General features: G+C 32.4%; 96 protein-coding genes and 1 other RNA gene. 54 read left to right on the top strand and 43 right to left on the bottom strand.

The genetic code is table 11. From position 1 onward, the window contains the following. Positions 1 to 566 precede the first annotated feature (566 nt). Positions 567 to 1,904, top strand: a complete 1,338-nt coding sequence (locus GGR97_RS13350; RefSeq protein WP_317165754.1) for a glycoside hydrolase family 1 protein — start codon at positions 567 to 569, stop codon at positions 1,902 to 1,904. 54 nt (positions 1,905 to 1,958) lie between these two features. Here the strand turns inward: GGR97_RS13350 and GGR97_RS13345 are convergent, their stop codons facing one another. Next, positions 1,959 to 2,927: a YihY/virulence factor BrkB family protein gene (locus GGR97_RS13345; protein WP_209272387.1), complete on the bottom strand. Its 969-nt coding sequence runs from the start codon at positions 2,925 to 2,927 to the stop codon at positions 1,959 to 1,961. A 2-nt stretch (positions 2,928 to 2,929) separates the two neighbouring features. After that, on the bottom strand, positions 2,930 to 3,790 hold the full coding sequence (nadC, locus tag GGR97_RS13340) for a carboxylating nicotinate-nucleotide diphosphorylase (RefSeq protein ID WP_167899026.1): 861 nt from the start codon (positions 3,788 to 3,790) through the stop codon (positions 2,930 to 2,932). A 166-nt stretch (positions 3,791 to 3,956) separates the two neighbouring features. On the opposite strand from nadC, the gene GGR97_RS13335 reads away from it, so the two are divergent. The 5 genes from GGR97_RS13335 to GGR97_RS13315 are packed head-to-tail and all read left to right on the top strand — an operon-like array spanning position 3,957 to position 7,270. Continuing rightward, positions 3,957 to 4,337, top strand: a complete 381-nt coding sequence (locus GGR97_RS13335) for a SnoaL-like domain-containing protein (protein WP_167899025.1) — start codon at positions 3,957 to 3,959, stop codon at positions 4,335 to 4,337. Between the two features lie 44 nt (positions 4,338 to 4,381). Continuing rightward, entirely contained in the window at positions 4,382 to 4,855 is a 474-nt protein-coding gene (rlmH, locus tag GGR97_RS13330; protein WP_167899024.1) for a 23S rRNA (pseudouridine(1915)-N(3))-methyltransferase RlmH, read from the top strand. A gap of 39 nt (positions 4,856 to 4,894) precedes the next feature. Beyond that, entirely contained in the window at positions 4,895 to 5,467 is a 573-nt protein-coding gene (locus tag GGR97_RS13325; RefSeq protein WP_167899023.1) for a non-canonical purine NTP diphosphatase, read from the top strand. Between the two features lies 1 nt (position 5,468). After that, entirely contained in the window at positions 5,469 to 6,494 is a 1,026-nt protein-coding gene (locus GGR97_RS13320; protein WP_167899022.1) for a FecCD family ABC transporter permease, read from the top strand. Further along, complete coding sequence (locus tag GGR97_RS13315; protein WP_167899021.1) at positions 6,494 to 7,270, top strand: ABC transporter ATP-binding protein; 777 nt, start codon at positions 6,494 to 6,496, stop codon at positions 7,268 to 7,270. Before GGR97_RS13320 ends, GGR97_RS13315 begins: the two co-directional genes overlap by 1 nt. 79 nt (positions 7,271 to 7,349) lie before the next feature. On the opposite strand, the gene GGR97_RS13310 is transcribed toward GGR97_RS13315, so the two are convergent. From GGR97_RS13310 to holA, 6 genes are all read right to left on the bottom strand, one after another. Continuing rightward, a complete protein-coding gene (locus GGR97_RS13310; RefSeq protein WP_167899020.1) occupies positions 7,350 to 9,620 on the bottom strand; it encodes an aconitate hydratase in 2,271 nt (756 codons plus the stop codon). A gap of 202 nt (positions 9,621 to 9,822) precedes the next feature. Then, on the bottom strand, positions 9,823 to 12,600 hold the full coding sequence (locus GGR97_RS13305) for a bifunctional aconitate hydratase 2/2-methylisocitrate dehydratase (RefSeq protein ID WP_167899019.1): 2,778 nt from the start codon (positions 12,598 to 12,600) through the stop codon (positions 9,823 to 9,825). Positions 12,601 to 12,847: 247 nt separating this feature from the next. Next, positions 12,848 to 13,175, bottom strand: an RNA gene (rnpB, locus tag GGR97_RS13300) — RNase P RNA component class A. A gap of 184 nt (positions 13,176 to 13,359) precedes the next feature. After that, positions 13,360 to 14,490: a molecular chaperone DnaJ gene (dnaJ, locus tag GGR97_RS13295; RefSeq protein ID WP_167899018.1), complete on the bottom strand. Its 1,131-nt coding sequence runs from the start codon at positions 14,488 to 14,490 to the stop codon at positions 13,360 to 13,362. An 87-nt stretch (positions 14,491 to 14,577) separates the two neighbouring features. Then, positions 14,578 to 15,144 carry a nucleotide exchange factor GrpE gene (locus tag GGR97_RS13290; RefSeq protein WP_167899017.1) on the bottom strand — a complete coding sequence of 189 codons (567 nt, stop codon included), beginning with the start codon at positions 15,142 to 15,144 and terminating at the stop codon, positions 14,578 to 14,580. A gap of 152 nt (positions 15,145 to 15,296) precedes the next feature. After that, positions 15,297 to 16,301 carry a DNA polymerase III subunit delta gene (gene holA / locus GGR97_RS13285; RefSeq protein WP_167899016.1) on the bottom strand — a complete coding sequence of 335 codons (1,005 nt, stop codon included), beginning with the start codon at positions 16,299 to 16,301 and terminating at the stop codon, positions 15,297 to 15,299. Positions 16,302 to 16,352: 51 nt separating this feature from the next. Between holA and GGR97_RS13280 the strand changes: the two genes are divergently transcribed. Genes GGR97_RS13280 through rluF form a run of 3 tightly spaced genes read left to right on the top strand, consistent with a single transcriptional unit; the run spans position 16,353 to position 18,517 of the window. Continuing rightward, complete coding sequence (locus GGR97_RS13280; protein ID WP_209272385.1) at positions 16,353 to 16,802, top strand: type I restriction enzyme HsdR N-terminal domain-containing protein; 450 nt, start codon at positions 16,353 to 16,355, stop codon at positions 16,800 to 16,802. Beyond that, the gene (locus GGR97_RS13275; protein WP_167899014.1) at positions 16,799 to 17,776 is read left to right on the top strand and encodes a glycosyltransferase family 2 protein; all 978 of its coding nucleotides are present in this window, start codon (positions 16,799 to 16,801) and stop codon (positions 17,774 to 17,776) included. The genes GGR97_RS13280 and GGR97_RS13275 overlap by 4 nt, the downstream gene beginning before the upstream one ends. 12 nt (positions 17,777 to 17,788) lie before the next feature. Beyond that, a complete protein-coding gene (rluF, locus tag GGR97_RS13270; RefSeq protein ID WP_167899013.1) occupies positions 17,789 to 18,517 on the top strand; it encodes a 23S rRNA pseudouridine(2604) synthase RluF in 729 nt (242 codons plus the stop codon). A 39-nt stretch (positions 18,518 to 18,556) separates the two neighbouring features. On the opposite strand, the gene GGR97_RS13265 is transcribed toward rluF, so the two are convergent. From GGR97_RS13265 to GGR97_RS13240, 6 genes are all read right to left on the bottom strand, one after another. Continuing rightward, the gene (locus GGR97_RS13265; protein WP_167899012.1) at positions 18,557 to 19,273 is read right to left on the bottom strand and encodes a hypothetical protein; all 717 of its coding nucleotides are present in this window, start codon (positions 19,271 to 19,273) and stop codon (positions 18,557 to 18,559) included. Between the two features lie 5 nt (positions 19,274 to 19,278). Beyond that, a complete protein-coding gene (locus tag GGR97_RS13260) occupies positions 19,279 to 19,899 on the bottom strand; it encodes an L-threonylcarbamoyladenylate synthase (protein WP_167899011.1) in 621 nt (206 codons plus the stop codon). Positions 19,900 to 19,946: 47 nt separating this feature from the next. Continuing rightward, the gene (locus GGR97_RS13255) at positions 19,947 to 20,174 is read right to left on the bottom strand and encodes a hypothetical protein (protein ID WP_167899010.1); all 228 of its coding nucleotides are present in this window, start codon (positions 20,172 to 20,174) and stop codon (positions 19,947 to 19,949) included. A gap of 11 nt (positions 20,175 to 20,185) precedes the next feature. Beyond that, complete coding sequence (locus tag GGR97_RS13250) at positions 20,186 to 21,538, bottom strand: MATE family efflux transporter (RefSeq protein WP_167899009.1); 1,353 nt, start codon at positions 21,536 to 21,538, stop codon at positions 20,186 to 20,188. Positions 21,539 to 21,644: 106 nt separating this feature from the next. Further along, entirely contained in the window at positions 21,645 to 21,980 is a 336-nt protein-coding gene (locus tag GGR97_RS13245) for a tRNA-binding protein (protein ID WP_167899008.1), read from the bottom strand. A 1-nt stretch (position 21,981) separates the two neighbouring features. Then, positions 21,982 to 23,577 (bottom strand): ABC transporter substrate-binding protein, encoded by a 1,596-nt coding sequence (locus tag GGR97_RS13240; protein WP_167899007.1) that lies wholly within the window; start codon positions 23,575 to 23,577, stop codon positions 21,982 to 21,984. 117 nt (positions 23,578 to 23,694) lie between these two features. Here GGR97_RS13240 and mtaB point away from each other — a divergent pair, with 117 nt between their 5' ends. The 11 genes from mtaB to GGR97_RS13185 all read left to right on the top strand — a co-directional run bounded on the left by mtaB (position 23,695) and on the right by GGR97_RS13185 (position 34,102). Next, on the top strand, positions 23,695 to 25,053 hold the full coding sequence (gene mtaB, locus GGR97_RS13235; protein ID WP_167899006.1) for a tRNA (N(6)-L-threonylcarbamoyladenosine(37)-C(2))-methylthiotransferase MtaB: 1,359 nt from the start codon (positions 23,695 to 23,697) through the stop codon (positions 25,051 to 25,053). A 7-nt stretch (positions 25,054 to 25,060) separates the two neighbouring features. Further along, on the top strand, positions 25,061 to 25,711 hold the full coding sequence (locus GGR97_RS13230; protein ID WP_167899005.1) for a YqiA/YcfP family alpha/beta fold hydrolase: 651 nt from the start codon (positions 25,061 to 25,063) through the stop codon (positions 25,709 to 25,711). Positions 25,712 to 25,741: 30 nt separating this feature from the next. Then, on the top strand, positions 25,742 to 26,635 hold the full coding sequence (locus tag GGR97_RS13225) for a lytic transglycosylase domain-containing protein (RefSeq protein ID WP_167899004.1): 894 nt from the start codon (positions 25,742 to 25,744) through the stop codon (positions 26,633 to 26,635). Between the two features lie 87 nt (positions 26,636 to 26,722). Next, entirely contained in the window at positions 26,723 to 27,295 is a 573-nt protein-coding gene (locus GGR97_RS13220; protein WP_167899003.1) for a Crp/Fnr family transcriptional regulator, read from the top strand. 88 nt (positions 27,296 to 27,383) lie between these two features. Next, complete coding sequence (locus tag GGR97_RS13215; protein WP_167899002.1) at positions 27,384 to 27,998, top strand: hypothetical protein; 615 nt, start codon at positions 27,384 to 27,386, stop codon at positions 27,996 to 27,998. A gap of 10 nt (positions 27,999 to 28,008) precedes the next feature. Then, the gene (locus GGR97_RS13210; RefSeq protein WP_167899001.1) at positions 28,009 to 28,398 is read left to right on the top strand and encodes a DUF6326 family protein; all 390 of its coding nucleotides are present in this window, start codon (positions 28,009 to 28,011) and stop codon (positions 28,396 to 28,398) included. Between the two features lie 59 nt (positions 28,399 to 28,457). Beyond that, the gene (locus tag GGR97_RS13205) at positions 28,458 to 29,153 is read left to right on the top strand and encodes an ABC transporter ATP-binding protein (protein ID WP_167899000.1); all 696 of its coding nucleotides are present in this window, start codon (positions 28,458 to 28,460) and stop codon (positions 29,151 to 29,153) included. A gap of 4 nt (positions 29,154 to 29,157) precedes the next feature. Next, positions 29,158 to 30,387: an ABC transporter permease gene (locus GGR97_RS13200; RefSeq protein WP_167898999.1), complete on the top strand. Its 1,230-nt coding sequence runs from the start codon at positions 29,158 to 29,160 to the stop codon at positions 30,385 to 30,387. Positions 30,388 to 30,390: 3 nt separating this feature from the next. Next, on the top strand, positions 30,391 to 31,623 hold the full coding sequence (locus GGR97_RS13195; RefSeq protein WP_167898998.1) for an ABC transporter permease: 1,233 nt from the start codon (positions 30,391 to 30,393) through the stop codon (positions 31,621 to 31,623). A gap of 27 nt (positions 31,624 to 31,650) precedes the next feature. Continuing rightward, positions 31,651 to 32,775 (top strand): efflux RND transporter periplasmic adaptor subunit, encoded by a 1,125-nt coding sequence (locus GGR97_RS13190; protein ID WP_167898997.1) that lies wholly within the window; start codon positions 31,651 to 31,653, stop codon positions 32,773 to 32,775. A gap of 4 nt (positions 32,776 to 32,779) precedes the next feature. Beyond that, positions 32,780 to 34,102: a TolC family protein gene (locus GGR97_RS13185; protein WP_167898996.1), complete on the top strand. Its 1,323-nt coding sequence runs from the start codon at positions 32,780 to 32,782 to the stop codon at positions 34,100 to 34,102. Between the two features lie 71 nt (positions 34,103 to 34,173). Here GGR97_RS13185 and GGR97_RS13180 read toward each other — a convergent pair whose 3' ends face one another. The 8 genes from GGR97_RS13180 to GGR97_RS13145 all read right to left on the bottom strand — a co-directional run bounded on the left by GGR97_RS13180 (position 34,174) and on the right by GGR97_RS13145 (position 44,728). Beyond that, a complete protein-coding gene (locus GGR97_RS13180) occupies positions 34,174 to 35,328 on the bottom strand; it encodes an MFS transporter (protein WP_167898995.1) in 1,155 nt (384 codons plus the stop codon). A 144-nt stretch (positions 35,329 to 35,472) separates the two neighbouring features. Beyond that, positions 35,473 to 38,556 (bottom strand): T9SS type A sorting domain-containing protein, encoded by a 3,084-nt coding sequence (locus GGR97_RS13175; RefSeq protein WP_167898994.1) that lies wholly within the window; start codon positions 38,554 to 38,556, stop codon positions 35,473 to 35,475. 80 nt (positions 38,557 to 38,636) lie between these two features. After that, positions 38,637 to 39,149, bottom strand: coding sequence for a hypothetical protein (locus GGR97_RS13170; protein ID WP_167898993.1), 513 nt, complete (start codon positions 39,147 to 39,149; stop codon positions 38,637 to 38,639). Positions 39,150 to 39,175: 26 nt separating this feature from the next. Next, entirely contained in the window at positions 39,176 to 39,649 is a 474-nt protein-coding gene (locus GGR97_RS13165; RefSeq protein WP_167898992.1) for a YehS family protein, read from the bottom strand. A 5-nt stretch (positions 39,650 to 39,654) separates the two neighbouring features. Beyond that, positions 39,655 to 40,593, bottom strand: a complete 939-nt coding sequence (locus tag GGR97_RS13160) for an NAD(P)H-dependent flavin oxidoreductase (protein ID WP_167898991.1) — start codon at positions 40,591 to 40,593, stop codon at positions 39,655 to 39,657. Next, a complete protein-coding gene (locus GGR97_RS13155; protein WP_245229507.1) occupies positions 40,593 to 42,248 on the bottom strand; it encodes a S8 family serine peptidase in 1,656 nt (551 codons plus the stop codon). Before GGR97_RS13155 ends, GGR97_RS13160 begins: the two co-directional genes overlap by 1 nt. Positions 42,249 to 42,272: 24 nt before the next feature. Further along, a complete protein-coding gene (gene mnmA, locus GGR97_RS13150; RefSeq protein ID WP_167898989.1) occupies positions 42,273 to 43,463 on the bottom strand; it encodes a tRNA 2-thiouridine(34) synthase MnmA in 1,191 nt (396 codons plus the stop codon). Between the two features lie 110 nt (positions 43,464 to 43,573). Further along, the gene (locus GGR97_RS13145; protein ID WP_167898988.1) at positions 43,574 to 44,728 is read right to left on the bottom strand and encodes a hypothetical protein; all 1,155 of its coding nucleotides are present in this window, start codon (positions 44,726 to 44,728) and stop codon (positions 43,574 to 43,576) included. Positions 44,729 to 44,901: 173 nt separating this feature from the next. Here GGR97_RS13145 and purB point away from each other — a divergent pair, with 173 nt between their 5' ends. From purB to GGR97_RS13125, 4 genes are all read left to right on the top strand, one after another. Continuing rightward, complete coding sequence (gene purB, locus GGR97_RS13140) at positions 44,902 to 46,245, top strand: adenylosuccinate lyase (RefSeq protein WP_167898987.1); 1,344 nt, start codon at positions 44,902 to 44,904, stop codon at positions 46,243 to 46,245. Positions 46,246 to 46,249: 4 nt separating this feature from the next. Further along, entirely contained in the window at positions 46,250 to 46,618 is a 369-nt protein-coding gene (locus tag GGR97_RS13135) for a hypothetical protein (protein WP_167898986.1), read from the top strand. Positions 46,619 to 46,750: 132 nt separating this feature from the next. After that, a complete protein-coding gene (locus GGR97_RS13130) occupies positions 46,751 to 48,586 on the top strand; it encodes a sulfatase-like hydrolase/transferase (protein ID WP_167898985.1) in 1,836 nt (611 codons plus the stop codon). Positions 48,587 to 48,714: 128 nt separating this feature from the next. Continuing rightward, on the top strand, positions 48,715 to 50,331 hold the full coding sequence (locus GGR97_RS13125; RefSeq protein ID WP_167898984.1) for a M1 family metallopeptidase: 1,617 nt from the start codon (positions 48,715 to 48,717) through the stop codon (positions 50,329 to 50,331). A 61-nt stretch (positions 50,332 to 50,392) separates the two neighbouring features. Here GGR97_RS13125 and GGR97_RS13120 read toward each other — a convergent pair whose 3' ends face one another. Then, on the bottom strand, positions 50,393 to 51,187 hold the full coding sequence (locus tag GGR97_RS13120; protein WP_167898983.1) for a M48 family metallopeptidase: 795 nt from the start codon (positions 51,185 to 51,187) through the stop codon (positions 50,393 to 50,395). A 93-nt stretch (positions 51,188 to 51,280) separates the two neighbouring features. Between GGR97_RS13120 and msrB the strand changes: the two genes are divergently transcribed. The 3 genes from msrB to GGR97_RS13105 all read left to right on the top strand — a co-directional run bounded on the left by msrB (position 51,281) and on the right by GGR97_RS13105 (position 54,294). After that, on the top strand, positions 51,281 to 51,757 hold the full coding sequence (gene msrB, locus GGR97_RS13115; protein WP_167898982.1) for a peptide-methionine (R)-S-oxide reductase MsrB: 477 nt from the start codon (positions 51,281 to 51,283) through the stop codon (positions 51,755 to 51,757). 215 nt (positions 51,758 to 51,972) lie between these two features. Beyond that, positions 51,973 to 53,319 carry a signal recognition particle protein gene (ffh, locus tag GGR97_RS13110; RefSeq protein WP_167898981.1) on the top strand — a complete coding sequence of 449 codons (1,347 nt, stop codon included), beginning with the start codon at positions 51,973 to 51,975 and terminating at the stop codon, positions 53,317 to 53,319. 99 nt (positions 53,320 to 53,418) lie between these two features. Continuing rightward, entirely contained in the window at positions 53,419 to 54,294 is an 876-nt protein-coding gene (locus GGR97_RS13105) for a bifunctional 5,10-methylenetetrahydrofolate dehydrogenase/5,10-methenyltetrahydrofolate cyclohydrolase (RefSeq protein ID WP_167898980.1), read from the top strand. A 78-nt stretch (positions 54,295 to 54,372) separates the two neighbouring features. Here GGR97_RS13105 and GGR97_RS13100 read toward each other — a convergent pair whose 3' ends face one another. Then, positions 54,373 to 54,933 (bottom strand): hypothetical protein, encoded by a 561-nt coding sequence (locus GGR97_RS13100; RefSeq protein WP_167898979.1) that lies wholly within the window; start codon positions 54,931 to 54,933, stop codon positions 54,373 to 54,375. Between the two features lie 128 nt (positions 54,934 to 55,061). On the opposite strand from GGR97_RS13100, the gene GGR97_RS13095 reads away from it, so the two are divergent. Continuing rightward, on the top strand, positions 55,062 to 55,688 hold the full coding sequence (locus GGR97_RS13095; protein ID WP_167898978.1) for a 7-carboxy-7-deazaguanine synthase QueE: 627 nt from the start codon (positions 55,062 to 55,064) through the stop codon (positions 55,686 to 55,688). Here GGR97_RS13095 and cmk read toward each other — a convergent pair. The 6 genes from cmk to nusB all read right to left on the bottom strand — a co-directional run bounded on the left by cmk (position 55,685) and on the right by nusB (position 60,419). Beyond that, positions 55,685 to 56,374: a (d)CMP kinase gene (cmk, locus tag GGR97_RS13090; RefSeq protein WP_167898977.1), complete on the bottom strand. Its 690-nt coding sequence runs from the start codon at positions 56,372 to 56,374 to the stop codon at positions 55,685 to 55,687. The two genes, GGR97_RS13095 and cmk, sit on opposite strands and share 4 nt — an antisense overlap. Positions 56,375 to 56,378: 4 nt before the next feature. Beyond that, positions 56,379 to 57,386 (bottom strand): type IX secretion system protein PorQ, encoded by a 1,008-nt coding sequence (gene porQ / locus GGR97_RS13085; protein ID WP_167898976.1) that lies wholly within the window; start codon positions 57,384 to 57,386, stop codon positions 56,379 to 56,381. 76 nt (positions 57,387 to 57,462) lie between these two features. Further along, positions 57,463 to 58,047, bottom strand: a complete 585-nt coding sequence (gene coaE / locus GGR97_RS13080) for a dephospho-CoA kinase (protein WP_167898975.1) — start codon at positions 58,045 to 58,047, stop codon at positions 57,463 to 57,465. Further along, positions 58,047 to 58,997 (bottom strand): YbbR-like domain-containing protein, encoded by a 951-nt coding sequence (locus GGR97_RS13075; RefSeq protein WP_167898974.1) that lies wholly within the window; start codon positions 58,995 to 58,997, stop codon positions 58,047 to 58,049. The genes coaE and GGR97_RS13075 overlap by 1 nt, the downstream gene beginning before the upstream one ends. A gap of 102 nt (positions 58,998 to 59,099) precedes the next feature. Next, positions 59,100 to 59,393 carry a preprotein translocase subunit YajC gene (gene yajC / locus GGR97_RS13070; RefSeq protein ID WP_167898973.1) on the bottom strand — a complete coding sequence of 98 codons (294 nt, stop codon included), beginning with the start codon at positions 59,391 to 59,393 and terminating at the stop codon, positions 59,100 to 59,102. 87 nt (positions 59,394 to 59,480) lie between these two features. Next, entirely contained in the window at positions 59,481 to 60,419 is a 939-nt protein-coding gene (gene nusB / locus GGR97_RS13065; RefSeq protein WP_167898972.1) for a transcription antitermination factor NusB, read from the bottom strand. A 181-nt stretch (positions 60,420 to 60,600) separates the two neighbouring features. Between nusB and GGR97_RS13060 the strand changes: the two genes are divergently transcribed. From GGR97_RS13060 to GGR97_RS13050, 3 genes are all read left to right on the top strand, one after another. After that, the gene (locus GGR97_RS13060; protein ID WP_167898971.1) at positions 60,601 to 62,358 is read left to right on the top strand and encodes an ABC transporter ATP-binding protein; all 1,758 of its coding nucleotides are present in this window, start codon (positions 60,601 to 60,603) and stop codon (positions 62,356 to 62,358) included. Positions 62,359 to 62,415: 57 nt separating this feature from the next. Further along, positions 62,416 to 62,784, top strand: a complete 369-nt coding sequence (locus tag GGR97_RS13055; RefSeq protein ID WP_167898970.1) for a PUR family DNA/RNA-binding protein — start codon at positions 62,416 to 62,418, stop codon at positions 62,782 to 62,784. 146 nt (positions 62,785 to 62,930) lie between these two features. Beyond that, on the top strand, positions 62,931 to 63,572 hold the full coding sequence (locus GGR97_RS13050) for a peroxiredoxin-like family protein (RefSeq protein WP_167898969.1): 642 nt from the start codon (positions 62,931 to 62,933) through the stop codon (positions 63,570 to 63,572). A 58-nt stretch (positions 63,573 to 63,630) separates the two neighbouring features. On the opposite strand, the gene sucC (GGR97_RS13045) is transcribed toward GGR97_RS13050, so the two are convergent. Both sucC (GGR97_RS13045) and sucC (GGR97_RS13040) read right to left on the bottom strand, forming a co-directional pair. Continuing rightward, positions 63,631 to 64,830 (bottom strand): ADP-forming succinate--CoA ligase subunit beta, encoded by a 1,200-nt coding sequence (gene sucC / locus GGR97_RS13045; protein WP_167898968.1) that lies wholly within the window; start codon positions 64,828 to 64,830, stop codon positions 63,631 to 63,633. Between the two features lie 196 nt (positions 64,831 to 65,026). Further along, entirely contained in the window at positions 65,027 to 66,226 is a 1,200-nt protein-coding gene (sucC, locus tag GGR97_RS13040) for an ADP-forming succinate--CoA ligase subunit beta (protein ID WP_167898967.1), read from the bottom strand. Positions 66,227 to 66,385: 159 nt separating this feature from the next. On the opposite strand from sucC (GGR97_RS13040), the gene GGR97_RS13035 reads away from it, so the two are divergent. The 5 genes from GGR97_RS13035 to GGR97_RS13015 all read left to right on the top strand — a co-directional run bounded on the left by GGR97_RS13035 (position 66,386) and on the right by GGR97_RS13015 (position 73,380). Then, the gene (locus GGR97_RS13035) at positions 66,386 to 67,057 is read left to right on the top strand and encodes an ABC transporter ATP-binding protein (protein WP_167898966.1); all 672 of its coding nucleotides are present in this window, start codon (positions 66,386 to 66,388) and stop codon (positions 67,055 to 67,057) included. Next, a complete protein-coding gene (locus GGR97_RS13030; RefSeq protein ID WP_167898965.1) occupies positions 67,054 to 67,788 on the top strand; it encodes a 5'-methylthioadenosine/adenosylhomocysteine nucleosidase in 735 nt (244 codons plus the stop codon). Before GGR97_RS13035 ends, GGR97_RS13030 begins: the two co-directional genes overlap by 4 nt. 159 nt (positions 67,789 to 67,947) lie before the next feature. Then, the gene (locus GGR97_RS13025; protein WP_167898964.1) at positions 67,948 to 69,204 is read left to right on the top strand and encodes a dihydroorotase; all 1,257 of its coding nucleotides are present in this window, start codon (positions 67,948 to 67,950) and stop codon (positions 69,202 to 69,204) included. Next, positions 69,204 to 69,848, top strand: a complete 645-nt coding sequence (locus GGR97_RS13020; RefSeq protein WP_167898963.1) for an alpha/beta hydrolase — start codon at positions 69,204 to 69,206, stop codon at positions 69,846 to 69,848. Before GGR97_RS13025 ends, GGR97_RS13020 begins: the two co-directional genes overlap by 1 nt. 253 nt (positions 69,849 to 70,101) lie before the next feature. Then, positions 70,102 to 73,380 carry a TonB-dependent receptor gene (locus GGR97_RS13015; protein ID WP_167898962.1) on the top strand — a complete coding sequence of 1,093 codons (3,279 nt, stop codon included), beginning with the start codon at positions 70,102 to 70,104 and terminating at the stop codon, positions 73,378 to 73,380. A gap of 123 nt (positions 73,381 to 73,503) precedes the next feature. Here GGR97_RS13015 and GGR97_RS13010 read toward each other — a convergent pair whose 3' ends face one another. Both GGR97_RS13010 and GGR97_RS13005 read right to left on the bottom strand, forming a co-directional pair. Further along, positions 73,504 to 73,668: a YqaE/Pmp3 family membrane protein gene (locus GGR97_RS13010; protein ID WP_209272384.1), complete on the bottom strand. Its 165-nt coding sequence runs from the start codon at positions 73,666 to 73,668 to the stop codon at positions 73,504 to 73,506. Positions 73,669 to 73,711: 43 nt separating this feature from the next. Next, a complete protein-coding gene (locus tag GGR97_RS13005; RefSeq protein ID WP_167898961.1) occupies positions 73,712 to 74,473 on the bottom strand; it encodes an MBL fold metallo-hydrolase in 762 nt (253 codons plus the stop codon). A gap of 90 nt (positions 74,474 to 74,563) precedes the next feature. On the opposite strand from GGR97_RS13005, the gene GGR97_RS13000 reads away from it, so the two are divergent. From GGR97_RS13000 to GGR97_RS12985, 4 genes are read left to right on the top strand one after another with little or no spacing between them, the layout of a single operon-like run. After that, positions 74,564 to 76,009 carry a TonB-dependent receptor gene (locus GGR97_RS13000; protein ID WP_167898960.1) on the top strand — a complete coding sequence of 482 codons (1,446 nt, stop codon included), beginning with the start codon at positions 74,564 to 74,566 and terminating at the stop codon, positions 76,007 to 76,009. Positions 76,010 to 76,014: 5 nt separating this feature from the next. Next, entirely contained in the window at positions 76,015 to 76,557 is a 543-nt protein-coding gene (locus GGR97_RS12995; protein WP_167898959.1) for an RNA polymerase sigma factor, read from the top strand. A gap of 33 nt (positions 76,558 to 76,590) precedes the next feature. Beyond that, positions 76,591 to 77,067: a hypothetical protein gene (locus tag GGR97_RS12990; protein ID WP_167898958.1), complete on the top strand. Its 477-nt coding sequence runs from the start codon at positions 76,591 to 76,593 to the stop codon at positions 77,065 to 77,067. 2 nt (positions 77,068 to 77,069) lie between these two features. Next, positions 77,070 to 77,501 carry a hypothetical protein gene (locus tag GGR97_RS12985; RefSeq protein ID WP_167898957.1) on the top strand — a complete coding sequence of 144 codons (432 nt, stop codon included), beginning with the start codon at positions 77,070 to 77,072 and terminating at the stop codon, positions 77,499 to 77,501. On the opposite strand, the gene GGR97_RS12980 is transcribed toward GGR97_RS12985, so the two are convergent. Further along, on the bottom strand, positions 77,498 to 78,538 hold the full coding sequence (locus GGR97_RS12980; protein ID WP_167898956.1) for a chorismate-binding protein: 1,041 nt from the start codon (positions 78,536 to 78,538) through the stop codon (positions 77,498 to 77,500). The genes GGR97_RS12985 and GGR97_RS12980 overlap by 4 nt on opposite strands. 9 nt (positions 78,539 to 78,547) lie before the next feature. Next, positions 78,548 to 78,961 carry a PaaI family thioesterase gene (locus GGR97_RS12975; RefSeq protein ID WP_167898955.1) on the bottom strand — a complete coding sequence of 138 codons (414 nt, stop codon included), beginning with the start codon at positions 78,959 to 78,961 and terminating at the stop codon, positions 78,548 to 78,550. A 79-nt stretch (positions 78,962 to 79,040) separates the two neighbouring features. Between GGR97_RS12975 and GGR97_RS12970 the strand changes: the two genes are divergently transcribed. Continuing rightward, on the top strand, positions 79,041 to 79,556 hold the full coding sequence (locus tag GGR97_RS12970; RefSeq protein WP_209272383.1) for an IS1096 element passenger TnpR family protein: 516 nt from the start codon (positions 79,041 to 79,043) through the stop codon (positions 79,554 to 79,556). On the opposite strand, the gene GGR97_RS12965 is transcribed toward GGR97_RS12970, so the two are convergent. Together GGR97_RS12965 and GGR97_RS12960 are read right to left on the bottom strand one after the other, a co-directional pair. After that, entirely contained in the window at positions 79,553 to 80,479 is a 927-nt protein-coding gene (locus GGR97_RS12965) for a GYDIA family GHMP kinase (protein WP_167898954.1), read from the bottom strand. The genes GGR97_RS12970 and GGR97_RS12965 overlap by 4 nt on opposite strands. Next, complete coding sequence (locus GGR97_RS12960; RefSeq protein WP_167898953.1) at positions 80,479 to 81,750, bottom strand: hydroxymethylglutaryl-CoA reductase, degradative; 1,272 nt, start codon at positions 81,748 to 81,750, stop codon at positions 80,479 to 80,481. Before GGR97_RS12960 ends, GGR97_RS12965 begins: the two co-directional genes overlap by 1 nt. Before the next feature lie 135 nt (positions 81,751 to 81,885). Here GGR97_RS12960 and GGR97_RS12955 point away from each other — a divergent pair, with 135 nt between their 5' ends. The 4 genes from GGR97_RS12955 to GGR97_RS12940 all read left to right on the top strand — a co-directional run bounded on the left by GGR97_RS12955 (position 81,886) and on the right by GGR97_RS12940 (position 87,568). Beyond that, positions 81,886 to 83,754, top strand: coding sequence for a hypothetical protein (locus GGR97_RS12955; RefSeq protein ID WP_167898952.1), 1,869 nt, complete (start codon positions 81,886 to 81,888; stop codon positions 83,752 to 83,754). A gap of 9 nt (positions 83,755 to 83,763) precedes the next feature. Beyond that, the gene (locus tag GGR97_RS12950) at positions 83,764 to 85,104 is read left to right on the top strand and encodes a DUF5723 family protein (protein ID WP_167898951.1); all 1,341 of its coding nucleotides are present in this window, start codon (positions 83,764 to 83,766) and stop codon (positions 85,102 to 85,104) included. A 121-nt stretch (positions 85,105 to 85,225) separates the two neighbouring features. Beyond that, complete coding sequence (locus tag GGR97_RS12945) at positions 85,226 to 86,989, top strand: peptide MFS transporter (protein WP_167898950.1); 1,764 nt, start codon at positions 85,226 to 85,228, stop codon at positions 86,987 to 86,989. 54 nt (positions 86,990 to 87,043) lie between these two features. After that, entirely contained in the window at positions 87,044 to 87,568 is a 525-nt protein-coding gene (locus tag GGR97_RS12940; RefSeq protein WP_167898949.1) for a thioredoxin family protein, read from the top strand. Here GGR97_RS12940 and GGR97_RS12935 read toward each other — a convergent pair. The 4 genes from GGR97_RS12935 to surE are packed head-to-tail and all read right to left on the bottom strand — an operon-like array spanning position 87,565 to position 91,747. Further along, positions 87,565 to 89,553 carry a ComEC/Rec2 family competence protein gene (locus tag GGR97_RS12935; protein WP_167898948.1) on the bottom strand — a complete coding sequence of 663 codons (1,989 nt, stop codon included), beginning with the start codon at positions 89,551 to 89,553 and terminating at the stop codon, positions 87,565 to 87,567. The two genes, GGR97_RS12940 and GGR97_RS12935, sit on opposite strands and share 4 nt — an antisense overlap. Positions 89,554 to 89,577: 24 nt before the next feature. Beyond that, positions 89,578 to 90,684 carry a lipid-A-disaccharide synthase gene (gene lpxB, locus GGR97_RS12930; protein WP_167898947.1) on the bottom strand — a complete coding sequence of 369 codons (1,107 nt, stop codon included), beginning with the start codon at positions 90,682 to 90,684 and terminating at the stop codon, positions 89,578 to 89,580. After that, on the bottom strand, positions 90,685 to 90,975 hold the full coding sequence (locus tag GGR97_RS12925) for a hypothetical protein (RefSeq protein WP_167898946.1): 291 nt from the start codon (positions 90,973 to 90,975) through the stop codon (positions 90,685 to 90,687). Beyond that, positions 90,968 to 91,747: a 5'/3'-nucleotidase SurE gene (gene surE, locus GGR97_RS12920; RefSeq protein WP_167898945.1), complete on the bottom strand. Its 780-nt coding sequence runs from the start codon at positions 91,745 to 91,747 to the stop codon at positions 90,968 to 90,970. The genes GGR97_RS12925 and surE overlap by 8 nt, the downstream gene beginning before the upstream one ends. Positions 91,748 to 91,903: 156 nt before the next feature. Between surE and GGR97_RS12915 the strand changes: the two genes are divergently transcribed. The 4 genes from GGR97_RS12915 (at position 91,904) to GGR97_RS12900 (ending at position 99,718) form a co-directional block, all read left to right on the top strand. Continuing rightward, positions 91,904 to 94,006, top strand: coding sequence for a carboxy terminal-processing peptidase (locus GGR97_RS12915; protein WP_167898944.1), 2,103 nt, complete (start codon positions 91,904 to 91,906; stop codon positions 94,004 to 94,006). A gap of 28 nt (positions 94,007 to 94,034) precedes the next feature. Next, positions 94,035 to 95,063 (top strand): ABC transporter permease, encoded by a 1,029-nt coding sequence (locus GGR97_RS12910; RefSeq protein ID WP_245229506.1) that lies wholly within the window; start codon positions 94,035 to 94,037, stop codon positions 95,061 to 95,063. 96 nt (positions 95,064 to 95,159) lie between these two features. Next, positions 95,160 to 98,090 carry a glycoside hydrolase family 2 protein gene (locus tag GGR97_RS12905; RefSeq protein ID WP_167898942.1) on the top strand — a complete coding sequence of 977 codons (2,931 nt, stop codon included), beginning with the start codon at positions 95,160 to 95,162 and terminating at the stop codon, positions 98,088 to 98,090. A 296-nt stretch (positions 98,091 to 98,386) separates the two neighbouring features. Next, on the top strand, positions 98,387 to 99,718 hold the full coding sequence (locus tag GGR97_RS12900; protein WP_167898941.1) for a PhoH family protein: 1,332 nt from the start codon (positions 98,387 to 98,389) through the stop codon (positions 99,716 to 99,718). Positions 99,719 to 99,778: 60 nt separating this feature from the next. Here GGR97_RS12900 and GGR97_RS12895 read toward each other — a convergent pair whose 3' ends face one another. Further along, on the bottom strand, positions 99,779 to 100,030 hold the full coding sequence (locus GGR97_RS12895; protein ID WP_167189520.1) for a type B 50S ribosomal protein L31: 252 nt from the start codon (positions 100,028 to 100,030) through the stop codon (positions 99,779 to 99,781). A gap of 118 nt (positions 100,031 to 100,148) precedes the next feature. Between GGR97_RS12895 and GGR97_RS12890 the strand changes: the two genes are divergently transcribed. The 5 genes from GGR97_RS12890 to GGR97_RS12870 are packed head-to-tail and all read left to right on the top strand — an operon-like array spanning position 100,149 to position 105,336. Continuing rightward, positions 100,149 to 101,174 carry a glutaminyl-peptide cyclotransferase gene (locus tag GGR97_RS12890; RefSeq protein WP_167898940.1) on the top strand — a complete coding sequence of 342 codons (1,026 nt, stop codon included), beginning with the start codon at positions 100,149 to 100,151 and terminating at the stop codon, positions 101,172 to 101,174. Between the two features lie 4 nt (positions 101,175 to 101,178). Beyond that, positions 101,179 to 102,624, top strand: coding sequence for a right-handed parallel beta-helix repeat-containing protein (locus GGR97_RS12885; protein ID WP_167898939.1), 1,446 nt, complete (start codon positions 101,179 to 101,181; stop codon positions 102,622 to 102,624). Then, on the top strand, positions 102,617 to 103,300 hold the full coding sequence (locus tag GGR97_RS12880) for an SDR family NAD(P)-dependent oxidoreductase (RefSeq protein WP_167898938.1): 684 nt from the start codon (positions 102,617 to 102,619) through the stop codon (positions 103,298 to 103,300). Before GGR97_RS12885 ends, GGR97_RS12880 begins: the two co-directional genes overlap by 8 nt. A gap of 5 nt (positions 103,301 to 103,305) precedes the next feature. Then, the gene (locus tag GGR97_RS12875) at positions 103,306 to 103,896 is read left to right on the top strand and encodes a SprT-like domain-containing protein (protein ID WP_167898937.1); all 591 of its coding nucleotides are present in this window, start codon (positions 103,306 to 103,308) and stop codon (positions 103,894 to 103,896) included. 18 nt (positions 103,897 to 103,914) lie between these two features. After that, a complete protein-coding gene (locus tag GGR97_RS12870) occupies positions 103,915 to 105,336 on the top strand; it encodes a DUF389 domain-containing protein (RefSeq protein WP_167898936.1) in 1,422 nt (473 codons plus the stop codon). The last annotated feature ends 281 nt before the right edge of the window (positions 105,337 to 105,617 follow it).

Below are 105,617 nucleotides of genomic sequence, written 5' to 3'. Positions count from 1 at the left end.
AAACACTTAACTAATGCGCTAAGCGGATGCAAATATAAGAACTTTATTTCTTCTAAAACAAATAAATCTAAAATAAATTCTAAATCTTTTTTGCCTCTAATTTGTTAAACTAATAACCGAAATAAATCCCCTAAATGTATCTGAACTTTTTTGCTCCACTAACTAGTTACCTAGTTGCTGTTGCGGGTGCAAAGATACACAACCTTCACCCTTTTTCAACTATCTTTTTTAACCTTTTTTTTATCTTTTTTATCAACTTCTCTTAACTGCCTTGTTTTACGTAGGTTAAAAGTTAAATTTATGCTTTAAAAAATACTATTCCTTGTTATATACAAACGCGTTAGGGATGGAGAGGCTTGTTTGAGCTCTTTTCTATAAGCTCTAAAAGGACTTTAGAGCTTATAGAAAAAGCGAGTAACGACAGCCCGGCCTGCAAGGAAACGCTAGAAAAAATATTTTTACAGGTTATTTAACTATATAATAGGATAAAGAAAACATGATGTATACATATATAGTATAGTATAGCCTTCTTGAAGAAACCTCATGATAGATTGTTAAATATGAATATGACTAATGTAAAAGCTAAAAATTTCCCAAAAGACTTTAAGTGGGGAGTTACAATATCTGCTTATCAGAATGAGGGGAAATGGAATACTTACGGCAAAGGAAAATCTATTTGGGATACATTTACAAATGAACCAGGGTTTAAAAAAGGAAATGGCAATGTAGCTACTAATTTTTACCATCATTATAAAGAGGATATTAAAAGAGCTAAAGATTTAAATTTAGATGTATTTAGGTTCTCTATATCTTGGGCTAGAATTTTGCCAAAAGGAACGGGTAGCATTAATCCGAAAGGTGTTCGATTTTATCATGATGTTATTAATACTTGTATAGAATTAGATATTGAACCCTGGGTAACACTATATCATTGGGATTTACCACAGACATTAGAAAACAAAGGAGGATGGACAAATAGAAATATTATTGATTGGTTTAGTGAGTATGTTGAATTTTGTACGAAAGAATATGGTAACAAAGTAAAAAAATGGATTGTACTTAATGAACCTATGAGTTTTGTAGGTTTGGGTTATTTTATGGGGATGCATGCTCCTGGCAAAAAGGGTATTCTTAATTTTTTACCTGCAGCACATCACACCACACTTTGTCAAGCTATTGGCGGAAGAATTGTACGAAAAAACGTTGAAAATGCTTTTGTTGGAACTACGTTTTCTTGTTCGGTTGTAAAACCAGTAAACAGATTGGTAAAACATAAACGAGCCGCAGAGAGAATAGATGCTTTGCTAAATAGGTTTTTTATAGAACCGGCTTTAGGCTTAGGCTACCCTACCGACTCCATACCTGGACTAAAACAAATTGAAAACTACTTTAAAGAAGGAGACAAAGAATTAATGCAATTTGATTTTGATTTTATTGGGGTACAGTATTATTTTAAAATTGTTGCCAAACACAGTTTACTACCTCCTCTTTTATTTGCTACTGAAATTCCAGCGACAAAACGAAACGTAAAAACAAACAACATGGGAATGGAAATTTACCCTAAAGGATTGTTAAAAATGTTGGAAAAGTTTAGTGCCTATGAAAACGTAAAAGACATATATATAACCGAATCTGGAGTGTGTTTTGACGACAAACTGAAAGATGAAAAAATTAAAGACAAAAACCGTATTAAATATCTTAAAAAAACTTTTTACTACACATTAATGGCTCTTGAAAAAAACAGTAAAGTAAAAGGTTATTTTGCCTGGACATTGGTAGATAATTTTGAATGGGCAGAAGGTATTAGTGCTCGCTTTGGATTGTATTATACCGATTTTGTGACTCAGAAACGATTTATTAAAAAATCTGGACTTTGGTTACAAAAGTTTTTGAGCAAACGATAACAATGTAATTGCTTTGAAGATGTTTATTCTTAAAAAACAAGACTCTATATTGAATTACTTTTTTTCTTTATGCTGATTTCTTAACCTGGTAATACTCGCATTTAGTTCAAATCCCAACAAAAGGATAATTGCATTTAACCAAATAAACAACATTAAAACTAATAAGGTTCCAATAGATCCATACAGTTCGTTGTACTTAGAAAACTTTACTACATAAATTCCGAAACCATAAAAAGTTAGCAATGACAAAACTGACGTTAAAACAGATCCTGCTGAAAAAAATCGGGTTTGTCTTCCTTCTGATGTTCCAAAATAATACAACATAGAAACAGTACAAAAGATTAGAAACATAAACAATAAATAACGTAAACTACTTAGCCATATTAATTCTTCGGACACCCACCCTTTTGCCGTTAGAAAATCTAATCCAAATTCAAAAAAAATAGTGGCCGCCACCGTTACAATCAACATAAAAGACATGGTTAACGATGTTCCCAATGAGATTAAATATTGTTTTACTACGTTTCTTATTTTTTTAACATGTACAGAATATTCAAACGCTGCAAAAACAGCATTTACTCCGTTGGTCATTAAAAAAATGGATACCAAAAAACCAAAAGAAAGCAATCCTCCGTATTTGTTATTCGCAATATCTGATAAGACAGAATCTACAGCATTAAATGTTTCGGGTGGTAGTAACTCAGAAATTAACAACATAAAATTTTCCTGAAATCCATCTATGGGGATATAAGGAATTAGCGTTAACATAAAAAGCATAAAGGGAAACAAAGCCATAAAGAAACTATAGGAAATTCCTCCAGCTCTAGAAGTTAATGCTCCTTTTAATATACCAATAAAGTACATTTCTAAAAGATCATACAAACTCATTCCTTCTAAACCAGGTACAGGAATTTTTTTACCCGTTCTTACAAACCAATTTACTACTGGAACTTCTTTTAACTCTTCTTCTACCGAATCGTTTTTAGATATATCTTTCGTTTCTTGCACTTTATACTTTATCAAAATTAATCAACAGCTTTTAGGCTTAAATCTAAATTGTAAACAGAATGAGTTAACGCTCCAGATGAAATATATTGTACGCCACACTCTGCATATTTTCTAAGTGTTTCTTCATTAATTCCTCCAGAAGATTCTGTTCCCGCTTTATTACCTATTAAAGCTACGGCTTTTTTTGTGTCCTCGTAATTAAAATTATCTATTAAAATTCTATGAATTCCATCAAACTGAATAATTTCTTCAATTTCTTTTAAATCACGAGCTTCTACAATAATTTTTAAATCTTTATTATTTGCTTTTAAATACTCTTTTGTTTGCTGAATAGCTTGTGAAACTCCTCCTGCAAAATCTATATGATTATCTTTTAACATAATCATATCATACAAAGCAAAACGATGATTTTCTCCCCCTCCTATTTTAACAGCCCATTTTTCTATGGCTCTAATACCTGGTGTGGTTTTACGAGTATCTAATATTTTAGTACTAGTTCCTTTTAATAAAGTTACATAAGATGCCGTTTTGGTTGCAATAGCACTCATGCGTTGCATAGCGTTTAACACCAAACGCTCTGCTTTTAAAATAGACAACGAACTTCCTGTTACATACAAAACAATATCTCCGTGCTTAACCTTTTCACCATCGTTAATTAAAACTTCTACTTTTAAATTTGCATCTACATAAGCAAAAACTTTTAAAGCAAAATCTACTCCAGCAATTACACCTTCATCTTTTACCAATAACTTGGCTTTTCCTTGAGCTGTGTCTGGAATACATGCCAAAGAAGAATGATCACCATCTCCCACATCTTCTCTAATAGCATTCGAAATAATTAAATCAATTTCTTTATCAAACTGTTCTTGACTTATCATCTATTTTAATTTTAAGGCAAATATAAGCTTCTAGGATGAAAATAAAACTTGATTAGCCATCTAAATATTAGAACATAAAATGCGAAAAAACAGTTTTGAATACATTTTCTGTCAGTAGGAATAAAGAATAGTACTTATAATTTTATAAGAAAAAATTCAAAAATCTATGACTACTGAAGAAATTGCCGAAAGACTTGTTAGTTTATGCCGTAGAGGACAAAACGCTTTGGCACAAGTTGAGCTTTATGATGATGACATAGAGAGTATTGAATCTCAAAGTTCTAGATACCGAAAAACAAAAGGAATTAAAAAAGTACAACGCAAAACCGCTATGTTTTTTGAGTTGGCACAAAAAATTCATCATTACAGTATCTCCGATCCATTGGTTGTAGATAATTACATCTGTTTTAAAATGTCTATTGATGTTACTGTAAGGGGCTTAGGTAGAGTTCAGCTAGATGAACTTTGTGTATACCACGTAAAAGATGAAAAAATCATCAAAGAAGAATTTTATTACACACCTTCTTCCTTAGACCAAAGCACATAATCAATCGTTCTTAGTACCTTTGTGTTTTATTGAAAATAGAACACATGAAAATTCGTCTTTTAGCAATTGGTAAAACTGATGACAAAAATTTGCTTCAGTTAATTGAAAACTATCAAAACAGACTAAAACATTATATTAAGTTTGAACTGGATATTATTCCAGACATTAAGAATGTTAAAAACCTTTCTGAGAGTCAACAAAAAGAAAAAGAAGGAGAATTAATTCTAAAAAAACTACAACCTACTGATGTACTTATCCTTTTAGATGAAAAAGGAAAAGACTTTAGATCTGTGGGATTTGCTGATTATTTACAAAAAAAGATGAATGCCGGTATTAAAGAACTGGTATTTGTAATTGGAGGTCCTTATGGTTTTTCTGACACAGTATACAAAGCTGCCAAAGGAAAAATTTCTTTATCTAAAATGACTTTCTCTCACCAAATGATTCGTTTATTTATGGTAGAACAAATCTATAGAGGATTTACCATTCTTAAAAACGAACCTTATCATCACGAATAAACATAATTATTCCCTAGTTTTATCCTTAAAAAACCAATTATGAAAATAGTTTTTGCCACTCATAATCCCAACAAATTAAAAGAAGTTGCTGCCTTATTACCTAATATTGATCTTTTGTCTTTAACAGACATTGGTTGCACAGAAGAAATTCCTGAAACAGCTGATACTTTAGAAGGAAATGCCCAAATAAAAGCCAATCATGTTACCGAAAAATACGGATATCCTTGTTTTGCAGATGATACTGGTTTATTAGTAACTGCTTTAAACGGAGAACCTGGAGTATATTCTGCTAGATATGCAGGTGAAGATGGAAATGCAGAAAAAAACATGGATTTACTTTTAACAAATCTTAAAGGGAAATCTGACAGAAGTGCTTATTTTAAAACCATTATTTGCTTGAACCTAAACAATCAGCAACATTTATTTGAAGGTGTGTGTGACGGAGAAATCTTAAAAGAAAGACAAGGCTTAGAAGGTTTTGGATACGACCCTATTTTTAAACCCAAAGGATTTGATAGTTCTTTTGCAGAAATGAGTTTGGCTGCCAAAGGAAAAATTAGTCACAGAGGTTTGGCAGTTCAGAAACTAATTGAATTTTTACAAAAAATATAACGTGCATTCAACGCAAAAAAAATATTATTCTTCTTTTAGCTTTTTAGCACTGTTATTAATAACTCTTGTATTTATTAATATTAGCACAGGTAGTTTGTCTATTCCTTTTAAAGAAATTTGGAATGCTTTATTCCAGTCTTCTAAAGTTGATGAAAGCTATCAATACATTATTACCAATTACAGATTGCCCAAAAGTATTACAAGTATTTTAACAGGAATTGGTTTAGGAATTAGTGGTTTGTTAATGCAAACCTATTTTAGAAATCCTTTGGCCGGACCTTTTGTATTAGGAATTAGTTCGGGTGCTAGTCTTGGTGTAGCTTTGTTAATTATGGGAGGAAGTTTTTTAGGAATCTTACCTTATATGAATGGCTTGTCTATTCCTATAGCATCTAGTCTTGGAGCTTTTTTAGTGTTAAGCGTTGTAATGATTACTGCCCGAAATATAAGAAACACCATGTCTATTTTAATTATTGGGTTGATGTTTGGTAGTTTTACTTCGGCAATTATTAGCATTCTGTCTTACTTTAGTTCTGCTTCGGAATTACAACAATATATTTTTTGGAGTTTTGGAAGTTTAAGCAACTTACAGTGGAATGAGATTTACTTACTCTGTTCTTTAATCTTTATAAGTTGTCTAAGCTTATTAACTATAATAAAGCCTTTAGATGCTTTACTATTGGGAGAAAACTATGCAAAAAGCTTAGGGATTTCTTTAAAAAAAACACAAAACACAGTTTTTATTATTACTAGTTTGTTAACAGGAAGCATTACCGCTTTTGTAGGACCTATTGCTTTTATAGGTTTAGCAATTCCACACATTACCAAATTAGTCTTTAAAACATCTAATCACAAAACCTTATTACCTGCTGTAGCTATTATTGGTGCCATTGTAATGTTAATTTGTGACACTTTATCTCATATTTCTTTAGGAAACAAAAACTTACCTATCAACGCAATTACTTCTTTATTTGGTGCACCTGTAGTTATCTGGTTGTTGGTTTCTAAATCTAAAAAAACAGCCTAATGAATACTACTGTTTTAAGTGTAGAAAATCTATCAATAGGATATCAATCTTCCAAAAAGCAACATGTCATCTGTAAGGACATTCATTTTGATCTTTACAAAGGAGAGTTAATTTGTCTACTAGGAAGAAATGGTTCTGGAAAATCAACCCTTTTAAAAACAATAGGAAACATGCTTCCTGCTTTACAAGGAACTATCAAAATTAACAATATTGATTACTCTAAATTAAGTTCACTAGACTTTGCTAAAAATATAGCGGTAGTACTTACAGAAAGTTTACCCGAAAATTCTTTATCCGTTTTTGAAACCATTGCCCTAGGTAGACAACCTTATACTAATTGGTTAGGAAAAATTACAGAAAAAGACGAGCAAATTGTTTTAAATGCTATGGGGTTAACAGATACGATTGACTTAAAAAATCGTTTAGTCAATCAATTGAGTGATGGACAATTGCAACGAGTTATGATTGCAAGAGCTTTGGCACAGGACACCCCCATTATTTTGTTAGATGAACCTACCTCCCATTTAGACATTCATCATAAAATAAATATTTTTAAGATTTTAGGAAAGATTAGTCAAGAAACACAGAAAACTATTTTAATTTCTACACACGAAATTAACTTAGCCTTAAAAAATGCACATCGTCTTTTAATTATTAACAACGCTACTTTTGAAATAGGAAAAGCCATAGAAGATAATATTCAGAAAAACTTAGCTTGTGTATTTAATTCTGATGATATTACTTATGATACAAATAGTAATCAATTTTTGTTTTAAGAAACTAGAAATATATAATTCAAAAAAATCCCTTAAGAATTTCTTAAGGGATTTTTTATGTAATTAAAATTTCTTAAAATTAAGCCGCATTTTCTTTTTTAATTAAGTTCAATGCAGAACCTTCTTTATACCAAGCAATTTGACTTGCATTATAAGTGTGATTTAACTTAATACTATCTACAGATCCATCTGTATGCTTAATATCTAACGTTAATGGTTTTCCCGGAGTAAAATCAGCTAAATCAGTAAAAGTGAATACATCATCTTCTTGAATTAATTCATAATCTGCTTCGTTAGCAAACGTTAATCCTAACATTCCTTGTTTTTTCAAGTTTGTTTCGTGAATACGTGCAAAAGATTTTACTATTACAGCTGCAACTCCTAAGTGACGAGGCTCCATAGCAGCATGCTCTCTAGAAGAACCTTCTCCGTAATTATGATCACCAATAACAATAGAAGGAACACCCGCAGCTTTGTAGGCTCTTGCAGTAGCAGGCACAGGACCATACTCACCCGTTAATTGATTCTTAACGGTATCTGTTTTTTGGTTGAATGCATTTACAGCACCAATTAAACAGTTATTAGAAATATTATCTAAATGCCCACGGAAACGCAACCAAGGTCCAGCCATAGAAATATGGTCAGTTGTACACTTTCCAAACGCTTTGATTAATAATTTAGCCTCTTTAATATCAGAACCTAAGGGCTGAAAAGGCTCTAACAATTGTAATCTTTCAGATTCAGAAGAAACGGATATCTCAATACCTGATCCATCTGCTACCGGAGCTTGAAATCCTGCATCTTCTACAGCAAATCCTTTTGTTGGTAATTCATCTCCTGTTGGTTCATCAAACATAACCTCTTCTCCTTTATCATTTAATAAAGTATCCTTTGTAGGATCAAAATCTAAACGACCTGAAATGGCAATAGCTGCCACCAATTCTGGAGAAGTTACAAATGCATGTGTATTTGGGTTTCCATCAGCACGTTTGGCAAAATTTCTGTTAAACGAGTGAACAATAGAATTTTTAGGTGCATTTTTAGGATCGGAATAACGAGCCCACTGACCAATACAAGGACCACAAGCATTGGTAAATATAGTTGCTCCTAACTTTTCAAAAGTTTCTAATAATCCATCTCTAGCCGCTGTATAACGCACTTGCTCAGAACCTGGATTAATTCCAAACTCAGCTTTTACTTTAATTCCTTTGTCAACTGCTTGTTGTGCAATAGATGCAGCTCTAGACAAATCTTCGTAAGAAGAATTGGTACAAGAACCTATCAATCCCCATTCTACATCTAATGGCCACCCTTCTGCTTCGGCTTTTGCTCTTACGTCTGCACCTGCTTCAGAAGCTAAATCTGGTGAAAAAGGTCCGTTGATGTGTGGTTTTAATTCATCTAAATTGATTTCAATAACTTGATCAAAATATTTTTCTGGATTTGCATATACTTCATCATCTCCTGTTAAATAAGAAGCAACCTTATTTGCTGCATCTGCAACATCAGCTCTATCGGTAGCTCGTAAGTAACGATCCATAGAATCATCGTATCCAAAAGTAGATGTGGTCGCTCCAATTTCGGCACCCATATTACAAATAGTTCCTTTTCCTGTTGCTGATAAGTTTTTAGCACCTTCTCCAAAATATTCTACAATAGCACCTGTTCCACCTTTTACCGTTAAAATACCTGCTACTTTTAAAATCACATCTTTAGATGCTGTCCATCCAGATAATTTACCTGTTAATTTTACACCTATTAATTTTGGGAATTTTAGCTCCCAAGCCATCCCTGCCATTACATCTACAGCATCGGCACCTCCAACTCCAATAGCTACCATTCCTAACCCTCCTGCATTTACAGTGTGAGAATCGGTACCAATCATCATTCCTCCTGGAAACGCATAATTTTCTAAAACTACTTGGTGAATAATACCGGCTCCTGGTTTCCAAAATCCGATTCCATATTTATTAGATACAGAAGACAAAAAGTCAAACACCTCTGCACTAGTTTTATTTGCAAATTGCAAATCTTTAGCAGCTCCTTCTTTTGCCTGAATCAAGTGATCACAGTGTACTGTTGTTGGAACAGCTACTTTATTTTTACCTGCTTGCATAAATTGCAACAATGCCATTTGTGCAGTTGCATCTTGACACGCAATTCTATCGGGTGCAAAATCTACATAATCTACTCCTCTTTTAAATGCCGTAGTAGCATTTCCCTCCCAAAGATGGTTGTACAAAATTTTCTCTGCTAATGTTAACGGTTTTCCTACAATGTCTCTTGCAGTGTCTACTCGTTCGGTCATACGAGCATAAACCTCTTTAATCATCTCTATATCAAATGCCATAAGATTTATTTTTTTATTGTTTGCTTTCCTAGTAAATATACAAAATATAGACTGCTTATTAAAAATGATTTTCTCACCTTAAATTGTTTAAAATCAACAAAAAGACCGTAATTATTTAGTAAGAAATTTCTCAAACATGATAACAAAAAAAAGCCCGAGTCTCAGACTCGGGCTTTAAAATATATAACTAAGAAATAGATACTTATTTAATCAACTGCTTTAAAGAAGGGGTAAATTTAGTTAAAACAATACCTTCTACCGCAGCTTCGTATTCTGCCATTGTAGGGGTTCTACCTAAAACCGTAGACAATACAACTACCGGAGTAGATGATAATAATGATTCTCCTTTTTTCTCACCTGAATCTTTTACAACTCTACCTTGGAATAAACGAGTAGAAGTAGCCATTACCGTATCTCCTGGTTCTGCTTTTTCTTGGTTACCCATACATAAGTTACATCCTGGACGTTCTAAATACAACATGTTTTCGTATTTAGTACGAGCTGCTGCCTTAGGATCGTTATCATCAAACTCAAAACCTGAGTATTTTGTTAACACATCCCAATCACCTTCTGCCTTTAACTCATCTACAATATTATAAGTAGGAGGAGCTACCACTAATGGTGCTTTGAATTCAACTTTTCCATTTTGAGCTTCGATGTTTTTTAACATTTGAGCTAAAATTTTCATATCTCCTTTGTGAACCATACAAGAACCAATAAACCCTAAGTCTACAGTTTTTGTTCCACCATAGTAAGATAATGGTCTAATAGTATCGTGAGTATAACGTTTAGAAACATCATCATTATTTACATCTGGATCGGCAATCATTGGTTCTGCAACCTCATCTAAATCAATCACAACTTCTGCGTGATATTTAGCGTTTGCATCAGGTCTTAAAGCTGGTTTTTTTCCAGATTTAATTTCAGTAATTCTCTTATCTGCTTTTTCAATTAATCCTTGTAAAACATTTAAGTGATTGTCCATTCCTTTGTCAATCATAATTTGGATTCTACCTTTTGCAATCTCTAAAGATTCAATTAAAGTAGCATCCTCAGAAATACAGATCGAAGCTTTTGCTTTCATTTCTGCAGTCCAATCTGTAAATGTAAATGCTTGATCGGCAGTTAATGTTCCTAAGTGAACCTCTATGATTCTACCTTGGAATACGTTTTCTCCACCAAATTGCTTTAACATTTGTTGTTGTGTAGCATGTACAACATCACGGAAATCCATAAAAGATTTCATTTGTCCTTTAAAAGTAACTTTTACAGACTGAGGAATTGGCATTGTAGCCTCTCCTGTAGCCAATGCCAAAGCAACGGTTCCAGAATCTGCTCCAAAAGCAACACCTTTAGACATACGTGTGTGAGAATCTCCACCAATAATAATATCCCAATCACTTACAGTTAAATCATTTAATACCTTGTGAATAACATCTGTCATTGCAGGATATTCCCCTTTAGGATCACGAGCTGTAATTAATCCGAAGTCATTCATAAACTTCATCAATCTTGGAATGTTAGCTTTAGACTTATCATCCCAAACAGAAGCTGTATGACATCCTGATTGGTAACCTCCATCAACAATTGGAGAAATTACTTTTGCAGCCATGGCTTCTAATTCTTGAGAAGTCATTAAACCTGTAGTATCTTGAGAACCTACAATGTTTACTTCTACACGAACATCAGAACCTGCATGTAAAGTTTTCCCTGGAGTATTACCTACTGCGTTTTTATTGAATATTTTTTCTACTGCTGTTAATCCTTGTCCTTCTACAGAAATTTCTTTAGATGGAGCATAAACAAGAGGTACATCAATCCCTAAAGTTTTTGCAGCAAATGTTTGAATTTTTTTACCAAATACGATTGCATATGAACCTCCAGCTTTAATAAACTCAACTTTTTGAGGAGTTAAAGCGGCTGAAATATCCATGACAGCTTCACCGTCTTTGTATAATTTCTTTTCTTTAGTATTGATTGTTAAAACAGTACCTGTAGCAACTGAATATTTTTCTTCTAAAACAGGTTCTCCATCTGCATCACGAACTGTGTTTCCTTCTGCATCAGTTTTCTTTACCCAGTTTTTAAGATCAATTCCAATACCTCCTGTAACACCTACAGTGGTTAAGAAAATTGGAGAAATACCATTGGTTCCAGCAATTACCGGAGCAATATTAATAAACGGAACATAAGGGCTTGCTTGAATCCCTGTCCATAATGCCACATTGTTTACACCTGACATTCTAGAAGATCCAACTCCCATAGTTCCTTTTTCTGCTACTAACATTACACGCTTATCTGGGTGTTGTTCTTTTAAAGCAGAAAGTTCTTTTTGCATGTCTTTGTTGTGCTCAAAAATACATTGACCGTGTAATTCACGATCTGATCTTGAGTGAGCATCAGCACCTGGTGACAATAAATCTGTAGAAATATCTCCTACACCAGCAATGTAAGTAACAATTTCTATTTCTTCTTCTACCTCTGGTAACTTTGTAAAGAATTCAGCTTGTGCATAACTCTCTAAAAGTTCTTTAGCAATTTCGTTTCCACCTTTAAAAGCTTCCGCTAAACGGTTTGTATCAGCATCGTAAAGATATACTTGTGTTTTAAGAACCTTAGCAGCTTCTTTAGCTACAGAAATATCGTTTCCTAAAGCAAGATCTAACAATACCTCAATAGAAGGTCCACCTTTCATATGTGATAATAATTCAAAAGCAAAAGCAGGAGTAATTTCTTTTACTACCGATTTACCAAGAATAATATCTTTTAAGAATTGTGCTTTTACACCTGCTGCACTTGTAGTACCAGGTATAACATTGTAAATAAAGAAATTAAGAGAATCTTCTCTATACTCGTTATCTAAATCTTTAATTTGCTCAATAATTTGGCTTAATAATTCAGCACTTTCAATTGGCAACGGGTTTAATCCCTGATCTTTTCGTCCTTCGATTTCCTTGATGTAATCGTTATAAATATTCATACGATTTATTATAGTTTATTTAATTGTTCTATTTTGGTTGGGCAATATACAAAATAACAATACCATATTAAAAACAGTATTCACTTGTTTTAACCAAACGATTGATTTTTAACAAATTCTCGAATTCTTATATATTTTACCACACAAAACCATATGGAAGTGGGGTTTAAAACGTAAATTCTAAATATTATAAAACTTTAAGAGGTGTTTTTGTTGAATTTTTCACAACAAAAAAGAGTGAAATTAAAAAAAAAGTAGGCCGATAAGCCGAGTTCTGTACCTTAAACAAGTTTAAGGTTCTTATCATTTATCTAGAATTGCTGTTGCCAACAATCTCTATCTGTCTACCCCTTGGAATTGAGCGAACGACTCTTACCTATAAATAGGGCTCCAATATACATGACATTGCACCGCATAGAGTTTACCTGGTTTCACTACAGCCGAACTGTACTTGCTTTCTGTTGCACTTGTCCTCTCCTAAAATAAATTAAGATGACGGATGTTATCCGCTATGCTGTTCTATGGTGATCGGACTTTCCTCTCCGTTTACACGCAGCGATAAGATGGCCTACTTTTTAATGAACTTTTAATCTTTAAAATAAAAAACCCACCTAGTAAACCAGGTGGGAAAAATTGCTATGAAAAAGAAAAAGTGTGTTATAAATAACACAACGGTTCAAAGATATATAGTTTGTTTGTTATGACAAAATAAAAAATCTTTTTTTTTCATTTATTCTTCATTTCTTAACATTTGTAATGTTAAGAAAACATATCTTTAACCTTTTCAAAAAATGATTTATCTGATTTTGTTGGGTTTGGCTTAAAGTTATCGTCCTCTAAATTAGACTGAAAGAACTTAACTTGATCTTTATTTAACTCTTGTGGAGTCCAAATATTAACATGTACCATTAAATCACCAGATCCATATCTTTCTATACTAGGTAATCCTTTTCCTTTTAATCTTAATATTTTACCAGACTGTGTACCTGCTTCAATTTTAATTTTAACTTTTCCAGAAACGGTTTCTATTTCTTTACTTACTCCTAAAACTGCTTCTGGGAAGCTTACATATAGGTCGTAATGTAAATTAACACCTTCTCTTTTTAATGTTTCGTGAGGAATTTCCTCTATCAACACTAACAAATCACCAGCTACAGAATTATTTCCTGGAGCTTCGTTTCCTTTTCCTGAAACTTTTAACTGTACTCCATCTGTAACTCCAGCAGGAATATTAATAGTTACTGTTTCTTCTTCTACCACCAATCCTTGTGCATCTGCTCCAGATGGTTTGTTTTTAAGAGATTCTCCTGCACCTCCACACGTATTACAAGTAGCTGCTGTTTGCATTCTACCTAAAATAGTATTCGTTACTTGCATTACTTGTCCTGCCCCATTACAAGTTGTACAAGTAGAGTAGGTAACTCCTTTGGCTTGCTTTTTTCTACGAACTTTGATTTTTTTATCAACTCCGTTGGCAATTTCTTCTAAGGTTAGTTTTACACGTATACGCATGTTGGTACCCTTTACCATAGCTCTACGTCCACCACCACGTTGTCCGCCACCAAAACCTCCAAAGCCTCCGCCTCCAAAGATGTCTCCAAACTGGCTAAAGATATCATCCATATCCATACCACCAAATCCGCCTCTACCACCACCTTGACCTCCTTCAAAGGCTTGGTGTCCGTATTGATCGTATCTAGCTTTTTTGTTCTCATCACTAAGAACTTCGTATGCTTCTGCAGCTAGTTTAAATTTTTCTTCAGCTTCTTTATCTCCTGGATTTTTATCTGGGTGATATTTTACTGCCATTTTACGATATCCTTTCTTAATCTCTGCAGCGGTTGCTCCTTTAGAGATACCTAATACTTCGTAAAAATCTTGTTTTGCCATATTTTCTCAATTAAAAATTAGCAATGAACAACTAACTCTAAATAGCTAATTGTTCATTGTTAATTGAACATTGTTAATTATTCTTGTTTATGATTGACCGATAACTACTTTAGGGAAACGAATAATAGTATCTCCTAATTTGTATCCTTTCTCAATCACATCAATTACTTTTCCTTTTAAGTCTTCTGTTGGAGCTGGTATTTGTGTAATTGCTTCTTGTGTATCTGCATCAAAAGCATCACCTTGGTTTACTTCTACCAACGTTAATCCTTTTTGCTCTAAAGTTTTTACCAACTTGTCTTGAATTAAAGCAACTCCTTTAATCAATTCTTCATCTTCACTTTTGGCAATTTCTACCATTCCTCTGTCAAAATCGTCTACAACAGGTAATAATGACACGATAATATCTTTACCAGCAGTTTTAAACAACTCCATACGTTCTTTAGAAGTACGTTTTTTGTAGTTCTCAAACTCTGCAAATAAACGCAAATACTTATCCTTTTCTGCTTGAATTAATGCATCTGCAGATGGCTCTTCCTTTACCTCTTCTTTTGCTTCGTTTTCAGCTGTTTCAACAGTCTCTTCTACTTGCTCAGCAGTTACTTGTTCTTCTACTGCCTTTTCTTCTTGTTGAATATCTTCTTTCTTACTCATGGTAACTAATTATCAATAATGTTTGTACTTGCTATGGCAAAAGATTTGCCAATTGTATAAAAATGTCAAATTGACATCTTTTTTAAGCGTTGCAAAAGTACAACTTTATTTAAATATTAGAATAGTGAGCAAGGTTGATAACAAATCTGTTTTTAATGTAGAATTTTAAAGAGCAATTCCTTTAACAAATCTCCATCAGAAATGTGTGCTGCTCCTACCCCTTTGCTTTTTACATCGGCTTCTCGTAACAAAGCTATTACCTGAGAAACTTTACGCATTGGATAGTTTTTAGCAGCAATAACATAATCATCTACAAAGTAAGGATTGACACGCAATGCTCTAGCAACACTTCCTTTTGATTTGTCTTTTAAACCATGATACATTAACAGCTGCGTAAAATACCCGTTAATTAATGAAATAGTCATAACCAATGGATTGTTCTTTGGGTTTTCAGAAAAATAGTTGATGATTTGATTACACTTTAAAATTTCTTTTTTCCCAATAGCTTTTCGCAATTCAAAAACATTGTAATCTTTACTAATTCCAATATTTTCTTCTATATGTTTGGGTGTAATGATGCTTTGCTGTGGTAAAATTAACATCAACTTATCTAATTCATTGCTAATTTTACTCAAATTAGTTCCTAAAAACTCTACCAACATTTGAGATGCTTTAGGTTCTATCTGGTATTTTTTTCCTTTTAAAACTCCAGCAATCCAATCTCCAACCTGATTATCGTATAATTTTTTAGATTCTAAAACTACTCCTGTTTTAGTAATAGTTTTAATTAACTTTTTACGCTTGTCTAAACTTTTGTACTTGTAACAAAGCACCAAAACAGTACTTTCTAAAGGATTTTCTGCATAGGTTGCTAAATTCTCTATAGTACGAGATAAGTCTTGAGCTTCTTTAACAATTACAACCGTTTTTTCGGACATCATAGGATACTGTTTTGCTTGACCAACAATATCATCAATGGTTACATCTCTTCCGTAAACAATGGTTTGATTGAATCCTTTTTCGTCTTCTGTTAAAATAGTATCTTCTATATAATCAGCTATTTTATCAATATAATATGGCTCTTCCCCCATTAAAAAATAAATAGGTTTTATATTTCCATTTTTTATATCGGTAACCAACTGTTTTACTTCTACCATTTTTACTGTAATTGTGTCTAAATTGCTAGGAAAGTTTGTTTATTTTTGAGCATGCAAAAATTAAATCTTCCAGATGTTGAATTAAAAATCAAAAGTAAAGAAAATAAGCTGTTTATTTTTGACCCTTTTAGAAAAAAAGACATTCTGTTAACCCCAGAAGAATGGGTAAGACAACACTTTGCTAACTATTTGGTATATCACAAAAATTACCCAGCCTCTTTAACGGTTTTAGAGAGAGAACTCCTTTTAAACAACACTAAAAAAAGAACAGATATTGTAATTTACAATACTTTAGGAACTCCCGAAATTATTGTAGAATGCAAGGCTATGGATGTTAAAATTACCCAAAAGACCTTTGATCAGATTGCGAGGTATAATTTAAAATTAAATGCTACCTATTTAATTGTCACAAACGGATTAGAGCATTACTTTTGTCAAATGGATTTTGAAAAGCAACAATATGTATTTTTAAAAGACATCCCTAATTACAACCATTCATGAAGATTGCCATTGTTATTTTAAACTGGAACGGAAAAGAACTGCTAGAACAATTTTTACCCTCTGTAGTTGCTTATAGTTCTGAAGCTAAAATTTATGTTGCAGATAATGCTTCTAGCGATACTTCGGTGGCTTATGTTCAAGAAAAATTTCCTGAAGTTACTATTCTTAAAAATCCTAAAAACGAAGGTTATGCCAAAGGCTACAATCTTGCTTTACAACAAGTAGATGCTGATGTGATAGGATTGTTAAATTCAGATATTGAAGTAACTCCTAATTGGTTAAATCCTATTATTTCTTACTACCAGAACAACAAAAACGCTAGTATTGTTCAACCTAAAATACTAGACTACAAAAACAAAAACTTATTTGAATACGCAGGAGCTGGTGGTGGTTATATAGATAAGTATGGTTATGCTTATTGCCGAGGAAGGATTTTTGATAGTATTGAAGAAGATAGAAATCAATACCGTTCTGCATCTGTTTTTTGGGCAACGGGAGCGTGTTTGTTTATTAAAAACAAAGATTTTAAACTTCTAAATGGATTTGATGAAGATTTTTTTGCGCATTACGAAGAAATAGATTTGTGTTGGAGAGCGCAAAACAAAGGTTTAAAAATTCATTATGTTGCCTTTAGTACCGTGTATCATGTTGGTGGAGCAACTTTAAAAAACTCCAATCCTTATAAAACTTATTTAAACTTTAGAAACTCATTATTTACCTTAGTTAAAAACCTACCAAGCAATAAATTGTTTTCTGTTATTTTTGTGCGAATGCTATTAGATGGGGTTGCTGGAGTTCAGTTTTTACTTAAAGGTAAACCAAAACATCTTTGGAGTATTTTAAAAGCTCATGGTTCTTTTTACCTAAACCTTTTTAAAATGTATCAAAAAAGAGATGCACATCAAAAAACAAATTATTACACAAAAAAAAGTATTGTTTGGAGTTATTTTATAAACAAAGAACACACTGTATAAAACCTTAAATATATGTCTAACGAATTAAAAAGAATTAATAAATATTTAAGCGAAATTGGTTATTGCTCTCGTAGAGGTGCCGATAAATTAATTGACGAAGGTAGAGTAACCATTAATGGTAAAGTTCCAGAAATGGGTACTAAAATTTCGGATAAAGACGAAGTACGTGTAGATGGTACATTAGTTACAACTCCTACCGAAGATCATATTTACATTGCTTTTAACAAACCTGTTGGAATTGTTTGTACTACAGATCAAGAGCGAGAAAAAAACAACATCATCGATTATATTAAACATCCAAAAAGAATTTTTCCTATTGGTAGATTAGACAAACCAAGTGAAGGATTGATTTTTTTAACAAGTGATGGAGATATTGTCAATAAAATTTTAAGAGCCAACAACAATCATCAGAAAGAATATTTGGTGAGAGTTAGAAAACCTATTACTCAAGAATTTTTAACTAAAATGGCAAACGGAGTTCCAATTTTAGGAACCGTTACCAAAAAATGCAAATTAGAACAAGTAAATACTTATGAGTTTAAAATTACTTTAACACAAGGTTTAAATAGACAAATTCGTAGAATGTGTGAATACCTTGATTACGATGTTACTTACCTAAAGCGTATTAGAATTATGAATATTTATTTAGATATGCCTGTAGGACAATGGAGAGATTTAACCAAAGAAGAATTAAAAGAGTTAAATAAATTAACTTCCGATTCTAAAAAACATTTTGAATAAAAAAAAAGCAGCTCTTAAAGAGCTGCTTTTTTTATGAATTTATAGAACTGTTGCTTTCCTAGTACGCTTTCTAAGTTTTAACAACCTATCGGCATAATACTCTTGTAACTCTGTTAAATACTCTTTAGGATTTGAATAACTAGTTAAAACCACATAGGTGTATCGTTCTTGTAGCTGACCTAATTCCTCTTGTAAACGCTGTTTTTGCTCTTGCAAGCTTATTACGGTAGCTACCTGAACCGCTGAAGAAATTGTGATTTTTGATAAATCTTTTTGTGAAGTAATTTCTGCGTGAATTTGTTCCAACTCTGCTAAACTACCTTCTTTATAAATCTGAATTAATTGGGTTGTAATTTCTGTAGCCAACAATTCCTCTTCCTGATTTTTAGAAAATCGATCTGGATGTACATACAGCATAGCTTGTCTGTACAAACTTTTTTTACTTTGATGGATTTGCTTTTCTTCTACCGTTAAAGCCTTAGAAACAGATGGTAAAACACTAGGCTCTTTATAATTTTTTCCTTTCTTTTTTTGAGAAAGTCTTTTCTCCTTTTTTGCTTTCTGAATCTTTTTATAAAGAACTGTTAGCTCTTGAACCTCTATAATATTATCTTCAAGTTCAGACCTAAGAAAGTCTTCAAATTCATCAATTTCCAATTGGGTTTGATGAATTTGTTTTTTTAGTTGATTGATTTCTATTTGAAGACTGTGAAATAGAAAATCCTCTTCTACACTTAATTGATTTTTAGTAGACACAATATTTATAGAATATCTAAACTTCCTTTTCCTTCACGTATAACTTCAGGAGCTCCATCACTTAAATCAATAACAGTAGAAGCTACATTGTCTCCATAACCACCATCAATAACTAAGTCTACAATATCATCCCACTTTTCGTAAATCAATTCAGGATCTGTTGTGTATTCAATCACCTCATCGTCATCATGAATAGAAGTAGATACAATAGGATTTCCTAACATGGCAACAATATCTCTTGTAATATTGTTGTCTGGAATTCTAATTCCTACCGTTTTCCTTTTTTTAAAACCTTTAGGTAAGTTGTTAATGGCAGGCAACACAAAAGTGTAAGGTCCTGGCAAAGCTCTTTTTAAGATTTTAAACGTACTGTTATCAATAGATTTTACGTAATCAGATAGGTGACTTAAATCGTTACACACAAAAGAAAAGGTGTTTTTTTCTAATTTAATCCCCTTTATTTTAGCCACTCTTTCCATGGCTTTGGTATTGGTAATATCGCAACCTAAAGCGTACACTGTATCCGATGGATAGATAATGACTCCTCCATTTCTTAACACCTCAACAACTTTTAAGATTTCTCTTTCGTTGGGGTTATCCGGATAAATTTTAATAAATTTTGCCATAATCAGGTAATTTAATCGTTGGTCTAAAAATTCAATAGTTTGGGTAACTATTCAGAATATTTTTCCATTTCTTCGTCGTAAAAAGCAGATGCTTCTTCTATATATTGTGCTACTTGTGTAGACAATTCTTCTTCATCAGATCCTTCTAAATCATCCCACAATTCTATTTCATCATCCTTTAAATTAATGATAAATCTTGGGAAATCTGTGTGAATCACAAAAATATCTTCATCACACGCTGTGTTATCTGCTAATAAAAACCTAGGTAATTCCATGTTTTTTGTATTTATTTATTTTCTGACAAAAGTAATCTTTTTGTTAGATGTTGAAACCTTATATATAATAATATCGATGCAACGGTTAATCCTACCAATAAACCAATCCAAATTCCAAAAGTTCCTAAGTCTGTTAAAATTCCTAAATAGTAACAAACAGGAAAACCTATAACCCAATAAGAAATAAAGACCAACCACATAGGCACCACCATATCTTGCAAACCTCTTAAAGCCCCCAAAACTACAACTTGTATTCCATCAGATATTTGAAACAATCCTGCAATAATTAGCAATTTGGCTGCAATGTCTACTACTTCTTTATCATCAATATAAATCCAAGGTAAGTAGGTTCTTAAAGCCATAAAACCAATAGCAGCTATAATGGCAATAATAATCATTAACAATATGGTAGAAATGGCAATTCTTTTTAGGTTGATGTAATCTTTTAACCCTTTTTGATTTCCAACTCTAATAGTAGCTGTAACCCCCATTCCGGTAGCTACCATAAAAGTCATAGTAGATAAATTTAAAGCTATTTGATTAGCCGCCTGTTCTTGCGTTCCTAACATTCCTGCCAACAACACTCCTGATGCAAAAATTCCTATTTCGAAAAACATTTGCAAAGCAGCAGGATACCCTAATTTAATAATTTTTAATACGCGTTCTTTTTCAATTTTCCACCAAGAAATGGCCATATTATAAGGCTTAAATTCTTTCTTTTTGCTGATGAAATACAACAACACAAAAATCATTAAAATACGCGATACCAAAGTACCGTATGCGGCTCCACTAATTCCCAATGCCGGAGCCCCCAGTTTTCCGTAGATTAACATATAATTTAAAAGAATGTTGATAGAATTGGCTCCCAAAATAGCAATCATGGCATATTTGGTTTGACTCAATCCATCCGTAAACTGTTTGATAGCCTGAAAAATTAACAAAGGCACCATGGAATACGCTATAATCTTATAATATGGTAAAGCCAAAGCTACCACCTCAACAGGTTGATCGATCATAGAAAGCACAGGCTCTATCAATAATAAAATACCCGCTAGTACCACACCTATAATAGTTAGCAACACCACTCCGTGTTGGTAATCTTTTTTTCCTTCTATATAATTCTTAGCACTGTCCGACTCTGCAATTAAAGGAGTAATGGCAAAAGAAAAACCAATTCCCAATCCCATTAAAATAAAAAAAATAGAATTGGCTAAAGAAACAGCTGCCAAAGCAGGAGCTCCTAGTTCCCCAACCATAATATTATCGGCAAAACCTACCAATACATTTCCTAACTGTCCTAACATTACAGGAACAGCAATGCTTATATTGGTTTTAAATTCTGATGTGTATTGCTTTAAATTCATGGGAGGTTGCAAAATAAATTTGCGCAAAGATACAAACTTAGTGATGCAGATGAACCACCCAATGTAAAGAAGTATTTCTTAAGTTTTGGTTAATTTAAAAACCACTTTAGGCTATTTTAGTTCCGTTTTCTACCCTTCTTTCTGGCTGTAATAAGGTAACCTCTCCAGGATTTCCTAATCCTCCCAAAATTAAACACTCGCTCATAATATTGGCAATTTGTTTGGCAGGAAAATTTACAACAGCTACCACTTGCTTGCCTATTAAATTTTCTGGCTGATATAGTTTTGTTATTTGTGCCGATGTTTTTTTAAGTCCCAACACTCCAAAATCTACAACTAATTTATAAGCAGGATTTCTAGCTTCTTTAAAAACCTCAGCACTTACCACAGTACCAACTCTCATATCTATTTTGGAAAAGTCTCCCCAAGTTATTTCTTCCATACTATTCTGTTTTATACACTCTTTTTAATTCTAAAAGATTGGTAGCATTTGTAGTTAATCCTTTTACATTGTTATGTTTAAAACGAACCACTTCATCATAAAACAAAGGAACTACAGGAATATCTGCCATAATAATGCTATCCATTTGTTTGTAAATTTTTATACGCTCCTTTTTATCGGTAATAGCCAAAGAGTGTTCGTAAAGCTCATCAAAAACAGGATTGCTGTAATGGGTGTAATTGGGACCTTGTGGAGCAAAGTTTTTACTGTAAAACAAAGATAAAAAGTTTTCTCCATCCGGATAATCTGCAATCCACCCTACTCTAAACGTAGGTAATTTTCCATTGGCCTTTAACTGTCTTAGCACAGGTGATGGCAACACTTCTAATTTTACAGCAAGACCAACTCCTTGTAATTCTCTCTGAATAAATTCAAACAAATCAGTATAACTAGAAACTGTGGTTATTTTTATTGTTGGATTGTGATCGCCCGTTTCTTGTTTGTATTTTTCTATCAGTTGTTTGGCTTTTTCTGGATGGTAAGTGTTTAGTGCTCCTTTATAATGCGATGGCAATCCTTTAGGAATAAATCCTGTAGCTGGAGTTCCAATATTGTTTCTTAAATATCGTAACATTTTAGCCCTATCAAAACCTAAACTTATTGCTTTTCTGATGTAGGGATGATTGTCTACCGTTTCTCCATCCATTAAAAATGCAATATACTCCACAATTAAATAAGGAGCTTTGTCAATAGCTAATTTGTTTTTGTACTTAGGTAATAAATCTCCTACTGGTGATAATAGTTCATCTTTATAAGAGGTATGCAAGTCGTACAACACATCGGAATTTCCTTGAATAAATTGTAAAAATTCTGTTTGCTTATCTGCAAAAAAAGTAACTGCAATGGCTTCTAAATACGGAAGTTGTTTCCCTTTTTCGTCTTTTTCAAAATACAAAGGATTTTTACGAAATACCAATTTTGTATTTTCTACCCACATTTTAAACTGAAAAGGTCCTGTTCCTACCGGGTTAGATCTAAATTCTGTTCCATAAAACTCAATAGCTTCTTTAGGAACTACCGAGCAATATTGCATAGATAATAAGCCTAAAAAAGGAGGAAAAGCTTTGTGCAATTCCATTCTAAAAACAGAATCGTTCAAAGCCTTAAAACTTTTAACGTTTTGCATGACCCATCTTCCAGAAGAGGCCACTTTAGGATCTAACAAACGTCCAATACTATATTCAAAATCATGAGCGGTAACTGTTCTGGTACTATCTTTCCCAAATACTGCGTTTTTATGAAAGTAAACATCGTTTCTTAAAGTAAAGTCATACACTTTATTGTCTTTAGAAATGTTCCACTTTTTAGCAATACTAGGCACTACATTTAGTTCATCATCAAAAGAAACCAAACCATTATATAGCTGATTTGTTGCCCAAACAATGGGTTCGTTTTTAGCAAAAGCCGGATCTAAGGTGGTAATATTATCTTTTTCGTTGTACCTAAAAACTTGCGAAGTCTTGTATTTACTGGTTTTATCTTTACAAGCTATCAATACAAACAACAAGCACAAAAAAGAAAGTATATTTTTAATCATTGGGTTAATTTACTACAAATGAATTTATTACAATTTTTAAACCACAAAAATCAAACATCCTTAAACAAGTACATATCGTTAAAAAACCCTACCTTTGTGCCCCGTAAATTTACAAGAATGAGTGCGCAAAAAAAAGTAGCTTTTTACACATTAGGGTGTAAACTTAATTTTTCTGAAACTTCTACCATTGCACGTAACTTTCAAGACGAAGGTTTTACACGTGTAGATTTTGAGGAACAGGCTGATATTTATGTAATTAACACCTGTTCTGTGACAGACAACGCAGACAAACGTTTTAAAACCATTGTAAAAAATGCGTTAAAGAAAAACGAAAATGCTTTTTTAATTGCTGTGGGATGTTATGCACAATTAAAACCCGAAGAATTGGCAGCCGTTAACGGTGTAGATTTGGTTTTAGGGGCTACCGAAAAATTTAAAGTTACTGATTACATTAACGATTTGTCTAAAAACGATTTGGGAGAAGTACATTCTTGCGAAATTGAAGAGGCTGATTTTTATGTAGGTTCTTACTCTATTGGAGACAGAACTCGTGCTTTCTTAAAAGTACAAGATGGTTGCGATTACAAATGTACTTATTGCACCATCCCTTTGGCTCGTGGAATTTCTAGAAGCGATACTTTGGAAAATGTTTTACAAAATGCCAAAGAAATTTCGGAACGTGGTATTAAAGAAATTGTACTTACGGGGGTAAATATTGGAGATTACGGTAAAGGTGAATTTGGTAACAAAAAACACGAACATACTTTTTACGAATTGGTACAAGCTCTAGACAAAGTTGAGGGTATTCACCGTTTAAGAATTTCTTCTATTGAGCCTAACTTGTTAAAAGATGAAATAATTAAATTTGTAAGTACTTCTAATAGTTTTGTACCTCACTTTCACATTCCCTTGCAAAGTGGTAGCGATGAAGTTTTGAAAAAAATGAAACGTAGGTATATGAGTGATTTGTATGTAAACAGAGTTACTCGTATTAAAGAAACTATGCCTAATGCTTGTATTGGGGTTGATGTAATTGTTGGTTTTCCTGGAGAAACCGATGAATTATTTTTAGAAACCTACAATTTCTTAAATCAACTAGATATTTCTTACTTACACGTTTTCACCTATTCTGAACGTGACAATACGGAAGCAGCAAACATGGAGGGTGTAGTTCCCAAAAATGTAAGAGCCAAACGTAGTAAAATGTTACGTGGTTTGTCTGTTAAAAAACGTAGAGCTTTTTACGAAAGTCAATTAGGGACTACACATACGGTTTTGTTCGAAAGTGAAAACAAAGAAGGTTACATTCACGGATTTACAGAAAACTATGTAAAAGTAAAAACTCCTTGGAATCCTAAATTGGTAAATGAATTGCATGAAATAACGTTAACTAAAATAGATGAAGATGGTTCGGTTCGTTTTGATTGGGTGCATCAACCTACAGAAAAAACCGTAAATTTGAGTGAATTGATTTAAGATCCAATTGAAAAAACATCTCTATTTTATTCCAGGAATGTCTGCAAGTTCAAAAATTTTTGAACGCATTCAATTACCCAAAGATATCTATCAAATTCATTTATTGGAATGGATACAACCTTTGCATAAAAACGAATCTTTAGAAAGTTATATCGATCGAATTTCTGTTTTTGTTAAAGAACCCAATCCTATTTTTATAGGAGTTTCTTTTGGTGGAATTATTGCTCAAGAATTAGCTAAAAAATTTAAGAGTCCCAAAGTCATTATTATTTCTAGCATCAAACATCATAATGAAGTAAGTCCTTTTTTACAATTCGTAAGAAAAACCAACTTTCACAAATTGTATCCTGTTTCGCTAATCAACTTCTTAGAAAAAACAAGCTATTATTTTGCCTACAAAAAATTCAAAAGAACTTTAATTTCTTATCGAATTTATATGCCTTTAAGAAATAAAACATACACCCAATGGGCTATACAATCTTTCTTACATTGGAAACAAAATCAAACTATAGAAGTTTTGCATTTGCACGGAAATAAAGACATAATGCTCCCTTTAAAATACATTAAAAACGCAAAAGTAATCCAAGGAGGAACTCATGTGATGATTTTGACTAAAACTTCTACAATTCAGTCTGAAATTACTAAGTATTTGGCTTGATTTTTGTTAATTTAATAGAAACAATACTTTATGAAAAAACACATTTCTTGGATACTACCTATTATAACTATTTGTGCCATAATTCCTTTTTTAATTAAGGCGGTTCCCTCTACCAAAAAGACAGGAGAAACCTATATTATTAAGGCTATTAAAACACCTGTTGGATTAGATTTTGCAGAAGAAAGTGTACCCCTCCATAAATACGATGTAAAAGAAAGAGTAGATAGAGAGTTTTTAGTAAACACCTATTGGCAATCTAACGGATTGTTATTAATTAAAAGGGCTCATAAATACTTCCCTATCATAGAACCTATTCTAGCAAAAAACAACATTCCTGATGATTTTAAATATTTGGCAGTTATAGAAAGTGGATTGCAAAATGTAACCTCTCCTGCCGGTGCAAAAGGGTTTTGGCAATTAATGCCTACAACAGCTAGAGAATATGGTTTAGAGGTAAATGATAATGTAGATGAACGTTATCATTTAGAAAAAGCGACAGAAGCAGCTTGTCAATATTTATTAAAAGCTAAAGAAGAATTTGGTACTTGGACAGAAGCGGCTGCAGCTTATAATGTTGGAATGAACGGTTTGTCTAGAAGAATGAAAGAACAACAAGTTAGTTCTTATTACGATGTACTTTTACCTGATGAAACCGCCAGATATTTACCTAGAATTATTGCTATTAAAGAAATTTTAAGCAAACCTTATGATTATGGGTTTGTTTACGAAAAAAACGATTTGTATTTATTGCCTAAATACAGAACCGTAAAACTAGATTCCGTAATACATAACATTGCTGGTTTTGCCAAAAACTTTAACACCAATTACAAAGAGCTAAAACTTCTGAATCCTTGGCTTAGAGAAAACAAACTAAACAATAGCACTAGAACAGAATATAAAATTAAAATTCCTGTAAAACAATAACACTAAAAACCCTTTGCTTACCGCAAAGGGTTTTTAAGTATCTTTAAAATCTAAATAGACTAGTACTAAAGCCAAAGTTAGATTTAAATGAAAAGAGAATTAGTAAATTACATTTCGAGTCACATGGACTTGCCAGAAAAACTTGAAAAGATTGTTCTTGATAGTTCTAACATAAAAAAATATAAAAAAGGAACGCTAATCTTAAAAGAAGATACAATTGCTAACGAAAGTTTCTTTGTGTTAAAAGGTTGCTTAAGATCCTATCTACTTAAAGATGGTGATGAAAAAACAATTGAATTCTATACGGAAGGACAACCTGTAGTTCCTAAAAATTATGGCAAAAAAATTCCCACAGAACAATATTTAGAATGTGTAGAAGAAACCATTGTAAATGTAAATTCTCCTGAGCATGAAGCGGAAATGTTTCAAAAACATCCAGAGTTTGAATCTGTTTGTAGAATTCTTGGAGAAATTATTCTAGAAAAACAACAAGAGCTATTTGTGAACTATAAAATGGCTACCCCAGAAGATCGTTACACGCATTTAAGAAATACCAGACCCGATTTATTACAAAGAGTTCCTCAATACCAAATAGCAAGTTACTTAGGGCTTACTCCACAATCTTTAAGTAGAATTAGAAAAAGACTGGTAGATAAATAACCTAAAAAACAGATTCTTTATTACCTTAAGTGAATGAATCTTTCCTCACACTCAATTTATTTTTGTTCTCATATTAAATTCTATTTTTATGAAAAACAAAAACATTATTCTCGCATTTCTTTTTTTTAGCACTTTGCACGTATCAGCACAATACCATAAACAAGACCTTAACTACAAAGAATGTTTTGTTGGAAGTACCTTTGCTATGTTAGGAAACTTATTTCCCGATGAAAAGCCAGATTTTATACAGCTCAACATTGGTTATCGTATAACCGAAAAAGATGTTGTTTCTATAGAACTTAAGACTTGGAAATACCATCAACCTTTAGGCCTTCCATATGGTGACTCTTTTGAAGATCCCAATGAAAACTTTCCAGGTTATATTCGTGAAAAAGGATTTGCTTTGGCTTACCAACATTTTTGGTGGAAAGGATTGTATACCGGAGTTCATGTAATGAGTGCTTGGCAATCTTTTGTAAATACCGAAGGAACTAAAATAGACAAAGGTTTTCAAATATTTAACACCTATAGATTAGGTTATCATGTTAAACTTTTTAAAAACAGTTTTTTTATAGAACCTTCCATAGCTATAACACACAGACCATACCACACCCAAATGTCCAATTCTTTTAAAGCACAAGACCGTAAATATTCTAAATTCTTTTTTGGAGAACCTGAATTGCATTTTGGTTATAATTTTTAAAACTAAACCTATGAAAACACAAAACAAACTATCAACCTTATGGATTATAGTAATGATGAATTTACTGTTTGCCGATGTTTTATCTATTATGGTAGAGCTTGTCAATAAAAATACACTTGATGATATTCTAGGAGAAGTAACCTCTACCATGGCAATTGCAGCCGTTCTTACCAACATTCCCATTTTAATGATTTATTTTTCTAAATCTTTAAGCTTTTCTATAAACCGTAAGTTGAATATGATTGCAGGTTTTATAACCATCATTTTTGTGATTGGAGGAGGAAGTTTACTCCCCCACTATTTAATTTGTGCTAGTATTGAGGTAATTGCATTGCTAATCATTATAAAAATTGCTTGGACATGGAAAAACAATCCTAACCCAGAACAAATAGATTCGTAGCCCTAAAACAGCTATAAATGTTAATTAATGATTATATTTAGTACTGAAAAATAAACACTATGATTCAGATAGAAAACCTACACAAATCTTACAAAGTAGGGAATGATTCTTTACACGTACTAAAGGGAATTAATCTTCATGTTAAAGAAGGTGAGTTTATTTCTATTATGGGTTCCTCTGGTTCTGGAAAATCTACTTTTTTAAATATTATTGGTTTGTTAGATACTCATGATGAGGGACTTTACAAATTAAACAATGAAATCATAAAAGATTTAAACGAAACCAAGGCTGCATTATTAAGAAATCACTTTATCGGATTTATTTTTCAATCTTTTAATTTAATCTCCTACAAAACAGCGGTAGAAAATGTTGCGCTACCTTTGTATTACAAAGGAGGATACAACAAAAAAGAACGTCAAAAAATAGCCTTAGAATATTTAGACAAAGTGGGCTTAAAACCTTGGGCCACTCACCTACCTAACGAATTATCTGGAGGTCAAAAACAACGTGTTGCCATTGCTAGAGCTTTGGTTACACAACCTAAAATTATTTTAGCTGATGAGCCTACAGGTGCACTAGATTCTGTAACAACGCAAACAACAATGGAGTTGTTAAAAAACATCAATAAAGAAGGGATGACGGTTGTTATTATTACACACGAGGAAGATGTTGCTTTACAAACCAATAGAATTATTAGGTTAAAAGACGGTGTAATTATGAGCGATGATGCTGTAAAATCTAATGTAAACGTATAAAAATATGTTTGACAGAGATTTATGGTCCGAAATTTTCCAAAGCATTCGTAAAAACAAATTAAGAAGTATCCTTTCTGGTTTTACCATTACTTTTGCCATTCTAATATTCACGCTACTATTTGGAATTTCAAACGGACTCCAAAATACATTTTCTAGTTTTTTTGTAAACAACACTCCAAACGCAATTCATATTTATTCTGGTAAAACTTCTATTCCTTACAAAGGAAAAAAATCAGGAAGAAAAATACATTTAAGCAACAAAGAAACTAAAGCAATTAAAGATATTAATGGAAACAAAGTTGACTACTTATCTTCTAAAATCAATAAGAATTTTAATGTTAGTTATCAGCATCACAAAAACAACTATGCTATAAATGCAGTCTTACCCGATGATCAATTTATTGATACCTATAAATTAAGTGAAGGTCGTTTTATAAACATTAGCGACATTCATCAAAACAAAAAAACAGCTGTTATAGGACAATTGGTTAAAAACGATTTGTTTAAAACCAAAAATGCCATTGGAAAATACATCAACCTACAAGGCATTAATTTTAAGGTTGTGGGAGTCTTTAGCAAAGAAGGAGATGACAATGCCGAAAGAATCATTTACATTCCATTAAGTACAGCCCAAACCTTATATGCTAATAACGATTATGTCAATCAAATATCTTTAACCTACAATAAAAACATGAGCTACCCAGAGGTAGTTGCTTTTAGCGAATCGTTACAGACTCAATTAAAAGAATTACTGGTTATTTCTCCAAACGATCAAAGTGCAATTAGGGTACGAAACGTTGCAGAATCTGTTAAAAAAACCAACATGATGATGATGGTTTTAACTGTATTAATCTTTTTTATTGGCTTTGGAACTCTAATTGCTGGAATTGTAGGAATTAGCAACATTATGATTTATGTGGTTAGTGAACGTACAAAAGAGTTAGGGGTTAGAAAAGTACTAGGGGCTTCTCCAAAATCTATTGTAGCGTTAATCTTATTAGAATCTATCACCATTACCTCTATTGCGGGTTATGCTGGAATTTTAATAGGTCTTGGCTCCGTAAAATTAATAGGAAACAGTTTAGAAAAATATTTTATTACAGATCCAAGTGTAGATACTTCTATTATTATAGGAGCTATGATTACCTTGGTTATTTCTGGTTGTATAGCAGGTTATGTGCCTGCCAAAAGGGCTTCTAGAATAAAACCCATTGTAGCACTAAGAGACGAATAACATATGAAGTTTTTATTTGAAAGAGATACCTGGCAGGAAATATACGAGAGTGTTCGCAAAAACAAAATGCGAACCTTTATTACGGTTATTGGAGTTACTTGGGGAATTTTCTTGTTAGTTACGCTATTAGGGTGTGCAAGAGGAATGGAAAATTCTTTTAACAGATTGTTTGGAGATTTTGCCACCAATAGTGTTTTTATTTGGGGACAGTCCACAGAAAAAGCTTTTCAAGGTTTTCAAAAAGGAAAAAGAGTACTCTTAAATTTAAACGATGTTGAAAGCATTAAAAAAGAAATTAACGGAATTGAATTTGTAGTTCCTAGAAATAGAAGAAACGGTACCATTATTAGAAATTTTCAATCGGGAGATTTTACTATTAATGGAGATTTTCCGGTGCTAGATAAAGTGCAGAAAAAAAATCTTACCCTAGGTAGATTCATCAACCAAACAGATATTACAGAAAAGAGAAAAGTAATTGTTATTTCCGAGGAAATTTATAAACAATATTTTGATAAAAAAGAAAACCCTATAGGAGAAAACTTAGAACTCAATCAGATAAATTTTATTGTAATTGGAGTTTTTAAAAACGGGAATATTGGAATGACTTCAGATATTCACATTCCATTTACAACCTTTCAACAAATTTACAATACCGGTCAGGATATTGGAATGATGATGGTGACAGGTAAAAGTGATAGCGATATTAAACAAGTAGAAATAGACACCAAACTACTACTTAAAAACCTACACAACATTCATCCAGAAGATACACGTGCTATTGGTGGTTTTAACCTTGGAAAAGAATTTGAAAAAATGAATGGTTTCTTAACCGGAATGCAATTTTTAACCTGGTTTGTAGGAATTGCAACACTAATTGCTGGAGTATTTGCTATTGGAAATATTTTATTAATCACGGTTAAAGAACGTACCAAAGAAATTGGAATAAGAAGAGCTATTGGAGCAACCCCATTAATGATTAAAAGACAAATAATACTAGAAGCTGTAACGCTTGCCTTAGTTGCTGGTTTTCTGGGAATTTTTGGAGGAGGATTGGTCTTAATTGTTATTGATAAAATATGGGGACAAGGAGAAGATGCAGTTTTGGTAAATCCATCTGTATCCATTCCTATTATATTTATATCCGTAGGAATTTTAGTGATTTTAGGAACCCTAATAGGATTAATACCTGCAACCAAAGCCACGCAAGTAAACCCAATAGAAGCATTAAACAGTTAACAAAAGAAATTACATACATACAAAGCCATGAAAAAAACAATCAGAATCATCATCATTCTAGTCTTACTAGGAATTTTCGGTTTCGTTATTAAATATTTTATAGATAAGAATAGTAAATCTGCCGTAGAATTTAAAACAGAAACTCCTTTTATCACCACTATCGAAAAAAAATCGGTAGCTACAGGAACCGTTATTCCAGAAGATGAAGTGGAAATTAAACCTCAAATATCTGGAATTATTGAACAAATTTTTGTGGAAGAAGGGAAGTATGTTAAAGAAGGAGATTTAATTGCTAAAATTAAAGTTGTTCCCAACGAGCAGTCTTTAAACAGTGCCAATGGTAGAGTTATAAACGCCAAACTTAGTTTAGAAAACATGACCAAAGAATACAACCGAAACAAACAGTTATTTGACAAAGGAATTATTGCTACTCAAGAATTTAATACTGCTGAACTACAATACAATCAAGCTAAGCAAGATTTAGAAAACGCAAAAAAAGACTATCAAATTATAAAGTTAGGATCTGCAAACGGATCTTCGTCTGCAAACACCAATATTAGAGCAACCATTTCTGGAACTATTTTAGAAATTCCCGTAAAACAAGGAGATCAAGTAATAGAAAGTAACAACTTTAACGCAGGTACTACTATTGCTTTTATTGCCGATTTAAAGAAAATGATTTTTGAAGGAAAAGTTGATGAAGCCGAAGTAGGAAAATTAAAAGAAAACACCACACTAGAAGTTACTATTGGTGCTATTGACACTCAAAAATTTAAGGCCAACTTAACTTTTATTGCTCCAAAAGGAATAGATGAACAAGGTGCTGTGTTATTTAAAATAAAAGCTAGTTTAGACTTATCAGATAATGTAAATATTAGAGCAGGGTACAGTGCCAATGCAGCCTTAATTTTAGACAAAAAAGAAAATATTTTAGCCGTAAAAGAATCTTTAATTCAATACGATAGAAAAACAGAAAAACCTTACTTAGAAATAGAAACCGAAAATCAAGTATTTGAACGTAAAGATGTAGTTCTAGGAATTTCTGATGGAATTAATGTAGAAATTACAGAAGGCATTTCTAAGGATGATAAAATTAAAGTTTGGAATCAGGTAACTGGAAAAGAGTCTGACTATTCTAAAAAGAAAAAATAAGCACATGAAAACAAAATTATTACTCACCCTTATTCTATGTACTTGTCTTAGTAACGCTCAAACCAAAAAATGGACGTTAAAGGAATGTGTGGCTTATGCTTTGGAAAACAACATTACCATTCAAAAATCTGAACTAGAAATAGAAGCTGCTAAAATTGATGTATCAACCTCAAAAGGAAACTTTTTACCAAATTTAAATGCCAATGTCAATCATTCTTGGAGAACAGGTTTAAACACAGACCCTATTACCAATACAAACGTAGTTGCCACCACACAAAGCACTGGGTTTGGTCTAAGTTCTAATATTACTTTGTATGATGGAATGAGAAACATAAAACAGCTACATAAATCCAACTTAAACTTGTTATCTAAACAATATCAGTTAGATGATATGAAGGATAATATTTCTCTAAATGTATGCAATGCTTTTCTACAAATTTTATTCAACAAAGAATCTCTTAAAGCCTTAAAAATTCAACAAGAACTAAGCGTTAAAGAAGTGGAAAGAACCAAAGAATTGGTAAAAGCTGGTAGAAAACCTAAAGGAGATATTTTAGAAATAGAAGCAACACTGGCCGATCAAGAAAAGGCTATTGTAAACATGGAAAACAATATTCTAATTTCTAAACTAAGTTTATTTAATTTATTGGTACTAAAAGATTTTGATGCTTTTGATATTGCTGATGACACTTACGAATTAATTCCTACAGACATTACCTCTAACAGTCCACAAGCTATTTACAAACAATCTTTAACGGTAAGAAACGACATCAAACTATCGGAAGTTGCGATTGAAATTGCAGAAAATGATATAAAAATTTCCAAAGGAGCATATCAACCAACCCTAAGCGGTTCCTATGGTTTTAATACAAGTTACTTTACATCAGAATTATTTAATTCTCCTGATTTTAAAACTCAAATAGACAGCAACAAAGGACATTCTTTTGGATTGAGTTTAAGCATCCCTATTTTTAATAGATTTCAAACAAAAAATGCAGTTAAAAAATCTAGACTACAATTAGAACAAGCACAACTAAATTTAAAACAAACTCAGTTTGATTTAAGAGATAAAGTATACCAAGCTTTTAATGATACCAAAGGAGCTTTAAAAACCTATGAAGCAAGCATAAAGGCTTTAGAGGCCAGAACGCTTGCTTATGACTATGCAACCGAAAAATTTAATGTAGGGGCTTTGGATTCATTTACGTTTAACCAAAGTAAAACCAGTTATATAAATGCCGAAACAGATGTAATTAAGGCTAAATATGATTATATTTTTAAACTTAAAGTATTAGAATTTTATTTTGGAGTTCCTATCAATTTATAACTCATTTTCTATACAAAACAACAAAGCCTAGCAGTACTGCTAGGCTTTGTTGTTATTCACTGTATTTACTTTTAAACAGCTCTAGACTTTTTTGTTTTTAAGAGCAACAAGGTAAAGCCAACCCCTATTAAGGCTAACACTGCTCCTAATAAAGACGGATATTTATAACCAAATCCAAAGGTTAAAATAACTCCTCCTAAAAATGCTCCTAATGAATTCCCTACATTAAATGCTGCTTGCGTAACTCCAGCTGCAACCATTTCTGCTTTTCCCGCTGTTTTTATCATTAAAATCTGAATAGGAGCACCTAAAGCTAAAAAGCAAGCACCTCCTGTAAAACATAAAATCAAAGCAATAATTGAATATTGTGCGAATAAAAACATCAATAATAAATTAACACTAATAGCTACAAACAAAACAATACAAGATTTTATAGGAGATATTTTATCTGCCAATCTACCACCTATAATATTTCCTACAAACATTCCTAAACCTACAAGCATCATTACTCCCATTAAATAGTTTTCAGAAACACCTGCTACTTTAGTCATTAAAGGAGCTATATAACTTAACCATGCAAAACCACCTCCTGTACCAATAGCGGTCATTAAAGTAATAATCCAAGCTTCTTTAGTTTTAAAAAAAGACAATTCTCCTTTAATATCGGTTTGTTTTCTAATCGGTAAATTAGGCAACCAAAAGAATAACGAAAGTAAAGTCATCAATCCTATAAAGGCAACAATACCAAGGGTAATTCTCCAAGAAAATGCCTGACCTAAAAAAGTTCCTAAAGGCACCATTACTAAATTAGCAATAGTTAAACCCGCAAACATCATTGATATATTTTTGGCTTCTTCTCCTTTTTTAGCCAATCTACTAGCAACAATAGAACCCACACCAAAAAAAGCTCCATGTGGCAATCCCGATAAAAATCGGAAAATATACATAAACGTAGTGTTAGGACTTAAAGCGCTTAATAAGTTAAAAAGGGTAAACAAAATCATTAAGCCTATTAATATATTCTTAGACGAAAATCGTCCAGAAAGGAATACAATTAACGGAGCTCCAATAACCACTCCCAATGCGTATAAGGATATAAATCCACCTGCTTCTGAAATGGTAATGTTAAAATATTCTGAAATAGTTGGCAACAAACCCATCATTACAAACTCTGTTGTACCAATAGACAAGCCTCCTAAAGCCAAGGGTAATAATTCCTTTTTCATAAATAAATCCTAGTGTTAGTTTAAACTTTAAACGATGCAAATGTACATTCATTTTAATAGCTACTACTAAGGATTTTTACTTTTTAAAACGAACTAAACAATAGTTTATAGTAGATTTAAAACATTAAAACTACTAGCAAGTAATTAGCTAGATACTAGTACTTTTTTTAGCGTAGATTTCCCTTGACTTACTACTTTAACCAAATAAACTCCTGTTGGTAAAAATGGAGTGCTTACTGTATTTTGTTTTAATTCTTGTTGATGAAACACTACTTTTCCAGACATATTAGTAATTAAAACACTACTCTTTGCAGGAGCTAAAACACGTATTTGTTTATTTTCTGAATGGATTTGAACTCCCTCTAAAACGGTTTTATTCACCGATAAAGAATTCGATTTTTGAACTGTAATTTCATCAAAATAAATTTTACTCCCTGCACTAGGAGTTGCTTTTAAACCTGTCATTACAAAAGAAAACCAATTGGTTTCTATAGCTTCGGCAGATGTAAGTTTACTAGTTGCCTCAACTTGTACCCATTGATTTTTAGCTAGGGTTGTAAAATCAAAATTAACTTGAGGCTTTGCAGCTTGACTATCTAAAGAAAGTTTAACACCACTTGGGGTATCTCCTTCTAAATATACCCACATTTTCACATCATAATCCGCTACTTCTGTAGTAAATTCATGTTCTTTATTAGTGTTTGTTCTCCACGTTTGCAACTTTGGATTGCTTCCTGCTGTAGCAACCAAATCACACTTCATACTATACGTTCCTTCTTTAGCTCTTTCAGATGTTTGAGTAAATCCTGCATTCTGTGTCCACGCATCTACAATATTCCCTGCCACAGTAACATCATGTCCTCCACTAGACCAAAACACATTGGTGTTTTCAAAACCATAAGGACTTTTAGGTACAATACTTTGTGTTAACGCAGAATCCGTAAGTTCTACAAATAACATTTCATAAGGTTCCAATACCTGAGTGGTATCTATAGCAACTCCTTTTAACAAATCAAGCATCTCTGTTTGTCCTTGTACATTCTTTAATGCAATAGATACATTAGCATTTGTATTTCCTAAATTTACAATAGACAAAACCGTATTTCCTTTGTTATTTTTTACGGTTTTCCAAACACAAGTTTTTATACTATTTTCATTTGTTTCTGTTACCGTAATCTCTGGCAAACTATTCTTTGAATCCAAAATAGTAAAAGCTTTTGTTTTATAATCTGACAATGATGAAGCGGTAAGTAACATTCCACCATTATTGGTGTTTAAAGGAGTAATTGCAGATTCTCCATATTCATTTTTTGTCAAACTAATTGCATCTGTAATAATAGTTCCTCCGTTGTCTAAATAGTTTTGTAAAGCAGTTTGTTCTTTTGGAGTGATGTACTCATTATTATGAACTAAAACTACATCCCATAAAGAATTGTCTTGATTGGTAAGAACATCTTTAGTTACAAACCCAAGAGAAACTCCATCAAAATGTAATTTTTCGTACAAATGAAATAAATCATCCATATGCTCTGCTTTGTTAATTGCAGAAGTTTTAGAATAAAATATACGGATTGGTTTTCTTTGTCTTTGCATTTTCATGATGATATCTGAATGTGCATTTAAATCTAACATGGTTAAAGCTACCTCATTGGTAACTCTAGGTTGATGATTGTTAGATCCCGCATAACCATTTCCTACAGCCAAACCATTTCTTGGTGAACCATCTTCTCTTCTTGCCCAAAACCAAGTTTGACTTGCATCTAACCCTAAAGTATGTGCTAACCAAAAGGTAGCCCTAGCATAAGCAGGCTTCATATACAAATCTCTAGATCTTCCTGTAGATAAATAATGTAGTTCTGTATTGTAATTAATTTTATTGGGAGCTATAGATTTCATAAAATCATAGCCCATGCAAAGTTCTCTCCAATCAAAACCATAATGCTCTTGCCATTCCAAATTATCTTTCCACATATGTCTATAATCAGCTCCAGAGTCGTTTCCTACAATACCACTTAAATTGGTTAAAGCTTCTAAATCTATACCGTGAATTCTTTGATTATCTGTCCATAAATTAGGCATAATCTTTAAGTGTACTTTGGCATCAGCATCGTATTTTCTAATTTCTATTTTTAAAAACTGATACCATTCTGTAACTCTGTACATATTAAACAAAGCCCAATCGTACCACATAGCAGTTCCTTTAAGACTTGTGTCTATAGGAATTTCTATAGCTACCTCATTAAAAGAGGCAAAACTTGTTCCCCATAAGGTATTTAATCTAGCAATAGTTGTGTGTTTACTTGCTAGCCAAGTTTTAAATTTATCAATTGTATAATCTGATACCGGTCCAGATGCCCATGCTAATTTATCTCCCGTTTTCTGAGTAAAAAAGTGAGGTTCGTTACACAACATATAACCTAATTCCGAATATTTTTGATTGGCCATATAAGGAACAGTCCCTGCAATTAAATGCCCCATCATTTCTTTAGCTCCAGGATGATCTATATCGTAGCCAGTATAGGTATCTGTACGCATTTCAAAATTTTCTCCATATTTAGTTTTTGACCAAGAAGGTACATTCTTGTTGTTTATAAATATAAATCCAATTGCCCCTGATTCTTTAGCACTTAAATCATTAATAATGCTTGATCTTATCGTTCCGTTTTCATCAGTAACATAAGAGGGGGTTAAAAAAAATCCATCTTGATTCCCATGATATTCTGTTAACAAATCAGTTTTAGGTTTCCATGTATAATCTGCTACAAAGGCAGGTTTACCATTAAAAGTTAACTGATCATTGGTGTGATTTACTTGAGTCCAATCTACAGCAGGAGCCGTACTTCTTGTATATTCTTTATTGATGAGTTTGGTTAAAAAATCGATAGATTCATCTAACATGCTAATCACATCATTTCTTTCAAAATTAGGCAGTAAATTGGCCATTTCTGATGAATTGTCTTTATAGGCCGTCACCAAAGCAAACAAATCTGTGTTCATTGCCACATTTGCTTCATCCCAATTGGCATATTCTAAAAATATTTCTGCAGTTCTTACCGTTGTTTTTTCGGCAAGTGCATTGATTCCCTCCGTTTCTGCCTGGGAAATTAATGCGTTTAGTTCTGTAATTTTTGACTGTGCTGTTTCTTCTAAGGTTTGAGAATACAAACCTAAAGGGGCTACAAAGAATACAATATTATAAAAAAGAGGTTTTAGTAATTTTAAAATCATGGGGACTGTTTTTTTCAAAAATAGGTTGAATGTAAAACAGTTGATTTCTTAAATGTACATATTTTGTGCTTGTGAATACACTATTTGCAAAGTTCTATAGATTTCCATCTCCCTCTGGCTGTAGCCGTTAAGTTTCCTTCGGGTACAAATCCGTTGGTTGCATTGGTAAATGTAACCTGAATAACATCTCCTTTTTTAAGACAAATTTTCTTGGTATTTAAACGGTGTTTTTCTACCGTATATTCTTTAATACCGGCATTGTAAATTCTAGTATTTACAACCTCATCACCTATTTGTTTTCCATTTATACTTACACGGTAGGTAGACTCTCCATCTGTTTCTTGTAAAGAATTTAAGACTACATAAACATTTTGTTTAGCTCCTTTATACACAGTGCTAACAGCTGCCGTTTTTAATCTTTTGGCTACCATTAACACCTTATTTCTTTTATCTATTTGGGCAGGTACAAAACCTTCTATCGTTTTGTTCTCAAAATTAACAGCCAATAATTCTGTACAATTTACAGGCTCTGGATTTACTGCTAAAACAGACAACCCAAAACTTAACATAACAACAAATAGATATTTTTTCATCTCACTTATTTTTAATAGATAATTTTTTACTTTTTAGGTTTGGGATTATTTTTTAAAAACAAACCGTTTAAAAAGTTTCTTAATACTTGATCTTGACACTCCTTATAATGTTGATGTCCTGGCTTTCTAAAAAAGGCCGTAAGTTCTGCCTTTCCAAAATTAAGACCTGCTAATTTTAACAAATCTAAAATATCGGTATCCTTTAAACTTAAAGCTATTCTTAGTTTTTTAAACACTAAATTATTATCTAGTTTTTTTTCTGCTACCGGAATTTGATTGTCTTTTTTTCCTCTATAATCAATAATCATCCCATTTAAAAAATTGGCAAACTGCTCATCTGACAATGATAAATTTTCTTTTTCTTCTGTATCTTTTGCCAACCAAACAGAAACCTCTTCTCTAGTTGCTGTAATCCCTACATGATTAAAAAAAACAATAATCTTTTCTGGATTGTAGTTAAACGCATATTTTAACCTTCTAAACACATCGTTATTTGTCATTTTCTTTAATTTAATTGTTTTTTTACGGCTTGATATTCTGTAATCATGTCCGACATTATTTCTTTAATAGATTGCACTTGGTGAATTAACCCTGCTATCTGACCTATTTCTATTTTTCCATCCACTACATCGCCTTCAAAAATCCCTGTTTTTAACTTAGCCTCATTGTAAAAAACTTGTAAAGTTTCTTTAGTAGGGTGCGTTTTATACAAGTCTAATAATTTTTGATAATAGTTGTTTTTTACAATTCTTACAGGTGCCAATTCTTTAAACGTTAATTGTGTAGCACCATCTTGTAATTCTGTAATTAATTCTTTGTATTTAATATGTGCTGATGATTCCTCACTCACGGCAAAACGACTTCCTATTTGAACTCCATCAGCTCCTAAAACCTCAGCCGCTAAAATTCCTCTACCACTTGCAATTCCACCCGCTGCAATTAACGGTATACTAATTTGTTCTTTCACCATGGGAATTAAGGTAAAAGTAGTAGTTTCTTCTCTACCATTATGTCCTCCTGCCTCAAAACCTTCTGCAACTACAGCATCTACTCCAGCTTCTTGTGCTTTTAAAGCAAATTTTATGCTACTAACTACATGCACAACTGTAATTCCATGTGCTTTTAATTTGGAAGTCCATGTGTTGGGATTTCCTGCCGATGTAAACACCACCTGAACTCCTTCTTCTATTACAATGGCTACCATTTTATCTATATCAGGATATATTAATGGAAGGTTTACTCCAAAAGGCTTGTTTGTGGCTTTTTTACATTTTTGAATGTGCTCTCTAAAAACATCTGGATACATAGAACCTGCACCTATCAATCCTAAACCTCCTGCATTACTTACTGCCGAGGCCAATTTGTAACCACTTACCCACACCATTCCTCCTTGAATGATGGAATACTCTATGCCAAATAACTCTGTAATTCTATTGTTTTGCATTAATCAATCTTGTATAAAGTCATTATCTGATTTTTACCCTGATAACGGTATCTTAAATAATAAAGTCCGTTAGCATAACTGCTAATATCTACCTGATTATAATTCCCTTTTATTTCTTTACGCTCTAAAACCCTTCCTGTTACAGAAAATAGTTCCACTTTTAAAACTTCGGTTTGTGGTTTGTAAAACTGAAACTGAATGACTTTTGAATGGTTTAAAAACAGAAGATAAAAAGGAGCCTTATCTATTTCCTTCACAGGTGATAATGTTAACTGTGATGCTAAATGTCCAATTCTTAAAATTCCATAACCTCCTTGAGCAGTTGGGTTTAAATAATCTTCTGAATTTTCGATGATCATTTGACGAATTTCAACACTCGTTTTATTTGGAAAAGCTTGCCACAAACAAGCTGAAACTCCCGAAATAATGGGTCCCGAAAAAGAAGTACCATTACTAGCGACTACAGTATTGTTTTCTTCAACTACAAAAACATCACCTCCTTGCGCTAAAGTTTCTGGTTTTATTCTATTGTCTGCTGTAGGTCCATAAGAAGAAAAAGCAGTTACACTTTCATTTGTATCTACAGCTCCTACAGAAATTACTCCATCAGCATCTGCTGGGGCTGTAATGTATTTCCAAGAGTCATTTCCTGAATTTCCTGCAGAATTTACCACAATCATTCCTTTTTGAGCAGCAATAGTTGCTCCCCTAGAAATAAAAGTTGTTTTTCCATCCATATCGGCATAAGTATAATTATACTTACTTTCATCAAACTCACTATATCCTAAAGAAGTATTGATAATATCAACCCCTAAACTATCTGCTTTTTCAGCAGCTTGTACCCATAAACTTTCTTCTAAAGGAGTTTCATGATCAACATCTTCTGTTACAAACAAATAAAAACTTGCTTTGGGTGCTGTTCCCACAAATTCACCCTCTATCACTCCTGCTATAGTAGATAGTACTTGCGTTCCATGAGTAGAACCTGTTTGAGCATAAAAATCTGTAGTATTATTTACATAATTATGTCCTCCCAATATTTCTCCGTTACTAAAATCTCCATCTACCAAATGATGAAAAGCACCTGCTGTATCTGTTCCAAAAAAACCACTATCTATAATGGCTATTTGTAAACCTTGTCCCTCATAAGTAGCGTTATGAAAAGTATCAACTCCTAACATTGTAGTTTGGTTGGTTGCATTTCCATAACTATAACTAGCAATGGTTTTAAGTTGATTAATTTTTGATTTTTTTTGTTGAGAGACAGTAGTAGATGATTGGATAGCATTTATATTTTTATTCGCAAATTGAATAGAATCAACTCCTGTTAAATTTTGAAGATTGGAAATTGCGAATTCTGTACCCAATACATGTACTGCATTTAACCATTTAGATCTTGCTTTTACCGTAATTCCTGTACCAGTAGCTACGGACGAAACATAATCTGGACACAAAGGTACATCTTGCTCGTTAGGAGCTAAACCTTGTTTACTTCTTCTGTCCAATGCTTTTTGACTTAGCATTAAATGAGGAGCTTGTAAAAAATAAACAGCATCAGGTTTATTTTTAAAATACACCCAAGCGTGTTCTTGAACTTCTTGCTGAGCTTGAACAAAGCCCGCGTATAGAAACATCAAAAACACAAACTTTTTCATCTAGATTTGTTTTACTTCTTAAAATTAAGCAATTACTCCCGATCCTAAAAGTTCATCTTCTAAATGCCAGGCTACAAATTGTCCTTCTTGTATGGCCGATTGTGGATTTTCAAACTCAACATACATTCCCCCTTCTGTTTGGTACAATGTTGCTTTTTCTAAAGGTTGACGGTAACGAATTCTAGCTAAAACCTCCATAGATTCCCCTTGCTCCAAAGCTAAATCTTCGCGAATCCAATGCAATTCTGCATTGCTTACAAACAATACTTTTCTGTACAAGCCAGGATGTTGTTTTCCTTCACCTGCATAAATCACATTTTCTTTAACATCGGTTTCTATGACAAACAAAGGTTCCTGGGTTCCACCCACAGCCAAACCTTTACGCTGTCCTTTGGTAAAATAATGAGCTCCTTGATGTTTGGCTACTGTTTTTCCACTGTTTATGGTGTAGCTGTATTTTTGACTGTAAAAAGCCAATTCTTCTTCTTTATTTGCAAACCTTGGAATTTCTCTTACATATGTTTCATTGTCTTTAGCAACTTGTACAATTACCCCTTCTTTAGGTTGTAGTTTTTGTTGTAAAAACTCAGGCAATCTTACTTTCCCAATAAAACACAATCCTTGTGAATCTTTTTTATCTGCTGTAACCAAATCTAATTCTTTGGCTATTTCTCTTACTTCGGGTTTGGTTAATTCCCCTATAGGAAATAAAGCTTTAGACAATTGCTCTTGTGACAATTGACATAAAAAATAAGATTGGTCTTTGTTGTTATCTACTCCTGCTTTTAATTGATAAACTTCATTCCCATCAGAACTTTGAACAATTCCTCTACGACAATAATGACCTGTAGCAACATAATCGGCTCCTAATTCTAGTGCAATTTTCATAAACACATCAAACTTAATTTCGCGATTACAAAGCACATCAGGGTTTGGAGTTCTTCCTCTTTCGTATTCATTAAACATGTAGTCCACAATACGTTCTTGATAATCCTTACTCAAATCTACTACCTGAAAAGGAATTCCTAGTTTTTCTGCTACCAACATAGCATCATTACTGTCTTCTAACCACGGACATTCATTAGAAATAGTTACAGAATCATCGTGCCAGTTTTTCATAAACAAACCAATCACTTCGTATCCTTGTTGCTGCAATAAATATGCGGCTACACTACTATCTACTCCTCCTGAAAGACCAACTACTACACGTTTCATATTCAAAAAATTGAGAGTACAAAGATAGTATAAAAATAAGAGTTAACATCCTTAACAGATGTTCAAAAAAAAAGGAGTTTATCTGTACAGACAAACTCCTTTTTTATTATTTATTCTTTCTTTGTGGCTTCTTTTTTTCTCCTAATATTTTCGAGAATTTGCTCATCAGACAATTTAGATTCCTCTAACAAAGCAGCTTCTTTTTGTTGCTTTTTTTCTATATTTTCTAAAATTTCTTCGTCTGTTAGTTTTTTAATTTTATTTCTTTCTTCTTGTTCTTGTTTTAGCTTTATATTTCTTAAAATTAAAGCATCATCAAGTCTTTTGTACTCTTTTATTTTGTCTTCCATTTTAGCGGAAATACTTTTTAAAATGGCATCATCACTTACTTTAGAATAGGTTCTTTTTTCTCCTTTTTTTCCTTGAATATTTTTAAGAATTTCATCATCAGACAAAGGTTGGTACGTGGGTTCTTTTTCTCTTTTTCTTTCTATATTTTCTAAAATAGCTTCATCGGACAATTTAGGATACACTCTAGGCTTTTCTTTTTTACCTTCTATATTGGCTAAAATATCTTCGTTGGTAGGATGCAATCTCTGTTTGTTAGGTACTTTGAATCCCATGTACTCTCCTTTAATATAGAAATCCCACTTTCCTACTTTGTAGTCTTTGTAATACAAACCGGTTTCTTTAATGTCTCCATTAGTTTCGTAAAACTTGGTTCTTCCGTGTAGCAAACCATCTTGATAAGTCATTTCGTGCAACACAACTCCTTTTTGAGAGTATCTGGTAGAAACTCCATCTAGCTTTCCATTTACATAATAGCTTTCTTCTGCTTTTTTCCCATTCTTAAAATAAACAATACGTTCTCCATGTAATTGTCCATCTTTATATTCTTCTGTTAGAATAATATTTCTTTTCCCATCGTAATATTTCCAAAGTCCCGTTCTTTTTTTGTGGATCATTTGACCATCACTTTTTAACGTTCCGTAAATGTCATAAAAAATAACATCTACAACTTCAGAATTGGGTCTAAATATTTTTTTAACTGCAGGGTGATTGTTGATGATTTTATTTTCATAGAAATAAAAAATTCCTACTTCTTTACCGTGATTAAATTTTCCGGAATATTTAATTCTACCAGAATCGTAACTTTTTTCCCAATAACCATGTCTTTCTCCTTGAGCATCAAATTGATTTATTTTTTGAGCAAAAACAATCATTGGTAACAAAAACAACAAAAAGAAACTCTTTTTTACTTGCATTTAAACAAATTTTTAAGGTTTACACCTAATTATTAACTATTGATTAGGCTAGTGTTTGCCTAGTATTTTATCGATATAAAAAATTGAAATTACAAAGTTTAAAGTATACTAAAAAACATCTTTTAACTTTTCTTATTTTAATGTACTTTTGTCCCTTAAATATTTAAAAAGAAATGAGTTTATCAAATTTAAATGCCATCTCTCCAATTGATGGAAGATATAGAGGAAAAGTAGAATCTTTAGCTGCTTATTATTCTGAAGAAGCATTAATTAAGTATAGAGTTAAAGTTGAGATTGAGTATTTTATTGCTTTATGCGAAATTCCTTTGCCTCAATTAGAAGAGTTTGATGCTTCGTTATATGAGGCATTAAGAGCTATTTACAAAAACTTTACAACTGCTGATGCTCAAAAAATTAAAGATATTGAGAGTGTTACCAATCACGATGTAAAAGCGGTTGAATACTTTATTAAAGAAAAATTTGATGCTTTAAACTTACAAGCATTTAAAGAGTTTATCCACTTTGGATTAACTTCTCAAGATATTAACAACACAGCTATTCCTTTATCTATTAAGGATATGTTTGATGAAGTTTACGATGCTGAATTAGCAAACGTAGTTACTAAATTAAACGAATTGGCGACAGAATGGGACGATGTTTCTATGTTAGCACGTACACACGGACAACCAGCTTCTCCTACGCGTTTAGGAAAAGAAATTAGAGTTTTTGTAGAACGTATCAACCAACAAGTAAACTTGTTAAAGCAAGTTCCTCATGCCGCTAAATTTGGTGGAGCTACAGGAAACTACAATGCACACCATGTTGCCTATCCAAATATTGATTGGAAATCTTTTGGTACTGATTTTGTTGAAAACAAATTAGGTTTACACCACTCTTTTCCTACGACTCAAATTGAGCACTATGACCACATGGCTGCTATTTTTGATGCTGTAAAAAGAATCAACTCTATTATTATAGATTTAGACAGAGACGTTTGGACGTATGTTTCTAACGACTACTTTAAGCAAAAAATTAAAAAAGGAGAAGTGGGATCTTCTGCAATGCCACACAAAGTAAATCCTATTGATTTTGAAAACTCTGAAGGAAACTTAGGAATTGCAAATGCTATTTTTGAACACTTAGCTATTAAATTACCTGTATCTAGATTACAACGTGATTTAACAGATTCTACTGTTTTAAGAAATATTGGAGTTCCTTTTGGACACACTTTAATTGGTTTTGCTTCTACCTTAAAAGGATTAGGTAAATTATTAATTAACCGCGATGCTTTTGCTAGAGACTTAGAAAACAATTGGGCTGTAGTTGCAGAAGCTATTCAAACTATTTTACGTAGAGAAGCTTACCCAAATCCTTATGAAGCTTTAAAAGGATTGACTCGTGTAAACGAAAAAATTACAGGAACAACTATTGCTAACTTTATTGACACTTTAGAGGTTTCTGATGAAATTAAAAATGAATTAAAAGTAATTACTCCTAGTAATTACACAGGAATCTAGACTTATGAGATTTCTATACCTTATATGTATATCCGTTGTGGTTTCTTGTTCTTCAGGAAACTCAACGGATATTTTATCTTTTAAAACAGGATCTTTTAAAACCTATTTAGGAGAAAGAAAAGACAGTTCTTCTTTTTACAGAACTGAAAAATTTCAGATTGAAAGCTACAGAAACCAAGTAGATACTTTTGACATCCATTGGAAATCTAACTTTGAGTACGAACTTAGAAAAGTAAATCCTACAAGCAAATTAGATAGTATTCCTTTTGTAGTAAAAATTACGGCTATTAAAGAGAATTACTACAAATTTAAAGGGGCTTATTTAGGAAGTAACTTTAAACAAGAAGGAACAACATATAAACTTTCTGAATAAGTTATCCGTTCTTTCTAGAACTGCATACAATCAGTCATTTTACGACTAGACATTAACTTAACACCTCTTGTAAAGTCAATATTTAAAAGAAATTAAGTCCTATTTTTACTTCTCTTAAAACATTTAATAACAATGAAGACGATAGTAAAATCATTAATTCTATGTGCCTTGTTTACCTTAAACGTAAACGCACAAAAGCAACCCAATATTTTATGGATTATAACAGACGATCACAGAGCAGATGCTTTGGAATGTTATAACCAAGCTACTACAGGAAAAAAAGAAAGTTCTATTGGATACGTTTCATCTCCCAATATTGATAAATTAGCTAGCGAAGGAGTTCTATTTACCAACAGCTATAACAACTCCCCTGCCTGTGGACCTTCTAGAGGTTCTTTAGTTAGCGGTCGTTATCCTTTTAGAAACGGACACTATGCTTTTGAGTTAACACATCAAAATCCTGATTTTGTAAAACCCTCTTTTTTACAAACATTGCAAACAAAAGGTTACAAAACAGCTCTTTTTGGAAAAGGAGATTCTTATATATTTAAATGGGGACCTGGACAAGGCTATCGTGATGCTGGCCTCTATAACTTTAAAGTTCACTTTAAACACGATTTACAAAAAAACAACATAGGTGATTTATGGGGACATGATGTTTATGATAAAAACGGAAAATGGAAAAAATTAGGTACCCAAGAAACAGCTAAACTTCCTAATGGAGAAATGATAAGCTACTATACAAAGAGAGCGAATGGAAATCTAACATCTGAAGATTTAGAAAAAAGAGCACAAGTAGAAAAGAAATTCGAAATTTTAAGAGGTTACAAGCGTTATAACAAAAACTTAATTTTTGGAGGTGAAAACCCAATGCCTGCCGGAGAAACTGTAGATGGAAAACTGGTATACGAATTAAAGTCTTACTTGGCCAATGCCGATAAAAATTACAAAACCACATGGGGGAAAACCGTAAAAGGTGCCGACAGTAAAAAACCACTTTTAGTAAATCTAGGGTTTCACTTACCACACACTCCTGTATTACCTCCTAAAGAGTTTAGAGATAAATTCAAAAAAACAAAATACAACATTCCTGAATTCAATAGAAAGCAACTAGACAAGTTTACTCCTCAAATGATGAGATACTACAAAAACTTGAACATGTATGAGATGGATGAAAAAGACAAGCTACAAGCCATACAAGATTACTATGCTTTTTGTGCATATGGAGATTCTTTAATTGGTGATGCTGTAGAAGCTTTTAAAAAATACAACAAAGAACACAATCAAGAATATTTAATTGTATTTACCGTTGGAGATCACGGATGGCATCTAGGAGAACAAGGAATTGAAGCAAAATTTACACCTTGGAAACAATCTACCCAAGGAGCTATTATTATGGTTTCATCAGACAAAACTAAAGTTCCTGCTGGAGTGGTAAATAATCACATGGTAGAATATGTAGATATTGCACCTACTATATTAACTTCTGGCGGAGTAAATGTTGCTTCTAAAGAATACAACTATTTAGATGGTATTAGTTTGTTTGAAACTTTAAATTCTCCAAAACAAAAAAGAGATTATATTGTAGGAGAAATTAGTTTAATTGCAGGACACAGAGCTTACATTAGATCTAAAGATTTTTCTTTTTCTATGCGAACAAGACCTCAAAAAAAATCAGCTCCTAACGAAAATATCAAATGGGCTTTAAATTGTCCTGTTGAAAAAGCAGAATTAGCCTTATATGATTTAAGAACGGATCCTTTAGAAAACAACAATATTGCTACAGATAAAGAATACAGAAAATTAGCAGACTGGTTTAGAAATAGACTAGGAAACATTGTATTAGGAGACGGTAGAATAGAATGTGATTGGTCTAAAGCCAATACCTACAACATTAGTAACTTTGCAAAAGGAGCACATAATGGAGTGTTAAATATTCCTACACATCTAATTCCAGAGGTAAACTAATTTTTAAGTTTTCACAGCAAAAAAGACAAGTTAAGGGCTAGCCCTTAACTTGTCTTTTTTATTGAAGTATATATAGCATAGATTTTTTAGATTAGAGGATTGTAATCACTTTAACTAATAACACAATTATGTACAAAAGCTTTTTTCTACTTATTCTTATTAGTTTTGGTCTACAAGCACAAAACAGCTTTACCAAACAAGATTCCTTAAGAGGTAGCATTACTAATACCCGTGCCTGGTGGGATGTAGCTAAATACACCTTAGACATTTCTGTATTTCCAGAAACCAAAACAATCTTAGGTAGCAATACCATTACCTACAAAATTCTAAGACCACATCAAACGCTTCAGTTTGAATTGCAAGCTCCTTTAATTATCGATTCTATTCTTCAAAACAAAATACATCTTACCTATACAAAAACAGGAATTAGTTATTTTGTAAATCTTACAAAAAAGCAAAAAGTAAACAACACAGAAAACATCACTATTTACTACCACGGAAAACCTAAAGAAACTATAAATCCTCCTTGGGATGGCGGAATTATTTGGAGCAAAGACACACATAACAATCATTTTATTGCTACAGCCAACCAATCCATTGGTTCTAGTGTTTGGTGGCCATGTAAAGATCATCCTGCTGATGAAGCAGAAAGCATGGAAATAACGGTAACCTGTCCTACTCCACTTATCAATGTTTCTAACGGAAAATGTACCCGAATTACTAGAAATAAAAACAACACAACATCTTATACTTGGCAGGTAAATAATCCTATTAACGATTATGGAATTAGCATGAACATTGCTAATTATGCTCATTTTAACGAAACTTATAAAGGCTTAAACGGAGACTTAACTTGCGATTATTATGTACTCTCTTCTAATTACTTAAAAGCAAAAATTCAGTTTAAAGATGTTCCTAAAACGTTAAAAGCATTTGAATACTGGATGGGACCTTATCCTTTTTACAAAGATGGATATAAGTTGGTAGAAGTTCCTTATTTAGGAATGGAGCATCAGAGTTGTATTGGTTATGGAAACCATTATCAAAAAGGGTATTTGGGAAAAAGAATGGGACTTTCTCCTTGGGGCTTAGAGTTTGATTATATTATTATTCACGAGTCTGGACACGAATGGTTTGCCAATAACATTACCTGTAAAGATGTTGCCGATTTATGGATCCACGAATCTTTTACCACCTATGCAGAAAGTTTATATATTGATTATTATTACGGAACACAGGCTGCCAATGATTATGTGCAAGGTCTAAAACCCTTTGTTAAAAACAACAAGCCTATTATTGGAAAATTCAACGTTCACAATCAAGGGAGTGGAGATATGTATTTTAAAGGAAGTTTAATGCTCCACACACTTAGGCAAATAATAAACAACGATACTTTATGGAGAACTATATTAATAGATTTAAACAAAACATTTTACCACAAAACCGTTAGCGGAACAGAGATTATCAATTTTATCAATACCAAAACAAAAATTGATCTTACCCCCTTCTTTCATCAATATTTAAACACCACTAAAATTCCAAAACTGATTTTAAGACAAGATGGAAATTCAATTACTTACCAATGGGAAAACACAGTCGCTAATTTTTCTATTCCCGTTAAAGTATACCTAAAAAACCAAGAAATTTGGATAACTCCTAATGCAAATAACAAGCAAAGAATAAAAGGAAAACTAGACGATTTAAAGGTAGACCTTAATTATTACATCCATATTCAAAAAGAATAAACATTAAAAAAGCCCAATTGAAATGTTCAATTGGGCTTTTACTTGTAAACTATTTTTTATCTTATTTATACTTAGCAGCTAATTGTTTAGCTTCTGGTAAAAAAGATTGCAAAGTACTAATTCTAGAGTCGTTAGAAGGGTGTGTACTTAAGAATTCTGGCTGAGAAGAACCTCCTAAAGCTTTCATTCTTTCCCAAACAGCTACCGCTTCTTCTCCATTATAACCTGCCATTATCATAAAAACCAAACCTAACTTATCGGCTTCCGTTTCGTGTGTTCTACTGTATTTTAACATTCCTAACTGAGAACCTAATCCGTAAGCCATGTTCCACATTTGTTGCGTTTTCTCATCTTGAGTAGAAGTACCAATAGCCACAGCTGCTCCAGCATATTCTTGAATTTGAGAAGAACTCATACGTTCCTGACCGTGTTTTGCAAAAGCATGCGCAACCTCGTGTCCCATAATTGCCGCAATACCATCAGCATTTTTAGCTACAGGTAAAATTCCTGTATAAAAAACAACTTTACCACCTGGCATACACCAAGCGTTTAATTGATCATCTTCTACCAAATTAAACTCCCAACGGTAACTATCTGCCTCTGCAGACATTCCATTTTTACGCATAAATTTGTCTACAGCCGTAGAAATTCTAGCTCCAATTTGTTTAATTTCCTGAGTTTTACTCGTATTGGTAGATAATTTATTTTCTTTTAAAAAAGTATCATATTGTGAAAAACTAGTCGGTAATACCGTAGCATCAGACACAAAGTTTAACCTTTTTCTACCTGTAATAGGTACTGTAGAACAAGCAGTTAAAAAAGAAGCAATTAGTATAGAGGAGATAATCTTATTCATTTTTTTGTATTTATTTCCTCACAAAGATAATATTTGAAACGTTATTAGGTAATGATTCCTATCAACAATCGACAGATTAATAAACCTTTATTTATGAAACACTTTTTACACTTGGTTATTCTTTTTGTTTTTGCAACCATCAACAATATACATGCACAAGAAAAAATTGTAAAAACAGATGCGGAATGGAAACAACAATTAACAGCAAAACAATACCATATTCTTAGACAAAAAGGAACAGAATATGCTTTTAGCGGAGAGTATAATAAACATTACAAACCTGGAACTTACTATTGTGCAGCTTGCAACACTCCCTTATTTAGTTCTCAAACAAAATTTGATTCGGGAACAGGATGGCCTTCTTTTGACAATCATATTGCCAACAATATAGATTTTTTAGTAGATAAAAAATACGGAATGATTAGAACAGAAATCATCTGTAATGTTTGTAATGGCCACTTAGGTCATCTATTTAAGGATGGGCCTAAAAAAACAACCGGAAAAAGATATTGTGTAAACTCCGCAGCTTTAACATTTAAAAAAACAGAGCAACCTAACACAAATCAATGATAATAAGAGAGTTATTCATTAACTTTATAGTCCCACATTTTGTGTAAAGACTAATATCTACATTAAATTCAAGGGAAATAAATAGTATTTGTTTTTATGTTTTACAATTCTAACCCTCCAATTTTGGAGGGTTTTTTGTTGGGTAGAAACCCTTTATAAGTTGGCAGATTCTTGTATATTTGCACCTCAACTTTAACCAAAGTAAATAACAGCATATGTTTAATAATTTATCAGATAAACTAGATAAAGCCTTACATCTTTTAAAAGGTCACGGAAAAATAACGGAAGTAAATGTAGCAGAAACTCTTAAAGAGGTACGTAGAGCATTGTTAGATGCCGATGTAAACTTTAAAATTGCAAAAGAATTTACCGTAAGAGTTAAAGAAAAAGCAATTGGTCAGGATGTATTAACTACATTAAACCCTGGTCAGTTAATGGTTAAATTGGTAAAAGACGAATTAACCGATTTAATGGGTGGAGAAACTGCTGGAGTTAATTTAACAGGAAGTCCAACCGTAATTTTAATGGCAGGTTTACAAGGATCAGGTAAAACTACCTTTTCTGGTAAATTAGCCAACTTCTTAAAAACAAAAAAAACAAAGCAAGTATTATTAGTGGGTGCCGATGTATATCGTCCGGCAGCCATCAATCAGTTACAAGTTGTTGGAGAACAAATTGGAGTTGAAGTATATGCTGAAGTTGAAAATAAAAACCCAGTAGAAATTGCAACCAATGCAATAGCCTATGCAAAAGCAAACGGGAAGAACACCGTTATTATAGATACAGCAGGTCGTTTGGCTATTGATGAAGCTTTAATGACAGAAATTTCTAACATTCACAAAGCTGTAAACCCACAAGAAACATTATTTGTTGTGGATTCTATGACAGGACAAGATGCTGTAAATACTGCCAAAGCTTTTAACGATTTATTAAATTTTGATGGAGTTGTTTTAACAAAGTTAGACGGTGATACACGTGGTGGAGCTGCTTTAACAATTAAATCTGTTGTAAACAAACCAATTAAATTTATTGGTACTGGGGAAAAAATGGAAGCTATTGATGTTTTCTATCCAGATCGTATGGCAGATCGTATTTTGGGAATGGGAGATGTAGTTTCTTTAGTAGAACGTGCCCAAGAACAATTTGACGAGGAAGAAGCTAGAAAATTGCAAAAGAAAATTGCTAAAAATCAATTTGGTTTTGACGATTTCTTAGGACAGATTCAGCAAATCAAAAAAATGGGGAACATGAAAGACTTGGTAGGAATGATACCAGGTGCTGGAAAAGCCTTAAAAGATGTAGATATTGATGATGATGCTTTTAAAGGAATAGAAGCCATTATTAATTCTATGACTCCCTTAGAAAGAACAGAACCTAAAACCATTAACGCTTCTCGTAAAAAGAGAATTGCTAAAGGATCTGGAACTAGCATTACAGAAGTAAACCAACTATTAAAGCAATTCTTCCAAATGAGCAAAATGATGAAGATGATGCAAGGGGGCGGAGCTAAAAAAATGATGCAAATGATGGGGGGTATGAAAGGTGGAATGCCTGGAATGTAATATTTTAGTATTCAGTACAAAATACTGAGTAATTAGTTTTACAAGCAACAATTAAACTTACTACTGTGTACGCTATACTCAGTACTAAAAAACAACAAGATGACAATATTAGACGGTAAAAAAACCTCTGCAGACATCAAAGCTGAAATTGCAGAAAAAGTAAAAGAATTAAAAGCACAAGGTAAAAAAACACCTCATTTAGCAGCAGTAATTGTTGGGAATGATGGTGCTAGTAAAACCTATGTAGGAGCTAAAGTAAAAGCTTGTGAATTAGTTGGTTTTGATTCTACTTTAGTAGAATTACCAGAAGAAACTACCGAAGCTGAATTGTTAGCTAAGATTGATGAGCTAAACAATAATGATGCGGTTGATGGTTACATTGTACAATTACCATTACCTAAGCACATTGATGAGCACAAAGTTTTATTAGCCGTTGATGCTACCAAAGATGTTGATGGATTCCATCCTACAAACGTAGGTAGAATGGCTTTAGAATTACCTACTTTTTTACCTGCTACTCCTTATGGAGTTATGGAATTGTTAGAACGTTACAAAGTTCCTACTTCGGGTAAAAACGTAGTAGTCATTGGTCGTTCTCATATTGTAGGTCGTCCTATGAGTATTTTAATGTCTCAAAAAAGAGCTGCAGGTGATGCTACCGTTACCGTAGCACATTCTAGAACCAAAAACTTAAAAGAATTAACTTTAAATGCTGACATTATTGTAGTAGCATTAGGAGTGGCAGAATTCTTAACAGGTGATATGGTAAAAGAAGGAGTTACTATTATTGATGTAGGAATTACTCGTTTAGACGATGCTACTAAAAAGAGCGGTTTCCGTTTAGCAGGTGATGTTCATTTTGAATCTGTAGCACCAAAAGCAAGTTTTATTACTCCTGTTCCAGGAGGGGTAGGTCCAATGACCATTGCTATGTTATTAAAAAACACTTTATTAGCTGGAGAACAAAAAGCTTAAGTTTAGTTCTCTACTATGATAAAATACAAAAGGCATCCTAAATTTTAGGATGCCTTTTTTTATGAGCTTCTAAACCAACTATTCCTCCAACCAAATGGTTAGTGAAGTAAATTTAGCATCTCCTGGAATTTGAGCTTTGTCTACAATTCCTAAAGTAAATGTTTTAATTCCTAATTCTTGTTTATCCATAGTAAAAGTAGCATTAATGTCTTTTACAAAAACAGTAACAGATTTAAAGCTTGCCTCTAATTTTTCTATGGTATGATTTACGTTTACATCATTAAATGTTGAAGCCACCCCAACCTCTTCTTTTGTTTGATAAGCTTCACTAAATACGGTAACGCTTTTTATTTTAGAAACAGAATCTAAAGGGTTAACAGGAGATATTGACAACAACAACTCTCCTCCTTTTGCATAAATCAAGTGTGTATCATTATCTAAAACATAATCATTTATGTTTCCTAAATCACCTTCACTATATCTTGATACAATAGAATCGTTTTTAAATAACGTTGCTAAATCTTGTATGGTTGTATGGTTGGTAATAGCACCTACTTTGTTTAACGCAATAGTAGTATCTGGCTTAGAACAAGCAAAAACAAGTAAACAAACGGTAAAAAGGGAAATTAGTTTCTTCATCTTTAGTATAAAATTTAAACCCCAAAGTTACACAAATCCTATAGTTTATGAACGTTTAAAACCTTTAGGTCACAAATAATTTTTATTCTTTAATTTCTTGTATCTTTGCACTCCACAAAACAAAACGCATGGATACTAAAACCAAAGAACTTGTAAACAAAGGAGTTATGCTTCCGTTAATGGAAGAATTCTACACCATACAAGGTGAAGGAAATCATACAGGAACAGCTGCTTACTTTATTAGAGTTGGAGGTTGTGACGTGGGTTGCCATTGGTGTGATGTAAAAGAAAGTTGGGATGCTAATTTACACCCACCTACACATGCTGACATTATTGTAGAAAACGCTAGTAAATACAAAACTATTGTAATTACAGGTGGAGAACCTTTAATGTGGGATATGCAATACTTAACCTCTTCTTTACAAAATAAAGGCTTGCAAACGCATATAGAAACTTCGGGGGCTTATCCGTTAAGTGGACAGTGGAACTGGATTTGTTTATCTCCTAAAAAAACAAAATTACCTTTGGAGGGTATTTACCCAGAAGCTCACGAATTAAAAATGATTATTCACAACAAAAGTGATTTTGAATTTGCTGAGCAACAAGCGGCTAAAGTTTCTGATAAATGTACTTTGTACCTGCAACCTGAATGGAGTAAAAAAGAAACAATGACTCCACAAATTGTAGATTATGTAATGAAAAATCCTCAATGGAAAATTTCTTTACAAACTCATAAGTATTTAAACATCCCTTAAAGCTTCGCTTTTACTAAAGATAAAATATAAGTAAACTGTTCTTCTCTTGATAGATTTGAATTGTCTACTTCTACCGCATCATCAGCCATTACTAATGGTGAATCTTTCCGTGTGGTATCTATATGATCTCGTTCTACTACATTGTTGTAAACCTCATCAAAAGTAACTGTGGTATCGCCTTTTTGCTTTAACTCGTCGTATCTTCTTTGAGCTCTTGTTTCAGCAGATGCTGTCATAAACAACTTTAATTCTGCATTAGGAAACACTACGGTACCAATATCTCTACCATCCATAACAATTCCTTTAGACTCTCCCATTTGCTGTTGTAAGGCTACTAATTTTTGTCTAACAGCAGAAATGGCAGCTACTTTACTTACATAAGAAGAAACTTCCATTCCTCTTATTTCAGTTTCAACGTTTACAGTGTTTAAGTACACTTCTGAAAACCCTAAAGAGGGATTGTACTGAAAAGAAATATGAATATTTGCTAAGTTAGCAATCAATAATTTTTCTTGAACTTTTCCATCCTTAGCATATCCGTTTTGTAAAGCATACAAAGCAACAGTTCTATACATAGCACCTGTGTCTACATAAATATATCCTAAATGTTTGGCTAATTGTTTGGCTACTGTGCTTTTTCCTGTTGATGAAAATCCATCAATAGCAACAATAATTTTTGATTCCATAAAATTATAAATGTAGTGTTAATCCAAAAGTACTATACTTTGCTCCTTCTTGAAACTTAGCAAAAGCATAATCAAACTTAATGTACTTTGTATTAATTCCGAACCCGTAAGAAAGACCGGCTGCTGTTCTTACCTCGTTTAATTGAAATTCTTGTGATCTACGGTGATTGTATCCTATTCTTAAATTTAGCTTTTTTTCTGGCCAAAGTTCTGCTCCTAAAGAAACATGTCTTAAAGCATTAGAAATATCACTAATTTTTTCTGAGGTTACGTTATCATTTAAATCCGTTTTATCTTTAGATGGATTGGGTTCACTAATATCCCAATTACTTAAATCATCTATAGCTCCATAAATTTTAATGGGCACGTGTTCTAATCTATACTCGGCTGCTAAAATTACATTTTTGCTTACTTTTTCTTCTCTATCTAAATACTGAGTTAATTGTTCTCCTGAATTTCTAACGACTAAAGAAGCAACAAATGGTAAATCTGGATGTAAATAAGTAACTCCTAAATCGTATAAAATAGCAGAAGATGTATAGGTGTCTAACTTAGATGATACGTATTTTATAGTGGCTCCAAAAGCAACTTGTTTATAGGTATATCCGTATCCCAAATTAAAAGAAATATCTCTGGCAGAAAAAGTTCCTATGACTTCGGGTCCTGAAGCTTCTGTTCTTTCTAAATCTCCATATCCAAAATACTGAATTCCTAAAAATGCAGTTCCATATTCTGGTTTGATAGATTTTGCATATACCAAAGAACCTACGTTAATATCTGCTATATAATTCACAAAGTTTACAGACAAATCTCCATCTACCTTGCTGTTTACTGATGATGGGTTCCAAAGTAGTTGAGAAACATCATCTCTACTCGTTAAAGTAACTCCACCTAATGCAATTTGTTTTGCAGAAGTAGGTGCATTTAGAAATGCGTAAACGGTTTCACCACCTGTTTGTGAAAACAGATTTTGAGAAAGAAAAACTAAAATAGTTATAATTATATATCTCATGTAAATTCTAAACGTTGGACAAATATAAACGCTTCAAATTAAAATATGGTATTATTTTTTTTTGATAGCACTTAAATTACAAATTAATTTCAATCAATTCCTGATGAATTTTTAAGACTTGCTCTTTTAATATTAAAATATCATCATTCTGAATGACAAAATCAGCTTTTTTAATTTTAGCTTCCTGACTCCATTGATTTTTCATTCTAGCCAATACAGCTTCTTTTGCAACACCATCTCTTTTAATAACTCTAGAGATTCTGTTTTCTTCAGAAGCAGTAACAACAATTACTTTATCGCATAATTTTTCACTATTGTTTTCAAACAAAATTGCGTTTTCATAGACTAAATAAGTAGCTGTTTGCTTTGCGACAAACTCTTTAAAATGTTGATGAACGGCAGGATGAACAATAGCGTTTAACTGTGCAAGTAACTCTTTATGATTAAAAACTTTATCTGCAATATACTTTCTATTTAATTGATGGTTATGGTAAGCATATGTACCTAATAAAGCTATTATTTTTTCTTTAACAACAAGCGAAGTATTCATAATATGTTTAGCTTCTACATCCGCAATATATACAGGTACTCCAAGTAGTTTAAACTCATTAAGCACTGTACTTTTTCCACTTCCAATTCCACCTGTTAAGCCTACAACCATTACTTTAATATTAAGTATTCTACTTGATCTGTATTTAATTTTGCTCCAGAAACTACCGCTGATTTTTTAACCAATTCTATTTTTATGTGTTTTGTACCTCTATTGTTATAATCACAAATAACTGTAAAATCTTTTACCTTTACAGCGTTAAATTGCGACAAACGTACCTGACAGGTAACCTTTACTTTTTTAGGATATACAACCACATCTTCAAAAGGAGAGTTTATAATTTGTACAGGAACCATTAAAGATTTTTCTGTAATTTTTTCCACTTCTACTTTTAATTCAACATATTCTTTATCAAACTCTATTTTTGGAACTTTGGGTTTTAAAATTTCTATTTTCTCATCAATAGGATTGATCACATCTTTTTTTACAAAAGCTGCTAAGTGTACTTTATTTACTTTAGAAACCTGCATGGCAGGACCAGACACCACCAAAGAATCTGGAATTAATTTAATTCCGGTAAAGGAATTGTATCCTGGTTGATATTTGATAGAAATATTTGGAACTACAGGTACTTTTTTAAAACTTTTGGCTCCTAGCTTTACCTCTACAGTATCTTCTATAATATCTAAAAGGTTGATTTTATCTTTAATAGTAGCTCTTACTTGTTTTTTTAACTCGGCATTGGGTAAATAATAACTGTATTCATCTTTTCTTTTGATATGTTCTAAAGAAATTTGAATTCGATTACTTTTAAATGCATGAGAAAAAAAATAAAATCCATCGGACTCTACTCTAAAAGAGAGTTGTTTTAACGGATCTTCCTGAAAAACAAACTGATTAGGTAGATCTACATATTCTATGGTATAACTTACCACCTGTATGTAATCTTTAGATAATTTATTTAAAAACCAAAAGATAAATGTTCCTAAAACAAAGAGTAAAAAAATGGAATCTCTTCTTTTATTAAATCTATAGGTAATAAACTTTTTCTTATCTGTCATAGATGCTAAATTAACAAATGGTTCTTATTAATTGTATATTCTATAAAACAAAAAACGTCTTTAGCAGAACTAAAGACGTTTTTATAAAATATGTTTAAAACACTATTTTTTTTCTGGAGCGTTGTATTTTTTAGTCAACTCTATGTTTAAAGCCGATTTTTCTAACAACAATTTCCCTGCATTGGTTTCAATCATTACAGTTCCTTCGTTAATTTCTATTAATTTCCCGTGAATACCACCAGAAGTAATCACTTTAGTCCCTTTTACTAAAGATTCTTTAAATTTCTTTTCGTTTCTAGATTTTCTTACTTGTGGAATTATCATAAAAAATACGATGAAAATTACCATCACAACTAAAAACATTGGGCTCATTGGGCTTTCTTGTAATACTATCATTTTAAATTTATTTTGTTTTTTATTTACACTGTTTTACACAGTTCAAATATAATAGAAACGTTAAAATATCAATCTATAAAATAGATTTTATAACATTCCTCTTCCTATTTTGTTCAATCGGTCTGTTGCCTGAAAATCTTTCCAAATTTTATCTAAAACTCCGTTAATAAACACACTACTTTTATCGGTAGAATAGTCTTTAGCAATTTCTAAATACTCATTTATGGTGGCTTTAACAGGAATAGATGGGAATTTTAAAAATTCACAGATAGCCATTTTAATTAAAATCATGTCTAAATCTGCAATACGATCTGTTTCCCAGTTAGGAGTTTTATCAACGATTTCTTCTTCAAATTGAGGTAAGTTTAAAACTGTTTTTCTAAACAATTCAGAAGCATATGCCTCATCATCACTGTTCTTATACAATTTACCTAACACAAAAGTGTTGTTTTCTTTTAACTCTTGTATGGTTTTAACAATCCAAGTATTTACAAAAGGAATATCATCAGCCCAGCTAATGTTCTCTCCTTCGTAGTATTCTGCTAACTTATCACTAGGTGCAATAAATTCTGCAAAAAACTTTACTACAAATCTTACATCGGCTTTAAAAGAAGTTTCTTCTTCTGCCATGTATTCTTTATACAAGTCACTAGCTAATAATTCTGTATAAATATTAGACACGTACTTATCATCTAAATACCAATTATTTAAATGGTTTTCTTCTATATAACTTTGTAAGGAAACACTTTCTTTAAAAATGTTAATTACTTTGTTGTCAATAAATTTTTTGTTGGGTTTTAGCTCTTCAGCTGTTACAAAGTGCTTTCTTTTAGCAGCTTCTTGAGTATTTTGTGCTAGTTGATTAACTCTTACAATCATATCTAAAGACAATACGTACAAATCGTATAGCTTATCAATACTTTGTCTTAAGAATTTTTCTTCTTTAACAATATTATCACTCTTAGAATGAGTAATCGCATAAACCGATTGCATCACCTTTACACGAATATGTCTTCTGTTAATCATTTGAAAGAACTTATATAGTTTTACGACTACAAAAGTAACACTTAATTAAATGATGTGAAAAGATTCGTTTAAAAATATTAACGAAGTTTTAAACATACCTTGCCATTTGGCATATAAATTGACAAGCTTAAATTACAAAATTCTAGTATCTTCGTAAACACAAATAGCCACCTCCCTTTCCATGAAAGAATTAAAATATATCAATCAATTTTTCTATAAATATAGATTCAGACTTTTACTAGGAATTTTAATTTCTATAGCCTCAAGGTATTTGGCTGTAAAAGTTCCCGAAATTGTAAAAAACTCCATCAACGCTGCCAGCGATTACCAAAAAGGAATTATTACAGATTTAGACATTGTTAAAAAAGAATTGCTCTTTAATATTTTATTAATTATTGGTTTAGCACTTTTATCTGGATTCTTTACTTTTTTAATGAGACAAACCATTATTGTAACGTCTAGGTTGGTTGAGTTTGATTTAAAAAACAAAGTGTACGAACAGTACCAGCGTTTAAGTTTAAACTTTTACAAAAAAAACAGAACGGGAGATTTAATGAACCGTATTAGTGAGGATGTTGGTAAAGTACGTATGTATGTAGGACCTGCTATTATGTACACCATTAACATGTTGGTTATGTTTTCTGTGGCCATCTATAAAATGGTACAAATAGACATAAAGCTTACCCTATTTACTTTAATTCCTTTTCCCATTTTATCTATTTCAATTTTTGTTTTAAGCAAGCACATTCACTTAAAAAGCACCAAAGTACAAGAACAATTATCTAAGCTTACTACTTATACTCAAGAAATTTTCTCGGGAATGAATGTGGTAAAATCTTATGCTATTGAGGGAATTACTAAAAATGATTTTTTAGAGATTGCAGAAGAAAATAAAAATAAAAACATCGAATTATTTAAAATTCAAGCCTTCTTTTTTCCTTTAATGATTTTATTAATTGGGGCCTCTAACCTAATTGTTTTATATGTAGGGGGAATGCAGTACATAAAAGGACACATTAGCATTGGAGTAATTGCAGAGTTTATTATGTACACCAACATGCTTACATGGCCAGTAGCTATTGTAGGTTGGGTAACCTCTACCATTCAACAAGCAGAAGCTTCTCAAAAAAGAATTAATGAATTTTTAAAACAAGAACCCGAAATTGTTAATCCTACAGAAGATATAATTCCTATTAAAGGAGCTATTGAATTTAAAAACGTAGCTCTTACTTATGACGATACCGATATTACGGCTCTTAAAGAGATTAGTTTTAAGGTAAACCCAGGAGAAACCCTAGCCATTTTAGGAAAAACAGGTTCCGGAAAATCTAGTATTTTAAATCTTGTAGGTAGACTCTACGATGCTACTTTAGGAACAGTCTTAGTAGATGGAATTTCTATTGACAAACACAATTTATACAACTTAAGAAATCACATTGGTTTTGTGCCACAAGACCCATTTCTATTTTCAGATACTTTAGGAAACAACATCCGTTTTGGTAAAGAAGATGCAACACAAGAAGAAATTGAAGATGCTGCTAAAAAAGCCGTAGTACACAATAATATTATGGGCTTTACTAAAAAATACGATACCGTTTTAGGAGAAAGAGGTGTGACTCTTTCTGGTGGACAAAAACAACGTGTATCTATTGCTAGGGCTATTATCAAAGCTCCTCAAATTTATATTTTTGATGATTGTTTGTCTGCTGTTGATACAGAAACCGAAGAAAAAATATTATCTAATCTAAAAAAGATAAGTGCTCACAACACAACCATTATTGTTAGCCACCGTATTAGTGCAGCACAAAATGCTGACAAAGTTATTGTGTTAGATGAAGGAAGAATTTCTCAACAAGGAACACATTCTGAATTGGTTAACAAAGCAGGAATCTATCAAGAAATATACAAGCAACAGCTAGAAGAAAAAGAAATAGAATAATTTACTTCAAAATAATTATTTTTATATATTTGAGTAGATAACAATAATCAGCAAAAAATGAAAGAAAGAGAAGGGCAAGAAGAAATTTTTTCTCAAATCCTAAGAGCAGGAAGAAGAACCTATTTTTTTGACGTTAGATCTACTAAAGCAGGAGATTATTACTTAACTATTACAGAAAGTAAAAAATTTACGCACGATGATGGGAGTTTTCATTATCAGAAACACAAAATCTATTTATACAAAGAAGATTTTGTAGAGTTCCATGAGCAATTAAAAGAAGCTACGGATTTTATTATCAACGAAAAAGGCTTAGAGGTGATTAGTGAAAGACACCAAAAAGACTTTAAAAAAGAAGACGAAGCCGACTACAACGAAAACAACTTGGCCACAGCCGATTTTACCGAAGTAAATTTTGACGATATTTAAATAAAAAACTCAGCTATTCTAGCTGAGTTTTTTATTTCTAGAACAATTTCTTCTTAAAAAACAAACCTATCTATAAACAAGTGTTTAGATAGGTTTTTGTTTTATATCGACTGATTAAGTAACACAAATTCTACAAAAAGACACACATGAATTTAACAGAACAATTATTACAAAAGAAACAAGAAGGAGTTGCTAAAATTCCTAAAGAAATTTACGCCCAAATGACCAAAGCTACGCAAGATTTGGTTGACAAACACTTATCCGAAAAAGCTCCCAAAAAAGGAGAAGTAATCCCCAACTTTAACTTACCTAATAGTAAAGGAACTACAATTAGTTTAGCTGATATTTTGGCAAAAGGAAAAGTGGTAATTTCTTTTTACAGAGGTGGATGGTGTCCTTATTGTAACTTAGAACTAAAAGCCTTAAATAATCTGTTACCTCAGCTAAAAGAATTAGGAACTAATTTGGTGGCTATTACACCCGAAACTCCAGACAATTCTTTAAGTACTTCAGAAAAAAACAATTTAGAGTTTGATATTCTAACAGATGACAACAATAGCTATGCAAAAGAATTAAATTTAGCTTTTGAACTTTCTGATGAAATTAAAACCATTTATAAAGCTTTTAATCTTGACATAGAAAAACACAATGGGAATACTAATTTTGAATTACCTATGCCTGCAACCTTTGTGGTAGATAGTAAGGGTGTTATTTTATATGCATTTACTCCCGAAGACTACACAACAAGATTAGATCCTGAAACTATATTAGAAGTATTAAAAAAATAACCAACAAAAAGGCTCTGTAAAAACAGAGCCTTTTTTTATATAATTATAGTGATCTAAATTATCCCACCAATACTTCTTGTACTTTTTCTGCAGCTTCTTGAAATTCTGTAGCAGATATTACATTTAAACCTTCTTCTGCATCTATTAATGCTTTTGCTTCTACAGCATTGGTTCCTTGTAAACGTACAATAATAGGTACATTTATACTGTCTCCCATGTTTTTGTAAGCATCTACAACTCCTTGTGCCACACGGTCACAACGTACAATACCTCCAAAAATATTCACCAATATTGCCTTTACTTTTGGGTCTTTTAAGATAATTCCAAAAGCAGTCTCTACTCTTTCTGCATCTGCAGTACCTCCTACATCTAAAAAGTTAGCTGGCTCTCCTCCTGCTTGCTTTATTAAATCCATAGTTCCCATTGCCAATCCAGCTCCGTTTACCATACATCCTACGTTTCCATCTAAGGCAACATAGTTCAATCCTGCTGCTTTAGCCTCAACTTCTGTTGGATGCTCTTCGCGAATATCTCTATACTCTAAATAATCTTTGTGACGGTACAATGCGTTTTCATCTAAAGAAACTTTTGCATCTACGGCTAAAATTTTATCATCAGAAGTTTTTAACACAGGGTTAATTTCAAACATGGCTGAATCAGAGTTTTCATATGCTTTATATAAAGACATAATGAATTTTGTCATTTCTTTAAAAGCGTTTCCTGACAATCCTAAGTTAAAAGCAATTTTACGAGCCTGAAATGGTAAAATTCCTGTAGCAGGATCTATTTCTTCTGTAAAAATTAATTCAGGTGTTTTTTCAGCAACTTCTTCAATATCCATACCTCCTTCTGGAGAATACATAACCATATTTCTACCTGTAGCTCTGTTTAATAAAACAGAAACATAAAACTCTTCAGTTTCACTTTCTCCAGGATAATAAACATCCTCTGCAATTAAAACTTGATTTACCAACTTACCTTCGGCAGAAGTTTGAGGGGTAATTAACATCATTCCAATAATATCATCAGAAATAGATTTTACCTCATCAATAGATTTAGCTAATTTAACTCCACCACCTTTACCACGTCCACCTGCATGAACTTGAGCTTTAACAACGTACCAACTTGTTCCAGTTTGTTCTGTTAATTCTTTTGCAGCAGCTACAGCCTCATCTGGGGTTTGAGCTACAATTCCTCTTTGTATTCTTACTCCAAAACTACTTAGAATCTCTTTTCCTTGATATTCGTGTAAATTCATTTTTTATATAAATAAGTTATTTTTTTAGTCGGCATAAAAGTAATGATATTGAAATCTATTTTTTTAGAAAAACTTATATTTTTTTCTAAAAACTTCTAGAACGTTTTCTCTCCCTAAAAACAGACTATTTAGAACGCAAAAACTCCGTTTTCAAACAAATGAAAACGGAGTTTCTATTTTAAAAAATACTGGAGAATTATCCCACCAATACTTCTTGTACTTTTTCTGCAGCTTCTTGAAATTCTGTAGCAGATATTACATTTAAACCTTCTTCTGCATCTATTAATGCTTTTGCTTCTACAGCATTGGTTCCTTGTAAACGTACAATAATAGGTACATTTATACTGTCTCCCATGTTTTTGTAAGCATCTACAACTCCTTGTGCCACACGGTCACAACGTACAATACCTCCAAAAATATTTACCAATATTGCTTTTACTTTTGGATCTTTTAAGATAATTCCAAAAGCAGTCTCTACTCTTTCTGCATCTGCAGTACCTCCTACATCTAAAAAGTTAGCTGGCTCTCCTCCTGCTTGCTTTATTAAATCCATAGTTCCCATTGCCAATCCAGCTCCGTTTACCATACATCCTACGTTTCCATCTAAAGCTACATAGTTTAATCCTGCTGCTTTAGCCTCAACTTCTGTAGGGTGTTCTTCTTTAATATCTCTATACTCTATATAATCTTTATGACGGTACAATGCGTTTTCATCTAAAGAAACTTTTGCATCTACAGCTAAAATTTGATCGTCTGCAGTTTTAAATACTGGATTAATTTCAAATAAAGAAGAATCAGACCCTTCGTAAGCTTTATACAAAGCCATAGCGAATTTTGTCATGTCTTTAAAAGCAGCACCAGACAAACCTAAGTTAAATGCTATTTTACGAGCTTGAAATGGTAACATTCCTGTAGCAGGATCTATTTCTTCTGTAAAAATTAATTCAGGTGTTGCTTCTGCAACGGCTTCAATATCCATACCTCCTTCTGGAGAATACATAATCATATTTCTACCTGTAGCTCTGTTTAATAAAACAGACATGTAGTATTCCTCTGGTTTAGAAGGTCCATCGTAATAAACATTCTCAGCAATTAATACTTGGTGTACTTCTTTTCCTTCTGCCGAAGTTTGAGGAGTTACCAACATCATTCCTAAAATTTGCTCAGCATACATTTTAACTTCTTCGATAGATTTAGCGATTTTTACACCACCACCTTTACCACGTCCACCTGCATGTATTTGTGCTTTTACTGCAAAAACGGTACATCCTTTTTCTGCATGAATCTTATTTGCAGCTTCTAATGCTTCTTCAGGTGTTGATGCAACAAGCTCCATAGGCACTTTTACTCCAAAACTCTTTAAAATTTCTTTTCCTTGAAATTCGTGTAAATTCATAAAACTTCTCTTAAAATTGTGTGTAATATTTCCAAATTTATAAATATCGTTTCACTAACTCCCTCATTCTTAAAAGATTTTTGGCTAAAAAATAAGTATTTAACAAAAAAGCCAGAATCGTATCTTTTTTAGTACTTTCGTTTTGATACTTTCTTACCTATGATAATAGCCAAAAACATTCAGAAAACATTTAACAATACCCAAGTTTTAAAGGGGATTGATATCCATATTAAAAAAGGAGAAGTAGTTGCTATTGTTGGACCTTCTGGTGCTGGTAAAACAACGCTTTTACAAATAGTAAGTACCTTAGACAAACCTGATGACATTCCTAATAGTGAGTTAATTATTAACAACACGAATCCTGTTGGTTTAAAGGATAAAAAACTATCTGAATTTAGAAATCAACACATTGGTTTTGTTTTTCAATTTCATCAATTATTGCCAGAATTTACAGCGCTAGAAAATATTTGTATTCCTGCATATATAGGAAACAAAAAAGACAATGCTACCCAAAAAAGAGCTTTGGAATTATTAGACTTTTTAGGTATTAAAGACAAGGCAGAAAGTAAGCCAAATCAACTTTCGGGTGGAGAGCAACAACGTGTAGCGGTAGCTAGAGCTTTAATAAACCAGCCTGCTATTGTTTTTGCAGATGAACCTAGTGGGAATTTAGATACAGAAAGTGCCAACAATTTACACGATTTGTTTTTTGAATTAAGAGATAAATTTGATCAAACTTTTGTGATTGTTACCCACAACGAAAAGTTGGCAGACATGGCCGATAGAAAATTAACCATGAGAGATGGTAAAATTGAAACTTCAGAAATATGATAGGAATTATCAGTGCCATGCACGATGAATTGGCTGAACTTTTATGCGTTTTAAAAAACAAAGAAACTGTGGTTCTTGGAAATCGTGAATACTACACAGGAACCTTACAAACTAAAAAAGTAGTTCTTGTTTTTTCTAAATGGGGAAAAGTAGCTGCTGCCATTACTACAACACAATTAATTAGCCGTTTTTCTCCTTCCGAAATTATTTTTACAGGGGTTGCAGGAGCTATGGATTCACAATTAAATATTGGAGACCTTGTATATGGAACCTCTTTGGTACAACACGACATGGATGCCTCTCCCCTATTTCCCAAATTAGAAATTCCTTTACTAGGCATAACTTATATAAATACAAACTCTAACAAATCTCTTTTTGAGTCTGTTACGCTCTTTCAGCAAAATTATTTGAAACATATTAATATAAATGAAGCCAATGAATTTGGAATTCAGAGTCCTAAAATAGTCTCTGGAATTATTGCTAGTGGTGATGAGTTTGTTAGTGATGCTAACAGTTTTAATAACATTAAAAATAGCATTCCAAATTTACAATGTGTAGAAATGGAAGGAGCTGCAGTAGCTCAAGTTTGTTACGAATACAAAATTCCTTTTTCTATTATTAGAATCATATCAGACAAAGCAGACCATAGTGCTCCTGTTGATTTTCCTATTTTCACCAAAAAAGTTGCTAGTAAATATGCAAAAGGCATTCTAGAAAATTATTGCAGTTAATTTTCTTTGCGTATCTTTGATTAATCTTTAAACAATGACAAGAAACGCTAACTATCTTTTTGCGAATTACTGCTCAACTCATCCGAGTACAATTGTTTATTTTCCTAGTTCTAGGAACACAACACACCTTTTTTCAACTACCTTGAATCATTTTATAGCATGAATATTTTACTAAAATCGGCTACTATTTTTGACCCTAAAAGCGAACATCACAATCAAACAACTGATGTTTTAATTGAAAACGGTCATATTTCTAAAATAGAAAAAGAACTTACTTGTCCTAATAATTGCCAAGAAGTTAAACTTGACAATTTAACCATATCTAACGGTTGGTTTGATGCTAGTGTAAGTTTTGGAGAACCTGGTTACGAAGACAGAGAAACCATAGCCAACGGAATAGAAGTAGCTGCCAAAAGCGGTTTTACTCAGGTAGGATTAAATTCTAACTGTTATCCTTTTACAGATTCTAAATCCATTGTAAACTATCTAAAAACAAAATCTTTTGGAACAGGAGTTAACATTCATCCAATAGGAAGTTTAACCAAAGAAAGCAAAGGACAAGACATTGCAGAACTGTACGACATGCAACAAGCAGGTGCCATTGCTTTTAACGATTATAAAAAAGGAACCAAAAATGCCAATCTTATTAAAATAGCTTTGCAATACACTCAAAGTTTTAATGGTTTGGTAATGAGCTACCCTAACAACTGTAACATTGCAGGTGAAGGTGTGGTAAACGAAGGAATTAACAGTACGCACTTAGGTTTAAAAGGAACTCCTGCTTTGGCAGAAGAATTACAAGTAAGTAGAGATTTATTTTTACTAGAATACACGGGAGGTAGATTACACATTCCTACCATTAGTACCCAAAAATCAGTAGCCTTAATTAAAGAAGCTAAAAGCAAAGGACTTCATGTTACTTGTAGTGTAAGTGCAGATCATTTAACAATTACAGATGATGAGTTACACGCTTTTGATGCCAACTATAAGATTGCTCCACCCCTTAGAACTCAAAAAGACATTGATGCCTTAATAGAAGGTGTTAAAAATGGAACAATAGACTTTATCACATCAGATCACGATCCTATTGATATTGAAAATAAAAAATTAGAATTTAGCAATGCAATTGATGGAACTATTGGTTTGGAAAGTTTATTTGTAAGCTTACAAACTGTTTTAGGTCTTGATGTTTTAATTGAAAAAATAACAACAGCTCCTCTAGCTATTTTTGGATTGGAAAGTACTTCTATCAACATAGGACAAAAAGCCAATTTGAGTTTATTTAGTACAAAAGGAACTAATACTTTTACTAAAGAGGCTATTTTATCAACCTCTACAAACAGTGCCTATATTGGAAAAGAAACTTCTGGAAAAGTATATGGTTCTTACAATAACAGCATTTTAACCTTAGCTTAATGACAGATTTATCTTTAGAATATATAGTTAGAGAACCTTTAACTACCACAGAAAAAGCACCTTTAATATTATTAATTCATGGCTACGGTAGCAATATGGACGATTTGTTTTCCTTTGCTAGCGAACTACCCAAAGAAGCATTCGTTGTAAGTGTGCAAGCTCCTACCGCTTTACCTTTTGGTGGTTATGCTTGGTATAGCATTACTTTTGATGCAGATGAAAATAAATTCTCAGATCCTGATGAAGGAAAAGAATCTGTACAAAAGCTAAATGTATTTATTGATGAAATCATCAACAAATACAAAATAGATACTTCTAAAATTTTTATGACTGGTTTTAGTCAAGGAGCTATTTTAAGCTATGCATACACCTTTACCTATCCAGAAAAAGTTCCGTACGTAGTGGCATTAAGCGGATACTTTAATCACGACTTTTTAATAAATGAACCTACTACAAACAAGGTAGATTATTTTATTTCTCACGGAAGTGTAGACCAAGTAATTCCTCCAGACTGGGCAAGAAAAGCTCCTGAATTACTAAACTCTTTAGGAATTAAAAATAGCTATAAAGAATATCCTGTAGGCCACGGAGTACATCCTACCAATTTTTACGATTTTAAAAATTGGATTACAGAAAGATTATAAAAAAAAGGAGTGCAGTATTGCACTCCTTTTTTTTATAGGACTCTTAAACATTGTTATCTTTTTTACTTTTCTCTTACTTAAAAGAACCACAGTCTAAGAACCTCTATCTATCTATCTATCTATCTATCTATCTATCTATCTATCTATCTATCTATCTATCTATCTATCTATAAAATAGGGTTTTATTAACAATTAATTGATATCAACATTTGAATAAGTATGTAAAATTACAATTCAATTTCAATTAATAATTATGACTAAAACATTTCAATTTTTATTACTTTCTTTAGTGCTTTTACTCACTTCAGAAATAACGGCTCAAGTAACAACTTCTAGTATCAAGGGTAGAGTTACAAATAATCAAGAAACTGTAATGGGAGCTACGGTTATTGCAACACACATACCTTCTGGTACTATTTATGGAGGAATAACAAACGACGAAGGACGTTTTAATTTACCAGGTATGCGTGTTGGTGGACCTTACACGGTAGAAGTATCTTATATTGGATTAGGAAAAAACATAACGAATAACATTACAATTGGTTTAGGAGCATCCTATGTTCATAACGTTGTTTTAACCGAAGAAAATGTTTCTTTAGATGAAATTGTTATTTCTGCAAGAAGATCTAAGTTTTCAGCAGATAAAACAGGGGCAACTACAAACATTTCTAACACACAAATAGCTTCTATGCCTACTGTTAATAGAAGTATTTCAGACATTGCTCGTATATCACCTTACGCAAACGGTATGAGTATGGCTGGTGGAGATGGTCGTTCTACAAACTTTACTGTTGATGGGGCTAACTTTAACAACAACTTTGGGTTAAGCTCTAGCCTACCTGGAGGTGGAAACCCTATTTCTATCAATGCTATAGAAGAAATTCAAGTAGTAGTTTCTCCTTTTGATGTTCGCCAAACAAACTTTATTGGTGGAGGAATAAACGCTATTACAAAATCTGGAACTAACAAATTTAAAGGTTCTGTATACGGTTTTTACAACAACCAAGAAATGCGTGGTAACAGAATTAACGAAATGGATCTAGGAGAACGTAACGAAGAATCTACCAAAACTTTTGGGGTAACTTTAGGAGGTCCAATTATTAAAAATAAATTGTTCTTTTTTGTAAATGCAGAATCTGTAGTAGAACCAGGACAAGTAGTAAACTGGAGACCTTCTGAAGACGGTGTAGCTAATCTTGACCAATACTTATCTCGTACTAGTATAGCAGACATGGAAAGAGTAAAACAACATTTAATAGATAATTATAATTACAACCCAGGATCGTACACTGATTACCCTGCTGATGAAACCAACAAAAAATTATTAGCTCGTATAGATTGGAACATTAACGACGATCATAAATTAAGTTTTAGATACAACTACGTTAAAAATCAAGGATGGAATGCTACCAACGGAAACTCTAACAATGCGGGTTCTCGTAACAGAGCTATGGATCGTATTTCTGCTAATTCTATGGCTTTCTCTAACTCCACTTATTCAATGGACAACATTGTAAGTTCTTTCTCTTTAGATTTAAATAGTAGAATTTCAGACAAATTGTCTAATCAATTTTTAACTACTTATTCTAAAATACAAGATGCTCGTGGTAGTAACTCATCACCTTTTCCATTTATTGATATTATGAATGGTCTTGATGGTTCTGGAAATCAAATTGACGAACCATACATTTCTGCTGGTTACGAATTATTTACATGGAACAATGCTGTTAACAACAATACTTTTACAGCTATTAACAACTTAACGTATTATTTAGACAATCATACCATTACTGCTGGAGTAAGCTTTGAGTACCAATTGGCAAACAACTCTTATATGAGAAATGGTACGGGTTATTATAGATATGCTAGTGTTGATGATTTTCTTAATCAAGCTGCTCCTAGAGATTTTGCATTGACTTACGGATATGATGGTGAAAAAAATCCAAATGCAGAAGTTAACTTTACACAATTAGGAGTGTACTTACAAGATGAATGGAACATCAATAAAAACTTTAAATTATCATACGGAGTTCGTGCTGATTATTTAAAATATAAGGATGATTTAATTAGAAACAATGCTATTTACGATTTAGATTACAATGGTGTAAATATTGACACAGGTAAATGGCCAGATGCTAATGTACAAATTTCTCCAAGAGTTGGTTTTTCTTGGGACGTAAAAGGAGATCATTCTATGAAATTACGTGGAGGAACAGGATTCTTTACAGGAAGATTACCATTGGTATTCTTTACCAACATGCCAACCAACTCTGGAATGGTACAAGGAAGCTACCAAGCTAATACAAGATACAATGCGGATGGATCTGTAAGTTCTGTAGACCCTGCCTTAGCTGGTTTAGCGGGTCCTATGATTACGGATGTAGATGAAATGATAAGCAGATTAAACCTACCGAATACCATTACTCCAGAAGATGGTGTTTTACCTAGTGCTGTAAATGCTGTAGCTACAGACTTTAAAATGCCACAGGTTTGGAAAACATCTTTAGCTTTTGATTATCAAGTGCCAACTTCTTTTCCTATGCAAGTAACCGTAGAAGGTATTTACACAAAAACCATAAATGGGGTAATGCTTAAAAACTACAACCTAATGCAGCCAGATGCTACATGGGAACGTTTTTCAGGTGCTGACAACAGATATATTTATCCTGCAGACATTACTTACACATCAAAAGATGCTTATGTATTATCTAATACAAACAAAGGTTGGGGAGCTATTGGTAACATTAGTGTAAACGCACAACCTGTAAAAGACTTAAACTTAATGGCTGCCTACACATATACTGAATCTAAAGAGATTTCTGGAATGCCAGGTAGTAATGCATTTTCTGCATATTCTGGTTTAGATGCTGTTAATGGACCACACTTACCAGAATTACAGCGTTCTCAATATGTAGTACCAAACAGAGTAATAGGATCGGTTTCTTACAAAATTCCTTGGGCTACGAATGAATTAAAATCTGCTACATTTTTTAACTTATTTTACTCAGGTTCATCTCCAGAAGGATATAGCTTTACCTATTCTAATGACATGAATGGTGATGGAGTTTCTACAGACTTAATTTACATTCCTAAAGAAAAAGGTGATATTAATTTTATTAGTGCTGCTGATGAAGATGCTTTCTTTAAATTTATGGAACAAGATGATTACTTAAAAAACCACAAAGGAAAATATGCAGAAGCAAATGCTGCTCGTAGCCCTTGGGTACATAATTTTGATTTAAGATTGGCTCGTGAGTACTATTTTAATGTTGGAGAAACTAAAAACACATTACAACTTACTTTTGATATTATAAACTTGGGGAACATGTTAAACTCTAAATGGGGAATTGAGAAAACAAATAGAGTTTCTAACAACGGACAAGTTTTAAAATACGAAGGGAAAGATGCAAACAATGTTCCTTCTTATTCATTTAATAAGGTTAACAATGAATATCCAGATAGTATTTATGACTATGATAGTTATTATGGTAATACTTGGAAACTTCAAGTAGGAGCTAAATATTCATTCTAAATGTATTTCTTTTAATAAAAGACTAAATTACAATACATATACAACTAAAAACGCTCAACATCAGTTGAGCGTTTTTTTATGATTTTAATTTCTATCTACTAATCATAGAGGTTATAAACAATATTATTCCTGTGTTACTACCCATAAAGAATGAATAATTGCAGGGAAAAAGAACACGAAACACAATACGATATTAATAATTAATTGTTTGTCTGTTCCTCTTTTTAAATACACCGCCAAAGGTGGTAATAAAATAGATAGTACTATTAATAAAAGTTTATTAGTCATAATTTTTTAAGTTGGTTATACCTTGAAAGGTAAAAAATATCTCTTACAAATCAATAGACAATCCATCGTAAGATAAAAACACGTTTTCAGGTAAGTTTTTGCTAACCTCTTCATGAAAACCTAATCGATGACTGATATGTGTGAAATAGGCTTTTTTAGGTGTTAAAACAGCTACCAAATCAATGGCTTCTTGTAAACTTAAATGTGTAGGATGCTCTTCTATTCGTAAGGCATTAATAACCAAAACATCTAAATTTTGCAACTTTTCTAATTCCGAATTATCTAAAGTTTTTACATCCGTTAAATAGGCAAATTCATCAATCTTATAACCTAAAATAGGCAAACCTCCATGATGAACCTTAATAGGTGTAATTGTTTTATTTCCTAAAACAAAAGGAACATCGTTAATAATAGTAGGTAATACAGCGGCGGCTCCAGGGTATCTGTTTTTTGTTGTAAAAATATAATCATAACGGCTTGCCAAACTATCCATAACTCTTTGCATGGCATAAACAGGCATAGGTCCTTTTTTATAACAAAAAGGTCTAATATCATCTAAGCCAGCAATATGATCAGAATGTTCGTGTGTAAACAAAACAGCATCAATAGCTGTTACTTTATTCGCTAACATTTGCATTCTAAAATCGGCACCACAATCTATCAAACAAGAAAAACCGTCCCATTCTATAAAAATAGAAGAACGCATTCTTTTGTCTTTAGGGTCCGTAGAAAAATTTACCGGTTCGTCTGATAATAACATCGGAATTCCCTGAGAAGTTCCTGTGCCTAAAAAAGTAACTTTCATGGTGTAAAATCTTATATCAAAAATACGAAAACACAGTAACTTAAAGCCCTAAATTTGGTATATTTGGTTGGTAACATAGAAATAATCAACATGCCAGTATCACATAAAGGAGATATTCTAGTAGAAAACGTCCTAACGAGTAAAACCAAAGCGCTTAAAATCAACCTAAACAAAAACATTTACGGTACTTTTTCCGAAATTGGTGCCGGACAAGAAACTGTTCGTCATTTTTTTAGAGCAGGTGGTTCTTCTGGAACTATTGCAAAAGCAATGAGTGCTTATGATAAAGATTTTTCTGATGCTATTTACGGAATTGAAGATGATAAAAGATATGTAACAGAAAGTCGTTTAAAGAAAATGCTACGTCACGAAATTCAACTGATAGAAAGCAGATTGAATAGACAAAAACATCCTGACAAAATGTATTTTAGTTATGCAAACACCGTAGCTACTATAGATTTTGCTAAACAATTTAAAGGTCATGGTTGGGTAGGAATTCATTTTCAATTATCTCCCCACGAGGCTCACAACGAAATTGTATTACACTTAAGATTTAAACAAACCGATGCAACCCTACAACAGGAAACGCTTGGAAGATTAGGTGTGAATTTAATTTATGGTGCTTTTTATCATAATGACAATCCTAAAGACTTAATTAGTTCTTTATATGACAATATTGAGATTGATGAGCTAGAAATTGATATGATTAATTTTTCTGGACCTCGTTTTACTTATGTAGATAACAGATTGATGAGTTTACAATTGGTAAAAAATGGAATGACCAATGCCGTAATGTTTAACGACACCGGAAAAAACCTATTGCCTGCTCAAGAATTATACAAAAAGAATATTTTGGCTTTGCGTGGTAGATTTAGACCCGTTACCAAAGTAAATATGGATGTGTACGAAGAGTCTCAAAAATTATTTTTTGCAGACAAAAGAGTAGATCCTAAAAGAACCAAAACTATTTTTGAGATTACACTTTCTAATTTAAAAAATGAAGGAGAAATTAACGAAAGGGACTTTTTAGATAGAGCAGATTTACTTTGTTCTTTAGGACAAATAGTAATGATTACCAACTTTCAGGAATATTACAAACTGGTAGAATATTTTGGTGAATTTACCAACGAACAAATTGGTTTTGCCATGGGTGCAGATAGTATTATGAACATTTTTGATATTAAATATTACAACAATTTAAAAGGTAGTATTTTAGAAGGTGTTGGAAAATTATTTTCTAACAACTTAAAAATATATCTTTACCCAATTCTAGGTGAAACAGAAGATACAATTATTGATAGTAACAATTTAAAATTAAATCGCCGAGTAAAAGAATTGTATGCTTATTTTAAAGCATCGCATAAAATAATAGATATTACCAACTACAGGATAGAGCATATGAGAATCCAAGCTCCAGATGTATTTAAAAAAATACGTACTAATGAAGAAGGATGGGAGGCAATGCTACCTGAAGGAATTGCAGAAACAATTAAATTTAAAGGATTGTTTGGCTACAAAAAACAGATAAACGGTTAGTGACTTTGATAGACGAAGAACAACTTATTGCAAATCTTAAAGATCCCAAAAAATCTTCCAAAGCTTTTGATGAACTAGTACGGCTTTATAAAGAGCGTTTGTATTGGCATATCCGTAAAATTGTAATCAATCATGATGATACGGATGATGTTTTACAAAACACGTTTATTAAAGTCTATAAAAATATTGGTGGCTTTAAAGAAGAGAGTAAGTTATTTTCGTGGATGTATAGAATTGCAACCAATGAAGCCATTACCTTTTTAAATAAAAACGCTAAAAAATCTAACGTTCCTATAGAAGACTATCAAAAAGAACTTAGATCTAGTTTACAAGATGATGAATTGTTTGATGGAGATAGTATTCAACTAATTTTGCAAAAAGCAATTGCAGAATTACCACACAAACAACAACTGGTGTTTAATATGAAATATTACGACGAAATAAAATACGAAGAAATGTCTCTAATATTAGATACTTCGGTAGGAGCATTAAAGGCATCTTATCACCACGCTGTTAAGAAAATAGAAAGTTATATTAAAAATTATTAAACCTTTCCCTAAAAAAAGCATCTAAGGTTTAACATGAATAAAGAAAACCAACATAGCGAACAGTTCTTAAAAGAGATTACAGGTAACAAAAATTCTTTTACAACTCCTGAAAATTATTTCGATAATCTTTCAGAAAGAATTGCAACGCAACAGTTTCAAGAATCACTACCTAAAAATAGTGGATTTAAAGTTCCTAATAATTATTTTGAAACTTTTAGTGTTCAAAAACCAAAATCAAAAGTTAGGTTACTAACCCCTTATATTGCTATAGCGGCTGCAGTTGTTATTGGATTTTTTACTTTTAAACCAAACACCAATACTTACGATGAGCTTAACAATAGCGACATTATCAATTATTTAGCTATTGAAGAAAGTATTGATATTAATGAAATTATAAACAATACAGAAGATAGCGACTTATCTTTTATGTATTCTAATATAAATGACCTTAACCCCACTATAGACCAAGTGTCTTTAGAATTAAGCGAATTTGACATTATCGATTTTTAATTATGAAAAAAAACGTTACTCTTATATTCTTATTATTTTTAAGTCTTAGTTTCTATGGTCAAAACAAAGGAAAAACTTATGCTCAAAAAATAGCTGCTGCTAGAATAAGTTTTTTAACAGACCAACTATCCTTAACTTCTAAGCAGGCAGAAAAATTTTGGCCTATTTACAACAAAGGAAAATCAGAATTTTATGCCATTAATAAAGAAAAAAACACACTACAAAAAAACGTAAACCTTAAAACAATTACAGATCAAGAAGCTAAAGATTTAGTAAACAAACTAAACAATCTTGAATTGGCTGCTGCAGAAAGAAAACAAAAATTAAACGACGATTTAACTGTTGTTTTAAGTTACAAGCAAATTTTAAAACTTAGAGATGCCGAAGTGAACTTTAAGAAAAAATTATTAGAAAGAATTAAAAAACATGATTAAAACAACACTCTCTTAATTGTTTTACTCTTAGCCACAGTCTCTAACCATTCTTTTTCTGGATGACTATTACTTGTAATTCCTCCACCTACATATAGAGAAACCGTTTCTTTGTTTACAGAAAAACATCTTAAATTCACAAACAAAGACGTTTGTTTAAACATATTTAAGACTCCCAAATACCCTGTATAAAAAGATCTGTGATAGCCCTCGTTTTTTAAAATATAAGACTTACTATCATTCTTAGGCAAACCGCAAACTGCTGGAGTTGGATGTAATAAATGCACCAAAACTTCTACGTCCTTAGCTTGCTTTAATCTTCCAGAAACATTGGTTTTTAAGTGTAATAAGGTTCCTGCTTTTACCGTTTTTACTTCCGAAAATTGTAAATCATCAACTTTAGTTTCTAAACTAGATTTTATAAAATCTGAAACCATTTGTTGTTCTTCCAATTCTTTAGCTCCCCAAGTAGGATTTAAATCTCCCTTAAAAGCTTGTGTTCCTGCCAAAGACATGGTCTTAAAAACACCTTGCTCCACCTTTAACAAAGTCTCTGGAGTTGCCCCCATCCACTTCCCTACTCTAGGATGATACCAGATATACACATAAGCATTTGCATAAGTGTTTAGTAATTTTTCAAAAACAGTAATGGTATCAAAATTAGGAACCGACAACTCTTCTTTTCTAGAAATGACAATCTTAGATAAATCCGTGCTTTGTATACTAGCTACAGCCTCAGCAACTTTAGTCATATGACTATTTTTAGCCACATCATCCGTACGTACATCAATATCTGTATCGCTGATTAGTTCTAATGAAGCTAAGGACTCCTTATAGACTCGATCTGGCTTTAAAATATAAGCATCCTCTTTGCTATCAAAAGGAGCAAATACATATCCACTAGCTGTAAAATCATCAAACACAAACAAATCATCTGTATGCTGAAGAATTAAAGTTAAAGAATTCTCATTTGGATTTTTGTAGGCAGCAAAAGGAATTCCTTCTTGCTCAGCTTTATTTATTTGTTCTAGTAAATTCAAACTTAACGTTTACTTAGGTAATACAATATTGGTTATTTTACAAAGCGAAATTAAATTCCCTTGCTCATCGGTAACGGCAACTTGCCATAAATGGGTAGTTTTCCCTTTATGAATTAGCGTAGCTTTTGCCGTTACAACTCCATCTACTTTACTTTTTAAATGATTGGCAGAAATCTCAATTCCTTTAACCACATATTCTTTGGTATTTACAAACATAAAAGAAGCTGCACTTCCCACACTTTCTGCCAAAGCAACGGTAGCACCACCATGTAAAATCCCCATAGGTTGATGTACTTTTGAATTCACAGGCATGGTTGCTATTAAATAATCTGCTCCCACTTCTGTATACTCAATTCCCAATGTTTCCATTAAGGTATTTTTAGTAACCTGATTTAATTGTGCTAAGGCTTTGTCTAAATCCATTGTTTGTATTTTAATTCCTGTAAAATTAAGTATTTATTGACTTTTATAACTATTTTTGCACCATTAAAGCACCTATTTAATGATATACAAAATAAGAGTCATTTTAGACACCAAAGAAGATGTAATTAGAACCCTATTGGTTGATTCTAAAATTACATTGGAAGAATTTCACAAAATAATTGCTCAAGTTTTTGGGTTTAACGGACAAGAAATGTCTTCTTTCTTTAGATCTGATGATGAATGGAACCAAGGTGAAGAAATCCCTTTATGTTCTATGGACGATGCTCCCGATGCTTTGTGCATGGCAACAACCACTTTAGAACAAAATATAGAAGACCCAGAAGAAAAGTTAATCTACTTATACGATTATTTAAGTATGTGGACTTTTTACTGTGAGTTGATAGAAGTAACCAAAACAACAGACTCTGAATTACCTAAATTAATTCTATCTATTGGAGATACTCCAGACGAAGCTCCTGCAAAAGAATTTGTAGCAGATAAATCTACAGATGGTTTTGATCTTGATGATGATGAGTTTGACAGTAATTTTGATGAATTTGATAATATTGATGATTTGGATTTAGACAAGTACTAAGCTAAAATCATTTCATCATAAGATAATATAGTGGTGTATTTTTTATGAGTAAAATAATCTTTTACATAAGATTCTTTACCTGTAACCAACACAAAATCTCCACCCCATGCACCTAAGCTTTTTACAGCTCCATTAAAATCCGAAAACAATCTTTCTTTTACAGGTTTTATGTTTAAAACTTGTGAAAGAATGGTTTCGTGTTTTACTAAAAGACTTTCAAATTCTTTTAACTCCTTAGCTAGAATTAAGTCTTTTGTTAGTTGATTGATTTCTTTAATATAACTAGACTTATCATCTGTTAAAGATCTATACATTTTAATCCCCTCTTTGCTATCTTGTTTTTCATTTAAATACACAAAAAACAATTCCTCTTTAAAACTAGGATCAAAAGTCAACGCAACTATATTAGGATGTATGCCATTTCTTTGATAAGTAATAGGGCTAGGATGCTTAGCACAAGCAATATCATATCCACTACCTCCAAAAGATTTTTCTAACAACTCAAACGGATTTACACTTGCCCAGGTGGCAATACTATTAATTAAAGTTGATGATGTTCCTAACCCCCATTCATTAGGAAAGGTTAAATGTGTACTAACAGTTAGTCCTTTTGCACCTAATAAAAATTCAGGATTTAAAGTTCTTGCCATTTGCAAAATAGCTTGCAGAGTACCAGCTACTTTTAGGGCATCAACTTCTGTAGAATTGGTTTCTATAATGTGAAAACTACCAAGATCAAAAATAGCAGTAAACCAACATTCCTTAGCTACATTATAACTTGTCCAACAAATTACATTAGTTGTATTGTTGATCACCTGTAAATCTTGACCAAATTTAGTAGGCAACGCTAAAGAAACAGCACCATCTAAAACTAGATACTCTCCAGAAATCAATAATTTCCCATTGCTATAATAGTGTTCCATTACGCTCTAATTTTTTTAAGCGTTTCTGCAACTCCACTATAACTCACTACTTTTCCTTTTAACTTTTGGGTTACTTCTTCTTTTTCTTGCTGATTGGCTTCTAGCTGATTTAAAATATTCACCAAATGCATTTTCATATGTCCTTCCTGAATTCCTGTAGTAGTTAAAGCTCTTAACGCAGCATAATTTTGAGCCAAACCAGCTACAGCAATAATTTGCATTAATTCTTTAGCACTAGGATTGTCTAACATTTCTAAAGACAATTTAGACAACGGATGTGTACTTGTTAAGCCACCAACCGTTCCTAAAGCCAAAGGAACTTCAATAGAAAAGGTAAAAATTCCATTTTCCACCTTACAAGCTGTTAAACTTTTATAGTTCCCCGATTTAGCAGCATAAGCATGTACTCCAGCCTCTATGGCTCTAAAATCATTTCCGGTAGCAATAACCACAGCATCAATACCATTCATAATTCCTTTGTTATGAGTAACGGCTCTGTGAGGTTCTACATTAGCAATAGCAACAGCCTGCATCATTTTATGAGCAAACAGAGCACCATCTGTAGGGTGTAATTTTTCAACTTCACAACTCACTTCTGCACGCACAACACAATCTGGAACATAATTAGACAAAATACTCATGACAATTTGAATATCTTCTTTCTTAAATTCTTGTGCCATAGCTTCTAAACAAGAGTTTATAAAGTTAGCCCCCATAGAATCCTTTGTCTCAAAAGTAACGTGTAGCTGATAGTAATTTGCTAACTCGTCCGTTTTGTTACGCAATTCAATATCTAAAATACCTCCACCACGCTTACGCATGTTTTTCGTAATCGCATCTGTTACCGTATATAAATCTTCTTTTTTACTTTTAAAATAATCTAATAGAGACTCTTGATCTCCATCATACATAAAATGTACTTGTCCTACCTTTACAGTATTCAGAACTTCTGCTTTAAAACCTCCTTTATCTGACCAAAATTTAGCGACCAAAGAAGCTGCTGCTACTACAGAACTTTCTTCTATAGCCATAGGAATGGTGTAATGCTTTCCATTAATCACAAAATTGGGAGCAATTCCAAAAGGCATATAATAATTAGAAATAGTGTTTTCTATAAAATCATCATGTAACTGCTGTAATTGTTGATCAGAATTCCAATACAAACTTAGAATTTCACTTGCATTTACGTTCTCTTTTAAAAAATTACTGGCTAACCATTGAATCTTTTCTTGTTTATTTAGCTTAGAAAAACCTGATATTAACTTGGGCATATGAATTGTGAAATTGTTTAAAATACAAATATACATTCATAAATCTTAATAATTACATAACAATTATTATCATTTTAACATTTGTTAACTGCGATAATTTACTTACTTTTGAAGTTCAACTATACAATAAAACAAATGAAAAATCTTACCCAACGCATAGGTATGCAGGGACTGGCTGTTGCTGGGCTTTGCTTAAGCCTGATTGGTTGTGCCGAATCTTTTGACACTTCCTTTTTTGAAAAAGACATTAAGGATCCTGAATTTAATATTGAATTAGCAGGGTTACCTATTGGTTACACAACATACACGGCCAAAGAGCTATTTGAAGAAATTGGTGACGATATTGAAGTAGGTACAACTGATGACAATGGAAAATCTGTTGTAAGTTTTTCTTACTCTCAATCTTTAAGTGCTGGTGAAAACTCAGATTTTGTGAGTGTTGATGACCAAACTTTTGAAGGAGATTTTCAATTATTAGCAGATGCTCCAATTCCAGGAGGTAGCTATGAGTATGGAACTTTTCAACTTGCCGATGATGAAATCGGAGCGTCAAAAGACACCATTCTTCAAAAAATTCAAACACTGGCTAATATTGATTCTGACTTAACTGCTGCTGAATTTTCAGAAGGTACTTTAACGATTAATATTACTACCACTACTGAAGCTCAAACAGAATTAAATTTTAAAATCCCTTCTTTAATTAGAAAAGATAATGGAAATCCATACAATAAAGACTTCCTTTTAAAAGATCATTCTATTCCTGCTAATAATGTAAATACAATTACAGTAAACTTATCAAACTACGAATTTGATTTTACAATAGATCAACTTAATCCATCTCAAACAAATAATGGATTCAACAAAATAGCAGTTGAAATAGAAGCAGTTATTATATTTAATGATGGTGACAACATTTCAACTTCAGACGAATTAAACTATACTATTAGTCTTGCAAATCCTAAAGTAAAAACTGCCGAAGGAGATTTTAAAGATGCTAGTTTTAATGTAGAAAATCAAACTTTTGACTTAGACTTTTTTAAGGAATTAGGAGATGGAACCATTAATTTTGAAAATCCAACATTAAAATTATCTGCAACAAGCGGTTATGGATTCCCTGTAGGATTAACTCTTGAATCTATAGCAGCTACAGACGGAACAACAACTACTAATTTAGCAATTACAGATGCAAGTCCTGCTGAGGACAATATTGAACCTGTTGTTGGAGGAACTGGAAATTATGCTATTATAGATGCTGCTGCTACTAATGGAGAAACTAAAACGTCTAACATTATCTTAAACAATCAAAACTCTAACTTAGCAGACTTATTAAATGCAAAGCCTACTCAGTTTAATTTAAATGTTACTGCAGGTGCAAACCCTAACAGAACAAACAATGCAAACTTTTTTGATGTTGACAATACTTTAGCAGTAGATGTAAACGTTGAGTTACCATTGTATGTTACTTTTAAAGATTTATCTTTTTCACCAGATCCTTTTGAATTTGACTCTGAAGATATTAGCGACAATGCTTCTTCTCTTTCTTTAAGAGTAGGATCTAGAAACTCAATTCCTTTAAAAGGTATAGTTACTTTAGAATTTGTTAAAAATACAGGTACTGAACAAGCTCCTGTTTATGAAGTTGTAACATATGCAAATGCTGATAATGTTGTTACAGACTTTAAAGAAAGTGTTAATGTTATTAATGCTGCTCCTATTGATGCGCAAGGATTCTCTAAATACACTTTAGACAATGAAGGTGTGTTAAAAGAAGGATCTAGCATTATAGAGCCTAGTGTAGCTTGGTTAAACTTAACCAAAGAACAAATAGCCGTTATGGATGAAGTTACTCACATTCAAGCGTACATTACCTTTGATACTGTAGATAGTAACAACGATGGTAATCCTAATCCTGCTAAAATCCAAAGTACTGACCAAGTTAGACTTGATTTAGCAATTAAAGGTGATTTAAAGATTACGACAAAAGACGAAGACGATAACAACTAAACGTAAGGCATGAAAAATTATATAAAACTAATTACAGCAACCGCTTTCACTGTCTTACTAACAAACAGTGTTAAAGCCCAAAGTCAAATTTCCTTTTTCCATTTAGGAGATTATGTACAACAATCAACAGATGTATCTCCAGTATACATTCCTAAGAACTCTTTTTCTTTTGGTTTGCCTGGTGTTTCTTTATCATTAAGTAACGGATTTTCAAGTTCAGACTTATTAACAGTAGTTCCTGGTACAGAAAACACTACAGATCAATTTGGAAATGATAAAGAAGAGTTAGAATACAACTACAAAAACGTATACGACCAAATAGAAGGAGATCATAACGATTTAGATTTTGTTCAAAGTATCAATATCTTAAACCTTGCTTTTAAACGCAAACACGGATCTTTATCTTTCTTTGTAAACCAAAAGAGTAACATCAACTGGCAAATGAGCAAGAATGGTATTGTTAACATTTTAGCTAATGGTATTACAGACCAAGTTTTGTTTGATGACAATATGGATATTACAACTTATGCAGAAGCAGGAGTTGGATTCACACAACAATTTTTGAACGATAAACTAGCTGTGGGGGTTAGAGTTAAATATTTAATTGGTGCAGCTAACGGATCTACACAAGAAAACGGAACTGCCCAAATTAATGTAAACGATGATTTAACATGGACTATCAACACAAATGAGGCTGTTGCTAGAGTAGCTGGTGTTCCTTTAGGAGATGATGAAGACTATGAATTTAGTACAAACAACTCTGGTATTGGTTTTGACATTGGTGCTAGTTATGAAATTATTCCAAACTTAGTGATTGAAGCTGCCGTTAACGATATAGGTTCTATTACTTGGAAAGAAAACATTAAAGAGTATTACATGGAAAATGTAACTGACTTAGTGATTGACGGAGCTGACTTAGATGCTGGTGGTGATGTTTTAGAAGAATTAGTAGATGAATTAGAAGAGAACATGGAACTTGGAGAAAGAGAAGGTTCTTCTTACAAAACATCTTTAGCTACAACTTCTTACTTATCTGCTAGTTATAAATTAGCAAACGTTCACCAGTTTAGAGCAACTATGTTTAACAACCATACTGTAGAAGATAGTGAAGCTATTTTAGCGTTAGGATACAACTTATCTTTAGATAGAACTACTTACGGTATTGTAGGTATTAAAAATGCATATGGAGAGATGGACCTAGGTGTAAACTTAGCTACTAAAATTGGACCTCTACAAATTTATTTAGCTACAGACAACCTAAACAGAATATTAGGTCCTGTGGAAGATTTAAAACAAGCTAACATTAGATTTGGTTTAAACTTTGTATTTGGATACAACAAATGGTTGTAAAATTTAACAACCTTTTACATAGTAAAAAAGCTGTCTTTCATTAGACAGCTTTTTTGTTTTTAATAGAGATATGTAATCTTAACAAAAAGTGTATTTTTAGGTTTCTAAAATAATTAAGTGTATGGAGTTTGTATACGGTGGTAGTAAAGCCAATCAAAAAACAGTATTAGGTCATCCTTCTGGTTTATTTGTATTGTTCTTTACAGAAATGTGGGAACGATTTTCATTTTACGGAATGAGAGTTTTATTGGTTAATTTTTTAACTATGGCCATTACTGGTGTAAACAATCCCGGTTGGGGATGGAGTGCAGAACAAGCTGGAGCTTTATTTGGAACCTATGCGGGTTTGCTATACATTACCCCTATTCTTGGTGGAATTATTGCCGATAAACTTACAGGTTACAAGTGGGCAGTAGTCATTGGTGCTTTTATCATGACCCTAGGTCATGCTTCCATGGCTTTAGAAACAGAAACTTCTTTATACATTGGTTTGACATTATTAGTTCTAGGAACTGGTTTTTTTAAACCCAACATGACCTCTATAATTTCTGAAATGTATACCAAAGTACCCGAAAAGAAAGACGGAGCCTATACCATTTATTATATGGGTGTTAATGCAGGTGCTTTTTTTGGAATGATGCTTTGTGGTTATTTAGCAGAAACCCAAGGCTGGGCTTATGGTTTTGGTTTGGCTGGAATTTTTATGTTGTTTGGAACCCTACAGTTTTGGCTAGCAGCTCCTTTGTTTGGTGAAATTGGAGAAGTTCCTAAAAAAGAAAAGAGCATGACAAAAGCTACAGAAAAAACAAATCACTTTACCAATATTGATAAAATTTTAATCGCAGTCAGTTCTGTAATTGGTTTGCTTTATTTACTTAATGACCCTAGTTCTAAAATTGCCAACATCAATTTATTACCTGAAGTGTTTTTAGGAATTTCTGAACATCTTTCTGGACCTACAGAACTAATTATTATAGGATTGTTTATCTTTTTATTTTTAGTCATCAGCAGAATAATTAGATACGAAAAAGTGGTAAGAGACCGAATGGTTGCCTTAATTGTATTTGCTTTGTTTACCGTTTTCTTTTGGATGTCTTTTGAACAAGGAGCAACTTCACTTATTATTTTTGCGAGAGATTATACCCAACGTGAATTGGTTGGAAACTATGCCATTATTTTTAACATTATAAACACCTTACTTACTGTAATTCCCTTAGCTATTATTTCTTGGGTATTATGGCTACTATACAAACAAACTCACAACACCATTAAAACGTCTAACTGGATTTTAATTCTTAGTTTTTTGGCTATCTGGATTGTGGTGGGTGGAATGTTGTACAGAGAATTTTCTGCCGATGTTACAACCGTTACAGTGGCTTGGTTTAGCACCCTAAACTCCTTTTTTATTATTGCGTTTGCTTCCTTCTTTTCTAAATGGTGGGAAAGTAAATACAACCCTACATCTGCTCAAAAATATGGTTTAGGCTTGGTTTTATTAGGAATTGGTTTTGCCTTTTTATCTTACGGAGCCAACAGGATCCCTTCAGATGCCGTAGCAGGTTCTGTAAAGGTGAGCATGATTTGGTTGATTATGGCTTACTTGTTCCATACTTTAGGAGAACTTTGTCTTTCTCCCTTAGGTTTGTCACAAGTAAGCAAATTAGTCCCTGCAAAAATGATAGGTTTTATGTACGGAATGTGGTACTTAGCCATTGCTATTGGTAACAAATTAGCAGGTTCTTTAGGGGGTAAAATTGAGGCAATAACAGAAGCTTACGACTTATCAACCTTCTTTTTAATCTTTACTATTGTTCCTATAGTAGCTGGAATTATAATCACCTTATTAAATAAAACTTTGGTACGAAAAATGCATGGTATTCAATAACACATTGTAAGCATTAATTCTATTAACAGACCTATTCTTAAAATAAACATCATAATGAAACATATCTTATTCACACTATTTGTACTTCCTACAATTTTATGGGCATCCAATCCAGAACCTAAAGAAATTAAATGGCTTAGTTTTGAGGAAGCCATTGCTTTGAACAAAAAAAATCCAAAACCTATTATTGTAGATGTGTACACAGTTTGGTGTCACTGGTGTAAAGTAATGGATAAAGAAACCTATACAGATAGTACCATTACAGAGTACATCAACCAAAATTACTATGCTGTTAAATTTGATGCTGAACAAAAAGAACCTTTAACTTTTAACGGACAAACCTTTAAGTACATTCCTAACGGAAGAAGAGGTCATCACGAATTTGCTAGTGCTATTTTAAAAGGTCAACTAAGTTATCCTTCTACCGTATTTTTTAACAAAGAAGCAAAGGTAGTTTATGTAGCTCCGGGATATTTAAAAAAACCAATGATGGAAAAACTTGTTAATTTTATGCATCAAGAAGTGTATTTAAACAAAGATTGGGAAACATTTGAAAAAGATTTTAAAAGCAAACTTTAATTTACAACATAAGCTCCTTGTAAATTTACATCATAACAAAGCACTTGTAGTTTTCTACAGGTGCTTTTCCATTTTTGAACATGATTTGTATAGTTTCCAGCTCCAATAATCACCAAATTAGGTGATAATTCTTTTACCAAACGAGCTATATTAATCTTAGGATTGTTCATTAAAATTAAATTCATTCCCTTTTTGTTAATGCTATAATACGCATAAGATTCATCAACAATTAAATAAGAAGCTTTTTTAAATTCTATAATTTTTGAAGCAACTTTTTTCTGCTTTTTAATGTTGTTATACAGTACATTCTGATGAATTGTAGGTAGATAAATAGTATCTGAAAACACAAATAATTGTTCCTTATTTTTTAAGGTAATCGTATTATTTCGGTAATCATTGTAAATGACCAACTCTTCTTTTTGATGAATTTTATATTGATGGTAGAAGTGATAGAACTGAAAAGAAAGGATACCCATCAATAAAAGTCCAACATTCTTATAGGTCTGTTTCTGAAATAGTTTCCATATTAAAAACAACAAAATATAATATGCATATACGTGTATGCTTGTAATAGAAATATCTTTTAGAATTAAAAACTCTAAGGAAGAAAAATAATCAATTACCTGAATGTATAGTTTTACAAAAACATCAAAATAGGCTTCTATAAACGTAAACTGTTCTAGCAACAAGATTTTCATCAACACTAAAAAACCACCATACAAAACCAAAGGCAAGAGTGATACTGCTATAAAATTAGCCATTAAAAATTGTAACGGAAGTTGATGAAAATAATACAAGGTAATGGGCAATACTCCTAGCTGAGCAACCACAGAAACAATCACAACATCTACAAAGTACTTTACAATTTTATTTTTTAAGCGGATGTTCTGAGTTAGTAAAGGATAAAAAACCACGATGCTAATAACTGCCGTGTAACTTAGCTGAAAACCTACATCAAACAAATAATTGGGTTTTAACACCAACAATAATAACATAGAACTCACAATAGGTTCTAACAACAAGCCTCTTTTTCTTTTTAACTTGGCTAGAATAATAAAACTAAACATGGTAACAGATCTTACCACAGAACTAGACAATCCCGAAAAAACAGCAAAACCCCACAAACAAATAACAACAGTAAAAACATGTATATAATTTCCATAACGAAAACTTTTGACAAAGCCAAACGTATAAAATAACAAGAAGTACAATACCCCAACATGCATTCCAGAAATAGCGATTAAATGTACCACTCCTGCATTGGCAAAAGATTGCTGCATTTCTTTAGACAAATGCTCTTTATCTCCTAACAACATGGCCATCAATAGCTCTTTACTTTCTTTAGATAGAACAGAAGCTTGTAATTTAGCAACCACTCCACTTCTATAGTTCTGAAGCTTTAATAACCAACTAGTACTGCTTCCTGTTTTTATAAAATTTTTAAGCCTTATTTTTCCATACACCTTTTTTAAGGCTAAATAATTTCGATAATCAAAATCATAAGGTGAACTAGGCAAATTAATCGGCCTAATCTTCGTTTTACAAACAAACTCATCTCCTATATACAGTCTATTTAAGGACACAGAATCTTTAGAAACTTCTACCAAAATAGTTCCTGAGGAAGCTTTAGAATTAACTCCATCTACCCTAGCATAATATCTAAATAATTTCTCAGAAGATTTTAATTGCTTGACTATTGTAAGTTGTAAAGTAGCTGGTTTTGAGTCTGAATAAGAATAATGTGACTCCTTCTTTAAATCGTTATTAAGATCCTTAGAATACCAAACAGAAAGCAATCCTAGCAGGATCAAAGCGCTTAAAACAAAATAATTTTTAAATGCATTGTTTAGTAGTATCAATAATATTGACAACACTAAAAGTGACAAACCTAATACAAATACAACGGTAGAACTGTTTGGAAATAGGATTCCCAAAAGCACACCTATAAGTACCTGAAAAGGCACATAGGAATATAATAATTTCATAGCATCTTAAAGCTAAGAAATTATTTAAGCATTTAAAATACACTCTGCTAATTTTTTAGAAGCACCTACTCCTCCTAGTTTTTTCTGTAATTCTTCATAATCAGACAACATAATTTCTCTTCCTTCTCCAGATAAAATAGAGTTTAACTCACTTATTAAGGTTTCTTTGGTAAACGTATGTTGTAACAATTCGGTAACTACTTCTCTTTGCATGACTAAGTTTACCAGCGAGAAAAATTCAATTTTCACCAAAAGATTTCCAATAAAGTATGTTAATCCACTTGTTTTGTAACAAACTACCTGAGGTACTTTAAACAAAGCGGTTTCTAAAGTGGCTGTTCCAGAGGTTACCAAAGCAGCTGTAGAAATAGATAACAAATCATACGTTTTATTTCCTATAAACTTTACATCAGAATTGCCTATAAAAGGGGTATAAAAAGATTCCTCTTTACTTGGAGCCCCTGCAATAACAAATTGATACTCTTTAAAAACATCAACCACTGTAAGCATAACACTTAAAATTTTAGTAATTTCTTGTGTTCTACTTCCCGGTAATAAAGCAATAATGGGTTTGGTTCCTAAATGGTGTTCTTTTCTAAATTCAGTTTCATCAATAGGAGCTTTTTGAGCTATTTCATCAAACAAAGGGTTTCCTACATAATTAACTTCATAGTTGTGTTTGTTCTTAAAATAATCTACCTCAAAAGGAAAAATCACATGCATGTGATCTACATTCTTTTTAATTTTATGAATCCTATTTTCTTTCCAAGCCCAAATTTTAGGAGAAATATAGTAATGAACTTTAATATTGTTTTGTTTTGCAAATTCAGCTATTCTTAAATTAAAACCAGGATAATCAATTAAAATAACCATGTCTGGCTGAAATCCTAACATGTCTTTTTTACAAAAAGAGATGTTTTTAAAAATGCTTCTAATATTCTTTAACACCTCTAAAAGCCCCATAAAAGCAAGTTCCTTATAATGTTTTACCAAGGTACCTCCTACTTGTTGCATTAAGTCTCCTCCAAAAAAACGAAACTCAGCATTTGGATCTTTTTCCAACAAGGCTTTCATCAAGTTTGCACCGTGTAAATCTCCAGAAGCTTCTCCGGCTATTAAATAATATTTCATTTAAATTAGGTTATAGATTATAAAAAAAACTGCAATCAGAATTACAGACATTAACACCCCTCTTGCCTTATACAATTGATTTTTTTTGATAAAAAACTGAAAAAGTAATCCGTTGGGCAAAGCTCCTAAGGTAATTACTTTGGTTAATAAGTTTTCTCTTACTAAAACAGCAAACGTTTCGGAAATTGAATGAATGGGCAAAACAATGACTATGTATATGACCGTTCCTAAAAAACAGACAATAAGCCCTAGTAAAGCTCCTAACAAAACATCTTTCTGAATGTTATTCATTTAAATTCCAAGTATTTAATTTCTGAATCATGTGATGAGCCGTTAAATCAAACTGAATAGGTACCAAAGAAATATAGTTTTGAGCCAACCAATATTCATCCGTATCTTCTCCTTTGTCTAGATTTTCAAAAACCCCTGTTAACCAGTAATATTCTTTTCCTGTGGGCTTTACTCTTTTGTCAAACTTTTCTTTCCAATTGGCTCTTGCTTGTCTACAAACTTTAAAGCCTTTGTATTTTTCTTCGGATACTTTTGGAAAGTTTACGTTTAAAACCACTCCATCGGGCAATCCATTTTCTAAAACTTCTTTCGCTATTTTATAAACATAGGGTTGTGTTTGACTAAAATCGGCCGTGGTAGAATAATCGCACAAAGAAAATCCTATAGATGGAATCCCTTCAATACCCGCTTCAATAGCTGCACTCATCGTTCCTGAATAAATAACACTAATAGAAGAATTACTTCCGTGATTAATTCCCGACACACACAAATCTGGTTTTTCATCCAACACTTCGTTAATTGCTAATTTTACACAATCAGCAGGAGTTCCTGTACAAGAAATTTCTTGAATCGCATCTCCATCTACCTTTTGAGGTTTTAATTCTAAAATAGCATCAATCGTAATCGCATGCCCCTTACCACTTTGTGGTTTGTCCGGAGCTACCACATACACATCACCAAGCTTGCACATTTCTGCAATTAAAATTCGTATTCCTTTAGCTGTAATACCATCATCATTGGTTACTAAAATTTTTGGCTTGTTTTTTGTCATGTCTAGAATATTGAATAACAAATTTAGCATATTAAATTTAGCTAACAGTAAGGATAAACCCTCTTTAACGATTATTTAAATCAACTCGTTAATTGTTTTTAATCCTAGCAAAAAAAACTAAATTAGTAGCTCTTATTACCGAATACACATAATTTCATGAAAAAATATATTAAGCATCTATACATCCTTACTTTAATTGTAGGAGTATCAGTATTTTATAGTTTTAAAGAACATCAATCTGACAAAAATCCTGAAAAAGATCAGGTATTAATGGAGGCTTTGCGTTTTATCTTAGAAAAGGGACATTACGAGCCTAAATTGATTGACGACACTTTTTCTGAAGGTATTTTTAAGAATTTTATTGAAAATCTAGATCCATACAAACGTTACTTTTTAGCAAGTGATGTGGCTCAGTTTAAAAAATACTATCACGATATTGACAATCAAATCATCAGAAGAAAGTTTGATTTTTACAATGAGGTTATCGAAACCTTTGCCATAAGATTAAAAGAATCAGAAGGATTGTATGAAGACATCTTAAAAAACAAGTTTGACTATTCTGTAAAAGAATCTATCAACCTAGATGCAGAAACGGCTGAATTTCCAATAAACAAAGAGGAACAAAGAAATATTTGGAGAAAGCATTTAAAATTTTCTACCGTAAACAAACTAAATGATTACTTAAAAGAGGAAGAAGATAAAGCGAAAGAGGATAAAAACTACAAAGCGCAATATTTTGACGTTTTAGAGAAAAAAGCTAGAGAAAAAACCTTAGATAATATTAAGGATTTATTTTACTACGAACACCAAACACCAGAAAGTGATCGTTTTGCTATTTTCTTAAACTGTATTACGGCTCAGTTTGATCCTCATACAAGTTATTTTGCTCCGGACATGAAAAAGAGATTTGACTCTAGCATGGCGGGTTCTATTGAAGGAATTGGTGCTAGATTATCTGACGAAAGAGGTTATACAAAAATTGTAGAATTAATTCCTGGAGGTCCTGCTTACAAACAAGGAGATTTAGAAGTTGGAGATTATATTGTAAAAGTAGCACAAGGAACTAAAGGTGAACCTACAGATATTGTAGGGATGCGTTTAACAGATGCTATTGAATTGATCAAAGGTAAAAAAGGAACTACGGTTGTTTTAACAGTAAAAAAAGTAGACAATACCTATAAGAAAATTGCCATTGTTAGAGACATTGTTGAATTTGAAGACACTTTTGTAAAATCTTCTATTGCCATTAAAGACGGTAAAAAATACGGAATTATTCACCTACCTAAATTCTATATTGATTTTAGCAAACAAGAACAACGCAACTCTGCTATTGATATGCGTATAGAAATTGAAGAGCTTAAAAAAGATGGGATTGAAGGTTTGGCTATTGATTTAAGAAATAACGGTGGGGGTTCTTTAAGCACCGCTATTGATATTGCTGGATTGTTTATAGAAAAAGGTCCCGTGGTTCAAGTAAAATACAAAAACAACAAACCAGACATTAGAAACGATGAGGATAGTAAGATTGTATGGAACGGTCCTTTGGTAATTATGGTAAACGAATTATCTGCATCTGCCTCAGAAATTTTAGCGGCTGCTATGCAAGATTACAAAAGAGCCATTATTATTGGTAGTAAACAAACCTACGGAAAAGGAACGGTACAAAATGTAATTCCTATCAACCAATACTTAAATTACAGTGAAGACTTAGGAGCTTTAAAATTAACCATTCAAAAATTCTATAGAATTAACGGAGGTTCTACACAATTAAAAGGAGTAAGTTCTGATATTGTAATGCCAGATAGATATAGTTATTTAGACATTGCAGAAAGTAAATTAGAAGCTCCCTTAAACTGGGATCAAATTGCAAAAGCAACATATAGTAATAATAATTATTACTCCAATTTTTCTCAAGTGGTTTCTCAAGTTCAAAATAGCATTAGTACAAACAAACAATTCAATAAAATTGATGAGTATGCTAAATGGCTAAAAAGAAATCAAGATCATTTAACCTATTCGCTAAATTTAAAAACGTTTCAATCTGATCAAGAAAAACTAAATATAGAAGCGGAGAAATACAAAGATATTTTAAAATACAACTCCCCATACAAATTCGTATCGCCAGGATATGAAAGTAAATTAGTACAAGTAGATACTATTTTAAAAGACAAAAGATCAGTTTGGCATAAAAATTTACACGAAGATATTTATGTAAATGAAGCCTTAGAAGCACTTAGTCAATTAAAAGTTGCTCAATAACTTAGAAATGAAGTTTCTAAAAAACCTTTTGAATTCTAAACATATACTAGCCAACCTTTGTGTTGGCTTTATATGTTTTGGTAGTTTTATAGCCTTGTTTGCCTATTTTATAGCTCCTGACAATACAGCCAATGCAAACACAATGCATGTAACCATTCAGGCAAAACCACCAGGATTTACAACCTATATGTTGCAAGAAACTTCTATGACAGAGAAACAAAGTCTTTGGAATAAATTTCTAAATGGAAACAATTCTTACATCAAAGAAACTCCAATCAGTCAAGAATATCAAATCACTGAGACGAGCATCCATTACAAACCTCAACTACAAAATGATTTTTTAACCATTGCCAAAACCGATCAGGTAAAAGTAATCCAAAAAACATTTTGGTTAGGGACAGATAAATATGGTAGAGACTTATTAAGTAGATTAATTATAGGGGCTCGTATTTCCTTTTCCATTGGTGTAGTTGCCGTAACCATTTCTTTAATTATTGGTTTGCTACTAGGTGCAATTGCGGGTTATTATGGTGGATTTGTAGACAGTGTTATTATGTGGTTAATTAATATTACCTGGTCCATTCCTACCATTTTATTAGTAATTGCCATTACTGTTAGCTTAGGAAAAGGTTTGTGGCAAATATACGTGGCCGTTGGGTTAACCATGTGGGTAGAAGTTGCCAGAGTGGTTAGAGGGCAAACCAAAAGTGTTAAAAATCTTCAATACATAGAAGCTGCCAAAGTCTTAGGTTTGTCAGACTTACGCATCATCATCAAACACATCATTCCCAATATCATAGGGCCTGTTATTGTAATTTCAGCTTCTAATTTTGCTGCATCTATTTTAGTAGAAAGTGGATTGAGCTTTTTAGGTTTAGGGGCACAACCTCCTACTCCGTCTTGGGGAATTATTATTAAAAACCACTACAATTATATTGTAACAGGTAAGGCTTACTTAGCCATAATTCCTGGAACTCTTATTGTATTACTTGTCTTATCTTTTATGATTATAGGAAACCTTTTAAGAGACAAGTGGGATGTTAAAAACAACGATTAAATCCAAAAAACCAAATCCTATAGTTTATTAAACATACGTAGCTTTCCTTTTTATGTTTAAGCTCTAAATTAGTTGCTAGATATTTAAATCAGCAACATGAAACAATTTCTTTTGAGTCTTTTTCTGTTTCTTACAGGAATACAACTACAAGCACAAAATCTACCCGATGGTTTTCCAACTACGGATAGAACTAAAATTAATTTAAAAAACGAATGGAAATTCCAACTAGGAAATCCAAACGCAAAAAATTATACATCCAACTTAGATGATTCTAAATGGGAAACAGTAAGCATCCCTCATACACTTAAATTAACCTCCTTAACATTAGATGATTTAGAGGACGATAAAGTACAATTGGTCTTCCACAGACAAGTAGGTTGGTATCGCAAAAACTTAGCAATTCAAAATTCTAACAAAAAAATATTTTTAGAATTTGAAGGAGCTCATCAAGTTACCGATTTATGGGTAAACGGAACTCATGTAGGACAGCATGCTGTAGGAGGCTACACTCCTTTCCATTTTGATATTACAAACTATGTAAACAAAGGAACCGAGAACCAAATTACCTTATTGGTAGACAACCGAAGAAATGAAGTAATCCCTCCAGATCCAGGTCCTTTTGATTATGTAAAATTTAGTGGTTTGTATCGTGATGTGTATTTGGTAGAAACCAACAATGTTCACGTTACTTTCAACTGGGAAACCCTTCATTCAGGGGTGAACATTACCACTCCTACTATTGATGTTGTCAACAAAAATGCAACTATTGATATTAAAACTGCTGTAAAAAACGAAAGTGACAAAGAGGTAAACTGTACCATAAAAACCAGATTAATCAACAAAGAAGGATTGGTGGTACTTCGTTTAAACAGTGCTTCTAAAATTCTTAAGAATCAAGAATATCAATTCAACCAAATAGGAAGTATTGAAGACAATGTCCACTTTTGGGACATTGACAATCCTTATTTATACAGAGTCAATAGTGTTATTAGCATTGATGGTAAAGAAGTAGATTTTGTAGAAACAAAAATTGGATTAAGAAAATTTGAATTAGATCCTGTTAGAGGATTTATCCTAAACAACAAACCTATCAAATTAATTGGAGCAAACAGACACCAACAATTCCCTTATATTGGAGATGCCGTACCAAATGCTTTGCATTACAAAGATGTGTTACAGTTTAAAGAATATGGATTTAATATTTTACGTACAGCACACTACCCTCAAGACAATGCGTTAATAGAAGCTTGTGACGAATTAGGAATTTTAGTTTACGAAGAAGCTCCAACATGGATTTCCATTTCTCAGAACGATGCATGGTGGAACAACTTAGAAAAAACAGCTCGTACTATGGTAAGAAATCACAGAAACCACGCTTCTATTGTGATGTGGGGTGCTGGAGTAAACCATAGAGGTTATGTGCCAAGAGTACACAACACCATCAAACAAGAAGATCCTAATAGATTAACAGCTTCTCAAGGTGCACGCTGGACAGGTTGGCAAACTTCTGGCTTAACAGATATCAACGCAAATATGCTGTACGGTCCATTTATTTGGGATCGATCTGAACCTATTTTTGCTATGGAAGGTAGACATGGAGCTGAGGCTATTGGACCTTATAAAAGAGATCCCTTAATGCTAGGGTTAATTTCTTGGACCGCCCATGCTTACTACACATTTCATCCAACACATGCCAAGTCTAAAAGTAAAATAGACAGAACAAGAAGCGGAATGATGACTATTTTTAGACAACCAAGACCTGAACTAGATTGGTACAAAACCGAACTAAAAACAACTCCTTTTGTTAAAATTCTAGAAGATTGGAAACCAAATACAAAAGAAATTACTGTGTATAGCAATGCAAAAGAAGTTGAATTATTTTTAAACAACAAAAGCATTGCAAAACAGCAACCTAGCAAAGACACTATTTATAAGGGATTAGACCATGCTCCTTTTCACTTTAAGAACATTCAATACAAAAAAGGAAAACTGGTAGCCAAAGCTTATTTTAATAATGGAACTGTAAAAGAAACAGCTAAAATCACTCCCGAAAAGCCTTCTAAAATTCAGCTATTTTTTGATGACAAAGGAAGAAACTTTACAGCTGATGAAAACGATATCATAGTAGCTTATGCAACTGTTGTTGATAAAAATGGAACTGTAATTACCGATTTTAAAGACAAAATTAAATTTACAGTAAACAAAGATGCTTCTATTATTGGAGACAAAATAGCAATCAATGCCAATCCTATGTTTACAGAATACGGAGTTGCTCCTGTACTAGTTAAGGCTGGTAAAAAAACGGGAACTATTACGCTAAAAGCTACGGCCAAAGGTTTAAAATCGGCTAAAGTATCAACCGTCTTAATCCCTAAAGTGAAGAATGAAATTCTAAAAAATGCAAAACCTATTTACGACTTTACCAAGGAACGTGTAGATTTAGGAGCAGCAGACCAACTGACACAATTTGGATGGAATTTTTGGAATGGAGAAGATACTATTGAAAAAAACACCTATGCTTTTAAAGCTTTTAAAGGAGCTACAGCAGAAATTCAAAAAACAAGCGATCAAGGAATTGTTCGTTGGTTAGGAGAAATGAACGTGGTGGGTAAATATGGTTTTGCTTATGCTGATGGTATGATTGCCATAGACAAAAAAGGGGTGAATTTGGTTTTTAACAAACTACCTAAAGGAACTTACAAATTAAAAGTTTGGCACCATGCTCCTAGAACAAATTCTGATTTGATGGATCCTAACAAAGAAAAATTAAAATCTCAACGTATTTATAAGTTACCTTATGAGAAAAATATTACAGTAAGTTCTAAAAATGCCGCTCCCCAAACAGAAATAACGGCCAAAGTTACCGAAGGAAAAAATATGCAATATCAACCTGCTGGAATTTCTGAAATTATACTAACCTCAGACGGAGTAAATCCACTTACTATAAACTACAAAGGAATTGGTAATAAAGGGATTTGGATAAACGCTTTTGAATTAACCGAATGGAATACAATCCTAAGGCCCTAATTTTTTAAAACAAACTTTCTTTTATCAAGCAGCTACCTAAAACACTTGGGTAGCTGCTTTTTTATGTATCAATACTTTTACATTTTATAAACCCTCTCTAAAATTAATTTAAGGGAGTTATCCACAATTAGGAACAATAGTACAAACAACTTGTGATTCTCATTACCAACCACTTAACAAAACACTCCTATAAAAACAAAGAACATATCAACCATTTAAAGTACAAAAGAGCCGTTTACGTACATTGTTTTGCATGAAAAAGATTGCTACATTTAAGTAAACTTAATTGCTTCCATATGGCTCAAAATCAACCAAAAAAAATTTTTGTACTGGATACTTCGGTATTACTTTTTGATCACAACTCCATCAAAAATTTTCAAGACAACAGTGTGGTAATTCCTATTACCGTTTTAGAAGAGCTCGATAATTTTAAGATTGGTAACGATACTAAAAACTTTGAAGCTCGATCAGTCATTCGTTTTTTAGATAAAATTTCTGAAAACAAAAACCTTAACGAATGGATTAGTCTAGGAAAAGGAAAAGGAGATTTGTTTATTTCTATGCACAACAATGCAGCAGGAACCAACGCAAAAGATGCTTATGGCTCTAAGAAAAACGATCATCTAATTATAGATACAGCTTTGTTAATTAAAGAGTCTTATCCCAATTCTAAAGTAACCTTGGTCACCAAAGACATCAACTTAAGAATTAAGGCAAAAGCATTAGAATTAAGCGCAGAAGATTATTTAACAGGTAAGGTTGATGATATTAAAAAAGTGTCTAAAGGGTCTATTAATTTAGATGATTTAGAGTCGAATGTCATTAAAGAATTATATCAAAACAATGCCATTCCAGAAAACGGAATTTTAGGAGATCAGAAAATGGCAAATGGTTATTATATCATCAATAACAACCAAGATTCTGTGTTGGCAAGGTACAATCCAGAAAACGATCAAATAGAACGTGTAGAAAAAAGTTACGCTTACGGAATCAAACCTAAAAATGCAGAACAAACCTTTGCTATTGATGCTTTGTTAAACGAAAACATCAAATTAGTAGCTTTACAAGGAGTGGCTGGTACAGGTAAAACATTATTAGCCTTGGCAACTGCGTTGGAACAAAAATCTATCTACAATCAGATTATTTTAGCAAGACCTATTATTCCATTAAGCAACAGAGATATTGGATTTTTACCAGGAGGTGCCGAAGAAAAAATATCTCCTTACATGCAACCTTTGTTTGACAACTTAAAATTTATCAAATCGCAATACAAAGCAGATTCTAGAAAAAGAAAAGCTTTGGACGAAATGGAAGAAAACGAAGATTTGGTCTTAACAGCCCTAGCCTTTATTAGAGGTAGAAGTTTGGCCAATGTAATTATGATTATAGACGAATCTCAAAACCTAACACCGCACGAAGTAAAAACCATTATTACCAGAGCGGGTGAAGGAACCAAAATTATATTTACTGGAGATATCAATCAAATTGACACTCCTTATATGGATGAACATAGTAACGGTTTAACTTATTTAATAGACAAGTTAAAAGGACACCGATTATTTGCCCACATTAAACTAGAAAAAGGAGAACGTTCTGAGTTAGCCAACTTAGCCAACGATTTGTTATAACAAAGAAAAAGCTGTTGAGTTTCCTCAACAGCTTTTTTATGATATACTAAGAAGTTAAAATTACTTCTTAAACTTAGCGTATTTAGTCTTGAACTTATCAATACGTCCTGCAGTATCAACCAATTTAGATTTACCTGTGTAGAACGGGTGAGATGTTCTAGAGATTTCCATTTTTACAACTGGATATTCAACACCATCAACCTCTAAAGTTTCTTTTGTGTTAGCTGTAGAACGAGTTAAAAATACATCACCATTAGACATATCTTTAAAAGCTACCATTCTATAATTTTCTGGATGTATTCCTTTTTTCATAATTATATGTATGTTTTAACTGTGTTTATTTTTGAGACTGCAAATTTAAGTATATTTTTGAATAATCAAAATATTAAAAAGAAATAATTCATCTAAATAACCATTTTTTTTCAAAACCATGCAAATTTACAGAATTTTAGTCGCTTTTACCCTAATCATCGGGCTTTACTCTTGTCAAAATAATCCAGAATTTGAGTTAAAATCTCCAGAAAAAATTCAAATCAACAAAAAACTAAACCTTAGTATTTCTAGCAAAGATAAAAACTTAAAGGTCACTTATTTTTTAGACGATAAAGAAATTGGAAATACTCAAAATATTTCTTTAGACATTAGCAATGCTAAATTAGGAAAACACGTAGTAAAAGTTGTGGTTGGAGAATTTGATGATACCACTAGTAAAGAAACAACCATTACCTTTTTAAATACTCAAAAACCTAAAGTATACAAGTACAAAGTAATAAACAGCTTTCCGCACGATAGAGAATCTTTTACCCAAGGTTTAGAATTTTACAAAAACGAATTGTACGAAGGAACTGGACAAAGAGGAAAATCTGTTTTAAGAAAAGTAGATTTAAAAACAGGAAACGTTTTATTAGAACAAGCATTGGCTAGTAAATATTTTGGAGAAGGAATTACTATTTTTAACAATAAAGTTTATCAATTAACTTGGCAGAGCAAAATAGGATTTATTTACGATGTAAATACATTTAAAACCTTAAGCACCTTTCCTTTTAAACAAAGTAATGAGGGTTGGGGATTAACACACAACGACACGCATTTAATTAAATCTGACGGAACGGAGAGAATTTGGTTCTTAAATCCTGAAACAGGTGCCGAAGAATCTTACATAGAAGCTTACACCAACAACAGACGAGTTGAAAACTTAAATGAATTGGAGTATATTGACGGTAAAATTTATGCCAATGTATGGACCAAAAATGCCATTGCCATCATCAACCCTAAAAATGGTGCGGTAGAAGCTATTGTAAACATGAAAGGTTTAGCCAATCAATTAGATAACAAAACAGTTGTTAACTCTAGTGATAAAGTATTAAACGGAATTGCTTACAACTCAATCACCAAAAAACTATATGTGACAGGTAAAAATTGGGATAAAATTTTTGAAATAGAAATTGTAAAATAAGTGTATGAAATTGTTAAAAATCTTTTTTAAAATAGGATTTGTACTATTGTTAATGAGTCAATTGTCTTGCAGAAAAGATTTTGACACTCAAATAAGTAACGGAAACTTAAGCTTTTCTGTAGATACCTTATTCTTAGACACCGTTTTTAACAATTTAAGCACCACTACCCACCGACTTACCGTTTACAACAAGAGTAAAAACGACATTACCATTCCTAAAATTAAACTAGCCAAAAACGATTCTAAATACAGAATAAACGTTGATGGAATTACTGGAACTGAGTTTGAGGATGTTTTGCTACTTAAAAAAGATAGTATTTTTGTTTTTGTAGAAGTAACCGCTGATGTATCGGACACTAATAGCGAAATGCTTTACGAAGATCAAATTTTATTTGATCCCAACGGAAACCAACAAGATGTAGATTTGGTGACTTTGGTACAAGATGCTGAATTACTATTCCCTACTACAGGTACAGATTTTGAATTGTCCCAAACAGTTTTTACCAACACCAAACCTTACGTTATTTATGGAAATGCTATTGTTCCAGAAAACGGAAGCCTAACCATAGATGCTGGTAGTGTTATTCATTTTAGCAACAATGCTTCTTTAACAATTTCTTCGGGGGCTACTTTAAATATTAATGGAACATTAACTGATTCTATTGTGTTTAAAGGCGATAAACTTAGCTATCAATACGATGATATTCCCGGACAATGGAACGGAATCAAACTAAAAGAAAACACAACAGTTGCCATCAATTTCTTAAAAATTCTAAACCCATCCACAGGAATAGAAATTATAGACAATACAAACACAGCGACTATTAACAATACCGAAATTTACTATGCTGCTGATTATGGAATCTATACTCAGAACGCAAACATAACAGCTAATAATTTAGTGATTGGACAAGCCGGAAAATCAGACTTATTTTTACAAGGAGGAAACTACACCTTTAACCATTGCACCTTTGCCAATTATTGGAGCAAAGGATTGCGTTTTAAAGAAAACCTCTATTTAGCAAATTACTATGTAGAAGAGGATACAAAAATCAATCTTCCTTTGCAAAGTGCCAATTTTACCAATTGCATAGTAGTTGGAACTAAAACATCTGAAATAGATTTAGATAAAAATGAAGAAGAACCTATTTTTAATTTTCAATTTAAAAACTGCCTCATCAATCTAGAAAAAGGAGAGGATTTATTAGATACTGATAATTCCACTTTTTATACGGATGTCTTATTTAACAAAAAAACAGATTTTAAAAATACGGGGGGTAACGATTTAAGGATTGGTTTAGAAAACGAAGGAATCAACCAAGCAGATCCAACTACAGCCAACAGCGTTCCTTTAGATATTTTAGGAACCGATAGAACTACCGCACCAGATATAGGTGCATATCAACATATAGATTTTACAACTTTAGAACCTACAGAGGAAGATGAATAAAACCGTTTTAATTACAGGAACTAGCCGAGGAATAGGATTTGAATTGGCTCAACTATTTGCCAATAATAATTATTCTGTATTGGCCATTTCTAGAAACACCAATACACTAGAAGCAATCAACCATCCAAATATTAAAACTTTTGGAGTAGATCTAAGTCAAGAAAACGAAATTGATAGCTTAGTAAATTATATAGCTAAAAACAATATTCAAATAGAGGGACTGGTTCACAATGCAGGGAAATTGGTCAACAAACCTTTTGCTGAAATTTCTCAAGAAGATTTTAAAGAAGTATATCAAGTAAATGTGTTTTCCGTGGCTTTGTTAACTCAAAAAATAATTCCATTTATGCCACAAAATAGTCATGTAGTTACCATTAGTAGTATGGGGGGAATTCAAGGAAGTTTAAAATTTCCTGGTTTGGCAGCCTATAGCTCATCTAAAGGAGCTGTAATTACACTGTCTGAATTATTAGCTGAGGAATACAAAGAACAAAAAATAGCCTTCAATGTATTGGCTTTGGGTGCCGTACAAACAGAAATGTTACAAGAGGCTTTCCCAGGATACGAAGCTCCTATAAAACCTTCAGAAATGGCTAAATACATTTTTGATTTTACCACCACAGGAAATAAATTTTACAACGGAAAAGTTTTAGAAGTTTCTAGCACAACTCCTTAATGTTTATGATTGAACAACTAACTCCTTACATTCCTACTGCTGCTAAAGAACCTCTAAACTACCTATTACAAAAACATGCTTTTAAGTTAAAAATTGTGAACGGTAGAAAAACAAAAAGAGGTGATTTTAGGGCGACCCTACCACTAGCAACAATTACCATAAATAACGATTTAACAAAAGAGCAATTTCTAATCACCTTGGTGCACGAAATTGCTCATTTACATACACACATTCACCACCCTAAAGTAAAACCTCACGGAACGGAATGGAAACAGTGTTTTAAACAACTAATGCTTCCCTTTTTAACACCTACTATTTTTGACGAAGAACTGTTAAAGCCTTTAGCCAAACATTTAATCAACCCAAAAGCAACTACAGATTCTGACATGAAATTGTCTGTAATTTTACAAGGAAAAAAGAATACGAACCCTACCCATAATTATTTTATATTTGATTTAAAACCAGGGACTTTATTTCTCTTAAACAAGAGAACTTTTAAACTTTTAAACAAACGAAGAACGAGATATGAATGTTTAGAAGTGCAAACAAAAAGACGATATCTAATAAAAGGAAATGCACCCGTAGAAATTGTTTAACAACAATGCTCAAAGATTATGACAGCTCAGAACGAAAACGATCAAGAATTAGAAAATAAAAAAAAGGTAGTTCAAGAAGAGTTTAAAGGCTTTTTTACCGCTTTTAAAACCTTTTTAAGCGATCTTCTAAACATTAGAGAAGACACAGACAAAGAACTAACCATTACCAAAATAAAAGCAGGAATTGCCGTAAAAAGCCACAACGCTTGGGTATTAATATTCTCCATATTTATTGCCTCTATTGGTTTAAATGTAAGTTCTACTGCCGTAGTTATTGGAGCCATGCTAGTATCTCCCCTAATGGGACCTATTTTAGGTTTAGGACTTTCTATTGGTATTAACGATATTGATACACTAAGAAGGTCTCTAATTAACCTTGGAGTAATGGTGGGACTAAGTATTACCACATCTTTTTTATTCTTTAGCATTCCTTTGTTTCAGGATGCAACTCCCGAAATTATTGCCAGAACCGCTCCCGATGTTAGAGATGTATTAATTGCGCTTGCTGGAGGATTGGCTTTAATTATTGCCTTAAGTAGACGTACAGAAATGACCAACACCATTGCCGGTATTGCCATTGCAACGGCATTAATGCCTCCTCTATGTACAGCAGGTTACGGATTGGCTACCTGGAACTTTAAATACTTTGGAGGAGCCATGTTTTTATTCTTAATCAACGCTATATTTATTGCTTTGGCAACTTTTGCTGTGGTTAAATTTTTACGTTTTCCAGTAGTAAAATATATCAATCAAGCAAAAAGAAAAAGAATTGCTCAGTTGGTTGGTTTTATTGCTACTATCATTATCAGTTTTAGTATTTACCAATTCTATTTACTGTTTCAAGAAAATCAATACAAATTAAATGCAGAACATTTTATTTCTGAACTGCAAGAAAAAACAGGTGCAGGTATTATTAGCACCACTGTTAATTATGATCAAAAATCGATCAAAATTGTAGTACTAGGAACTAATATTGATGAAGTTCAAAAGAAAATTTGGTCTAATAAAATGGATGAATTTAGCATTCCAAACTCATCTTTAATTATTCAACAAGACGATAAGACTTCTTTACTACAAGATGAAATCAACACTATCAAAAATTCTTACGTAAAAAATCAGAATTTAATTGCGAGTAAAGATGAAATCATTCTACAGAAGGAAGCTTTAATTATAGAAAAAGAGCATCAGCTACAACAGCTCTACAAAAAACAAATTCCATTTGTACAGCTAAGTCAAGAAGCTCGAATTATTTACGCAGGCTTAGACAAATTAAGCTACGCTAGCAAACTAGAAACCAATTTTAGTAGTATTGATACCGTAGCAGTTTTTGAAGTGAAATGGAACGATTCTATAAAGAACACCAAACAACTAAACATCAAGTTTAAAAACTGGTTACAAACCCGATTAAACAATTCTAAAATAGAATTGCTAAACAAGTAAGTAAACCTAAATACAATACTATAAATAAAGCCTAACTATAAATATAGTTAGGCTTTATTTATATCTAGAAAGACTACTTTGGCTCAATCACAAAAGTTGTGTGTGAATTAGGATAGTTTTAATTTTGAGGTTTAAATTTATTCGTATTGGAACTTACTTTAGACCTTTTAAAACTTATACTTCCTCAATTCTTAATCGACAACTTCGATTTAGTAAAGCACACTAAAGCGAAAGAAACACTTCATCTATATTTTCAAGAGAAAATAACAGCACCTAAAGAG

Origin of the sequence: Wenyingzhuangia aestuarii (assembly GCF_011927765.1) — a bacterium.
GTDB lineage: Bacteria > Bacteroidota > Bacteroidia > Flavobacteriales > Flavobacteriaceae > Wenyingzhuangia > Wenyingzhuangia aestuarii.
The sequence above is the reverse complement of the archived record's forward strand: the minus strand, read 5'-3'. Positions and strand labels throughout refer to the sequence as shown.

Bases quoted from the DNA above. Each gene is read 5' to 3' on its own strand.
- GGR97_RS13350 (WP_317165754.1), top strand. From the start codon at position 567: ATGACTAATGTAAAAGCTAAAAATTTCCCAAAAGACTTTAAGTGGGGA.
- nadC (WP_167899026.1), bottom strand. From the start codon at position 3,790: ATGATAAGTCAAGAACAGTTTGATAAAGAAATTGATTTAATTATTTCG.
- GGR97_RS13335 (WP_167899025.1), top strand. From the start codon at position 3,957: ATGACTACTGAAGAAATTGCCGAAAGACTTGTTAGTTTATGCCGTAGA.
- rlmH (WP_167899024.1), top strand. From the start codon at position 4,382: ATGAAAATTCGTCTTTTAGCAATTGGTAAAACTGATGACAAAAATTTG.
- GGR97_RS13325 (WP_167899023.1), top strand. From the start codon at position 4,895: ATGAAAATAGTTTTTGCCACTCATAATCCCAACAAATTAAAAGAAGTT.
- GGR97_RS13315 (WP_167899021.1), top strand. From the start codon at position 6,494: ATGAATACTACTGTTTTAAGTGTAGAAAATCTATCAATAGGATATCAA.
- GGR97_RS13310 (WP_167899020.1), bottom strand. From the start codon at position 9,620: ATGGCATTTGATATAGAGATGATTAAAGAGGTTTATGCTCGTATGACC.
- GGR97_RS13305 (WP_167899019.1), bottom strand. From the start codon at position 12,600: ATGAATATTTATAACGATTACATCAAGGAAATCGAAGGACGAAAAGAT.
- dnaJ (WP_167899018.1), bottom strand. From the start codon at position 14,490: ATGGCAAAACAAGATTTTTACGAAGTATTAGGTATCTCTAAAGGAGCA.
- GGR97_RS13290 (WP_167899017.1), bottom strand. From the start codon at position 15,144: ATGAGTAAGAAAGAAGATATTCAACAAGAAGAAAAGGCAGTAGAAGAA.
- holA (WP_167899016.1), bottom strand. From the start codon at position 16,301: ATGGTAGAAGTAAAACAGTTGGTTACCGATATAAAAAATGGAAATATA.
- GGR97_RS13280 (WP_209272385.1), top strand. From the start codon at position 16,353: ATGCAAAAATTAAATCTTCCAGATGTTGAATTAAAAATCAAAAGTAAA.
- GGR97_RS13275 (WP_167899014.1), top strand. From the start codon at position 16,799: ATGAAGATTGCCATTGTTATTTTAAACTGGAACGGAAAAGAACTGCTA.
- rluF (WP_167899013.1), top strand. From the start codon at position 17,789: ATGTCTAACGAATTAAAAAGAATTAATAAATATTTAAGCGAAATTGGT.
- GGR97_RS13260 (WP_167899011.1), bottom strand. From the start codon at position 19,899: ATGGCAAAATTTATTAAAATTTATCCGGATAACCCCAACGAAAGAGAA.
- GGR97_RS13255 (WP_167899010.1), bottom strand. From the start codon at position 20,174: ATGGAATTACCTAGGTTTTTATTAGCAGATAACACAGCGTGTGATGAA.
- GGR97_RS13250 (WP_167899009.1), bottom strand. From the start codon at position 21,538: ATGAATTTAAAGCAATACACATCAGAATTTAAAACCAATATAAGCATT.
- GGR97_RS13245 (WP_167899008.1), bottom strand. From the start codon at position 21,980: ATGGAAGAAATAACTTGGGGAGACTTTTCCAAAATAGATATGAGAGTT.
- GGR97_RS13240 (WP_167899007.1), bottom strand. From the start codon at position 23,577: ATGATTAAAAATATACTTTCTTTTTTGTGCTTGTTGTTTGTATTGATA.
- mtaB (WP_167899006.1), top strand. From the start codon at position 23,695: ATGAGTGCGCAAAAAAAAGTAGCTTTTTACACATTAGGGTGTAAACTT.
- GGR97_RS13225 (WP_167899004.1), top strand. From the start codon at position 25,742: ATGAAAAAACACATTTCTTGGATACTACCTATTATAACTATTTGTGCC.
- GGR97_RS13220 (WP_167899003.1), top strand. From the start codon at position 26,723: ATGAAAAGAGAATTAGTAAATTACATTTCGAGTCACATGGACTTGCCA.
- GGR97_RS13215 (WP_167899002.1), top strand. From the start codon at position 27,384: ATGAAAAACAAAAACATTATTCTCGCATTTCTTTTTTTTAGCACTTTG.
- GGR97_RS13210 (WP_167899001.1), top strand. From the start codon at position 28,009: ATGAAAACACAAAACAAACTATCAACCTTATGGATTATAGTAATGATG.
- GGR97_RS13205 (WP_167899000.1), top strand. From the start codon at position 28,458: ATGATTCAGATAGAAAACCTACACAAATCTTACAAAGTAGGGAATGAT.
- GGR97_RS13200 (WP_167898999.1), top strand. From the start codon at position 29,158: ATGTTTGACAGAGATTTATGGTCCGAAATTTTCCAAAGCATTCGTAAA.
- GGR97_RS13195 (WP_167898998.1), top strand. From the start codon at position 30,391: ATGAAGTTTTTATTTGAAAGAGATACCTGGCAGGAAATATACGAGAGT.
- GGR97_RS13190 (WP_167898997.1), top strand. From the start codon at position 31,651: ATGAAAAAAACAATCAGAATCATCATCATTCTAGTCTTACTAGGAATT.
- GGR97_RS13185 (WP_167898996.1), top strand. From the start codon at position 32,780: ATGAAAACAAAATTATTACTCACCCTTATTCTATGTACTTGTCTTAGT.
- GGR97_RS13180 (WP_167898995.1), bottom strand. From the start codon at position 35,328: ATGAAAAAGGAATTATTACCCTTGGCTTTAGGAGGCTTGTCTATTGGT.
- GGR97_RS13175 (WP_167898994.1), bottom strand. From the start codon at position 38,556: ATGATTTTAAAATTACTAAAACCTCTTTTTTATAATATTGTATTCTTT.
- GGR97_RS13170 (WP_167898993.1), bottom strand. From the start codon at position 39,149: ATGAAAAAATATCTATTTGTTGTTATGTTAAGTTTTGGGTTGTCTGTT.
- GGR97_RS13165 (WP_167898992.1), bottom strand. From the start codon at position 39,649: ATGACAAATAACGATGTGTTTAGAAGGTTAAAATATGCGTTTAACTAC.
- GGR97_RS13160 (WP_167898991.1), bottom strand. From the start codon at position 40,593: ATGCAAAACAATAGAATTACAGAGTTATTTGGCATAGAGTATTCCATC.
- GGR97_RS13155 (WP_245229507.1), bottom strand. From the start codon at position 42,248: ATGAAAAAGTTTGTGTTTTTGATGTTTCTATACGCGGGCTTTGTTCAA.
- mnmA (WP_167898989.1), bottom strand. From the start codon at position 43,463: ATGAAACGTGTAGTAGTTGGTCTTTCAGGAGGAGTAGATAGTAGTGTA.
- GGR97_RS13145 (WP_167898988.1), bottom strand. From the start codon at position 44,728: ATGCAAGTAAAAAAGAGTTTCTTTTTGTTGTTTTTGTTACCAATGATT.
- purB (WP_167898987.1), top strand. From the start codon at position 44,902: ATGAGTTTATCAAATTTAAATGCCATCTCTCCAATTGATGGAAGATAT.
- GGR97_RS13135 (WP_167898986.1), top strand. From the start codon at position 46,250: ATGAGATTTCTATACCTTATATGTATATCCGTTGTGGTTTCTTGTTCT.
- GGR97_RS13130 (WP_167898985.1), top strand. From the start codon at position 46,751: ATGAAGACGATAGTAAAATCATTAATTCTATGTGCCTTGTTTACCTTA.
- GGR97_RS13125 (WP_167898984.1), top strand. From the start codon at position 48,715: ATGTACAAAAGCTTTTTTCTACTTATTCTTATTAGTTTTGGTCTACAA.
- GGR97_RS13120 (WP_167898983.1), bottom strand. From the start codon at position 51,187: ATGAATAAGATTATCTCCTCTATACTAATTGCTTCTTTTTTAACTGCT.
- msrB (WP_167898982.1), top strand. From the start codon at position 51,281: ATGAAACACTTTTTACACTTGGTTATTCTTTTTGTTTTTGCAACCATC.
- ffh (WP_167898981.1), top strand. From the start codon at position 51,973: ATGTTTAATAATTTATCAGATAAACTAGATAAAGCCTTACATCTTTTA.
- GGR97_RS13105 (WP_167898980.1), top strand. From the start codon at position 53,419: ATGACAATATTAGACGGTAAAAAAACCTCTGCAGACATCAAAGCTGAA.
- GGR97_RS13100 (WP_167898979.1), bottom strand. From the start codon at position 54,933: ATGAAGAAACTAATTTCCCTTTTTACCGTTTGTTTACTTGTTTTTGCT.
- GGR97_RS13095 (WP_167898978.1), top strand. From the start codon at position 55,062: ATGGATACTAAAACCAAAGAACTTGTAAACAAAGGAGTTATGCTTCCG.
- cmk (WP_167898977.1), bottom strand. From the start codon at position 56,374: ATGGAATCAAAAATTATTGTTGCTATTGATGGATTTTCATCAACAGGA.
- porQ (WP_167898976.1), bottom strand. From the start codon at position 57,386: ATGAGATATATAATTATAACTATTTTAGTTTTTCTTTCTCAAAATCTG.
- coaE (WP_167898975.1), bottom strand. From the start codon at position 58,047: ATGGTTGTAGGCTTAACAGGTGGAATTGGAAGTGGAAAAAGTACAGTG.
- GGR97_RS13075 (WP_167898974.1), bottom strand. From the start codon at position 58,997: ATGACAGATAAGAAAAAGTTTATTACCTATAGATTTAATAAAAGAAGA.
- yajC (WP_167898973.1), bottom strand. From the start codon at position 59,393: ATGATAGTATTACAAGAAAGCCCAATGAGCCCAATGTTTTTAGTTGTG.
- nusB (WP_167898972.1), bottom strand. From the start codon at position 60,419: ATGATTAACAGAAGACATATTCGTGTAAAGGTGATGCAATCGGTTTAT.
- GGR97_RS13060 (WP_167898971.1), top strand. From the start codon at position 60,601: ATGAAAGAATTAAAATATATCAATCAATTTTTCTATAAATATAGATTC.
- GGR97_RS13055 (WP_167898970.1), top strand. From the start codon at position 62,416: ATGAAAGAAAGAGAAGGGCAAGAAGAAATTTTTTCTCAAATCCTAAGA.
- GGR97_RS13050 (WP_167898969.1), top strand. From the start codon at position 62,931: ATGAATTTAACAGAACAATTATTACAAAAGAAACAAGAAGGAGTTGCT.
- sucC (WP_167898968.1), bottom strand. From the start codon at position 64,830: ATGAATTTACACGAATATCAAGGAAAAGAGATTCTAAGTAGTTTTGGA.
- sucC (WP_167898967.1), bottom strand. From the start codon at position 66,226: ATGAATTTACACGAATTTCAAGGAAAAGAAATTTTAAAGAGTTTTGGA.
- GGR97_RS13035 (WP_167898966.1), top strand. From the start codon at position 66,386: ATGATAATAGCCAAAAACATTCAGAAAACATTTAACAATACCCAAGTT.
- GGR97_RS13030 (WP_167898965.1), top strand. From the start codon at position 67,054: ATGATAGGAATTATCAGTGCCATGCACGATGAATTGGCTGAACTTTTA.
- GGR97_RS13025 (WP_167898964.1), top strand. From the start codon at position 67,948: ATGAATATTTTACTAAAATCGGCTACTATTTTTGACCCTAAAAGCGAA.
- GGR97_RS13020 (WP_167898963.1), top strand. From the start codon at position 69,204: ATGACAGATTTATCTTTAGAATATATAGTTAGAGAACCTTTAACTACC.
- GGR97_RS13015 (WP_167898962.1), top strand. From the start codon at position 70,102: ATGACTAAAACATTTCAATTTTTATTACTTTCTTTAGTGCTTTTACTC.
- GGR97_RS13010 (WP_209272384.1), bottom strand. From the start codon at position 73,668: ATGACTAATAAACTTTTATTAATAGTACTATCTATTTTATTACCACCT.
- GGR97_RS13005 (WP_167898961.1), bottom strand. From the start codon at position 74,473: ATGAAAGTTACTTTTTTAGGCACAGGAACTTCTCAGGGAATTCCGATG.
- GGR97_RS13000 (WP_167898960.1), top strand. From the start codon at position 74,564: ATGCCAGTATCACATAAAGGAGATATTCTAGTAGAAAACGTCCTAACG.
- GGR97_RS12990 (WP_167898958.1), top strand. From the start codon at position 76,591: ATGAATAAAGAAAACCAACATAGCGAACAGTTCTTAAAAGAGATTACA.
- GGR97_RS12985 (WP_167898957.1), top strand. From the start codon at position 77,070: ATGAAAAAAAACGTTACTCTTATATTCTTATTATTTTTAAGTCTTAGT.
- GGR97_RS12975 (WP_167898955.1), bottom strand. From the start codon at position 78,961: ATGGATTTAGACAAAGCCTTAGCACAATTAAATCAGGTTACTAAAAAT.
- GGR97_RS12970 (WP_209272383.1), top strand. From the start codon at position 79,041: ATGATATACAAAATAAGAGTCATTTTAGACACCAAAGAAGATGTAATT.
- GGR97_RS12965 (WP_167898954.1), bottom strand. From the start codon at position 80,479: ATGGAACACTATTATAGCAATGGGAAATTATTGATTTCTGGAGAGTAT.
- GGR97_RS12960 (WP_167898953.1), bottom strand. From the start codon at position 81,750: ATGCCCAAGTTAATATCAGGTTTTTCTAAGCTAAATAAACAAGAAAAG.
- GGR97_RS12955 (WP_167898952.1), top strand. From the start codon at position 81,886: ATGAAAAATCTTACCCAACGCATAGGTATGCAGGGACTGGCTGTTGCT.
- GGR97_RS12950 (WP_167898951.1), top strand. From the start codon at position 83,764: ATGAAAAATTATATAAAACTAATTACAGCAACCGCTTTCACTGTCTTA.
- GGR97_RS12945 (WP_167898950.1), top strand. From the start codon at position 85,226: ATGGAGTTTGTATACGGTGGTAGTAAAGCCAATCAAAAAACAGTATTA.
- GGR97_RS12940 (WP_167898949.1), top strand. From the start codon at position 87,044: ATGAAACATATCTTATTCACACTATTTGTACTTCCTACAATTTTATGG.
- GGR97_RS12935 (WP_167898948.1), bottom strand. From the start codon at position 89,553: ATGAAATTATTATATTCCTATGTGCCTTTTCAGGTACTTATAGGTGTG.
- lpxB (WP_167898947.1), bottom strand. From the start codon at position 90,684: ATGAAATATTATTTAATAGCCGGAGAAGCTTCTGGAGATTTACACGGT.
- GGR97_RS12925 (WP_167898946.1), bottom strand. From the start codon at position 90,975: ATGAATAACATTCAGAAAGATGTTTTGTTAGGAGCTTTACTAGGGCTT.
- surE (WP_167898945.1), bottom strand. From the start codon at position 91,747: ATGACAAAAAACAAGCCAAAAATTTTAGTAACCAATGATGATGGTATT.
- GGR97_RS12915 (WP_167898944.1), top strand. From the start codon at position 91,904: ATGAAAAAATATATTAAGCATCTATACATCCTTACTTTAATTGTAGGA.
- GGR97_RS12905 (WP_167898942.1), top strand. From the start codon at position 95,160: ATGAAACAATTTCTTTTGAGTCTTTTTCTGTTTCTTACAGGAATACAA.
- GGR97_RS12900 (WP_167898941.1), top strand. From the start codon at position 98,387: ATGGCTCAAAATCAACCAAAAAAAATTTTTGTACTGGATACTTCGGTA.
- GGR97_RS12895 (WP_167189520.1), bottom strand. From the start codon at position 100,030: ATGAAAAAAGGAATACATCCAGAAAATTATAGAATGGTAGCTTTTAAA.
- GGR97_RS12890 (WP_167898940.1), top strand. From the start codon at position 100,149: ATGCAAATTTACAGAATTTTAGTCGCTTTTACCCTAATCATCGGGCTT.
- GGR97_RS12885 (WP_167898939.1), top strand. From the start codon at position 101,179: ATGAAATTGTTAAAAATCTTTTTTAAAATAGGATTTGTACTATTGTTA.
- GGR97_RS12880 (WP_167898938.1), top strand. From the start codon at position 102,617: ATGAATAAAACCGTTTTAATTACAGGAACTAGCCGAGGAATAGGATTT.
- GGR97_RS12875 (WP_167898937.1), top strand. From the start codon at position 103,306: ATGATTGAACAACTAACTCCTTACATTCCTACTGCTGCTAAAGAACCT.
- GGR97_RS12870 (WP_167898936.1), top strand. From the start codon at position 103,915: ATGACAGCTCAGAACGAAAACGATCAAGAATTAGAAAATAAAAAAAAG.